Annotated in this window: 102 protein-coding genes and 1 pseudogene (1 of these 103 running past the window's edge); 55 read left to right on the top strand and 48 right to left on the bottom strand. The window is 42.2% G+C overall.

All coding sequences use genetic code 11. The features are described 5' to 3' along the window. The 7 genes from zapE to BET10_RS01180 form a co-directional block, all read right to left on the bottom strand. Window positions 1-142: the beginning of a cell division protein ZapE gene (gene zapE, locus BET10_RS01205; protein ID WP_070982999.1), read on the bottom strand. Its footprint begins 953 nt before the window's first position; 142 of the gene's 1,095 nt are visible here — the first part of the coding sequence; the start codon lies at window positions 140-142; its stop codon lies off the left edge, out of view. A 200-nt stretch (window positions 143-342) separates the two neighbouring features. Continuing rightward, a complete protein-coding gene (locus BET10_RS01200; RefSeq protein WP_070982998.1) occupies window positions 343-978 on the bottom strand; it encodes a glutathione S-transferase family protein in 636 nt (211 codons plus the stop codon). A gap of 196 nt (window positions 979-1,174) precedes the next feature. After that, entirely contained in the window at window positions 1,175-2,779 is a 1,605-nt protein-coding gene (locus BET10_RS01195; RefSeq protein ID WP_070982997.1) for an AbgT family transporter, read from the bottom strand. Between the two features lie 211 nt (window positions 2,780-2,990). Continuing rightward, the gene (locus tag BET10_RS21710; RefSeq protein WP_276204873.1) at window positions 2,991-3,647 is read right to left on the bottom strand and encodes an FAD-binding domain-containing protein; all 657 of its coding nucleotides are present in this window, start codon (window positions 3,645-3,647) and stop codon (window positions 2,991-2,993) included. A 3-nt stretch (window positions 3,648-3,650) separates the two neighbouring features. Continuing rightward, window positions 3,651-4,463 carry a deoxyribodipyrimidine photo-lyase gene (locus BET10_RS21705; RefSeq protein ID WP_240503612.1) on the bottom strand — a complete coding sequence of 271 codons (813 nt, stop codon included), beginning with the start codon at window positions 4,461-4,463 and terminating at the stop codon, window positions 3,651-3,653. Next, on the bottom strand, window positions 4,453-4,761 hold the full coding sequence (locus BET10_RS01185; protein ID WP_070982996.1) for a hypothetical protein: 309 nt from the start codon (window positions 4,759-4,761) through the stop codon (window positions 4,453-4,455). Before BET10_RS01185 ends, BET10_RS21705 begins: the two co-directional genes overlap by 11 nt. A 15-nt stretch (window positions 4,762-4,776) precedes the next feature. After that, the gene (locus tag BET10_RS01180; RefSeq protein WP_070982995.1) at window positions 4,777-5,043 is read right to left on the bottom strand and encodes a DUF3081 family protein; all 267 of its coding nucleotides are present in this window, start codon (window positions 5,041-5,043) and stop codon (window positions 4,777-4,779) included. Between the two features lie 81 nt (window positions 5,044-5,124). Here BET10_RS01180 and BET10_RS01175 point away from each other — a divergent pair, with 81 nt between their 5' ends. Next, window positions 5,125-6,060 carry a ribonuclease Z gene (locus BET10_RS01175; RefSeq protein ID WP_170829086.1) on the top strand — a complete coding sequence of 312 codons (936 nt, stop codon included), beginning with the start codon at window positions 5,125-5,127 and terminating at the stop codon, window positions 6,058-6,060. On the opposite strand, the gene BET10_RS01170 is transcribed toward BET10_RS01175, so the two are convergent. The 4 genes from BET10_RS01170 to BET10_RS01155 all read right to left on the bottom strand — a co-directional run bounded on the left by BET10_RS01170 (window position 6,025) and on the right by BET10_RS01155 (window position 10,867). Next, window positions 6,025-7,350: a DUF2252 family protein gene (locus BET10_RS01170; RefSeq protein WP_070982994.1), complete on the bottom strand. Its 1,326-nt coding sequence runs from the start codon at window positions 7,348-7,350 to the stop codon at window positions 6,025-6,027. The two genes, BET10_RS01175 and BET10_RS01170, sit on opposite strands and share 36 nt — an antisense overlap. 380 nt (window positions 7,351-7,730) lie before the next feature. After that, window positions 7,731-8,534: a DUF1338 domain-containing protein gene (locus tag BET10_RS01165; protein WP_070982993.1), complete on the bottom strand. Its 804-nt coding sequence runs from the start codon at window positions 8,532-8,534 to the stop codon at window positions 7,731-7,733. Between the two features lie 66 nt (window positions 8,535-8,600). Beyond that, window positions 8,601-9,620 (bottom strand): arginine N-succinyltransferase, encoded by a 1,020-nt coding sequence (gene astA / locus BET10_RS01160; RefSeq protein ID WP_070982992.1) that lies wholly within the window; start codon window positions 9,618-9,620, stop codon window positions 8,601-8,603. A gap of 41 nt (window positions 9,621-9,661) precedes the next feature. Next, complete coding sequence (locus BET10_RS01155; RefSeq protein ID WP_070982991.1) at window positions 9,662-10,867, bottom strand: aspartate aminotransferase family protein; 1,206 nt, start codon at window positions 10,865-10,867, stop codon at window positions 9,662-9,664. A 165-nt stretch (window positions 10,868-11,032) separates the two neighbouring features. Here BET10_RS01155 and BET10_RS01150 point away from each other — a divergent pair, with 165 nt between their 5' ends. Next, window positions 11,033-11,461, top strand: a complete 429-nt coding sequence (locus BET10_RS01150; RefSeq protein ID WP_070982990.1) for an Lrp/AsnC family transcriptional regulator — start codon at window positions 11,033-11,035, stop codon at window positions 11,459-11,461. Between the two features lie 108 nt (window positions 11,462-11,569). On the opposite strand, the gene BET10_RS01145 is transcribed toward BET10_RS01150, so the two are convergent. Both BET10_RS01145 and BET10_RS01140 read right to left on the bottom strand, forming a co-directional pair. After that, complete coding sequence (locus BET10_RS01145) at window positions 11,570-12,142, bottom strand: hypothetical protein (protein ID WP_070982989.1); 573 nt, start codon at window positions 12,140-12,142, stop codon at window positions 11,570-11,572. A gap of 385 nt (window positions 12,143-12,527) precedes the next feature. Further along, a complete protein-coding gene (locus BET10_RS01140) occupies window positions 12,528-14,465 on the bottom strand; it encodes a putative bifunctional diguanylate cyclase/phosphodiesterase (protein WP_070982988.1) in 1,938 nt (645 codons plus the stop codon). Window positions 14,466-14,912: 447 nt separating this feature from the next. On the opposite strand from BET10_RS01140, the gene BET10_RS01135 reads away from it, so the two are divergent. The 13 genes and pseudogenes from BET10_RS01135 to BET10_RS01075 all read left to right on the top strand — a co-directional run bounded on the left by BET10_RS01135 (window position 14,913) and on the right by BET10_RS01075 (window position 32,400). Continuing rightward, the gene (locus BET10_RS01135; RefSeq protein WP_070983095.1) at window positions 14,913-15,215 is read left to right on the top strand and encodes an isoamylase early set domain-containing protein; all 303 of its coding nucleotides are present in this window, start codon (window positions 14,913-14,915) and stop codon (window positions 15,213-15,215) included. Window positions 15,216-15,223: 8 nt separating this feature from the next. Further along, the gene (malQ, locus tag BET10_RS01130; RefSeq protein WP_070982987.1) at window positions 15,224-17,209 is read left to right on the top strand and encodes a 4-alpha-glucanotransferase; all 1,986 of its coding nucleotides are present in this window, start codon (window positions 15,224-15,226) and stop codon (window positions 17,207-17,209) included. Then, the gene (gene glgB, locus BET10_RS01125; protein ID WP_070982986.1) at window positions 17,206-19,434 is read left to right on the top strand and encodes a 1,4-alpha-glucan branching protein GlgB; all 2,229 of its coding nucleotides are present in this window, start codon (window positions 17,206-17,208) and stop codon (window positions 19,432-19,434) included. Before malQ ends, glgB begins: the two co-directional genes overlap by 4 nt. Before the next feature lie 3 nt (window positions 19,435-19,437). Continuing rightward, complete coding sequence (glgX, locus tag BET10_RS01120; protein WP_070982985.1) at window positions 19,438-21,483, top strand: glycogen debranching protein GlgX; 2,046 nt, start codon at window positions 19,438-19,440, stop codon at window positions 21,481-21,483. Continuing rightward, on the top strand, window positions 21,476-23,959 hold the full coding sequence (locus BET10_RS01115) for a glycogen/starch/alpha-glucan phosphorylase (RefSeq protein WP_070982984.1): 2,484 nt from the start codon (window positions 21,476-21,478) through the stop codon (window positions 23,957-23,959). Before glgX ends, BET10_RS01115 begins: the two co-directional genes overlap by 8 nt. A 30-nt stretch (window positions 23,960-23,989) precedes the next feature. Next, a complete protein-coding gene (gene glgC, locus BET10_RS01110) occupies window positions 23,990-25,288 on the top strand; it encodes a glucose-1-phosphate adenylyltransferase (protein WP_070982983.1) in 1,299 nt (432 codons plus the stop codon). Between the two features lie 11 nt (window positions 25,289-25,299). Further along, window positions 25,300-26,835 (top strand): glycogen synthase, encoded by a 1,536-nt coding sequence (locus tag BET10_RS01105; RefSeq protein ID WP_070982982.1) that lies wholly within the window; start codon window positions 25,300-25,302, stop codon window positions 26,833-26,835. A gap of 207 nt (window positions 26,836-27,042) precedes the next feature. Then, on the top strand, window positions 27,043-28,260 hold the full coding sequence (locus BET10_RS01100) for an EAL and HDOD domain-containing protein (RefSeq protein ID WP_070982981.1): 1,218 nt from the start codon (window positions 27,043-27,045) through the stop codon (window positions 28,258-28,260). Between the two features lie 3 nt (window positions 28,261-28,263). Next, entirely contained in the window at window positions 28,264-29,340 is a 1,077-nt protein-coding gene (locus BET10_RS01095; protein ID WP_083330383.1) for a DUF418 domain-containing protein, read from the top strand. Between the two features lie 106 nt (window positions 29,341-29,446). Then, window positions 29,447-30,340, top strand: a complete 894-nt coding sequence (rluF, locus tag BET10_RS01090) for a 23S rRNA pseudouridine(2604) synthase RluF (RefSeq protein WP_070982979.1) — start codon at window positions 29,447-29,449, stop codon at window positions 30,338-30,340. Between the two features lie 14 nt (window positions 30,341-30,354). Then, a complete protein-coding gene (locus tag BET10_RS01085; protein WP_070982978.1) occupies window positions 30,355-30,795 on the top strand; it encodes a VOC family protein in 441 nt (146 codons plus the stop codon). 71 nt (window positions 30,796-30,866) lie between these two features. Continuing rightward, on the top strand, window positions 30,867-31,340 hold the full coding sequence (locus BET10_RS01080; protein ID WP_070982977.1) for a peroxiredoxin: 474 nt from the start codon (window positions 30,867-30,869) through the stop codon (window positions 31,338-31,340). A gap of 70 nt (window positions 31,341-31,410) precedes the next feature. Continuing rightward, window positions 31,411-32,400: pseudogene (locus BET10_RS01075) on the top strand (fatty acid desaturase). Between the two features lie 80 nt (window positions 32,401-32,480). Here the strand turns inward: BET10_RS01075 and BET10_RS01070 are convergent. Further along, window positions 32,481-35,543, bottom strand: a complete 3,063-nt coding sequence (locus BET10_RS01070) for an efflux RND transporter permease subunit (protein ID WP_070982976.1) — start codon at window positions 35,541-35,543, stop codon at window positions 32,481-32,483. A gap of 2 nt (window positions 35,544-35,545) precedes the next feature. Next, window positions 35,546-36,625 carry an efflux RND transporter periplasmic adaptor subunit gene (locus BET10_RS01065; RefSeq protein WP_070982975.1) on the bottom strand — a complete coding sequence of 360 codons (1,080 nt, stop codon included), beginning with the start codon at window positions 36,623-36,625 and terminating at the stop codon, window positions 35,546-35,548. A gap of 107 nt (window positions 36,626-36,732) precedes the next feature. On the opposite strand from BET10_RS01065, the gene BET10_RS01060 reads away from it, so the two are divergent. The 14 genes from BET10_RS01060 (at window position 36,733) to BET10_RS00995 (ending at window position 47,594) form a co-directional block, all read left to right on the top strand. Beyond that, a complete protein-coding gene (locus tag BET10_RS01060) occupies window positions 36,733-37,626 on the top strand; it encodes a LysR family transcriptional regulator (RefSeq protein WP_070982974.1) in 894 nt (297 codons plus the stop codon). Beyond that, complete coding sequence (locus BET10_RS01055; RefSeq protein ID WP_070982973.1) at window positions 37,613-37,942, top strand: MGMT family protein; 330 nt, start codon at window positions 37,613-37,615, stop codon at window positions 37,940-37,942. The genes BET10_RS01060 and BET10_RS01055 overlap by 14 nt, the downstream gene beginning before the upstream one ends. 58 nt (window positions 37,943-38,000) lie before the next feature. Next, entirely contained in the window at window positions 38,001-38,576 is a 576-nt protein-coding gene (locus BET10_RS01050; RefSeq protein ID WP_070982972.1) for an LON peptidase substrate-binding domain-containing protein, read from the top strand. Window positions 38,577-38,692: 116 nt separating this feature from the next. Continuing rightward, window positions 38,693-39,259, top strand: a complete 567-nt coding sequence (locus tag BET10_RS01045; protein ID WP_420820117.1) for a sigma-70 family RNA polymerase sigma factor — start codon at window positions 38,693-38,695, stop codon at window positions 39,257-39,259. Then, on the top strand, window positions 39,252-39,902 hold the full coding sequence (locus BET10_RS01040) for a ChrR family anti-sigma-E factor (protein WP_070982970.1): 651 nt from the start codon (window positions 39,252-39,254) through the stop codon (window positions 39,900-39,902). The genes BET10_RS01045 and BET10_RS01040 overlap by 8 nt, the downstream gene beginning before the upstream one ends. Window positions 39,903-39,913: 11 nt before the next feature. Further along, window positions 39,914-40,870: a YbgA family protein gene (locus tag BET10_RS01035; protein WP_070982969.1), complete on the top strand. Its 957-nt coding sequence runs from the start codon at window positions 39,914-39,916 to the stop codon at window positions 40,868-40,870. Further along, window positions 40,870-42,252 carry a deoxyribodipyrimidine photo-lyase gene (gene phrB, locus BET10_RS01030; protein WP_070982968.1) on the top strand — a complete coding sequence of 461 codons (1,383 nt, stop codon included), beginning with the start codon at window positions 40,870-40,872 and terminating at the stop codon, window positions 42,250-42,252. Before BET10_RS01035 ends, phrB begins: the two co-directional genes overlap by 1 nt. Window positions 42,253-42,254: 2 nt before the next feature. Beyond that, entirely contained in the window at window positions 42,255-42,683 is a 429-nt protein-coding gene (locus BET10_RS01025) for a nuclear transport factor 2 family protein (RefSeq protein ID WP_070982967.1), read from the top strand. Continuing rightward, window positions 42,680-43,390, top strand: coding sequence for an SDR family NAD(P)-dependent oxidoreductase (locus tag BET10_RS01020; RefSeq protein WP_070982966.1), 711 nt, complete (start codon window positions 42,680-42,682; stop codon window positions 43,388-43,390). Before BET10_RS01025 ends, BET10_RS01020 begins: the two co-directional genes overlap by 4 nt. Continuing rightward, window positions 43,387-44,640, top strand: coding sequence for an NAD(P)/FAD-dependent oxidoreductase (locus BET10_RS01015; RefSeq protein WP_070982965.1), 1,254 nt, complete (start codon window positions 43,387-43,389; stop codon window positions 44,638-44,640). Before BET10_RS01020 ends, BET10_RS01015 begins: the two co-directional genes overlap by 4 nt. Then, window positions 44,637-45,371 (top strand): DUF1365 domain-containing protein, encoded by a 735-nt coding sequence (locus BET10_RS01010; RefSeq protein ID WP_070982964.1) that lies wholly within the window; start codon window positions 44,637-44,639, stop codon window positions 45,369-45,371. Before BET10_RS01015 ends, BET10_RS01010 begins: the two co-directional genes overlap by 4 nt. Window position 45,372: 1 nt before the next feature. Further along, entirely contained in the window at window positions 45,373-46,635 is a 1,263-nt protein-coding gene (locus BET10_RS01005) for an SAM-dependent methyltransferase (protein ID WP_070982963.1), read from the top strand. Further along, window positions 46,598-47,107 (top strand): DUF2878 family protein, encoded by a 510-nt coding sequence (locus BET10_RS01000; protein WP_070982962.1) that lies wholly within the window; start codon window positions 46,598-46,600, stop codon window positions 47,105-47,107. Before BET10_RS01005 ends, BET10_RS01000 begins: the two co-directional genes overlap by 38 nt. A gap of 211 nt (window positions 47,108-47,318) precedes the next feature. Then, window positions 47,319-47,594, top strand: coding sequence for an HU family DNA-binding protein (locus BET10_RS00995; RefSeq protein ID WP_070982961.1), 276 nt, complete (start codon window positions 47,319-47,321; stop codon window positions 47,592-47,594). Between the two features lie 59 nt (window positions 47,595-47,653). Here the strand turns inward: BET10_RS00995 and ilvN are convergent, their stop codons facing one another. The 8 genes from ilvN to BET10_RS00955 all read right to left on the bottom strand — a co-directional run bounded on the left by ilvN (window position 47,654) and on the right by BET10_RS00955 (window position 57,391). Beyond that, on the bottom strand, window positions 47,654-48,151 hold the full coding sequence (ilvN, locus tag BET10_RS00990) for an acetolactate synthase small subunit (RefSeq protein ID WP_070982960.1): 498 nt from the start codon (window positions 48,149-48,151) through the stop codon (window positions 47,654-47,656). Then, complete coding sequence (locus BET10_RS00985) at window positions 48,151-49,875, bottom strand: acetolactate synthase 3 large subunit (protein WP_070982959.1); 1,725 nt, start codon at window positions 49,873-49,875, stop codon at window positions 48,151-48,153. Before BET10_RS00985 ends, ilvN begins: the two co-directional genes overlap by 1 nt. Window positions 49,876-50,318: 443 nt before the next feature. Continuing rightward, a complete protein-coding gene (locus tag BET10_RS00980) occupies window positions 50,319-51,326 on the bottom strand; it encodes an isocitrate dehydrogenase (protein ID WP_070982958.1) in 1,008 nt (335 codons plus the stop codon). A 232-nt stretch (window positions 51,327-51,558) separates the two neighbouring features. Continuing rightward, the gene (locus BET10_RS00975; protein ID WP_070982957.1) at window positions 51,559-53,250 is read right to left on the bottom strand and encodes a hypothetical protein; all 1,692 of its coding nucleotides are present in this window, start codon (window positions 53,248-53,250) and stop codon (window positions 51,559-51,561) included. Window position 53,251: 1 nt separating this feature from the next. Beyond that, window positions 53,252-53,635: a DUF3192 domain-containing protein gene (locus BET10_RS00970; protein WP_070982956.1), complete on the bottom strand. Its 384-nt coding sequence runs from the start codon at window positions 53,633-53,635 to the stop codon at window positions 53,252-53,254. Between the two features lie 66 nt (window positions 53,636-53,701). Next, window positions 53,702-54,490, bottom strand: coding sequence for a flap endonuclease Xni (gene xni, locus BET10_RS00965; protein WP_070982955.1), 789 nt, complete (start codon window positions 54,488-54,490; stop codon window positions 53,702-53,704). Further along, complete coding sequence (ppnN, locus tag BET10_RS00960) at window positions 54,487-55,830, bottom strand: nucleotide 5'-monophosphate nucleosidase PpnN (RefSeq protein ID WP_070982954.1); 1,344 nt, start codon at window positions 55,828-55,830, stop codon at window positions 54,487-54,489. Before ppnN ends, xni begins: the two co-directional genes overlap by 4 nt. Before the next feature lie 13 nt (window positions 55,831-55,843). Continuing rightward, entirely contained in the window at window positions 55,844-57,391 is a 1,548-nt protein-coding gene (locus tag BET10_RS00955; protein WP_070982953.1) for a GGDEF domain-containing protein, read from the bottom strand. Window positions 57,392-57,576: 185 nt separating this feature from the next. On the opposite strand from BET10_RS00955, the gene BET10_RS00950 reads away from it, so the two are divergent. Next, on the top strand, window positions 57,577-59,355 hold the full coding sequence (locus BET10_RS00950) for a M61 family metallopeptidase (protein ID WP_070983094.1): 1,779 nt from the start codon (window positions 57,577-57,579) through the stop codon (window positions 59,353-59,355). Between the two features lie 110 nt (window positions 59,356-59,465). Here the strand turns inward: BET10_RS00950 and BET10_RS00945 are convergent, their stop codons facing one another. The 13 genes from BET10_RS00945 to hisG form a co-directional block, all read right to left on the bottom strand. After that, on the bottom strand, window positions 59,466-60,077 hold the full coding sequence (locus BET10_RS00945) for a M23 family metallopeptidase (protein ID WP_070982952.1): 612 nt from the start codon (window positions 60,075-60,077) through the stop codon (window positions 59,466-59,468). 83 nt (window positions 60,078-60,160) lie between these two features. After that, the gene (locus BET10_RS00940; RefSeq protein ID WP_070982951.1) at window positions 60,161-60,379 is read right to left on the bottom strand and encodes a helix-turn-helix transcriptional regulator; all 219 of its coding nucleotides are present in this window, start codon (window positions 60,377-60,379) and stop codon (window positions 60,161-60,163) included. Further along, complete coding sequence (locus BET10_RS00935; RefSeq protein ID WP_070982950.1) at window positions 60,372-60,872, bottom strand: hypothetical protein; 501 nt, start codon at window positions 60,870-60,872, stop codon at window positions 60,372-60,374. The genes BET10_RS00940 and BET10_RS00935 overlap by 8 nt, the downstream gene beginning before the upstream one ends. A 273-nt stretch (window positions 60,873-61,145) precedes the next feature. After that, window positions 61,146-61,802 (bottom strand): DM9 repeat-containing protein, encoded by a 657-nt coding sequence (locus BET10_RS00930; protein ID WP_070982949.1) that lies wholly within the window; start codon window positions 61,800-61,802, stop codon window positions 61,146-61,148. A 166-nt stretch (window positions 61,803-61,968) separates the two neighbouring features. Continuing rightward, window positions 61,969-62,739, bottom strand: coding sequence for a glycosyltransferase family 25 protein (locus BET10_RS00925; protein ID WP_070982948.1), 771 nt, complete (start codon window positions 62,737-62,739; stop codon window positions 61,969-61,971). Window positions 62,740-62,908: 169 nt separating this feature from the next. Then, window positions 62,909-63,526: a bifunctional phosphoribosyl-AMP cyclohydrolase/phosphoribosyl-ATP diphosphatase HisIE gene (gene hisIE / locus BET10_RS00920; RefSeq protein WP_070982947.1), complete on the bottom strand. Its 618-nt coding sequence runs from the start codon at window positions 63,524-63,526 to the stop codon at window positions 62,909-62,911. Continuing rightward, on the bottom strand, window positions 63,517-64,296 hold the full coding sequence (gene hisF, locus BET10_RS00915) for an imidazole glycerol phosphate synthase subunit HisF (RefSeq protein WP_070982946.1): 780 nt from the start codon (window positions 64,294-64,296) through the stop codon (window positions 63,517-63,519). Before hisF ends, hisIE begins: the two co-directional genes overlap by 10 nt. Then, the gene (locus tag BET10_RS00910; protein WP_070982945.1) at window positions 64,278-65,012 is read right to left on the bottom strand and encodes a 1-(5-phosphoribosyl)-5-[(5-phosphoribosylamino)methylideneamino] imidazole-4-carboxamide isomerase; all 735 of its coding nucleotides are present in this window, start codon (window positions 65,010-65,012) and stop codon (window positions 64,278-64,280) included. The genes hisF and BET10_RS00910 overlap by 19 nt, the downstream gene beginning before the upstream one ends. Before the next feature lie 9 nt (window positions 65,013-65,021). Beyond that, window positions 65,022-65,615: an imidazole glycerol phosphate synthase subunit HisH gene (gene hisH / locus BET10_RS00905; protein ID WP_070982944.1), complete on the bottom strand. Its 594-nt coding sequence runs from the start codon at window positions 65,613-65,615 to the stop codon at window positions 65,022-65,024. After that, window positions 65,612-66,673, bottom strand: a complete 1,062-nt coding sequence (gene hisB / locus BET10_RS00900) for a bifunctional histidinol-phosphatase/imidazoleglycerol-phosphate dehydratase HisB (protein ID WP_070982943.1) — start codon at window positions 66,671-66,673, stop codon at window positions 65,612-65,614. Before hisB ends, hisH begins: the two co-directional genes overlap by 4 nt. A gap of 10 nt (window positions 66,674-66,683) precedes the next feature. After that, entirely contained in the window at window positions 66,684-67,757 is a 1,074-nt protein-coding gene (gene hisC, locus BET10_RS00895) for a histidinol-phosphate transaminase (RefSeq protein ID WP_070982942.1), read from the bottom strand. Beyond that, entirely contained in the window at window positions 67,750-69,048 is a 1,299-nt protein-coding gene (gene hisD, locus BET10_RS00890; protein ID WP_070982941.1) for a histidinol dehydrogenase, read from the bottom strand. The genes hisC and hisD overlap by 8 nt, the downstream gene beginning before the upstream one ends. A gap of 4 nt (window positions 69,049-69,052) precedes the next feature. After that, window positions 69,053-69,952: an ATP phosphoribosyltransferase gene (gene hisG, locus BET10_RS00885; protein ID WP_083330381.1), complete on the bottom strand. Its 900-nt coding sequence runs from the start codon at window positions 69,950-69,952 to the stop codon at window positions 69,053-69,055. 327 nt (window positions 69,953-70,279) lie between these two features. Between hisG and BET10_RS00880 the strand changes: the two genes are divergently transcribed. The 5 genes from BET10_RS00880 (at window position 70,280) to BET10_RS00860 (ending at window position 75,651) form a co-directional block, all read left to right on the top strand. Continuing rightward, window positions 70,280-70,516 (top strand): hypothetical protein, encoded by a 237-nt coding sequence (locus BET10_RS00880; protein ID WP_070982939.1) that lies wholly within the window; start codon window positions 70,280-70,282, stop codon window positions 70,514-70,516. An 86-nt stretch (window positions 70,517-70,602) separates the two neighbouring features. Then, the gene (locus BET10_RS00875) at window positions 70,603-72,513 is read left to right on the top strand and encodes a DNA repair helicase YoaA (RefSeq protein WP_070982938.1); all 1,911 of its coding nucleotides are present in this window, start codon (window positions 70,603-70,605) and stop codon (window positions 72,511-72,513) included. A 1-nt stretch (window position 72,514) separates the two neighbouring features. Further along, window positions 72,515-73,201, top strand: a complete 687-nt coding sequence (tsaB, locus tag BET10_RS00870; RefSeq protein ID WP_070982937.1) for a tRNA (adenosine(37)-N6)-threonylcarbamoyltransferase complex dimerization subunit type 1 TsaB — start codon at window positions 72,515-72,517, stop codon at window positions 73,199-73,201. Window positions 73,202-73,240: 39 nt separating this feature from the next. Then, on the top strand, window positions 73,241-73,534 hold the full coding sequence (locus tag BET10_RS00865) for a hypothetical protein (protein ID WP_070982936.1): 294 nt from the start codon (window positions 73,241-73,243) through the stop codon (window positions 73,532-73,534). A 92-nt stretch (window positions 73,535-73,626) separates the two neighbouring features. Further along, the gene (locus BET10_RS00860; RefSeq protein ID WP_070983093.1) at window positions 73,627-75,651 is read left to right on the top strand and encodes an EAL domain-containing protein; all 2,025 of its coding nucleotides are present in this window, start codon (window positions 73,627-73,629) and stop codon (window positions 75,649-75,651) included. Window positions 75,652-75,672: 21 nt separating this feature from the next. On the opposite strand, the gene BET10_RS00855 is transcribed toward BET10_RS00860, so the two are convergent. After that, complete coding sequence (locus BET10_RS00855) at window positions 75,673-76,965, bottom strand: alkaline phosphatase (RefSeq protein ID WP_070982935.1); 1,293 nt, start codon at window positions 76,963-76,965, stop codon at window positions 75,673-75,675. A gap of 212 nt (window positions 76,966-77,177) precedes the next feature. Here BET10_RS00855 and BET10_RS00850 point away from each other — a divergent pair, with 212 nt between their 5' ends. From BET10_RS00850 to rnd, 3 genes are all read left to right on the top strand, one after another. Beyond that, window positions 77,178-78,029, top strand: a complete 852-nt coding sequence (locus BET10_RS00850) for an alpha/beta fold hydrolase (RefSeq protein ID WP_070982934.1) — start codon at window positions 77,178-77,180, stop codon at window positions 78,027-78,029. A gap of 120 nt (window positions 78,030-78,149) precedes the next feature. Further along, complete coding sequence (gene fadD / locus BET10_RS00845; RefSeq protein ID WP_070982933.1) at window positions 78,150-79,802, top strand: long-chain-fatty-acid--CoA ligase FadD; 1,653 nt, start codon at window positions 78,150-78,152, stop codon at window positions 79,800-79,802. 56 nt (window positions 79,803-79,858) lie between these two features. Further along, entirely contained in the window at window positions 79,859-80,989 is a 1,131-nt protein-coding gene (gene rnd, locus BET10_RS00840) for a ribonuclease D (RefSeq protein ID WP_070982932.1), read from the top strand. A gap of 81 nt (window positions 80,990-81,070) precedes the next feature. On the opposite strand, the gene minE is transcribed toward rnd, so the two are convergent. The 3 genes from minE to minC are packed head-to-tail and all read right to left on the bottom strand — an operon-like array spanning window position 81,071 to window position 82,867. Beyond that, window positions 81,071-81,340 (bottom strand): cell division topological specificity factor MinE, encoded by a 270-nt coding sequence (minE, locus tag BET10_RS00835; RefSeq protein ID WP_070982931.1) that lies wholly within the window; start codon window positions 81,338-81,340, stop codon window positions 81,071-81,073. A 1-nt stretch (window position 81,341) separates the two neighbouring features. After that, a complete protein-coding gene (gene minD, locus BET10_RS00830; RefSeq protein ID WP_070982930.1) occupies window positions 81,342-82,151 on the bottom strand; it encodes a septum site-determining protein MinD in 810 nt (269 codons plus the stop codon). A gap of 5 nt (window positions 82,152-82,156) precedes the next feature. Continuing rightward, window positions 82,157-82,867: a septum site-determining protein MinC gene (gene minC, locus BET10_RS00825; RefSeq protein WP_070982929.1), complete on the bottom strand. Its 711-nt coding sequence runs from the start codon at window positions 82,865-82,867 to the stop codon at window positions 82,157-82,159. 203 nt (window positions 82,868-83,070) lie between these two features. Between minC and BET10_RS00820 the strand changes: the two genes are divergently transcribed. Then, on the top strand, window positions 83,071-83,352 hold the full coding sequence (locus BET10_RS00820; RefSeq protein WP_070982928.1) for a YcgL domain-containing protein: 282 nt from the start codon (window positions 83,071-83,073) through the stop codon (window positions 83,350-83,352). Then, on the top strand, window positions 83,345-84,361 hold the full coding sequence (locus tag BET10_RS00815) for a lytic murein transglycosylase (protein WP_070982927.1): 1,017 nt from the start codon (window positions 83,345-83,347) through the stop codon (window positions 84,359-84,361). The genes BET10_RS00820 and BET10_RS00815 overlap by 8 nt, the downstream gene beginning before the upstream one ends. A 142-nt stretch (window positions 84,362-84,503) precedes the next feature. Here BET10_RS00815 and BET10_RS00810 read toward each other — a convergent pair whose 3' ends face one another. The 5 genes from BET10_RS00810 to BET10_RS00790 form a co-directional block, all read right to left on the bottom strand. Continuing rightward, window positions 84,504-85,502, bottom strand: coding sequence for a cytochrome d ubiquinol oxidase subunit II (locus BET10_RS00810; RefSeq protein WP_070982926.1), 999 nt, complete (start codon window positions 85,500-85,502; stop codon window positions 84,504-84,506). Beyond that, window positions 85,495-86,838, bottom strand: a complete 1,344-nt coding sequence (locus BET10_RS00805) for a cytochrome ubiquinol oxidase subunit I (protein ID WP_070982925.1) — start codon at window positions 86,836-86,838, stop codon at window positions 85,495-85,497. Before BET10_RS00805 ends, BET10_RS00810 begins: the two co-directional genes overlap by 8 nt. A 15-nt stretch (window positions 86,839-86,853) precedes the next feature. Beyond that, window positions 86,854-87,399 carry a GbsR/MarR family transcriptional regulator gene (locus BET10_RS00800; RefSeq protein WP_070982924.1) on the bottom strand — a complete coding sequence of 182 codons (546 nt, stop codon included), beginning with the start codon at window positions 87,397-87,399 and terminating at the stop codon, window positions 86,854-86,856. Window positions 87,400-87,571: 172 nt separating this feature from the next. Continuing rightward, on the bottom strand, window positions 87,572-88,516 hold the full coding sequence (locus BET10_RS00795; protein ID WP_070982923.1) for a hypothetical protein: 945 nt from the start codon (window positions 88,514-88,516) through the stop codon (window positions 87,572-87,574). Between the two features lie 154 nt (window positions 88,517-88,670). Further along, window positions 88,671-89,819, bottom strand: coding sequence for a Na/Pi symporter (locus BET10_RS00790; protein WP_070982922.1), 1,149 nt, complete (start codon window positions 89,817-89,819; stop codon window positions 88,671-88,673). A gap of 791 nt (window positions 89,820-90,610) precedes the next feature. Between BET10_RS00790 and BET10_RS00785 the strand changes: the two genes are divergently transcribed. The 3 genes from BET10_RS00785 (at window position 90,611) to BET10_RS00775 (ending at window position 95,464) form a co-directional block, all read left to right on the top strand. Further along, a complete protein-coding gene (locus BET10_RS00785) occupies window positions 90,611-92,749 on the top strand; it encodes a DUF7507 domain-containing protein (RefSeq protein WP_070982921.1) in 2,139 nt (712 codons plus the stop codon). Between the two features lie 196 nt (window positions 92,750-92,945). Further along, the gene (locus BET10_RS00780) at window positions 92,946-94,892 is read left to right on the top strand and encodes a sensor histidine kinase (RefSeq protein WP_070982920.1); all 1,947 of its coding nucleotides are present in this window, start codon (window positions 92,946-92,948) and stop codon (window positions 94,890-94,892) included. Window positions 94,893-94,957: 65 nt separating this feature from the next. Further along, entirely contained in the window at window positions 94,958-95,464 is a 507-nt protein-coding gene (locus BET10_RS00775; RefSeq protein WP_070982919.1) for a YcgN family cysteine cluster protein, read from the top strand. A gap of 46 nt (window positions 95,465-95,510) precedes the next feature. Here the strand turns inward: BET10_RS00775 and BET10_RS00770 are convergent, their stop codons facing one another. Continuing rightward, window positions 95,511-96,467: a carbohydrate kinase family protein gene (locus tag BET10_RS00770; protein ID WP_070982918.1), complete on the bottom strand. Its 957-nt coding sequence runs from the start codon at window positions 96,465-96,467 to the stop codon at window positions 95,511-95,513. Window positions 96,468-96,825: 358 nt separating this feature from the next. Between BET10_RS00770 and BET10_RS00765 the strand changes: the two genes are divergently transcribed. The 11 genes from BET10_RS00765 to asd all read left to right on the top strand — a co-directional run bounded on the left by BET10_RS00765 (window position 96,826) and on the right by asd (window position 112,221). Beyond that, window positions 96,826-98,094, top strand: a complete 1,269-nt coding sequence (locus BET10_RS00765) for a sugar MFS transporter (protein ID WP_070982917.1) — start codon at window positions 96,826-96,828, stop codon at window positions 98,092-98,094. 590 nt (window positions 98,095-98,684) lie between these two features. Continuing rightward, the gene (locus BET10_RS00760; protein ID WP_070982916.1) at window positions 98,685-100,574 is read left to right on the top strand and encodes a methyl-accepting chemotaxis protein; all 1,890 of its coding nucleotides are present in this window, start codon (window positions 98,685-98,687) and stop codon (window positions 100,572-100,574) included. 235 nt (window positions 100,575-100,809) lie between these two features. Next, the gene (locus BET10_RS00755; RefSeq protein ID WP_070982915.1) at window positions 100,810-101,562 is read left to right on the top strand and encodes a DUF3450 domain-containing protein; all 753 of its coding nucleotides are present in this window, start codon (window positions 100,810-100,812) and stop codon (window positions 101,560-101,562) included. A 10-nt stretch (window positions 101,563-101,572) separates the two neighbouring features. After that, on the top strand, window positions 101,573-102,940 hold the full coding sequence (locus tag BET10_RS00750; protein ID WP_070982914.1) for a MotA/TolQ/ExbB proton channel family protein: 1,368 nt from the start codon (window positions 101,573-101,575) through the stop codon (window positions 102,938-102,940). A 2-nt stretch (window positions 102,941-102,942) separates the two neighbouring features. Further along, complete coding sequence (locus BET10_RS00745) at window positions 102,943-103,470, top strand: MotA/TolQ/ExbB proton channel family protein (protein WP_070982913.1); 528 nt, start codon at window positions 102,943-102,945, stop codon at window positions 103,468-103,470. 24 nt (window positions 103,471-103,494) lie between these two features. After that, on the top strand, window positions 103,495-103,905 hold the full coding sequence (locus tag BET10_RS00740; protein WP_070982912.1) for an ExbD/TolR family protein: 411 nt from the start codon (window positions 103,495-103,497) through the stop codon (window positions 103,903-103,905). An 8-nt stretch (window positions 103,906-103,913) separates the two neighbouring features. Then, window positions 103,914-104,519 carry an energy transducer TonB gene (locus tag BET10_RS00735; RefSeq protein ID WP_070982911.1) on the top strand — a complete coding sequence of 202 codons (606 nt, stop codon included), beginning with the start codon at window positions 103,914-103,916 and terminating at the stop codon, window positions 104,517-104,519. A 21-nt stretch (window positions 104,520-104,540) separates the two neighbouring features. Continuing rightward, window positions 104,541-105,845: a tetratricopeptide repeat protein gene (locus BET10_RS00730; RefSeq protein WP_070982910.1), complete on the top strand. Its 1,305-nt coding sequence runs from the start codon at window positions 104,541-104,543 to the stop codon at window positions 105,843-105,845. A 167-nt stretch (window positions 105,846-106,012) separates the two neighbouring features. Further along, complete coding sequence (locus tag BET10_RS00725; RefSeq protein WP_070982909.1) at window positions 106,013-107,689, top strand: hypothetical protein; 1,677 nt, start codon at window positions 106,013-106,015, stop codon at window positions 107,687-107,689. A gap of 78 nt (window positions 107,690-107,767) precedes the next feature. After that, window positions 107,768-110,452, top strand: a complete 2,685-nt coding sequence (locus tag BET10_RS00720) for a TonB-dependent receptor domain-containing protein (RefSeq protein ID WP_070982908.1) — start codon at window positions 107,768-107,770, stop codon at window positions 110,450-110,452. A gap of 656 nt (window positions 110,453-111,108) precedes the next feature. Further along, window positions 111,109-112,221, top strand: coding sequence for an aspartate-semialdehyde dehydrogenase (gene asd, locus BET10_RS00715; RefSeq protein ID WP_070982907.1), 1,113 nt, complete (start codon window positions 111,109-111,111; stop codon window positions 112,219-112,221). Window positions 112,222-112,579: 358 nt separating this feature from the next. Here asd and BET10_RS00710 read toward each other — a convergent pair whose 3' ends face one another. Then, a complete protein-coding gene (locus tag BET10_RS00710) occupies window positions 112,580-113,086 on the bottom strand; it encodes a DUF4240 domain-containing protein (RefSeq protein ID WP_070982906.1) in 507 nt (168 codons plus the stop codon). 138 nt (window positions 113,087-113,224) lie between these two features. On the opposite strand from BET10_RS00710, the gene BET10_RS00705 reads away from it, so the two are divergent. Further along, window positions 113,225-113,749 (top strand): RNA methyltransferase, encoded by a 525-nt coding sequence (locus BET10_RS00705; RefSeq protein ID WP_070982905.1) that lies wholly within the window; start codon window positions 113,225-113,227, stop codon window positions 113,747-113,749. An 11-nt stretch (window positions 113,750-113,760) separates the two neighbouring features. Here BET10_RS00705 and BET10_RS00700 read toward each other — a convergent pair whose 3' ends face one another. Next, window positions 113,761-114,780: a tetratricopeptide repeat protein gene (locus BET10_RS00700; protein ID WP_070982904.1), complete on the bottom strand. Its 1,020-nt coding sequence runs from the start codon at window positions 114,778-114,780 to the stop codon at window positions 113,761-113,763. Between the last annotated feature and the right edge of the window lie 563 nt (window positions 114,781-115,343).

Here is a 115,343-nt window from a genome sequence, read left to right as displayed (position 1 = left end):
GTCCATGTAAATAAATACCCTTACAAGCGTGGCCGTTTGCTAAGCCTACTTGTAGTTGCGCGAGAGCATGCAATGCGCGTTGCTGCGCAATATCATGGCTTAGAGTATTGTTCTCTAGTAACTGTTGAAATTGAGAAAGCATAAATGAAATGAATGATTTTTGCGGTATTAGAGCATATTCAATTTTAACAAGCTAACCGCAAACGCTCAAATGGAGGATTATTAAACAGGGTTTCGTTAGCAACTTTATTGCTTAGTATTTAGGTTGTAATGACAAAGTATTTGGAGGTTGTTTCAGACCATGGGGTACAAGTGTTCATCCCCATGGTAATCGGCTAGAGGCTATTTATATGCGCTTAAGTCGGTATCTTCTTCTTCACACACTGCTTTGATGGCTGAGTGTTTGGCTAAGGTTTTTAGGTAGCGGTTTAAGTTTGGGAAACTTAAGGGCGGCTTTTTAAGCTCATCGGCCCAGATACAAAGCATAAACATATAGCAATCACAGACAGTAAACTGATCGTTGACCATATAAGTTTTGTCACCAATATGTTTGTTTAACAGCTCTAAGCATTCAGTGATCCTAGATTGCTGAGTATTAACAATGTCATCGTACATAATCGCACTTTGCGTGTGGCGCTCAGGGTAGTAGTACACCATAAGTTCATTTTGCAAGGTAGTGGTTAAATACATCAGCCATTGGTAAAATTCGGCTCTGGCTTTAGGCGCTTCAGGAATTAAATGACCTTCGGGGTGCTTTTCACATAGATATAAGCAGATAGCAGCACTTTCAAACAGAACAAAGTCATCGTCAACCAAAGTGGGAATGCGGCCAGTGGGGTTTAATTTTAAATATTGAGCAGATTTTTGTACGACTTTCTTGCGATCAACAAGCTCTAGCTGATACGGCACCTTGAGTGCCTTCAACACGAAGTGCGGTGCAAGGCTCGCATTACGTGGGTAATAAAAGAGTGTATACATAAACTACCTTTTGAATAATGAATGTTTCGTCAGAAACCTAAGCTCCTTTTTTGGCAAGTTCTACTGAACTGTAGGTGAGCGATTGCCTTTTAACAACTCTAATTTTGTCATTATGTCAGTATTTTATAGTTTCTTGTACCGAATTTATTTGACCTGAAACTAAAAACGCCAGCGGGTGCTGGCGTTTTTGAACTAATTAGGGCGTGTAATAGATGGGGGAGTTGGGCCCGACTGGTAACCCAAAACCAAATACCCAAATGTAAAACAGCGCAACCCAACCAATGAAGAAGAACATACTGTATGGCAGCATAGTTGCTACGAGTGTACCTATCCCCATGTCTTTTTTATACTTAGTTGCGACGGCAAGAATTAAACCAAAATAACTCATCATGGGGGTGATCAAGTTGGTGACTGAGTCCCCGATACGATAAGCGGCTTGAATGGTCTCTGGCGCATAACCTACCAACATCAGCATAGGAACGAAGATGGGGGCTGTTACAGCCCATTGTGCTGATGAAGAGCCAAGGCTTAGGTTTACCAAAGCACACATAAAAATAAACAGTACAAATACTTCAGGGCCCGTTAGGTTTAACGCTTGTAACAAAGCCGCACCATTGATAGCCAAGATGGTTCCTAGGTTTGTCCACTTAAAGAACGCCACAAACTGCGCAGCAAAAAATACCAGAACGATGTACATACCCATTGAGCTCATTGATTTGCTCATCGCATCAATGACGTCTCTGTCATTTTTCATGGTGCCTACAACGCGACCATAAACAAAGCCTGGGATAGCAAAGGTGACAAAAATAAATACTACAATGCCTTTAAGGAATGGTGAACCTGCCACTTCGCCAGTCTCTGGGTGACGTAAAATGCCGTTCTCTGGCACAATAGTGAGTGCTAGGAGTGCAGATACAATCAGTAATGTAACACCTGCCCATTTCAGGCCTGACTTCTCTGTGGCACTTAAGTGTTCGATGTTGTTTTGGCCTAAATCGATATTGGCTTCATCTGGGTTATATTTACCTAAGCGAGGCTCTACGATCTTTTCAGTGACTAAAGTACCGACGATGGCTATTAAAAACACCGAAATCATCATGAAATACCAGTTTGCTTCTGGGCCTACCTGATAACTTGGGTCTATCATCTGCGCTGCAGGCGTGGTAATACCGGCAAGTAGTGGGTCAATTGTACCTAACAATAAGTTGGCACTATACCCGCCAGATACACCGGCGAAAGCCGCTGCTAGACCCGCTAGAGGATGGCGTCCTAAACTGTGGAAAATCATAGCCGCTAATGGGATAAGTACCACATAGCCAAGTTCTGAAGCAGTATTCGATAAGATTGCAGCAAAGACCACCATAAAGGTTACCAAGCGCTTTGATGCGCCCATTACCATGCCGCGCATTGCCGCTGAGAGTAAGCCAGAATGTTCGGCAACACTGACACCAAGTAGGGCAACGAGCACGGTGCCAAGTGGCGCAAAGCCAGTAAAGTTTGTTACCAGTCCAGTTACGATTTTTTGTAGACCTTCGGCACTGAGCAGGCTCACGACCTCTATAACACCATCTGGATCACGTCCTTTAGCACCTTCGGGGCGAGGGTCAATAGCACTCAATCCCATCCAGTCAGCGATACCACTGAACAACACGATGGCAATACAAAACATAGCGAACAATGTAATCGGGTGGGGAAGCATGTTGCCTAAAAACTCAACAGTGGCTAAAAATCGATTAAACCAACCTTTGCTCTGTTGATTATCAGGTTGCTCCTGCGCTTGTGTCTCTACAGCATTTGACATAGCAAACAATCTCTAATATTCAAAAAATTGCCGTAATTTAACATTTTTTATCTTTTTGGTCACAGAGATTCGTTAATTAACCTTAATCTTGGGATGAAGTAACCGTGTTTATTGTGCTTTGAGCGTTTATTATTCGAAGGGTTTAACTTTTACGCAAACTATACTCAGCGGACTTATTGGAAGGTTTGCACTATACCCTTTTTCGGCGAAATCAAAGTAAGCGCAGTTGCACCGACGAAGAGGTAGTGGGCTTGCGATGCTTGCGGTTTTGCCTAGAAGCATGCGTTCTGATAACTCTTTGTGTTTCACTGCTGTCGATATGGTTTTTATAGTACTGTGAAATTTTTTCCTTGGCGCGCCTAGCTCCGTCATCTGGGGTTCTATTTGGCTTTTCATATCGGTCTGTTTTTAAGCCGCTATATAACCATGGCGTGTGGATGTAGCTGTTTGGTACATGGTCAAGCTCTGGTACGTATTTTCGAATAAATGTGCCGTCGGCATCATACTTTTGTCCTTGGGTGACGGGGTTATAAATACGAAAGGGATTGATACCCGTAGTGCCTGATTGCATTTGTATCTGCGGGTAGTGAATACCAGGCTCATAGTCGATAAAAGTGCTGGCCAAGTAAGCGGCAGTTTGTGGCCAGTCAAGCCACAAATGATAGCTTGCATAGGAGACTAACATGGCGCGCATTCTAAAGTTCAACCAACCTGTTTGGTTAAGCATACGCATACAAGCATCAACAAAAGGCACGCCCGTACAGCCCGCTTTCCAACGCTCAAATAAGTGTGTATCAAACTCATTGGTACGCATATTAATTAGCGACTTGTGTATAGCCTGTCGAGCATAGCGCGGTTCAGACTCCAGCTTTTACACAAAATGACTATGCCAATGCAAGCGAGCAATGAATCCCGCCTTTTGACGCTTATTTACTTGTAATGAAATGGCTTGTTTAAGTACTTGTTTTAGGCTCAATACGCCATAACATATGTAAGGACTGAGTCTTGAGCTGCTGGTTACGGATGTCAAAGGGCTAGAAATCCCAAAGAGATATTGATTAATACGGTGATTAAAAAAACTCTCCAGTGTGTTGTTTGCTGCAAGTAACCCACCCAGTTGCATTGCTTTGGCCGTGAATTTGTCGTTACCCAGATAGTCATCAAGTAGTGCTAAGCCGCTGTGATGATTGAGCAAGGAATTAATCTTTGAAGGTGCGCTCAGGGCTGGGCTATTGAGCCAGTCAGCGGCTTTGTGTTGCCAATGGTCGCGATTGAGTTTTCCCCGAAAAACGGCTTGCTGAGGGTATTGGTTAATTGAGATTTGTTGGCTTCGACACCAGTTAAATACCCGAGTATCACGGGAAAACGTCCAATCATTGCCGGTTTCTTGGTGGCAGTAGAGCGTATTTATTGGGTATTTTTGATGTATTTTGCTGAACAGCTCCACCACATCGCCCGTTCTTACGCACAAATAGCCACCGCGTTTTTCAAGTGTCTTTGTGTAAGAATGTAAGCTTTGAGCTATAAACTCAAACTGTCGTGCGCTTGTATCTGGAAGTTGCCAGTAATCGGGTTCAATCACATAAACAAACAATGTTGGACGATTGTTTTGTTGGCTGTAATAAAGTGGAGCATGATCATCAACGCGAAAATCTCGTTTTAGCCAAACTAGATTAATCGTCAACAACCCCTTTAAACAATAAAGGATAGCGACGAAGTCGGTTGCCAATATAATCTTCAGCGAGGATTTGAGCGATTATTCTGTCGATGTCATCGTCAACTTCCAGCACCCATTCACATCTTTCTATGGCTGTTAAGAAGCCTCTTTTAAGGTGGGGCTGTTGTTTATAAAGTTGGCAATTTTGCTTAATGATGGTGAGCTTATTCGGGTGGGTTTTAAGCTCATTAAGGGCCGCGATGATAAACGCTTTATGTCTGCTATCATCGCGTTTTGTTGGTCGTCTTGCTCTGCTTCGTCTCATAAAAACATAGTGTTGTTAGTCGTCATTTAATTGCTTTTTGATTTGCTCAATTTTGCGAATAAAGTCGTCTTTGTGTTTGTCGTGCTCGTAATCGAGATGATAAGTGTTGTGAAAGCCAAAGCGCATTAGCACACCACTGCCTTTTAAATACACTGTGTAACCATCAATATCTGAAAACGCGGTGATGCCCCCATACAACTTACCTTCTTCGGCCACTTCGCCGTGCTTTTGAATATATTCGTACACGCTGAGTATTGTTTTGCTATCGAGTTCGTTTTTCATTGCACTTTCACCTTTGTTATTCCGTTACGTATTAGAATTAGGGTAGGATCATCAGAACACAAGTTTTATCGATGTAAAATTATGGATGTACAATTTTTAGGCACGTCATCGGGCAGCCCCAGCCGATTTAGAAATATGTCCGCTACCGCGGTGAGTTTTGAAACGAGCAAACAGTGGCTATTAGTTGACTGTGCAGAAGGGACGCAACATCAACTGCTATCGACATCTTTGTCACCAGCGAAAGTGGCTGTGATCTGTATTACCCATATTCACGGTGATCATTGCTATGGTTTGCCAGGTATGCTGTCGAGTATGTCTTTACATGGGCGCACGCAGCCTGTCACCTTAATCGCGCCTCAAAAGCTTATTCAATTTATTCACTTAAGCCTTGGCCTGACCGATGTTAAGCTAGGTTTTGACTTACAGTGCCATGCAGTTGAATCATTGGCGGGGGAGTTAGAGCTATCATTTTGTCGAGTAAAAGCGATAGAGCTTAAGCATAGAGTGCCAAGTTTTGGCTATCAAATTACCGAATGCGGGGTGCCTAAAAAGCTAGAAATTGCCAAACTCGAAGCAGATGGTATTGCCAGCGGACCACACTATAACGCACTGCAAAAAGGGCAGGATGTAACCTATGAGGGTAAAAAGCTACGCTCAACAGAGTATACTTTTGATAGCTGGCGTCCTCGGAAAATCATAATTTGTGGTGATAACGAAAAGCCAGCAAAACTGCAAAATGACGTGGATGACATAGACTTGTTAGTACATGAGGCAACTTTTACACATGCAGATTTGCTCCGTGTTGGTACGCACACTGGGCACTCCGATGCAAAACGCATCGCAGAGTTTGCCCAAAAGCATCATATTCCTATGCTCGCACTCACGCATTTTAGCGTGCGCTACCATGGGCCCAGCATGCTTGAGGCGCTAAAAAGTGAAGCCAACGAGCACTACCAAGGGCTGCTTTATTTTGCAGAAGACTTACTCAGTTTGAGCATTCCTAAGCAGCGAAACTAGTAACTCTTGGTCTTCTTGAACTTGCTGTGCATACGCTTGAGCTGCATTAACGAGCGCTTCAGTATGTACACTTATGGTGTCTAAACAAGCTTGCTGAAACAATATAGAGCGCCTGTCTCCGCGCATATGTGCCAGCGCCAAACTATGACCGCAGCTAGCAGCATACTGACTCAAACCACCTTTGAGGGCAGCACGTTTACCAAGCATAAAATCTTCGGGATCGCATCCCACTCTGGCGTGATGACGAGAGCGTACGAGCCAGTGCTTGTCTTGCCAGATAACATCATCGAGCACCAAGTCTGGGCGACGTTGCATTTTACGCTGGCAGTTCACCGTCAGGTGGGCTGGGTTCAGTTGATTTATAGGGCTTAGGTTTGCAAAATAGTGGAGGGGGGCCGCAAGACGTTGCTGCTTGATTTCAACGATGTGACACAAATGGAAATCTCGTCCCTGTGTTTTTGCAGACTCTGGGCCTACAAGTAAGTAGTAACGAGTGAGGTTATGAGAGCCAGTCCCAGCACTCAAACGCTCCACGATATCTAAAATCTTATCATCCACATACGGTGCAAACCGAGTTTGTATTTCATCATAAAGCCCTTGAGGAAGACGTTTGAAACGTTCTTGATCATTTTTAAATGCCAGCGTAGATTGCGAAAAATCGAGTTCTTTTGCCAGTGTGCTATTGGTTGTGAATGCCGCTCCCCCAGCCTTTCTTTGTATCGCTTTTTGCCAGCGTTTATACAAAATGTGCTCTTTATCAAAGGTTGTTAACGCTGAGCGTGTGGTCAGTGTATCTTGAACAGAGCCATGACATGCGTCTAAGTATGCGCGAACAAACTCTTTACTCCCTTCAAGCAATTGTTCACTCGAAACTAAAGGTTTTTGCCGAATATTGAGATCATCGGTACTCATTTGTAATTCGCTGGCGTGGAGACGTGCTAAAAATAGACTGGTTATAAATCGAAACAGGTCCCAGGTTGCATGTCCAACGCAGGCATCATCAAAGTCATTGGGGGTAAATATAATGGTATCGCCATGAGAGCCTTCTTCGCTGATAAAGCCAAAGTTGCCGGTATGACAATCGCCAATAATATGCGTTAGAGGAATATTAAATAGCGCATCGGGTAAGTTGATACGGTTGGTGGCAAAGTCATGGTACATCAATGCTGCACTACCACGCAGAAATAGAAAGGGGCTGCTTGCCATTTTCTGGTGCTTTGGCAAAGTGCCAATAGGCAAATCTCCATCAATGTGAATTAATATACTTTCTACCTGTTCTATTCTATTCATATTTTTCCCTTGCATTGGCTGCACTCACAGATAAATGTATCTCCTAAAGCCTAAACACACTCACTATGAGTTACCAAATAAGATGACGATTAACTAACGCTAACGAAACTAAATGACAAATGTGTTACATAGGTGTGTAGAGGAAAGTCATTTAAAGCTTTTGAGAGAAATGGGTGTTGATCGAGACGGTCAATCAGCGAGTAGTATTTGCTGGAAATTAAATGAGGACAGCTGCCATTTTCAGCTCGCTGGAACCTCAAGGGTCATGTGTATCTCTGGGGCGGTTGCGGCGTGAGGTACGGTACGTGCCCATTAAAAAGGCCCGACTTAAGTAATAAGTCAGGCCTTTTATCTTTGGGATTAATTAACTTTTTCGCAGCTTAACGCGCGTTAGTGCTTTCAAAGATTTTGTCAGCGGATGCTGCAACAAATCCAGTATAAATTTCACCGTCTGGTTTGTTATAGCGAAGCGCAAACTCGTAGAAACAGCTAGGGATATTAAATTCACCATCACTGAATACCACAGGTTGGTGATCCGCAAGCGTGGAAGATTGCTCTAACAACACTTCAGGAGAGCCTTTAATTTCACCACCTGATGTATTTAGTTCAAAGCCTGCATCTTTAAGCGCTTGGTTAACTGCTTCAATCGTTGTGAAGTTAGCCAAGTAATTGATGCTTACTGTGAAGTGGTTTGCTCTGTAGCCCCAAGCAGACATCCAGGCAGCGTATTCGCTTTCTTTTAATAGTTGCTGGTAAGTCTCGTGGCTTACCTGCCAGTGTGTGCCTGAATATAGGAAGTTATCGGCTGTCACAGCATTCTCATCAATTTGAGAAACCATGTCATTGACGATAGCTTGTAGCTCTTCTGAACATTTCTCTACCAACAACTCAGAGATAAATACTTTAGGTTTAGTTGGGTCTGAGTGCTCATAGTGTTTTGCATATAGCTTTTTAGCTTCAAAGTGGTATTCACCACACTCTTTGTAACCAACCGCTTTAAAGTGTGCAGCGAGCTTTTCAAGGCCTACTTTTTCGTGGTTAAAAGTACGAAGCGCAATATGGTCATTGATCACATCGTCCTGCTGAGTAGAGCCTAGCAGCTCATGAACTTTTACCGCTGAAGGAGTAACAGATAGGTAGTTATTCCAAAGTTCGTCAAATAATTGATCAACATTGTTGTGCATAATGGATTCCTTAATTTTGCGGATTATCCGCGTTAACTTGGTGCGATTAAGCTCGACGCAGCAAGTTTATAACGTAAATGTTCTGACTAAGTCACCATTACTCAGCTCAAGTGCCTGCGCGACGCATGGCTCTACGTTGAGCGTATTCGTGGTACTGTCGTACGAACATTTATCTGTAAATGTAGCTCTAAAGTTGGCTAACCCTTGGTTGGAGATAGCACGCGCTTTACCAGAAACATCACTGGTGATATTCACCGCTGCGACAACTGAGCGCTGTACAGTGCGTATATTCTTCAGTTTGGCTTCAACCGTAGGGCCTGCATCAAATAAGTCGATATAACCGCGATGCTCAAAACCTTCTTTTTCAAGTAGCTTTAGTGCTGGTTTGGTTTTTTCGTGTACTTTACCTATTACCGCTTGAGCGTCTTGACTGAGCAAGTTGGCATAAATCGGGTACTTTGGCATCAGCTCGCTGATAAAGACTTTATCCCCCAAACCGACTAAGTGATCAGCCTGGGGAAACTCGATACTGAAAAAGTGCTCTTGTAGCCACTTCCAAAAGGGAGAGTTACCCTGACTGTCACTCACACCACGCATTTCGGCAATGACTGTATCGCTGAAACGCGCTTCGTGGTCTGCCATAAAGACAAAGCGTGAACGACTTAAGAATCTACCCGCAAGGCCCTTTCTGAATGGTTCACGTAGGAACAAAGTACAGATCTCACTGCACCCCGTATAGTCATTGCACATGCTGAGAATTTCAACTGTGTTATAAACATCCAAAGTACGTGAATGATGTACGGTTTTGCCCATATGATAGTGATACAATGGCACTTGCATACCTACGGCGGCTTCTATTGCCGTGGTTCCCATGATTTCGCCGGTTTCACTGTCTTCAAGTACAAATACATAACCTTCATCAAAAGGCTTATCTAGCTGTTTGCTGAAGCTACGCTCGGAGCGAGAAATCTTATCTTGCAGCAATTGGTCATCGACAGGTAATGAGGTAAAACCGTGACCTGATTCGATGGCGATTTGCTTAAATGCAGCAAAATCATTACTGGTTATTGGTCTTAGTATCTGCATAATTGCAACCTACGGGAGGCACAAAGGCCTCCCTAGCTCGATTAACCGTTAACCACGTCAGCAACAGCTAGCTCAAACCTTGCCATACCTGCTGCAATATCTTCATCAGGAATAACTAATGAAGGAGTAAAACGAATCACATTAGTACCCGCTACGAGTGTCATTAACCCGTGTTTAGTGCTAGCGACTAAGAAGTCACGTGCACGGTCTTTGTAGTCATCATTTAATACCGCACCGATTAACAGGCCTTTACCACGCACTTGTGCGAAAACTTTGTATTTTTCGTTGATAGCATTTAGTGCATCGCGAAATAATTGTTCTTTGTGCTTTACTTGAGCCAGCACTTCAGGGGTATTTACCGTGTCAAATGCCGCTTCTGCAACCGCACACGCTAACGGGTTACCGCCGTACGTAGAGCCGTGAGTACCGACTTTTAAATGCTTAGCAATATTATCTGTCGTGATCATAGCACCGATAGGGAAACCGCCACCTAGCGCTTTTGCTGTGCTTAGAATATCAGGCGTTACACCTAGACCTTGGTACGCATATAGTTCACCAGTGCGACCAACACCTGATTGCACTTCATCAAAAATTAGCAGCGCGTTGTGTTTGTCACACAGTGCGCGAACGCCTTTTACGAACTCTTGCGTTGGAGAGATGATCCCGCCTTCACCTTGTAGTGGTTCCATCATCACTGCACAAGTTTTATCGCTGATCAACGCTTCGAATGCCGCAAGGTTGTTGTAGTCACAATGTACGATATCGGCAGGTTTTGGACCAAAGCCATCTGAATATGCAGCTTGACCACCTACCGTCACTGTAAAGAATGTACGGCCATGGAAGCCTTTATTGAATGCGATAATTTGTGTTTTATCTTCGCCGTAGTTATCTAGAGCAAAACGACGCGCTAATTTTAGCGCCGCTTCGTTCGCTTCTGCGCCAGAGTTGGCAAAATAAACTTTGTCTGCAAATGTTGCATCGGTAATTTTCTTAGCTAGACGAAGTGCAGGCTCGTTGGTCATCACATTTGATAGGTGCCACAACTTTTGACCTTGCTCAGTTAACGCGTTTACTAACGCAGGGTGACAGTGGCCAAGGCAGTTAACGGCAATACCACCTGCAAAATCAATATACTCGTCGCCTTTTTGATCCCATACACGTGAACCCTTACCCTTTACTGGGATCACTTCAGATGGATTGTAGTTTGGTACCATAACCTGATCGAATAATTCGCGGTTAGTTTGCATGACGACTTCCTCTTAATATTTTACTTCAACTTGTTTGCACCTTTTCTAAACGATTGCAAAGGTGCTTGATGTTTCTCATTATCACGGTGATCAAAGTAAATTTGCAGTGCAAAAATGTACAAAATGATTAAAATAAAAGTCAAATTAATGAAGTGATTTACCAAAATGATAACTTTACAAGATGAAAAGCTCATTGCGTTACTGAGAAGTAACGCCCGTGCAAGTATTTCCGATCTCGCTAGAAGTTTAGATTTGTCGCGCTCTACCGTACAAAGTAGGCTGCAAAAACTTGAGCAATCAGGAGTCATCCAAGGGTACAGTGTTGAATTTGGCGAAGCCTATTTGTCGGAGCTGGTAGAAGCTCATGTATCCATTAAGGTCAAACAAAAGTTGACGACCAAAACCAATATTGCTTTAAAACATATCACCCACATCAGTGCGCTTTATGCCATCAGTGGAGAGTACGATATGATAGCGGTCGTTGAAGCACAAAGTCTGCAACAGCTAAGTACAATTTTGGATGATATTGGTAATTTAGAAGGGGTAGAGCGCACAAATTCATCGGTGATCTTAGAGACCAAGTTCAAGCGTTAAAAGCATGCAATAAGTACTGTCTAATTGATTGAATTTATACGGACTGGTGTGAAAAGGCGGGTGCAGTGCGTGCTGAGCACGCACTGTGAACTTGATGAGTGCTCGATGTTATTGTATCGCTTTTACTGTCCTTAGGCGTGTTGATAATTTAACAATTACAGGTTTTATGACTAAGTTAGACACCGCTGAAATAGACGCCATTATTAGCATGCCAAGCAGGGGGATCACCGCGCCAAATATAACTGAGGAGGCTAAAACATGTGCCAGAATGCATTCGGAACGATAAATTGGTACAAACAGTCCTGCGACCAGCATACCCAGCGCGAGATACATGGTGATGTCTTGGTGCCCTAAAACCCATGCTATGGACTGCAGAGCAGTCACACAAAACATAATAGCGAAGCCCATTTTAACGTGCTTGGGTATTGCTACTGCCACGTTTTTATTTTCTTCGTCTTCAAGCTTCATTCTTTTTATCACTCTGTGTGCGGCGACCCAAGCAAGAGTAGGGAGCACTAACATGCCCCAGTAATTAGAAATACTTGGATAGTTAGGATTATGAAGTAAGTAATGGCTTATAACCCCGCCATTTAAATGCTCCCAAGTAAGTGTAGCCCCGACAAAAGCCGCGACGATTGCAACTAACCAGTACTGTTGTTTGTGAACGGTTTGAATACCCATGTTATTTCCTTAATCTTATTGTTATGGTCACTATCAGTTTGCTGATATAGGCATAACTTGAGCCAACTATATAAAGCTATATAAATCAGTTTGTTATATTCTTATGGCTATAAAAGCAATCGAAGTGCTATACGATAAGGCGAATAAATTGGTCAAATAGGCTAAATAGTTGTCAATGTGAGCATATGTGCTGGCTGTGGTTTCTATGCCTATGTAAACACTCAGCGCAGGCTTTAGTCAGCTCTGATCTGAATAACAAAGCAAGAAGGTATCATTATGCGCACTTGCAGATAACGAATATTGTTAGAAAACTCATAGTCTGAGCCAGTTATTTGAGCTGCTTTTTAATGGTAAAAACTGAGGAAGCTGAGCAAGTCGTTAAGGCCTAATGCTTAGATTGATTCTGCTCAGTATCATCAGGTAGCCACACGCCGGTGCCAGTGGCGGCCATTTGATTCATGCCCGATCTAAGTACCTTGTTGCACACGCTTTGTGAGCTTTGGGGTTTGCTGACCAAGTAGCCTTGGACGCATCGGATCCCCATGCTTTTGACCAGTTCAAATTGCTCTAGATCTTCTACGCCTTCTGCGATAACGCGTAATGAAAGTTGATTTCCCAACTCACTGATAGAAAGAAGTATTTGCTGATACTTTTCGTTGCTTTTGGCTTGGTTTATAAAGTGCTTATCAACTTTTAACACGTCAATCGGTAGGTCGGCCAGTGTACTTAAAGAGCTAAACCCCGTTCCAAAGTCATCAATAGCGATGGTTACGCCCATTTCTCTGCACGCTTCAAGCTGGTTGATGATTTTTTGACTGGCTGTAATAAGTGTTGATTCAGTGATTTCTAGCATTAAGGCGTGGGCGGGTAAGTGTGTTGTGTGTAATGTTGTTTTAACCCATTCATACACATCTCGATGTTTGAGTTGTACACCTGAAACATTCACAGAAATTCTCACTTGTTTCATACCCGCTTTGTGCCAAGAGTACATTTGGTTGCAGGCGGTGGTTAAAATCCAGTCGCCCAGCTCAAGAATTAGGTTGGTTTCCTCTGCAATAGGAATAAACTCATCGGGGGCTATCATTCCCTCAACAGGGTGATGCCACCTTACCAATGCTTCAAAGTAATCAATGGCGCAGTCTTCCACATGAACAATAGGTTGAAACGACAAATGAAAATTATTTTCACAGATTGCGGTTCTGAGCTCTTCCAGTAAATAATGGTAACGACGCATTTTGTTACCCATTTCTGGTGAATATACTCGAAATATCCCTCGACCATCTGATTTGGCTCGATACATGGCGACATCTGCCATTTGTAAAAGCGCATGTGGTCTGGCTGCACTTTCTGGGTAGATAGCAATACCTATGCTTGCACCGATTTTTATTAGCTTATTACCAAGATGAAAGTCTCGCTCAATTTCATTGAGTACCGCTTGAGCGATATCATTACAGACACTGGGATGCTTTAAGTGAGGAATAAACATAGAAAACTCATCGCCACCCAACCGTGAAAGGTTACGCTCAAGTGCCAGAGTTGGTTCGATGTCTTCGAGCTGATATTGCTTTACGATACCTTTTAAACGATGCGCCACCTGAATGAGAATATCATCGCCAAAACTGTGGCCAAATGCGTCATTGACTTGTTTGAAACCATCTAAATCAATAAACAGAAGCCCACATCGCTCATTGTTTTCTGCCGCGGCTTTTAGTCTCTTTTCGATATGTTGTAAGTAAGCGTGTCGATCTATTAATAGCGTGAGCTTATCCTGAAATGCCAAGCTGGCATGTTTTTGTTGTGAATCGGCGAGTAATTCTTTTGCGTGCTCAAGCAATGTAGCGATTCGGTTTTGCGTGTCGCCAGCTGAAGTATTGCCTTTTGATGAGGATGAAATGTTATTGATGAGATTGATGACCTGCTGTTCAATTACACCCAAATCTTTATCGTGCTGAGAAGACTTACGGCGGCGGTGAAAATATAGCGCGATTGCTAAAATAAGTATGGCAAAAGCGCCAACCGCTTCTGTACTAGTGAGTGCATGGAACATTACAGAACGGGTTTCGACTAATGAAGTGAGACCTTCTGATCTGGAAATTTCTACATAATCTTTATCATTTGCGCTAACAATGGGCAAATTAAACAAAAATACACGTAACCCCCAGTTTTCGCTTGGATGAATAAACTTGGATTCGATTGTCTCAAGTTTTACATCAGTTTGATGATGTAAGTTGTGCAGTACCTTGATACACAGCAGATTGGTGACGTAACCAAGTACGAGCAAACTAAGAATGCAAAGGCATAGTTTTTTCAGGGTATTATTCATTACTAAAATACGTCCATATAGCTGCTTTTTTAGCAAGGTAATATGTAAGTATTGTGCATAGAAAAGAAATGAACAACTTGGGGCTTAATGCTTTTTTGTTCAATACAGTGCGAAAATGTAAATTATATGTATCTAATTTTTGTAAGCCATTGACACAAGTATTAATTTTATTCACTTTACAGAAATAACTGTACATCTTACTTTAATCTTCAAAATATTGGTGTGTGTTTTGCTCTATCTACACTGGACCCTAAACACAGGCCAATAAGAGATGTTTTGCACAAAAAAAGTGCAATGACATGTTAAAAATGCACTGTCATAAAGCGTAAATACTTATTTGGTTTACTCTTATTATGACGACCACTGTTTCCGATTGTTAAGCAGTTGAAGGCACGGCACTGTGGCAAGGATTAAATTACCATCAGAATGGTTTATTTGGAGCCTGCTATGTTAACCAAACGCTTTTTTAAAACGAAAGATGAAGCCGAAGTCACATTTGAATTTTCACACCCTCAAGCCAAGAAAGTTGAACTCGTAGCTGAGTTTACTGACTGGCAGCCTTTAGCAATGAGATTTGTTAAAAAAGATGGTGCATTCAAATTGAAGCAGAGGCTACCCGTCGATAAGCAATACCATTTCAAATATCTCATAGATGGAACCAAGTGGGACAATGATCATAATGCGGATGCTTATGTACCAAATGGTTTTGGTACAGAAAACAGCGTAGTTAACACTCAGCGTATTGTGTAACTGAATCTATGAAGGGATTGTCTCAGCTTTATTATTTGCATGGCATTGGCTATGACTACACGAAGTATACCGGTGAGCATGTGGTATTCGAAGAAAAAGTCAGAACCGAGGCGTTACGTTGTTGTGGTATTGAAACGGCTGATTCCGCTTTGATAGAGCAGCTGAACTTTGAGCTGGATATTGCCCCATGGCAGCGTGTCGTAGACGATGTGTGCTTAATTGAACAGCATGACTCGCTGCTAAAGTTTAAGTTACCCGATCATCAATTAGATGGTCTAGCGAGTTTGAAAATACAAAAGCTAGATTATGCCCATGAATTCGAGCTAACAAGTGGTGTGGTAGTTGGTGAATATCAGCACTTGGGAGTGCGTTACGTCGAAGTTGCTTTTCAGGTGGCACCAATTTCAACGGGCTACTATTCAGCGATATTATCTTTACCTTGTGGTCAGTATGAGACACAAGTTTGGTCGGTGCCAACGCAGTGCTATAACCCTTTGCAGTCCAAAGTCGTGGGTCTGTCGATACAATTATATACTTTGCGTAGCGATAGGAACTTGGGAATAGGGGATTTTGGTGACCTACAAGATCTAATATCGCACAGCGCGCAATCTCAGTGTGATTATATCTTGCTCAACCCTCTACATCTTTTGTTTTTTGATCAGCAACATAGAGTCAGCCCGTATAGTCCAAATCACCGCAGCTTACTTAACCCGCTATACATTGCTGTTGAGTTATGTGATGGCTTTGCAGATAGCCAAGCGCTAACTGAGCTGTACCAACAGACGTTATCGCAATTACAAGACCAAAAATCGCAAACCTATATCGATTACGCTCAAGTGAGTGAGCATAAATATGGTTTGCTCAGCGCACTTTATGTCCACTTTAAAACGCATCGGTCTACGCAAGAAGTTTCGCAATTTATTGCTTTTCAAGAGGACTTCTCAACGGCCCTGGAAGCCCTCGACGGGGATGAACAGGCAATTTATTGGCAGTGGCTGGCATGGCAGCAATTAGAAAGCTGCCAACAGTTAGCGCTCAAGATGGGCATGTGTATCGGCCTTATTAATGACTTGGCTGTGGGTTGCGCAGATGACAGTTTAGAGTATCAGGCCAACCGTACCTTATATGCGCAAAATGCCCATGTTGGTGCACCACCCGATCCTTGGGCTGAAAGTGGTCAAAACTGGGGGTTGCCCGCGCTAAATCCACTAAAAATAAAACGCCGTAGATATGAGTTTTTTAAGCAGTTGCTGCGTAACAATATGCGTGCTGTTGGGGGGCTTCGAATCGATCATGTAATGGCAATACGTCGCTTGTGGTGGTGCTTTGAAGTTGAGGAAAAACGGCAAGGTTGTTATGTGTATTACCCGTTTGAACACTTGATGGCATTGATAAAAATTGAATCACAGTTACAGCAAACGCTCGTTATCGGTGAAGACTTAGGCGTGGTGCCACCCGAAATTAAAGCCGTGATGCAAGAAGCGAATATGCTTGGCAATGTGCTGTTTTATTTTGAGAAGAACTATAACGGCGAGTTTGTTCCACAAACAGAGTTAAGACACCAAGCGCTGCTCATGGTTGCTAACCATGATGTACCGCCGTTTGTTGCGTGGTGGCAAGGGGACGATTTGTTATTACGCGTCGAGTATCAATTACTTGAAGAAAATGAACTTGAAAGTGAACGACTCAAGCGTGAAAACGAAAAGCATAAATTGCTGAGTTGGTTAGCCGATGCTGGTGTTTCTCATTTAGACATAAACAGTCGTGCGTTCGATGTGTACGAGCGTCTGATGTTGGCGTTGTCGCACTGCCCAACACAAATGTTGTGCATGCAGCTGGATGATCTTGATGAGCAAACTTTGCCAGTAAATATTCCCGGAACTTACTTGGAATACCCTAATTGGCGACGCAGGTTATCTCGTAGTACAGGTGAAATATTCGAACATAAAGGCGATTTTATCGCCACTTTAACACAAAGCAGGAAAGGAATATGAATAGTGTAGTATCAGCAAGTAAGCCCATTAGAGATTATTCAATACAGCTTCATGCATTACAAAATGGTTGCTTTTCAGATCCCTTTTCGTTTTTAGGCCTACACTTGGTGTCAGACCAAGAGTATGAGTTAAGAGTGTATTTACCGGGGGCTACATCCGTAAGTATTCTCATTGAAGGTCAGGAGCATGTGCTTAAACGTTATTTAAACAGTGATTTGTATCTGCTGGCGACCACTAGGGCGATTCTCTCTCATCAAGATAAATTGTGTATTTCCTATGGAAAGTCAAAACAGGTCAAACATGATGTTTATCGTTTTGGTTGCCAGTTGGATGAACAAATACTCTACCTATTCAATGAAGGGACGCTTGAGCATGCTTATCAACACTTAGGTGCACATTTTGTAACGCATGAAGGTATAAAAGGTGTGCGTTTTGCTGTTTGGGCGCCAAATGCTCAGAGTGTTTCTGTGATTGGAGACTTCAATTGCTGGCAGCGTTGTGAACATTTTATGCGGCTTCATCCTGCAAGTGGCGTTTGGGAAATTTTTATTCCTGAGCTAAAGGCTGATCAATGTTACAAGTACAGCATTGTTGATAATTACGGTAACGTTCAAGATAAAGCCGATCCTTTTGCATTTAAAATGCAACAGGCACCCGGTACGGCGTCAATATTACAACCTCTTGTTAAGCGCAAGACTATTACTCAAAAACAGCAAGCTGCACGCGCCAAGCGCAACCACATTAGTGCACCTGTGAGCATTTATGAAGTGCATTTGGGGTCGTGGAAACGCCGCTCTCATGAGCATAATCGCTATCTTACCTATCGAGAGCTTGCGGACGATCTTGTTCCCTATGTCTGTGATATGGGCTTTACACATTTGCAGCTTATGCCAATTAGTGAATATCCATTTGATGGCTCATGGGGATATCAGCCTGTGGGGTTATTTGCACCCACTAGCCGTTTTGGCAGCTTTGAAGATTTTGTTTATTTTGTGGAACGTTGTCATGATTTAAACCTTGGCTTGTTGATAGATTGGGTGCCAGGACACTTCCCGTCGGACCCTCATGGTTTGCACAAATTTGATGGTACACATTTATTTGAACACGCGGATGCAAGGCAAGGGTTTCATCCAGATTGGAATACTTATATCTATAATTATGATCGCCCAGAAGTAAAAAGCTTCTTGCTGGCTAATGCGATGTATTGGCTTGATGAATTCAAATTAGATGGGTTACGGGTTGATGCCGTCGCTTCGATGCTTTATTTGGATTACAGTCGCAAAGACGGTGAATGGGTTGCGAATAAGTATGGCGGCCGAGAGAACTTAGGGGCTATCGACTGTTTGCAACAAGTAAACAAGCGGTGTTACGGCAATGATCCAAGTATCATGATGGTGGCGGAAGAGTCTACCGCGTGGCCGGGGGTGACCAATAGCGTTGATAATAATGGTCTAGGTTTTGGTTTCAAATGGAATATGGGGTGGATGAATGACAGCCTCGGCTACATGAGCCGAGACCCAATTTATCGCCAACATCATCACCATGAAATGACATTTTCTATGGCCTACGCCTATTCAGAGAATTACATTTTACCATTGAGTCATGACGAAGTTGTGCATGGCAAAGGTTCATTGCTTAGCAAAATGCCTGGGGACGATTGGCAACAGTTTGCTAATTTGCGCGCCTATTTTGCATTTATGTATGCGCACCCAGGTAAAAAATTATTATTTATGGGCAGCGAATTAGCCCCTAGAAGCGAGTGGGACCATAACCAGAGTTTGGATTGGGGTTTATTGGCCCATGAATCGCATGCTGGCATTCAGAAAACCGTTAAAAAGCTTAACGAAATCTATACTACTACGCCTGCTTTATATGAATGTGATAACACCCCCGCTGGGTTTCAATGGATTGATTGCAATAACGCCGAACAAAGTTTATTCAGTTTTGCGCGCTTTGGTAAAAAGAGTTCAGAGTTATTGGTGGTCATTTGCCACCTTACTCCACAAGTCTTTCACCAATATCGTATTGGTGTGCCCAGAGCTGGTGTGTATGAGGTCGTTCTCAATACAGATGATAAAGCATTGTTTGGTTCCGGCGTTGAGGTAGTTGGTGGTAAACAAAAGCTTGTGCAAACAGTAAATAAGCCAGCACATGGTTTTACACAAAGCATTGAAATAAGTATTCCGGCTTTAGCTACTGTGTATTTACGTTGGATAACTGGGTAAGCCATGTTGCATTCGAGACGGGGTAGCTGTCGCCCGCTTGGCAGTACATTGGTTGATGAGGGTGTGAATTTTGCGGTCTATGCGCCACAAGCCAAGACGCTTAGTTTGTGCTTATTCGATAACAGCGGCCATTCGGAGGTGGCGCGTATCGAAATGTTCTTCCATGAAGGGGGGATATGGAGCGTCTTCGTATCTCCGCTAACCGTGGGATGTTTGTATGGATACCGAGCTGATGGCGATTATAATCCACAAAAGGGCAAGCTATTTAATGTCAACAAGTTACTGTTAGACCCTTATGCGAAGGATTTACACGGAGAGTTTACTTGGAGCGAACGACATTTTTGTCATATGCCGGTTGGAACACTAAGCCACTTAGATAATGCGATAGATATGCCTAAATCTAAAGTGGTTGATGTTCCAAAGTATGAAGGTACGAAGCCCAACGTTCCATGGTCGAGAACGGTTATTTACGAATGCCATGTAAAAGGGGCCACATTCAGGCACCCTGAAATATCAGAATCGAAAAGAGGGACGTTTTTGGCGCTAGCGGAGCCCGCCTTTATTAGTCACCTACAATTTCTAGGCGTGACAACCTTGGAGTTATTGCCTGTACATGCCTTTGTGAGCGAACAGTTTCTTACCACCAAAGGACTCACCAACTATTGGGGTTACAACACGCTAAATTATTTTACGCCTCACAAGGCCTACTTAAGAAGTGGTGATGTGAGCGAGTTTCAAGAAACGGTAAAGCGTCTGCACGAAGCGGGCATAGAAGTTATTCTAGATGTGGTTTATAACCATACGGCGGAGGCTGGTGTAGATGGGCCCGTGCTGTCTTTTAAGGGGTTAAACAACAAGGGATATTATCGCAGTGTTGCGCAACACCCAGATGTGTACATTAATGACACAGGGTGTGGAAATACTTTAAATATCGACGACCCTTATACGCTGCTACTGGTACTAGACAGTTTGCGTTACTGGGTCGAAGTGATGGGAGTAGACGGCTTTCGATTTGACTTGGCTTCTATTTTGGCAAGGAATGCAGATGGTTTTAATCGTTGTCATACGTTCTTACAAGCGGTGCTTCAAGACCCCATACTACAAGGTGCAAAGCTGATTGCTGAACCTTGGGATATCGGCCCCGGGGGATATCAACTGGGTGCTTTTCCCGTTCCATGGCGCGAGTGGAATGATAAATATAGAGATACGTTAAGGCGCTTTTGGCTCGGAGAACAAGGCGTCTTACCAGAACTTGCGAAACGCGTACATGGTTCTCATGATTTATTTGAACATAATCTGCGAGGACCACTTAGTTCAATTAACTTTATTACCAGTCATGATGGCTTTACCTTAGCTGATTGGGTCAGCTATGAATACAAGCATAATGAAGCCAATGGTGAGCAAAACCGTGATGGCCATAGCGCTAATCATTCTATGAATTGTGGGCAGGAGGGGTTTTCGACTGATCCCGAAATAACTTCGCTGCGCTTGCAAATGCAGAAAAATGCGTTGTTGACGCTCTTTTTATCCAAAGGAGTGCCTATGATAGCGGCTGGTAGTGAGTTTGGGCACTCTCAAGGCGGTAACAATAATGCCTACTGCCAAGATAATCGCAGCAATTGGTTAGCTTGGAAGTCCTCCCAGTTCAATCACAGCTTAACTTTCTTTATCAAAGAGTTAGTGGCATTACGCAGACAGTTCAGCGCGTTCTCTCATCCGTTTTATATACATGCAAACGACAGTCGCTTTTCTGTGCGTTGGTTAAATGAATCAGGCGAGGCCATGAGTCCGCAGCAATGGCATGAGGAGCCAAGGCGTTGGCTAATTTATACCTTGCTCGACAAGCAACAACAACAAGCGCTGTTAATTATTCTGAATGCCAGCACTGAGTTGTTACATTTAACTCTACCAGAGCCACCGTTTACCCAACATTGGCAATTGGCCATTTCTAGTTGTAAAGCCGATAAAACCTTTACAAATTCAGTTGCAATTTCCCCCCAATCCAGTTGGGTTTTTACATCAGTAAAAGAAGGAATCACACATGGCTAAAAAGAGCGCTAACGTGTGCGTAGTGAAACATTGGCAAGATGCACCAAAACTTGACGAAAGCACCTTAAACGACGACTTGATGCGTCATTTCTATTACACCTTGGGTCGGGATAAAGTGGGTGAATCTCAACTTTATTTATATCACGCTTTGGCGCTGACTATTCGAGATCGTCTGGTGGCAAGGTGTCGAGCTACAAATCAGTATTTAAAAGAAAAGAAAACCCGTAAAGCTGCATATCTTTCGTTGGAGTTTTTGATGGGGCGAGCCTTAGGTAATGCGGTGTTAAATTTGGATCTACAGCAGGGCACACAGCAAGCGCTTGAACAGTACTGTACGGAGCTGGAGCGAGTTGGTGAGGCGGAACATGATGCAGGCCTTGGGAATGGCGGTTTAGGTCGATTAGCCGCATGCTTTTTGGATAGCTGTGCCAGTTTAGCTCTGCCTGTGGTGGGCTATGGCATTCGCTACGAATACGGCATGTTTAATCAAATGATTGAACATGGTCATCAGGTGGAACAACCAGATAACTGGTTGCGCGAAGGTCATCCGTGGGAGCTAAGTGCGCCGGAGCAAGCGCAAAGAGTGAAGTTTTTTGGTCATGTTGAGACATTTCGTGACAGAAACGGCCGTGAGCACAGGCAGTGGATTGACACACAAGATGTGCTCGCTGTGCCTTATGATGTACCAATACCTGGGTATCAAAATGGTGTGGTTAACACGCTACGTTTGTGGAAATCAGAAGCAACCGATGAATTCGACTTATCAGAATTTAATGCGGGTAGTTACTCGGAGGCGGTTGCCAGAAAAAACCTAGCCGAACAAATCACTATGGTGCTTTATCCAAATGACACCAGTGAAAATGGTAAAGAGCTACGCTTACGCCAACAATACTTTCTTTCCAGTGCCAGCTTACAAGATGTGTTAATTCAATGGGTCGAGCAATACGGGGCTAACTTTAGTGACTTTGCGCAATATCACGTGTTTCAGCTTAATGATACTCACCCGAGTATTGCAGTGGCGGAACTCATGCGTTTGTTTGTCGATGTTTATGAAATGGATTGGGGTGACGCTTGGCAGATCACTACAAAAACAATGGCATACACTAATCATACTTTGTTGCCTGAAGCACTGGAGAAGTGGTCAGTGCCTTTATTTCAAAAACTGTTACCAAGGTTGCTAGAAATAATTTACGAGATTAATGCGCGCTTTCTAGCGCAAGTTGCACTTCATTGGCCTGGAGATGTAAATAAACAGCGAGAACTCTCTTTGATAGAAGAAGGTGCAGTTCCGCAGATCCGCATGGCATATTTAGCCATTGTTGGCAGCTATTCCATTAACGGTGTTGCGGCTTTACATACTGAGTTACTTAAATCAGGGCTGTTTAAAACCTTCTATGAATTGTGGCCTGAAAAATTTAACAACAAAACCAATGGCGTTACTCCAAGGCGTTGGTTGGCACATTGTAATCCTAAATTGAGCGCGTTGATCAGCACTAAGATTGGCACTCAGTGGGTGGCTGATTTTAGTCAAATAGAAAAGCTGCGCCGTTATTACGACGACCCTGAATTTCACAAACAATGGCAAGAAGTTAAACGAGCGAACAAACAACATCTGTGTGCAATGGTCAAACAGCGTTGTGGCGTAGATTTTGACGAGAACATGATGTTTGACGTACAGGTAAAGCGAATTCATGAGTATAAACGCCAGTTATTAAATGTACTGCATGTTATTCATCTTTATGACCGTATTCTTAAAGGCGATGTCGAGGGCATGGCTCCGCGCTGTGTACTGATAGGTGGTAAAGCTGCGCCGGGCTATTACATGGCGAAGAAGATCATCAAGCTCATCAATAACGTTGCCGATGTGATCAACAGTGATGAAAAAGCCAAGCCATATCTTAGAGTCGCGTTTTTCCCAAATTACAACGTGACAGCAATGGAGGCGATTTGCCCCGCCACAGATTTGTCGGAGCAGATCTCAACGGCGGGTAAAGAAGCCTCAGGCACAGGTAACATGAAGTTTATGATGAATGGTGCGATCACAATCGGCACATTGGATGGTGCCAATATTGAAATAAGAGACAATGTTGGTGCCGATAACTTCTTCTTATTTGGTGCGCATGCTGAGCAAACGGAAGCTATTCGCAGTCATTACAATCCAGAGCATTTGATTACGCAAGACCCGAATTTAAAAGCGGTGATGAACTTATTACAAAGCGGTCATTTCAATTTACTTGAGCCGAATATTTTCGACGACATCATTAGCGCAATTAAAAGTCCTAGCGATCAATGGTTAGTCGCGCACGACTTTGCAAGTTATGTCGAAGCACAGCAAAAGGCCTCGGACACGTATTTAGACTCATCAACATGGACCAGAATCAGCATCTTAAATACTGCGGCCAGTGGAAGTTTTTCCAGTGACCGAACCATTCAACAATATTGCGATGAGATTTGGCGTTTAGCGCCAATGCAATAGAGCACCTCACAAGGATATTTGGAGAAAGTTATGCCCAGTTACGCAAATCGCTACATAAGTAGCTTAACCAGAGAAACTTATGCTTTAATTTTGGCCGGTGGTCGAGGGTCTCGTTTACATGAATTAACCAATTGGCGAGCAAAGCCGGCAGTATATTTTGGTGGTAAACACAGGATCATCGATTTTCCTTTATCAAATTGTATCAACTCAGGAATAAGAAGAGTGGGTATAGCCACTCAATACAAGTCTCACTCATTGATCCGCCATGTAAATCGTGCGTGGGGCCACTTTAAAAAGGAACTGGGTGAATCGGTAGAGATATTACCAGCGTCACAGCGTTACGGTGATGAATGGTATTGTGGAACGGCTGATGCGGTATTTCAAAATATGGATATTATCCGTCATGAACTACCTAAATATGTGATGATTCTATCTGGCGATCACGTCTACCGTATGGACTACGGTGCGTTGCTAGCGAAGCACGTTGAAACGGGTGCGGATATGACAGTGTGTTGTATTGAAGTGCCGTGTGAGGAGGCTGCAAATACATTTGGAGTTATGACGGTTGATGGAGACAAACGAGTACGTCGTTTTGACGAAAAGCCAGCACAGCCCACTTCAATTCCAGGCAAAGATGGTATTTGTTTAGCGTCGATGGGTAATTATGTGTTCAATACAGAGTTTTTGTTTGAACAATTAAAGCAAGATGCAGAACGAGAGGGGTCGGGTCGAGACTTTGGTCACGATATTATTCCAGCGATTATTGAAGAGCACAACGTGTTTGCGTTTCCATTTCGTGATCCCAGCCATGAAGGGCAACCATACTGGCGTGATGTAGGAACATTGGATTCATTTTGGGAGGCCAATATGGAGCTAGTATCACCAGAACCACAACTTGACTTGTACGACCCAAGCTGGCCAATTTGGACCTACCAAGAGCAACTACCACCTGCCAAGTTTATCTTTGATGATGATGACCGCCGTGGTATGGCGGTAGACTCAACAGTTTCAGGTGGGTGTATTATATCCGGCTCGGCGGTGAAAAAGTCTCTGCTATTCTCAAATGTACATTTGCACTCTTATTGTAAAATAGAAAGTTCGGTTGTATTACCCGGTGTGGTCATTGAGCGCAACTGCAACATCAGAAATGCCATTATAGACAGGGGTTGTCATCTTCCAGAAGGCCTAGAAATCGGCTTTAACCCTGATTTAGATAGAGAAAATGGCTTTAGGGTAACGAATAAGGGTATAGTGTTGGTCACAAGAGAAATGTTGCTTGCGTATAATCAAAATCAACAAAGAACCAAACAAAAACTCCAAACTGCATAATAAGGCGTAACATGCGGGTATTAATGGTTGCGGCCGAAAACGATCGGCTGCCAAATTGTAAAGTTGGGGGCGTAGCGGATGTGATCCGAGACATCCCATATGCTTTGAGTAGTCAAGGTGTTGAAGTCAGTGTGGTGGTACCTGATTATGGTCAGAGCCACCTAAATAGAACCTTTGTCTCAGATATTGCTGTGCCATTTCGCCAGCACTTGGAAACAGCAACCTTGTGGCAGGTTGAGCAGCAAGATGGCGTGACCCAGTATGTGATCTCTCATTCATTGTTCAGCCAGCACCATGGAGAGATCTACTGCAACGATGAAGGCCATCGTCCATTTGCTACGGATGCAACCAAATTTGCGTTCTTTAGCGCAGCGGTGAGTGAAGCGATTGAGCATAAGATGTTTGCACAGTTAGATGTGCTTCACCTTCATGACTGGCATGCGGCCTGTGTTGCGGTATTAAAAAAATTCAGCCCAAGGTTTGTTTACTTAAAGCAACTGAAAACTATCTACACAGTTCATAACTTAGCGCTACAAGGTATACGGCCGTTTAATCATGATGAATCGAGTTTAGAAGCTTGGTTTCCAACTTTAAGCTATGACGGTCAAATATTATGTGATCATCAACATCCACATTGCTTTAACCCGATGAGAAGTGCGATTGCACTCGCTGATAAAGTTCATGTAGTATCGCCAACTTACGGTGAAGAAGTACTGCATACCAGTGAACCGGATAGAGGCTTCTTTGGTGGCGAAGGACTTGAGCATGATATGCAAATAGCTAAGCGTCATGGCAAGTTAGTTGGCATTCTTAATGGTTGTGAATACCCCAATGTAGAAACCAATAAAATGCCTTTACCAGATTATCTGCATCAGGTTGAGTCTGAACTGTTGATCTGGATGAGTAAACAAGCACTTGTTCGGTCAAGTCATTATATTGCGCATCAGCGATTACGTGCATGGTTAGACTCTTCATGGCAAGGACCCCTTATCACAAGCGTGGGGCGCTTGACCGATCAGAAAGCACTGTTGTTACGCCAGCCAATTGGTAGTACATTGCTACTGGATGAGTTGGCTAAAATGGCCGCAGCAAAAGGGGCTCGAATCGTCATCTTAGGCTCAGGTGATAAGTATCTTGAAAGCTTGTTTACACAGGTGATGGCAAGAAATGACAACCTGCTTTATCTATGCGGTTATGGACAGAGTATTGGTGACATGCTTTATCAATTAGGTGATTTGTTTTTGATGCCAAGCTCTTTTGAACCTTGTGGGATTAGTCAAATGTTGGCAATGAGGGCGGGGCAGCCTTGCCTTGTTCATCAGGTAGGTGGCCTAGCCGATACGGTTAAAGACCTTGAAAATGGATTTTCATTTTCTGGAGAAGACTTACCAGAGCAAGTGTCTCAACTACTTGAAAAATTTGACTTTGCCACTAGTATGTATGTTGATAATCAAGAACAATATCAGCAACTTGCTAGTAACGCGGCGACGGCTCGTTTTACATGGTTACACAGTGCGAGTTTGTATATTGAACAACTTTATCAATAGCTGCCCAGATATGAGTCGGATAATTTCATTGCCATAAGCAGGCCCCTGGTCTGCTTTTTCATATACAGGTGCTATAGTTATCAAGCTAAATTTCTCATGTATTAATAGCTTAGTTCTATATTAATTATAACTATTTAGGGTTAGAATCACGTTTTTGGTAGATAATAAAGTGCTACATTGGAAGTGGCTACACTGAGGAGTCAACATTTGAAGGTTTTTGTTGCTCGACAAGCTATTTTCAACCGCCGTAAGCAGGTGGTGGCTTACGAGTTGTTATTTCGTGACGGAACAAGCAATAGTTTTCCTAACATTGCTGACGATGCAGCGACTGCAAAGCTTATCATGGACAACCAACTAAACTTGGGTACTCGCTATTTAACTTCCGGCAAGAAGGCACTCATCAATATTGGTCCTGATTCCCTTAATCAGGAGCTGGCGCATTTTCTACCCTGTCAGGATGTGATTCTTGAATTACTTGAAACAGTATCTCCCACTACGCAGAACTATGAAAAGGTAAAATCACTATTTCATCAAAATTATCGTCTGGCGCTGGATGATTTTGAATACACTAAGCAGTGGGAGCCATTTTTAAAACTGATCCGTTTGGTTAAATTCGATATACAACAAAACTCGTTAGATCAAATTGAAGAGCTTGTTGAAGAGTTTAGACAAAGAAAAAACATGAAATTGCTGGCGGAAAAGGTTGAAACAGAAGCTGAATTTGAACAAGCCAAAGAAATGGGGTTTCACTTTTTCCAAGGATACTTCTTCGCTAAGCCCCGAGTTATTCAGCAAAATGATATTGAAATCAACCATGCTATTGTACTGCTTATTTATGCTGAGGTATTAAAGCCACATCTGAGTATAGATAGAATAGCGCGGTTATTTGCCCAAGATACGGCGCTTGCATACAAGCTGCTGCGCTTAATCAACTCAGGCGTATTCCCGCTGAAAAAACGTATAGAATCTTTAAAACAAGCACTGGTGTACTTGGGTGATGAACGGGTGAAAAAGTTTGTGGGTCTGATAATGACTGCACATATTGCCGAAGGTAAACCAACAGAACTGACCCGATTAAGTATTGTTCGCTCGCGCTTTTGTGAACTGATAGCGAAGAGCCTAAACCCAAATATTAAGGGAATGAGTTTTTTAACCGGACTATTTTCGCTGCTAGATGCAATTTTAGATCGCCCCATGGATCAAGTGGTTTCTCGATTACCATTTCCTGAAGAACTCCAAGATGCCCTAATGGGAAAGCATAACCTATTGTATTACATATTAAATGTTGTTAAAGCATATGAAAGCGGAAGTTGGTGGCAATTGCAGGAAGCTTGTAGTTTACTCAATATCAATGATCAACGCCTGCCGGAGTTTCACGCCGATGCTATCCGTTGGGCTGATATGTACAACGAAACCCTTTTCTAAGATATGAGAATAAAGCAATTAGATAGCCTAAGAGGAATAGCCGTCTTAGGGCTGCTGCTACTCAACGTGTATTACTTTGGGTTGTTTGAAACAGGATATGTAGGTTTATCACAGGCACATGTTGGCGATGAGATAACTGAATATATTAACGTATTGCTATTGGATGGCAGGTTTCGCTCGTTATTTTGTATGCTATTTGGCGCGGCATTGGTTATACAACATGAAAAAAGCAACGATGTAAGCGCCCTTAAGCCAAGGCTTAAGTGTTTGATTATATTTGGTATACTACATGGCTTTTTAGTTTGGCCCGGCGATATATTGCTCAGTTATGGTTTAGCTGGGTTATTGGCATTGGGATATTTACATAGAAACCAAGCAACTGTACTGTTTCACGGTTTTGCAATGGTGCTAGTAAGCAGCGCATTGTTGGCAGCATTTATGCTGTTTGGTGATGGTGAAACAATTTATCGCGACAGCAGCGCTTTTGATGACATATTACTACGTGCGCCTACCGATTTAATCAGCCTTTTAATTCACAACGCATCAATGTTTGCCATTATGATCTTGATGCTACCTATTCTAACCATTTGGAACTCTCTAGGAGTGATGTTGATAGGTGTATATTGTTATCGAGCAGGCGTTTTCAGCGGCGGTTTAGCAAAGCCAGACTTGCTTCGGGTGATTGTTATAGTGGGCATGATGTCCTTGGCAAGCACCTTACTGCTATACTTTGAGCCCAAACAATTGTCAGCGCTAAATGATGGTATTGTTTGGGTAAATGCTGTGTTCGGGGCTTTACTTATCACTCACCTTAATACTTGGCTTTCGCCTATGTCCTGGTTAAGCAACTGGTTAAGTGCAATTGGAAAGCTAGCGCTTACCTGTTACTTATTACAATCATTGGTACTCGTTACATTTTTTGTATGGATAGCACCAGAGGCTCGCGCTAAATTTAACCGTGTAGATTATTTACAAGTGGCCTTGGTTGGAGTTGGCTTACAACTGCTTTTTGCGCCCATATATTTAAAATGTTTTCAGCAAGGGCCGTTTGAATGGCTGTTAAGAAAGTATGGTCATTAAAAATCAAATACGCTTCAAATACACGAATTGTGCGACAGAAAATTAAGCATTTTGTGCGTCAATCGTTTAAAATGCGCTTTTTTACTATGTCAAAAAAGGGTTATCAGTGACGCAATTAACACGGCTAAATAAATATATCAGCGAAACAGGGTTTTGTTCGCGTCGTGAGGCTGACAAACTCATAGAAGCAGGCCGAGTTAAGGTAAATGATAATTTGCCTGAAATGGGGTTAAAGGTCAGTGATAACGATGTTATTTTAATAGACAATAAACCACTAAAAGCTAAACCTAAAAGAGTTTATATCGCTTATAACAAGCCGGTCGGTGTTACCTGTACAACTGAGCGTAAGATCAGGAGCAATATCGTCAGCGCTATAAATTATCCTGAACGTATTTTCCCAATCGGCCGTTTAGATAGACCCTCAGAAGGGTTAATCTTTTTGACTAACGAAGGCGATATCGTCAATAAGATCCTGCGGGCAGGCAATAACCATGAAAAAGAATATGTGGTTGGGGTCGACAGGCCAATTAATAAGCGCTTTATAGAGCGTATGGCTGGTGGCTTACCAATTTTGGACACGGTAACAAAAAAATGCTTTGTTGAACAAACCGGTGAGCGGACTTTCACCATAGTGTTAACTCAAGGGTTGAACAGGCAGATACGCCGAATGTGTGAATACTTGGGCTATGAAGTGACGACGCTTAAACGTGTTCGCATTATGAATGTGAATTTGAACGGCTTAAGACCGGGACAATGGCGTCATTTAACTGAAGCTGAAATGCGTGAAATCAATGATTCAATTTCGGATTCGGCAAAAACTGAAGAAGGTTCCATTGACCCAAATAAGCGCTTAGACAGCAATTCACAGCCACGAAAAGCAGCTAATTCGAACAAACCACCGAGGGAGAAGGGACGTATACAACGGACTGAAAACAAGCCTGTTCGTAAGCCGTCGGCAAGGCCCAAGAGAAAACCAGGAACCCTCTCTCTTAAAAAGTGATAGAAGGAATTGCTATGAGACAAGAACTTGCTCATGTGGCCATCGTCGTTCGTGACTACGATGAAGCGATAGACTTTTATGTTAACAAGCTTAATTTTGAGCTACTCGAAGACTGTTATCAAAGTGAACAAAACAAACGCTGGGTTGTGATCGCGCCGCCCGGCTCAAAAGGAGCCAGTATTTTGCTGGCGAAAGCCTCAAATGAAGCGCAGGCACAGTACATTGGTAAACAAACTGGCGGTCGAGTATTTTTGTTTTTATGTACCGATGACTTTTGGCGTGATTACGACAACATGTGTAATCAAGGGGTTGAGTTTGTAAGGCCCCCAAGTGAGCAGGACTATGGCACAGTTGCGGTGTTCCAAGACCTGTATGGAAATTTATGGGATTTACTGCAACTTAAGCCAGATCACAGTGTTGCCTCACGTTTTCTAGACCAAGACAGTAACTCTTAGATTTGTCAGTGTTTAATAGTCAAATTTAAGGCTACACTGAGTTTTTAACTCCGCATAGAGGAATGAAAAAGATGATAGAACAAGGACAAACTTTACCAGCGGCAACACTGAGCGAACTTGGCGCAGATGGTATGATGAACCACGATACTAAAGAGCTTTTCGCGAACAAAAAGGTGGTATTATTTGCAGTGCCAGGCGCATTTACTCCCACCTGCTCAGCGTCTCACCTACCAGGATTTGTTGCGTTAGCTGACAAGATCAAAGCTAAAGGGGTAGATATGATTGCTTGTGTATCTGTTAACGATGCATTTGTAATGAAAGCATGGGGAGAGGCCCAAAATGCCGAAGAAATCCGTATGTTGGCTGATGGTGACGCCAGCTTTACCAAGGCTTTAGGACTTGAAATGGATACCCAGAGCTTTGGTGGTGTTCGCTCAACTCGTTATGCGATGATAGTAGACAACGGTGTTGTGACACTACTCAATGTCGAAGCACCGAAGCAATTTGAAGTCAGCAAAGCAGAAGCTATCTTAGAAAGCTTATAAGCTAGCTGTGCTATTCACAGAGCTACCGTGGTAGCTCTGTATTCAATTAGATACTATCACCGATATGACTATGTCTCACCACCAAGTCAAAAATGCCATTCAAACCATCGTTTCTGAAATAAGAAACGAAGAAACTAAGTTACGTGAGTGATACCACTTTTTACATTATCAAGATTTGATAGGGCTAGTTATTTTAGTATTTGCTCTGTTTGGTATGGCTGGCGTGGGCTGGTTGTATTGTATAGGGAAAATCAATGCGCTTATTTGTGTGATTGCTGCAGCTTTTTTTGCTTCTTTGTCACATGAATTAGAGCATGACCTTATTCATAAGCAATATTTTCGCTCAAATGCTCTGCTTCACAACCTGATGATGCTGACGGTGTGGCTAATGCGGCCTAATACTGTCAACCCGTGGTATCGACGCCAAATTCATCTACATCATCACAAAACCTCTGGCACAAAAAAGGACTTGGAAGAGCGGTTAGTGGGCAATGGCATTCGTAACCCACTTTTGAGGCTAATTGTGATAGCTGATGGGTTGTTGGGGCTTATCATTTTTCGTAAAGCACTGGCTCGAGATATTAGCGACTTTCGCTTTTTCACCGTATTTAATGCAGGTTTTCCCCTAACCACGGGCTACTTTATCGTATTGTATAGTGCGCTCCTTTACCATGGATTTAATTTGCTAAGCGGTGGCGGGTATAGTTATCCATTGTGGCTGCTTGAGTATATGAGCTGGGTAAACTTGCTCATGGTGATATTGATATTACCGAATGTTGTCAGGTCTATTAGCTTAAACCTGATAACGTCGTCCATGCACTATTATGGCGGTGTTAATAACTTACTTGAGCAAACACATGTGATTAATCACAAGCTTGCCTTGCCGTTACAGCTATTTTGTTTCAACTTTGGTGCAACACACACTATCCATCATTTTGTGCCAAATCAGCCGTTTTATGTTCGTCAGTGGTTGAGTCCGAAAATTTTGCCAATCTTAAAGCAACACGGCGTAAGGTTTAATGACTTTGAAAGTGTAAAAAATGCTAATCACTATGCTTGAACGTTATTTTACTTGGATGTAAAGGGGGATTACATTGAGTGAAACCATGAGTTTAAAAGGCCCTTGCGGGCCTCTATAAGTTAGTTCTTAGGCTGTTTAATACCAAATACCAGACAATACATAACGGGTAGAACAATAAGCGTTAGAATTGTCGCAAAGCCCAATCCAAACATAATGGTTACCGCCATCGACTGAAAAAACACATCAAATAGTAGAGGGATCATACCTAAAATAGTGGTGATAGCTGCCATTGAAACGGGCCTGACGCGGCTAACACCGGAATCAAATACCGCTTGGTAAGGGGCTTTGCCTTGTTCTAGCTCTAAATTGATCTGATCCATCAGCACAATACCATTTTTGATAAGCATACCCGATAAACTTAATAGTCCAAGCAGTGCCATAAAGCTAAACGGCGCATTTAATAATACCAAGCCAGCCGTAACACCAATTACAGCCAACGGTACAGTAGACCAAATAACCAAAGGTTTTTTCACAGAGTTAAACAGCAAAACGGTGATCATAAACATAGCAAGGTAGCCGACGGGGAGTGAACCAAAGATGGCTTTTTGAGCCTTTGAAGATGACTCAAACTCACCGCCCCATTGCATTTCATAGCCATGGGGTAATGCAATGGCTTCAATGTCACTGCGTATGCGCGCAAAAAGCTTCGCAGGTGTTTCATCGCCAATCACATTATGATCCGCCATTACAGTGATAGTACGTTTACGGTCACGGCGCATGATTAGAGGATCTTCCCACATCACATTGAACTCGTCGACCACTTGCGTTATTGGCACATAAAGGCCAAGTACAGGGCTGAATATTTGCAGATCGCTGAGGTTCTCGACATTCTTACGCTCTTCTTCAGTGGAACGCGCGATAATAGGCAGTAGCTGTGTTCCATCTCGATAAAGGCCAACCTTACTGCCACTGATACTGGTTAGCAGCAATTGGTCCAAATCTGTTTTACTGATCCCCAAACGACGTGCTTTTTGCTCGTTAAATTCAGGTCTCAATACTTTGGTGCGTTGTCGCCAATTATCCTTGATGTTAAATGCGCCTTCATCCTTCGCGAGCACGGCTTTAGCCTGCGCAGCGAGCTGCCTGAGTACGACCGGATCGGGGCCTGAAAAACGCGCTTCAATTTTGGCATCGGTTGATGGGCCTATTTCCATGCGTTTTATTTTTAGCTCCCCCGAGATAGCGCTATTGGCCTCGTACTCTCTAAGTTTGGCTATCATGGTTGTTACCGCTTCTCTATCTTGCACCCTGACGATAAGTTGCCCGTATGCCGCATATTGCTTTTCAGGCGCATAGGTGAGCATAAACCTCGGCGCACCTTGACCTATCGTGGCAGTGACCTCTGTAACAAGTGGGTCTTGTTTTAAAAAGGTTTCTATTGCAGCGAGATTATCAGCGGTGCTTCTAATATCTGCACCTTGATAATGCCAGTAATCTACATAAAACATGGGCGTGTTTGATGCGGGGAAGAACGATTGTTTAACTTGTTTAAAGCCAACTAACGCAACACCAAGCAGCAGTACCATAAACCCGATCGTTATGGCTCTGTGTCTGAGTGAATACGATAGTAAGGCTTTATACACGGTAAAAATAACGCCTTTATAAGGGTCGTCATCAGAGCCATCAGAACCGTTTTGCTGAGATGTTTTGAACAGCAAATCAGCAAAAAATGGTGTGAGTGTAATTGCGGTGATCCAGCTTAGTAAGAGTGAGATCAGTAATACCCAAAAGAGTGAACCTGCAAACTCACCACTGGCATCACTACTTAAACCAATCGGAGCAAACGCAGTGATACCGATAACGGTTGCACCTAACAGTGGCCATTTAGTCTGCTCAACAATATTCACAGCGGCTTGTAGTTTGCTTTGACCACGCTTTAAATTGATGAGTATGCCTTCGGTTACAACGATGGCGTTATCGACCAACATACCTAGCGCTATAATTAACGCGCCAAGCGAGATCCTTTGCAAATCAATTGCAAATATCTTCATAAATATGAACGTACCCAGCACGGTCAGTAATAGCACCGCACCTATCAGTATACCGCTTTTAACACCCATGAAAATCAGCAAAACCACGATAACAATAGCGACCGCCTCAAGCAGACTCACGATAAAGCCATCTACCGATTTTTCAACTTCATTCGGCTGATGATAAACCGTGTTTATTTCAATGCCATGTGGACGCTGATACTCAAGTGACGCCAAATGTTTGTTGATAGCTTTACCGACATCAACCACGTTCACGCCAGAGCTGAATGAAACGCCCACTAACAAAGCTCTTTGTTCGTTGAAGCGAGTGATATGCGAGGGGATCTCGGCATATTCTCTGCTGACGCGAGCCACATCACCTAAATAAATAAGCTCTTTTGCACCGGGTTTAGAGATCAGTAAATGTTCAAGCTCTGTGACATCTTGAAACTCACCAGTAGGGTGCAAACGGATAGACTCATCACCAACGCGTATTTTCCCCGCGTTTGAAACGCTATTTTGTGACTGTAATAGGTTAAAAATGTATGAGGGGGCAATGCCAAGCTGTGATAGTTTTTGCGTAGAGATCTCCACAATAACTTGTGCTTGCTGTTCACCTGCAACAGTTACTTTACTCACACCATCGACTAGTACTAGTTCGCGTTTAAGGTAATCTACATAATCTTTTAGTTCGTCGTAAGAGTATCCTTGACCCGTAACCGCATACATCACCCCATAAACATCTGCGAAGTCGTCTATCACTTTGGGTGAATAAACACCAGGCGGTAGGTTTGGTTTAAGATCGGTTATTTTTCGTCTAAGTTCATCCCAGATCTGTCTGAGGTCCTCTTTACGATAAGAGCTCTTCATTTCAACGGTGATTTGTGACTTCCCAGCTGATGAAATCGAAGTTACATAGTCCACATAAGGGAGTTGTTGTATTGCATTTTCAATAACAAAAGTTACTTCCTCTTCAACCTGCTGCGGGGAGGCGCCAGGGTAGAGGGTGACGACCATCGCTTTTTTTAAGGTAAACTCAGGATCTTCAAGCTGTCCTAAGCCAAAATATGAAACAGTTCCAGCAAGAAGTAGCAGCAGAGCAAACATCCAGCTGATCACTTTATTTTCAATAGACCATTTTGCCAGACTCATAGTTACAGCCCTCGCTCCTTAGTCCATGGACGCACTTTTAGTGCTTCATGAAGGTGATGAACACCTGCTGCAACAATAATTTCACCACCAGAAAGGCCTTCGGTAATTTCAATGCTTTGCTCACGCATTTTACCGACTTTCACAGCTTGTTTACTGACGGTTTGGGTTGCCTCATCGTAAAGCCATACATATGAATCGTTGTTAAGTGGTTTTGTTTGATCAGAGAAGACCGCAGATACGGGGACAGTGATTTGATGAGAAGTCATTTGCGTAATTTTACTGCGGTCGATGTACACGTGACCGGTCATACCTGCTAGCAGGTTGAAGTCGTCAGGGATAGGTAACGTGAACACCACTTTGTAGCTCAATGTGGCCGGGTCGGCCTGAGTATCCCATTCTTTAATGGTTAGCTTATATGACTTATCAGGATAGCCATCAAATACAACACTTGGATGGTAATCTAGGTCTTTATCAACGCGGGCAACGAGCTTTTCCGGTACTTGGATCACCACATCCATCATATCGCGGGTTTCCAATCTTAATATATTCTGCTTGGCTACGACGTTCTCATAGTTTTTGACGAAGACTTTCGCTATGGTGCCGCTAAATGGTGCGCGTAATTCACTGTTTTGCAAATTCGTTTGCGCAATTTTAAGTGCAGACTCTGCCACTTGCTTATTGGCAAGCGCTTGATCATATTCAGATTTGCTAGCTATGGACTTTTTATAAAGCGATTCAATTCGAGACAACTGTGATGAAGCAAGTTCGTACTGTGCCTTGCGTTGTTCTAGTTGCAGTAAAAAATCCTCGGGGTCAAGCTTGGCAAGCAACTGACCTTTTACGACTTGCTGACCCGCCAGTACAGGAAATTCCATCAATTCACCGTTGACTCGAAATGCCAAATAAGAACCTTGATTAGCGACAACCTCAGCGGGAAAACTTCTTACATCTCCTTGGGTGTTATTGGTCACGGTAATTAATTTTACCGGACGAATAGGCGCATCTTTATCAGTTGCCACGTCATGGTCTTGGCAGCCGAAGAGCAAAAGCAGTGCTGTTGCAAAGGCGGTGATTCTGTACATGTAATAACTCCATCTAACCGATTTATAAGCAAACTTGGGGTGCAGAGTATATAAAATCCATATAAAATAAAAATTATATAAAATTAGAATCTATATAAAATTTGTTTATGAAGATTTCAGACCTAGAAATATTGCATGTGGTCGGTAAAACGGCCAGCCTAAGTGAAGCTGCTCAACAGTTGTTTAAAACGCAGCCAGCCGTGACACAAGCATTAAAAAGACTAGAAGAACAACTCGGTTTTACACTCATTAATAGAAGTAGCTATCGCGTGACTTTAACTGAAAAAGGTAAAAGGTTCTGTGAAGAATCATCAAAGCTGTTAGTTTTGAGAGATGATTTACAAACGTTAGCGAACGAGTTTTCAGCCGGAAATGAAGCCAAGTTTAATATTTGTTATGAGCCACTGTGTTATCAGAATCAATACAACACGGCTATCGGAGATACATTTAAACAATTCCCGCATACCGAAATGGCGATTACAAGTGGTAAGCGATTTGTCGCGCTTGAACAGGTAAATAGTGGTGTTGCTGACATCGGTATTGGACCATGGTTTGATTTGTTTCATGCTACGGGTGACTTGGAGTCGATTGAAATAGGTGAAATTCGCCTAGGATTGGTTGCTAAAACAGGTTTGATACCGCCGAGTGTAAGTTACGAAGAATTGGCGCAGTACCCTTGTCTGGCAATGTTTGAAAGCGGCTTTAACTTTGATAGCGATAGGCTCTCATATGCCAAAGGTGCGGGCATGATGAAGCTGGATGATATTGCATCAATCAAGTCATTTTTGCTAACTGGTACAGGGTTTGCGATGATAAGTCTAAGCCACTGTCGGTCAGAGCTGGACAGTGGCCTGTTACAACAGATAGCGGTGAGTGATAGACAAAGTACCTTTACCGCAAAGATTCATGCTTTTAGAAAGTTAGCGAGACACCACGGACCTGTGGCCAGAGCAATTTGGCAAAGATTTAAAGCGATAGGAAAACAATATGTCAAGCAGTAATATTGATGATGCATTTAAAGAGCGCGTGTACACCTTAATTGGTTCGATACCAGCAGGTCAGGTTGCCGCCTATGGACAATTGGCAAAGTTGGCTGGCTTTGCCAATCAATCAAGGGCTGTGGGCCGTTTGCTAAAAAACTTACCCGAGCAAAGTTCACTACCTTGGCATCGAGTTATCAATAGCCAAGGAAAGATTTCGTTTCCCGAGGAATCTGAAAAGCATTTTCAACAGCGTCGGTTACTTGAATCAGAAGGTGTATTCTTTAAGAACAATAAAGTCAGCATGAAAAAATACCAATGGTTAGAAAACAGCTGATCGTAATTTCAAAGCGCTGCGTACCCTAATACATGTTTTAACGCATAACTGGGTAATTATGAAACGAGCCATTTTCCCTTTGCCAATATTTTTACTACCGGGCGGGTATACCCGGCTCAGGATTTTTGAACCAAGATATCTTAGCATGGTAGGTGAAGCGCTAAAAAACACACAAGGCTTTGTTTTGTGTGAGTATGTTGAGCAGGCTGTGCTTAACGTACCAAACGAAGGTGTGCTTGTTGATATTATTGATTTCTCTCAGGATCAGGATGGTCAGCTTTTAATTGACGTTTATGCTAAACATCGTGTGCGCCTGTCAGCGCCCTTTCAAGACGAACAAAAATTAAGTCATGCGGATGTTACTGTGCTTGACGAGTATGTTTGGGATCGTAATGAGATAAAAGCAACTCACTTCATCAGTGATATGAGTGAGATGCTTGCTGAGCTGTTTACCCAGCACCCCCATTTAGACCAATTATATAGAGAGAAACATTTTCATGATCCGCTTTGGGTCGCCAGTCGCTGGTTGGAGCTACTGCCCATAAATATTGCTGAAAAACATAAGCTTCGTGCGAATGGAAACTTTGAACAAGTGGTTGATTTCCTCCATACTGTTTTATATCAATCAGAGTGATCCATCACGTGCACACCTTCGTAGAATTCATCTATAGATAGTATGAAGAGAACCTAGCTATGGTCGACCATGCACTTCGATGCGATTCACGCGCAGTTGCGGGAAACAAAACCAACATGGAACAAGCACCAACACAAGCGTTAACGGACGCATTGTGTAAAGTCGCACAGCACAGAGACAAGCGCGCATTTGCCCAGTTGTTTGAGTATTTTGCGCCAAAAATAAAGCGCTTTGGAGTTAAACAATTTGGCAACGAGGCGTTGGCAATGGAACTTGTTCAAGAAACTTTGACTTCAGTGTGGCGAAAAGCGCATTTATATCACCCAGATCGGGGAGCAGCCACAACTTGGGTTTACACTGTTATGCGTAACGCCTCTTTTGATGCGCTTAGAAAAATGAAAAGTAATAAAGAAGAACATATAAGCGAAGATATTTGGCCGTTGCTTCAAGAAGAGCAGATGGCAGACCCTGACTTTCAAGATCACCTGCAGAGCAAACAAATCCAAGACTACATTAGTAAATTGCCACTTGCTCAACAAGAGGTGGTAAAAGGAGTGTACTTTCAAGAAATGTCCCAAGAGCAGTTAGCAGAGCATTTGAGTATTCCAGTTGGAACGGTCAAGTCTAGATTAAGACTCGCATTACAAAAGCTCCGAGCAGAAATAGGAGATAGCAATGATTAAACATCATCCAACTGAGCAGTTATTAATTCAATTCAGTCAAGGCGCGCTTCCAGCGACACTGAGCATTGCTGTTGCTGCACATTTAGAGTTGTGTGAGTGTTGTCGCATCAAGGTGCAAAACCTTGAACAATCGAACGCCGAAGCGCTATTTACAGACTTTGAGGATGATATGGCACAAGACGAGTTTGCCAATCTTTTTGAGCAGATCACCGCCAATGATGACATAGACATGCCCAAAGGCAACGCACCACAAACACTCAATTATCAAAATAAGACAATTGAGTTGCCGCGCGCTATTGCTAACTCACAACTTAGCAGCTTTGTGCAGCTGGGCAAACTTGCTCGCGCTCGCTTACAAGTGGATGATGGGGAATTACGTGCAAGCTTGCTACAAATCGCTGCTGGTGGCGAGATCCCTCACCATACCCATACTGGTTTTGAACTTACGCTATTGTTAGATGGCGAATTTTCAGATGAAAGTGGCGCTTATGTACCAGGGGATTTTATTTGGCTCGATGGCCGTCATCATCACTCTCCTGCAACAGAATCGGGTTGCTTGTGCTTTACTGTGGTAAATAGTGCTCTGCATTTCAATAAAGGGCTAAGCAAACTTCTGAATCCAATTGGTAATCTAATTTACTAGGCAAGGTAGCAATGCAAATAACATCATCAATAAAGATAGGTATTAGTGCCTGCTTAGCAGGTGAAAAGGTTAGGTTTGATACGGGCCATAAACGCTCAAATTTCTGTATGGATGAATTGGTTCATCACGTTGAGTACGTAAAGTTTTGCCCAGAGGTAGCTGTTGGCTTGCCTATTCCAAGACCAACGATTAGGCAGGTGAAAGTTGGAGATACGATTAAAGTCTGTGGACCTGATGGCAGTGGTGACGTAGGGGAGCAACTGACGGAATATGGTAAGCGAGTCGCCACTGAGCAGGCAAAAAGTTTATCAGGGTTTGTGTTTTGCGCCAAAAGCCCAAGTTGTGGCATGGAGCGGGTGAAAATATACAACGAAGCAGGCACTGGTAACACCTCGGAAGGCATAGGCTTTTTTGCAAAACAGATTATGACCCACAACCCTTTGTTGCCATGTGAGGAAAATGGCCGTTTGAACGATCCACATTTGCGTGAAAACTTTGTGATGCGTGTCTATGTGTTCAAAAGCTGGCAAGAGCTGGTTGCTTCTCCTGTAGGTCTACATGAGCTGACACAATTTCATGCTAAGCACAAATATTTGGTGATGAGTCACAACTATGAGTCATACAGAGCACTTGGTAGATATTTGGCACACGCTGCGGCTGAGCCAATCGAACAGGTAAAAGACAATTATATTTCGGGTTTAATGAATGCGCTGTCTAGTCCTGCATCTAGGAAGAATCAAACAAATACGCTGACTCATTTGCAGGGATACTTTAAAAACGACCTTTCGAAGATTGAAAAGCAGGAGTTATGTAGCGCAATCGATGAATACCGTAAGGGACTGGTGCCTTTGTATGTACCACTTACATTACTAAAGCATCACCTTAAAGTACATCCAAATGAATACCTAGCACAGCAAGTGTATTTTGACCCTTACCCAAATGAACTTAAGTTGAGGTTTGGAATTTAATGACTCCGATATTTTGGTTTCGACGAGACCTTCGCTATTTTGCCAATGAAGCACTGATAGCTGCGGTTGAAAATGGTGCCAGCGAGGCACTTTTTTTTGTCTGCGAAAAGCAATGGCGCGAGCACGATGTAGCACCCATTCAAATTGATTTGCTCAAGCGTAGAGTAGCATGGTTGGGAGAAGCGTTGGCGCAGCATGCTATTACGTTACACATTGTAGAAGTTGATACTTTTGCTGAGATACCAAAAGCACTAAAAGATTTTTGTGATGAGCGAAGCACAAATTTAGTCTACGCCAACACGGAATACGAAGTGAATGAACGTGAGCGAGATAGACTATGCCAAACTCAAGGACTTGAATTAAAGCTCTATGATGGTGACTTAGTTGCACCGCCACATAGTGTTAAAACCAAAAGTGGCGAAATGTTCAAGGTTTTTACGCCATTCAAAAAAGCGTGGTTAAAGCAATATGAACAAACGCACTTTTATATACCCAGCTGGCCGAAAGAGAAAAGTGCCAATTACACCACCTGGCAAGTAGCTAAGTGCCTAACAAGCTATGGTAGTTCGAGTAAGTGGCCAGTAGATGATGAGAATATTGCGCAAATAGCTAATCATTTCATCGAGTATAAATGTGGCAAGTATCAAGCACAAAGGGATATTCCCAGTGTAAAAGGTACGTCTGGGTTGAGTCCTTATCTGGCGCTTGGCATTATCAGCGTGAAACAACTGTTAGCACAGTTACAGCTTTACTACCCAGACATTTTACATACCACCAGTAGTTCAGAGTTTTGCTGGGTGAATGAGTTGATTTGGAGAGAGTTTTATCGGCATCTTATCATTAGTTTTGAGCAGCTGTGTCGCCACAGAAACTTTAATGAAAAGTATGATGCGGTTGTTTGGCGTCAGGATGAACAGCAGTTTTCGGCCTGGTGCGAGGGAAGGACGGGCTATCCGATAGTGGATGCGGCCATGCGCCAGCTAAACCAAACAGGATGGATGCACAATCGATTACGTATGATAGTGGCGAGCTTTCTTACCAAACACCTGTTAATTGATTGGCGTCGTGGTGAAAAGTACTTTATGCAAAACTTAATTGATGGGGACTTGGCCAGTAACAATGGAGGGTGGCAATGGGCAGCAAGCACAGGATGTGATGCGCAGCCATATTTTAGAATATTTAACCCAATAGCTCAGAGCGAAAAGTTTGATCCCCAAGGGGACTTCATCCGTAAATATGTGCCAGAGCTTAATGAAGTACCAGATAAACATATTCATTTTCCACACGATTACTTGGCACTCAAGCAAAGCTCTGATTATGTGGCCCCCATTGTTGATCATAAGGAAGCCAGAGCGAGGGCTTTGGCAGCATTTAAGGTTTAAACATGCACACTTTAACTGAGCGTTTTATTGATATGTACCAGCAACTTGGTAAAGATAATTTGTCAGTGTTGAAGCAGGTATATCACCCACAAGTTCATTTTACAGACCCTCTACATGCGCTACAGGGCTTGGATAAACTTGAAGATTATTTTGCGGCTATGTACGCCAATGTAAGTTCTATCGAATTTCAAATATTGGATACCTTTGATGTAAACGATAACGCATTTGTGTATTGGGATATGCGCTTTACACATAAGCATTTGAACCAAGGGAAAGACGTTTGGGTTAAGGGTCATAGTCATTTGCGCTTTAGTGATAATAAAGTGATTTATCATCACGATTATTTCGATGCAGCAGCGATGCTATATCGGCACATTCCTGTTTTGAAACACATGATTAAACTCATAGACAAACGGGTTGCAAACTCATGAAAAGGGTACTTATTACCGGTGCGACATCAGGTATAGGCCGAGGTCTAGCCGAGCATTATGCCCAACAGTGCTTTGTATACGCATGTGGTCGCAATGACAAGGCACTAGAGGATTTGGCGCGAAAAGATAATACGATAGCGCTCAAACTAGATGTCACAGAACCTGCATCTATCGCATCCGCGTGCCAACATATTGAAACCTTAGACATATTAATTCTCAATGCGGGTAATTGTGAATATATAGATGATGCTAAACATTTTGATGGGGCATTATTCAAACGGGTGATTGAGGCGAACCTATTGTCACTTGGCTACTGCTTAGAAACGCTGCTCCCTAAAGTTAAAGCGAGTGGGCAGCTAGTGATTGTTAGTTCTAGCGCGGCGTTTTTACCGCTTCCACGAGCACAGGCTTACGGCGCTTCTAAGGCGGGGGCAAGTTACTTAGCACAGTCGCTGGCAGTTGATTTGCAAGATATAGACGTCAGTGTGGTGCATCCTGGTTTTGTTAAAACTCCACTGACCGCAAAAAACGATTTCCCTATGCCCATGGCTGTGTCTGTTGAGCAGGCAACTAAAGCGATAACAAAGGGCATTGCTAAAAGGCGTAAAGACATTCATTTCCCGAAAAGGTTTACCTTGATACTCAAATTGTTACAGCTGTTACCTGTAAACGTATGGCTGTTTTTATCAAAAGGAATAAAACGTTGAAAAAAATTGCTGTGATTGGCTCTGGTATTTCAGGTATGACAACAGCCTATTTGCTTAATAAGCAATACGATGTAACCGTATTTGAAAAAAATGACTACATTGGAGGGCATACAGCCACTGTCGATGTAGAGCTTGACGGTAAAAGTTACGCTGTTGATACGGGGTTTATCGTTTTTAATGACAGAACTTATCCAAACTTTGAAAAGCTACTTGCGCAATTGAATGTTGAGCGTCAAGCAACGCAAATGAGTTTTAGCGTACGTAACACGCAAACAGGCTTTGAATACAATGGTCATACGTTTTCTACTTTGTTTGCGCAAAAACGCAACGTGCTTCGGCCTAAATTCTGGCGCTTGCTTTATGACATCGTCAGATTCAACAAACTTTGCAAGCGCATTCACCAAAACGAAGACTACAGTCGTTACACTACCTTGGGTGAGTTGTTGCAACTTTATGGCTTTAACGAATTCTTTCAACTTCATTATATCTTGCCAATGGGCGCAGCTATTTGGTCAACCAGCATCAAAGAAATGGCTCAGTTTGAAGTGGAATTCTTCGTTAAGTTTTTCTATAACCACGGTTTATTGGACATTACCAATCGTCCGCAATGGTACGTTATTCCGGGCGGCTCTCGGGAATATATCGCACCGTTGGTGGCTGCGTTTAGAGACAAAATTCACCTTCAAGCCAATATCAGCGCTGTAACACGAGATGAAACAGGCGTCGAAATACAAATGCACAGCGGAGAGACTCAGCGGTTCGATAAAGTGGTTTTTGCATGTCACTCTGATCAGGCCTTAGCTTTATTGGCAGATGCCAGTGAAGATGAGTTATCAGTATTAGGTGCGATCCCCTACACTGAAAACTCGGTAGTGCTGCATACAGATGACAGTTTGCTCCCAGAGAGAAAAGCCGCATGGGCCAGCTGGAATTACTTGTTGGATAAGCAAACAGATAAAGCTGCAGTGGTCACCTATCAAATGAATATTTTGCAAGGAATAAGTAGTCCTAAACCGTTTTGTGTCACCCTAAATTATGACCAAGGGATTGACGAGATGAAGATACTGAGGCGTTTTACCTATCATCATCCCGTGTTTAACCGAAAAAGTATTGCAGCTCAAAAACGTAAGCCACAGATTGACGGCAAACGCCACAGCTATTTTTGTGGTGCTTATTGGTTTAATGGTTTTCATGAAGACGGTGTACGCAGCGCCGTTGATGTTGCTAGGCAACTGGGTGTTGAGTTTTGAAGCAAAGTTTAAATAGTGGCCTGTTTGTAGGTGACATCAGGCACAAAAGGCATACACCGATAGAACATCAATTTATTTATCCACTCTATATGGCATGGATAGACTTAGATGAAATTGAACAATTAAACGATATCCACCCATTGTTAGGCACTTCGGGTGTGAAGCTATTAAAGTTCAATCAAGATGACTATTTGACCCACTACACGGGGCCGCTAAAGGAGCGAGCCTTACAAGCCAGTAAAATGCTTGGAGAAGGTGGCTGTAGCGACAAAGTAATGCTGCTTTGTCAGTTACGTTGTTTTGGTGTGTATTTTAGCCCAGTGAATTTTTTCTTCTTCTTAGACAGCCAAGGCGAGTTTACCCACATGTTGGCCGAGGTAAGCAACACGCCGTGGAATGAACGGCATTGTTATGTGGTGAAATTAAACCAAAAAGTGAACTTTAAAAAAGCTTTTCACGTATCACCATTTATGGATTTAAACATGAACTATCATTGGAATGTAAAAATCCAAAATGATAAGGCCTTGATCCATATCGAAAACAAACATGAGCAACAGTTACTTTTTGAGGCGACCTTGCGACTTAAAAAGCAGGCATTGGTTCAAAAAAATATAACTGCCTTGTTAAAGCGTTTTCCTGTGATGACTTTGTCAATTTTCAAAAGTATTTATTGGCAAGCTTTAAAGTTGTTTCTAAAAAAAGTGCCCTTTGTGGGGCACCCGGGACGTTAAAATGGAAAATACCACAGTAATTCAAAGACACATTTCCCTTTCCTGGATAGAGAAACTCTATCGTAGACTGGTTTTTTCTGCATTTGAAAGCATTCAAACAGGTCATTTAAAAGTGATAATGGGGGAGCAGGTTTATGAGTTTGGAGAAACAGGTAGCGAATACCAATGCACTGTCACCATTGTTGACCCAGCTATGTTCAAACTGTTTGCTTTGGGAGGCAGTGTTGGTGCTGCAGAGGCTTACATTGAAGGCTACTGGCGCTGTTCTAATTTGACCACTCTCATAGAAATATTTGCTCTGAATCAGTCTCAGCTTGATGCCTTTGAGAAAAAATTTGCATTTATCACTGGCTTTGCAAACAACTTGCGCCATCTGCGTAACAAAAACTCAAAGCAAGGTTCGAAAAAGAACATCGCTGCACATTACGACTTAGGTAATGAGTTGTACAGTTCATTTTTAAGTGAAGAAATGCTTTATTCAAGCGCTATCTATCCAAATAAAACAAGCACCTTAGAGCAGGCACAACAGCACAAATTAGAAACCATATGTACGCAGCTCGACCTAAAACCGGGTGAACAAGTAATTGAGATAGGCACTGGGTGGGGCGCTTTTGCAATCTTCGCAGCACAAAAATATGGCTGTCATGTTACGACTACCACTATTTCTGAAGAACAATTTACTTACGTAAGTGAGAAAATCAAAGAGTTAGGGTTAGAAAGTAGAATTACATTGCTCAAGCAGGACTATCGAGAGTTACAGGGGCGTTTTGATAAATTAGTCTCTATCGAAATGATTGAAGCGGTAGGGCATGAGTATCTGGCTGGTTTTTTTGCAAAGTGTGACGCCCTACTTAAAGACAACGGCGCGATGCTTATCCAAGCTATCACAATAGCCTGTCAGAGGTACCCACATTACTTGAAAAAGTCCGACTTTATTCAGCAATATATTTTTCCCGGTGGTTGTTTACCCTCTATAACCGAATTGAATAAACAATTGTGTAACAATACCAATATGGTAGTGCATAGCATCAGCGACATTGGCTTACACTATGCGAGAACTTTGCATGATTGGTATCGCCGCTTTAAACAGTCATGGCCAACACTAGATCACAGTAAATTTGACCAGCGTTTTTATCGCCTCTGGGAGTTCTACCTTTGCTATTGTGAAGGTGCATTCAAACAACGTGCAACGAGTACGGTGCATCTTGTTGCGAGGAAGCCAAATTATGTATCGTCACAGTGCTGTACCACGCTTAATTACTAACTTTGCGCTTTTTCAGGCGTGTTGGTTCTGTGCCTTGTTCTATCAAGGGCAAGCGCTATGGCTTATGTTGTTTCTATGCTTATTGCTGCTGTTGACGCTCTCAAACAAGGTTAAGCAGCTTTATCTGTTGCTGAGCTGTTTGCCTTTGGCAATCATTTTGGAAACATCAGCAATTGGTATGGGATTAATTGTTCATCCCCAACAAACGTTACCGTTATGGCTCGTGGTTCTTTGGGGTGGTTTGATTTTAACATTTGACAGCTCACTAAGGGCTATTTTAACCCTGCCCAGAAGGCTTGGTGCGGTGGTGTTAGGTGTATTTGCGCCTTTAAGTTATATTTTCGCGGGTAATTTTGGCGTGTTTAAGATAGGTGTTCCAGTCGAGCAATTTTACCCGACATTTGGTGTACTTTGGCTCGTTTGTACCTTAATTATGATCATCATTTATGATTGGTTATTTGCGAAAAGTTAATTTATCACTCATAAGGTATTGCGTATTTTGATTGCGCTTGCTAGTTTGTAAAAGTTTAGTAAGATTAGTGCGGAATGCGCTATGAAAGCGCGCCATTACTGGCTTTTAACAAATTTTAGTTAAATTTTTCAGGAAATGGTTGCACATCTGGCTAAAATGCATAAACATAGGTTTTGCTTAGGCAAAATGTTCAATGAATAGGAATCTAATAATGAATAAAGCTCAACTAGTTGAAAAGATGGCAGCAGACGCTGAAATTTCTAAAGCAGCAGCGGCGCGTGCGCTGGAAGCATTTACTGGTGCCGTTACCAATTCTTTAAAAGAAGGTGATTCAGTTGCACTGGTTGGTTTTGGTACATTCTCAGTGAAAGAGCGTGCGGCACGTACTGGCCGTAACCCACAAACAGGTGCTGAAATCCAAATCGCAGCGGCAAATATTCCAAGCTTCAAAGCGGGTAAAGGACTGAAAGACCAAGTTAACCCTTAATAAGGTTACAAGTTGATATGACAAAGGGACCGATTGGTCCCTTTGTTTTTGCTAAACTATCAGCCTTTTAGCGCTTTATCACCACGTCCTATGCCAACAGCTCCTGAACGAACCAATTCGATGATGTCGCTTTCGTGACGCAGCATGTCTAAAAACGACTCTAATCGCTCTGCATTGCTCAATAACTGTAACGTATAGCTTTGCTTACCCATATCTATGATTGAGCCTTGATAGACATCAGCGATGCGTGTAACCGCAGCTCTTGTGGCTTCATCTTTGGCAAATACTTTCACGAGCAAGAGTTCGCGCTCAATATGCGGCACTTCGGTTAAGTCAATAATCTTAAGCACATCCACGAGCTTGTTAACTTGTTTGGTAATTTGTTCCACAACTCTGTCGTCACCATGCGTGGTGATGGTGATCCGCGACAGTGTATGATCTGCCGTGGTGCCAACTGTTAAGCTGTCGATGTTATAGGCCCGCTGGGAAAAGAGGCCCACGATGCGTGACAAAGAACCAGGTTCGTTTTCCAATAAGATACTCAGTATTCTACGCATTATGCTTTTACTCCTTTTTTAAGCCACATATCATCAACGGCACCTAGTTTGATTTGCATCGGATATACGTGTTCCTTTTCGTCAACACGAATATCTAAAAACACCAGTCTATCTGTGATAGCAAACGCTTTTTCTAACGCGTCATCTAGTTCACTTGGATGATCAACGCGGATCCCAATGTGGCCATAACTTTGCGCCAGAGCAACAAAGTCAGGTAATGATTCCATGTATGAACTAGAGTGCCTGCCGCCATACATCATATCTTGCCATTGTCTTACCATGCCCAAAGAGCGGTTATTCAAAGAGACAATTTTTACCGCCAACCCATATTGCAAGCAGGTAGAGAGCTCTTGGATATTCATCTGAATAGAACCGTCGCCTGTAACACAGACTACATGTTGTTCAGGAAAAGCGAGTTTAACTCCCATAGCCGCAGGCAGGCCAAACCCCATAGTGCCAAGGCCACCAGAATTGATCCATTGTCGAGGGTTTTTGAACGGATAATACTGAGCGGCAAACATTTGATGTTGACCTACGTCTGAGCTGATATATGCATCACCTTGAGTGATCTGATAAACCTTCTCAATAACGGTTTGCGGTTTGATAACATCTACGCCCAAGTCGTACGACAAACATTTTTGTTCTCGCCACTGTGTAATTTGCTGCCACCATTCTTCCTGAGCACTGCGATCGATACGACTAGGGCTTTTGTCGATGGCCGCTTGCAATTGCTCTAATACTGATGCAAGACAGCCAACCACTGGGATATGAGCCTTGATAGTTTTAGATATAGACGTAGGGTCAACGTCTACATGGACTATCGTTGCTTCTGGACAGAACTTCTTAACATTATTTGTAACTCGGTCATCAAAGCGTGCACCAAGCGCCAGAATCACATCAGCATTGGCCATAGCTTTGTTTGCCTCTAGGCTACCGTGCATACCAAGCATACCAATGAAGTTTGGATGGGTACCGCTAATTCCCCCTAATCCCATTAAGGTGTTGGTAATAGGTGCGTTAAGTGTTTCTACAAGTTCTGTCAGCTGCGCAGAGGTATTAGATAATACGATACCACCACCTGAGTAGATTACTAACCGCTTAGCGCCTAAAATCGCCTCAACGGCCTTTTTGATTTGTTTGGAATGACCTTTAACGCTTGGGTTATAGGTACGCATTTCGATGCTTTGTGGCATCAAATAGTTAAACTTCTGTAATGGATTTAGAATGTCTTTAGGGAGTTCTACAACAACGGGGCCTGGACGACCAGTACTGGCCAGATAAAATGCCTTTGCTAACACGTTCGGGATCTGCTCGGCGTCACGACAATTGAAACTGTGCTTAACGATAGGCCTTGAACACCCAACAATATCTGTTTCTTGGAACGCATCGTCACCGATCAGGTTCGAGGGAACTTGACCTGATAACACTACCATAGGGATTGAATCCATGTAGGCAGTAGCAATACCTGTTACGCAGTTTGTGGCACCGGGCCCCGAAGTTGCTAATACTACACCCACTTTGCCTGTTGCTCTGGCATAGCCATCTGCCATATGAGTAGCGGCTTGTTCGTGGCGTACTAAAATATGCTCAATGTCGCTTTGCTGAAATAGTGCGTCATACAAATCCAAAACTGAGCCACCAGGGTACCCAAATATATATTCAACCTTAAGTGCTGCGAGTGCTTTTACAACGAGCTCGGAGCCATTGTATTGCTCTGTTTTCATCCTCATTCCTCAGTTTTTAGCTGTCACTGTTGATAATTTTCCAAAAAAAAACCCCGCAATTGCGGGGTTAAAGCGTAAATTTGCTCAACACGGCCCCGCTGGACTTAAGATAAAGACCAGGACTAGGACATGTAGGTTAGATAAAATACGTTTCATTTTGGTGTTAATTTTATTTGTTAATTTACGCAAGTTATTAAATGTTGTTTTACAACCCATGTCAAGGGGAGTTCTTTAAATGTGCATAAAAAACGCATTTTTTGGTGTTATGTGAATTATTTTGCGTATTTATTGTGGTTTTTAAACTTTGTGCGGAATGTATTATGCTGTATTTTGGGTGGTGGGATTTATTTATTCAAGAAGGAGTCAATTGATTTAGACAAAAGTCTGTCTCATTAACAGGTGCAAATACAGGGGACCAAAGAAGTCAGCCCCCCGACTGGATATTATAGTCTTTCGATCACAGCTTGTGTGAAGTCAGTTGTGCCGTGGTTGCCACCTAAATCGCGTGTCGTACGGTCACCAGACTTAATCACGTCTGCTACAGCACTTCTGATGCGGTTAGCTGTTTCACCCATTTCTAAGTACTCAAGCATTTGAATTGAAGCAAGAATAACAGACGTTGGGTTAGCTAGGTTTTTACCTGCGATATCAGGAGCACTACCGTGTACAGCTTCAAAGATTGCTGCGTTTTCACCGATGTTCGCGCCTGGCGCCATGCCAAGGCCACCAACAAGGCCTGCACAAAGGTCAGATAAGATGTCACCGAATAAGTTTGTAGTAACAATTACGTCAAACTCTTCAGGCGTCATAACCAACTTCATACATGTTGCATCAACAATCATCTCTGCTGACTCAATGTCAGGGTAACGCTCACCTACTTCACGAGCCACTTTCAAGAATAGGCCAGAAGTTGATTTTAGAATGTTTGCTTTGTGAACCGCTGTTACTTTCTTACGGCCTTCACGACGCGCAAGTTCATAGGCGAATGTTACTATCTTCTGTGCACCTTCGCGGGTGATTTTTGACATTGCCTCTGCTTCATTGCCATCATCAGATACAACCTGACCAAGACCAGAATACATACCTTGTGTGTTTTCACGTACCGTGATGATATCAATGTCGTCATAACGCGCTTTAGTACCAGCAAAAGATTTAACTGGGCGTACGTTTGCGTATAAACCAAAGTGTTTACGCAGCGTTACATTGATAGAGGTAAAACCTTCACCAACAGGAGTCGTTAGAGGACCTTTAAGTGTGATCTTGTTTTTTTCGATCACATCTAGAGTTTCTTTTGGCAGAAGCTCGCCAGTTTTTTCTAACGCAGCTAGACCTGCATCTACGAATTCATAGTCGAAGTCACAGCCCGCTGCATTTAGGATCTCAATTGCTGAGTCAATGATGCTTGGACCGATGCCGTCACCTTTAATCACGGTAATGGTTTGCTTAGCCATTCTGGTTTTTCCTTTATCAAAAATAAATAATACACCACACCCATTGGGCACTACTGAGAAGTTTAGTAAACAAAGAGGGAGGGCGTGTGTTCGCTTGAAAATTTAAGCGCGTTTTATAACAATTTATGCCTATATATTCCAGTACGGAATGACAAATAGGGTATACATAGCATTTATGCTTGTTATATGTTTTATTTATTGCATAAATAATAGGCGAGGTTGTAGAGCAAGTTTAGTCGATACTGCAGCTGGGGCCGTGAGCAATGAAAGCATCACAAAATTGTTCTAAGGAGAGCCACTGAAACTCTTTGAGCACGTCATTAAGCAGTTGCGTTTGCCATGCACTGAGAGCCTGAGTTTCACCCAGTGTATAGGTTGCCAATAGTTTTATTACAACCAGAGTGCGAGCTGTATTGCTAAGAGTGCTTTTTTCTGCTTTTTCTGTTTCCAAAAATGCCTGATGGGACGGTGAGTTAGCAAAGTATCTGTTGGTAAACTCACTGAAATGTATCTCGTCTAATCGGTCAAAGCCGAATAGATGGGCGATTGATATACTCTTGTCATTCAGCTCCTCAGTGCTACCTTTGACGAGCCTGCGGATGGCACAGCTATGTTTGGCGAGGATAAAGTATATAGCAGCGGTAAACGGACTCAAAAAATGCTCGAATTGTTCCGAATGCTCGTTGCTTAACAACGTCATGATAAGTTTGTTGAGATAATTGTATTTATGCCATATGTCTCCAGCAAAAGGGTGGCGAAGTTGGGAAATAAGCGTTTCCAATAGCACTCGCTGACAAAGCAAACCGGCTGTATCAAGTCCTACCATGGTTAGACAATGACGTACGGTGCTGGCTTTTTGTCCCTGCCGATTATACTGCCTAGCTGCCTGTTGCAGTGCATAGGTGATCTGCGAAAATGGCTTGATAGTCTTTTCTATCGCTTTAAATTCCAAAAATTGTTGCTGACCTAAGTTGCTTATCGCTTGCCAAATTGCATCATGGTTTTGATGCGTTCGAATCGGCTTTGGTATTTGCTCATTAAACCAAATGGAAAAAAGTAACTTTCGGTCAGATGTTGATATAGGGCGGTAGTGTGGGATGAAGCGTTTGCTGGTTTTTATCATCCCTACAGCATTGTTGTTATCTAACAGTACTAACAAGAAACCATCATGAGTAGCGCATAGCACTAATGCCTGTTGACCCTTGTAGTTCACCAAAGACCCCCCAGGATAGATGGTGATTTGCCTTGCAAGTGCCGATAAAGAAAGTTGCGCGAATTCATTATATGTTCCTAGGTATAATGATTTAAGCGCTTGCACTATAGTAAAGGTTTTTATTTTTGGTCTGGGCGTTATGGCCTTAGCAATACGTTTTGCCAGCGTGACTAAAATGCTGGTGTTGTCATACAAGGGGATAGACTTGTTTCCAGTAATAGCGGAGGTGTATTTGTCTAGCCGAGACAGAATACGCTGTAATTGCCCTTGTGGCACGTTCGCGGTGTCTAACATGGTAATTGCAAACTGATGCCTGAGCTTAACCAGCTTGGTTTCCTGTGCGCTAAGTGCTTCACCTCTGGCTGCTTTATTGGTCTCATTAGAGCAGCATAAATGATCGCTTAACGCTGCTATAACTAACTCTTCAGTGAAATCTTCGTCGTAGCCATTAGCGCTACAAAAAGCACACACTAAAATGCATTGGTTAACGGTCAGGTTAGTGGCATAGCCATGATCAGAGGCATAAAACTGTAAATGAGCATGTAAAGCGTTCGGCAGATGGTGATAGCTTTGTACAAAGCGTTCTGCAAGTTGGCTTAATGTTGGGTAAATTGCAGGCCATTTTTGCTTGTTGTAATAGAGTCTAAGCGCCTGATGGGTGTGCTCAAAAAGGCGTTTTAGATGTGCTGGGCTGGGCTTAAACTCAGACATCTCACAAAGCCTTCTCGTAGGCGACACTCGCAGCAGGTCCCCAGAGGATTAATTTGCCATCTTCAAATAGTAGACCCGTACATTCATCTTGTGTGGTAATACCATCAGGTTTTACGAGCTGCGTTCTGTAATAAACGATTTGCAGCATTTTCTCAGGTTGTTTTTTAACGTATGTCAGATCGGGGCTGCCCAAGGTTTCAAGCACATCATTTATACTGATGTCTTGGTCAGGTTTCAGTTTATTGATATAGCGATTGTTAAATGCCTCCCTGTCTTGCCATATCATGGCCTGAGGGTCATCTTTATAAAAATTAATAACCAACATCACAATTGCTGCATAAACCGCAAGGCCCAATACGATGTACTGCAATACTTTTTTGATCATAAACAACTCACTGAATAACGGGCAGAGAGTATAGCAAAGCTTAACAGACGACAACCCAAGTTGCGACTAATCAACATGATGGCGTGTGAGTCTGAGCTGTTTCATGTTAAAACCCAAATATATATCGGTCCTAAGCGTAACCAAATGCTTGCTGGTAACATAGTCTTCCATACCGTTAGTGAGTTTGTTCTTAATTGCTGTTTTACAATCAGGATCCTTAAGAGCAGTTGCAATGTCGGGGTATTGTTTGACCAATTGAGCCGCCGATTTTTGACCAATACCAACAATACCTGGAATATCGTTAGTCTTGTCTCCACTCAGTGCCCAAAAGTCTACAAGCTGATGTTTGCTCACACCAAAGCGATCTATAATGTCTTGGTCACAAAGCGATTGGCGCTTAAAGTAGTCATAAATTTCAATTTTCCCGTCGAGCAGCGGCATAAACCCCTTATCAGTAGACACAATAACGGATTGAACTCCTGCCGCTTTGGCCTTGCACGCAAGGGTTGCGATGACATCATCTGCTTCATCCTGCTGTGGTTTATAAACAGTGACGCCAAGGTCGCAAAATGCTTCGCTAATTGTGTCTAGATTATCAAAGAGCAGTCTTGGCATGGGCTTACGGCTGTATTTGTAATTGGGATAGTAGTGATACCTCCAGCTTTTTTGCCCGTCAAATACTGCAATGGCATGTGTTGCTTGTGTCAAACTGAGCAATTTACGGGTTGCATGACTGACACGGCTCTTACATGACAGTATGGTTTGCTTTTCGCTGCGGTGGCTTTGTTGTTCATCAACGGCATAGATGCGCCGAATTAAATTCAGCGCATCTATAAGTACTAATTTTTGATTCATGCTTTTATTTGATAACAGGGAATATATTTGCTGCCTGGTAGTTTCATTCTTCCTTGTTCAACAAATGCGCGCAATAATTTATCCATGTCTTTCATCAGAGATGTATCGCCAGAAAGAGTATATGGTCCATGTTGTTTGATGGCTTGGATCCCTTCGTCTTTGACGTTTCCAGCTACAATTCCTGAGAAAGCGCGACGTAAGTTGGCCGCAAGTTGCTGTGTCGGTTGATCCAAATGTAAATCTAATGCTGACATATTTTGGTGTGTTGGCGCAAAAGGCATTTGAAACTCATTGTCTATTTTTAATGTCCAATTGAAGTAATATGCATCACCACGCTCTTTGCGGTACTCCCTAACCTCTTTGACACCAGCTTTGAGCTTTTGCGCAACAAGTTCAGGATTATCAACGATTACTTCGAACTTCTCTAATGCGGCTTCTCCCAATGTACTTTTTATGAAGGCACAGATTTCCTCAAAATATCCCGCGGATTCTTTTGGACCCGTGAGTATTACAGGCAAGCACTGCTTCGCATTTTCGGGGTGTAGCAGAATGCCTAATAAATAAAGTAATTCTTCGGCGGTGCCAGCGCCTCCGGGGAAAATAATGATACCGTGCGCTGTACGCACAAATGCTTCTAACCGTTTTTCGATATCAGGTAAAATGACTAATTCATTAACAATTGGGTTGGGTGGCTCTGCGGCGATAATACTTGGCTCTGTTAGCCCAAGGTAGCGATTGCTGCTGATCCGCTGCTTGGCATGACCAATGGTTGCGCCTTTCATTGGGCCTTTCATAGCACCGGGTCCGCAACCTGTGCAAATGTTTAGTCCTCTTAGTCCTAACTGATAGCCCACTTCTTTGGTGTATTGATACTCGGTTTCATTAATTGAGTGACCACCCCAACAGGTAATGATATTAGGATCACTGTTGACTTCAAGCGCATCCGCGTTGCGTAACATATCAAACACCATATGGGTGATCTCACGGGGTGTATTAATTTGTTCCTGATGGCGTTGGCAGATAAACAGAATGTCTCGAATGACCGAAAATATATGTTCATGAATACCAGAAATAATCTCACCATCAACAAACGCTGTTTCTGGCGGGTTATCCAACGCTATCTTAATACCACGTTCCCTGGCGATTAGCTTGATATCAAAATCTTGATACTTATTATAAATTTCTGAACTTGAGTCAGTGTGACTTCCCACGTTTAGTACTGCTAACGCGCAGTTGCGAAATAACCTATACCGTTCGCTATTTGAAGATTGCTGTAGTAAGTCTACCTCTAATTGAGATAGTAAATTTAGTACGCCAGTTGGGTTTAACTGTACTTGCATAGGCTTCTCCTTATTATTCACGAAGGCATAACCGGTCTCGGCCGCTATTTTTAGCCTCGTAAAGTGCGCTATCTGCTCTGTCAAAAGCGGAGAGCGGGGTATCACCCTCTTTAAATTGTGTTGCGCCTAAAGATATGGTGATTTGTACTTGCGTCTCTTTAAATTTAAAAGGGATCGATTTAATAGTGTTACGCACTTTCTCAAGCGGTTGCTTGGCATGTTCCAAATGCAATCCTGGCATCAGTAGAACAAACTCCTCACCGCCGTAACGCGCAATGAAATCGGTTTTGCGTATTGCTTTTTTGAGTGCTCTGGCAATAACCTGTAAGGTCTTATCACCCGCACTATGGCCATATTTATCGTTGATTGATTTAAAGTGGTCAACGTCAATGACGACTAAGGTTATATCGCTTTTATTTATTCCAAATAAATGAAACTCTTGATGAAACCTATCATCAAATGCGGTGCGATTGGGTAACTTGGTTAATCCATCCAGCAAACTTTTATAGCGTTGCTCAGATAACCGCTTTTTATAGGTATTAACTTTGCTCTCAAGTACATTGATACGGTCATTGATTTTTTCAAAGCTCTCGTAGAGTGCTTTTTTATCCTCACTTTCAATGCGCTCACGCTCAATTAGGTCTTGACTGAGGAGCTTTAGTTCACCATCTACTAAACTCTTTAACTCACTTATGGAAGTGGCTTTTTGAGTCTGCGAGTTTAGGCTATTGATCTTAGCTTCAATTCGTTTGTTTAGATTGGTGATCTGCTTATTGACGTTTTGAGAATGTTTAGTCGTCTCAACGATTGACGTATTAAGCTCTTCTAATGTTTGATTGAGAGAGACTAAGAACCCTTGCGCCGATTGCCTTTCACGGGCAATGCTTTTCACAATAACCCGAATAATACTAAGCGCTGCGTTCAGCAAGGAATCGATATCGTCAGTTAAAGTAATATTACCCTTGATCGCGGTGACTTCTTGAGAAACATCTTCATCAAAGGTGAGCTCATTGGCTAAATTAAGCAGCTCGGTAGCGAACTCAGGGTTCTTTTGTGATTGCCTAGTATCGTCAGTAACACTTGCCTGTGACAACTTTAACTGTAGCGCCTGTTGATATAGCTCAGAAAGTTTCTCTAGTATCGGGATATAGTCATTGGTTGTATTAATATTGGTAAGTTCATGGTCGAGTAAGTGACGTAACTTTCTACGGCCATCATCAGGTAGTCCTTTGACTTTTTGTAATTGTTTACCAGCTGTCATTATACTCAATTCAAGTGCGCGTCTATTCGCTGAATTTACGGCTTCTTGATTCTTGAGCGTTTCATTCATGTTCTCAATTAAAGGCTCAACTTCTATAAAGTCCATACCTTTTTGTAGTGCACTACGAAACTTAGCCAACTGGTTGTCTAAAGCTACATCTTGCCCTTTACAGCTAAGCGACAGCTTGGCTGCAAATTGTGTCAGTACGTCTACCTGATGCTTGCGCGCGGTTTCAAGCGCTTTGCGGGCTTTGATAGTTTGTTCTAATTTTTTTTCTAATAGTGCAGAGTTTTTAGTCACCAATCTTAACCACTTCCATCTTCACAGGGTTTTAACCTAAGTTTACATCAATTCTTTATTTCATGTTCATGAATTTTGAGCTAGGGCCATGTTACCGAAGCAAATTGTGTATTCACCGAGTTTTTAATATGTTGCGTCATAGTTTTGTTATGCTGGCCATAACTTTGTTACAGCGTGATTATAAGATGCATTTAAAAAACCTATTATTGCCAGTTAGTCTAGTTTCTCTTAGTGTTTTAGCTGATGTTGAGTACACACTCACCATAGACCAGCCCGACCATCATTTGGGTAACGTTTCAGTATTATTTCCAAAATCTGCTCAAGCCCACTTGGATGTTAAACTACCAGATTGGCGAACTGGACGCTACGAAGTATTGGACTTAGCCAACGGTATTCGCTATTTCAATGCGACAGATCATGAAGGCAAAGCGTTAAAGTGGCACAAAATTGATAAAAGCACTTGGCGCGTTCATCTCGATGATCCTTCTCAAGTACAAGTAACTTATCAGGTTTATGCAAATCAACTGGCCAAACGTGTTCGTCACATTGATGATAGTCATGCGTTTATTGATGCATCAGGCTTTTTTATGTTTTCAGACTCGTTTCGTCAAGAGCCTGTTAAAGTAGCATTGGACGTACCAAAGCAATGGCGCTCAATTTCTGGGATGGAATTTGCGGGTAACAAACACACGTTTAGCGCAGCAAACTATGACGTACTTGTTGATTCACCAATAGAAACCGGAGTTAATGAGCATCATAAGTTTTCTGTCGATGGTCGAGAGTATGAGTTGGTGATCTGGGGCGAAGGTAACTATGATGTTCAACAGATGCTCGACGATCTTAAAAAGTTGGTAAAAACTGGCTCACTTATTTGGGACGAATACCCTTATCGGCGTTTTGTATTTATGGTACACGCAACGAGCGGCGCAAGAGGGGCCACAGAGCATTTAAACTCAACCATTATTCAGCGCCACAGAGACACATTTGCCAAGCGTGAAGATTATCTAAGTTTTATTGCCACGGCGGCGCATGAGTTTATTCATACTTGGAATGTAAAAAACTATCGTCCAGCGGGCTTGGTTCCTTACGATTACTTAAATCCAAATTACAGTGATTTACTGTGGCTCTCTGAAGGGTCTACCAGTTATTTGGAAGACTATCTGTTACTGAGCGCTGACATCATGAGTCACGATGAGTTCTTCAAAAACCTTTCGAACACCATTAATCGACATCTAGATAAGCCGGGCCGAGAGGTGCAATCGGCAGCACATACCAGTTTTGATAAATGGATTAATCAAGGAGGTGATCATGGTCTCAATTACAGCACTAACATTTATCTAGAAGGTTCGCTTATCTCAATGGCATTGGATATAGACTTGCTTGCGAACTCAGATGGCAAGGTCAGCTATCGTGATGTCCATAAGCAGTTGTACAATCAGTATAAACTGCCTAAATCATTTACATCTAAGGACGTAAAAGACATCCTTAAACAAGTTTCAGGCAAAGACTACAGTCAGTGGTGGCAGCAACATGTTGATTCACCAGTTGAATTAGACTTTGATACCTTGCTTGATAAAGTTGGACTTGAATTTACATACCCTGAAGGTGCTAAGACTATTGCTAGTCTAGCAGTCATCGCCAAGTCAGAAGGGCAACTTCTCACATTACAACACGTTGCGCGAGATAGCTCAGCATGGCAAGCAGGTTTAACCGCGGGTGATAAAGTTGTGGCGTTTGGCGGTCATCATGTTAGAGATAGCTTAGTTGACTCTTTGGCGTATTTTAAAGGGGGAGATACGGTTAAGGTTGACTTTATTCGCCGTGACAAGTTGATGAGCACCAAGGTAAAGCTTGAGCAAGACTTCGATAAGCAAAAACGTATTCAAGCGTTAGCCTCACCGAGTGAATCGCAACAGCGTCTGTTTAAAGCATGGACAGGCATTACTCACCCCAAGGCGCAATAACTTTTAAGCTTGGTGAGCATATTGTATGAAACTACATAGACAATTATCACCAAGCTAACCCTTTGCAAAGCGTTCCATCACATTTGCGACGAGTTTTAATGTCAGCAACGTTAGTCTTTTAGCGCAAGGTAGTGTTCACCTATGGTCAGGCCACACTCATGAGGCCGAGTGTTTCTGAAAGTAACCGGTAGCGTTTGCCCACAGGGTAATTTGTTGTATTCAGGGGGAAGGTTAGGACCGCATTTTTGTACATCAAAATGTAGGTGGGGACCGCCGCTTTGCCCCGTGTTTCCGCTTCGGCCAATTACATCTCCTGCTTTTACTTCATCGCCTTCATTGACCAACACGCCTTTGTGAGTCAAATGGAAGTAGCGCGCAATGGTGCCATCATTGTGACGAATGAAAATATAATTCTCTTTTAGATCTTCACCGTTATAGTCTTCGTATAACTCGCGTATAGAGACTACTTCACCATCTCTTGCTGCCACAACTTTTGTGCCGATGGGCATGACAAAATCAACAGCGTATAGGCCGACGCCCTGGTTGGCTTTTGTATAATGGCCTGTTGAGACTAAGACTTCATATGATTCGCCAGTTTGATAGGGCAAAACGTAGTCTGAATTTTCTTGTAAGGCGAACGCATCACAATCAACGGGAGGCTTTGAGCAGGCGGTTAAAGTTGTTGAGAGTATAATTCCAAGTGATAAAAGTTGTGTTTTCATAAAGTTACAATCCTGTGTTTTAACAACTTAGTCGCAGCAAATTCGTATTTAGTTTAAACACAGTAAAGGATTAATAATAAAGCTCACTCAGTTTTATGATATTGAAATACATCTTCAAGGGGCAAGTTAAACACCGCTGCAATTTTGAAGGCGACTTCTAACGTTGGTGAATACTTGTTAGCTTCAATAGCCATAACGGTTTGTCTGGTTACGCCAATCGCTTCTGCCAATTGTTTTTGGGTCATCTCATTATTCAAAAAGCGCAGTGTGCGAATAGAATTTGTAATTGCACATTTACTCATAGATGTCTCCGGTGCGTCCTTTGAATAGTTGCATTACATAACTGCAGATTTCGGCAAGTAAAAACGCTGCGACCATGACATGTAAGGGTAAATATGGGACGCTATATTCAATGGCTGGCCCCCAATCATTGACCTGCGCTTGATATTGAAAAATAGCGATACAAATACCTGCTTGTAGAATATGAGCTTTATATTTATAACCCACTAAATCTATTTGTTTTTCTCTCACATCAAGTGGTTGGTTTAGTTCATTATCGCTGATAAATGTCAGCAATAAATAACTCAACACCATAAGTACGACACTGTAGGTCACAACCTGTAGTAAGAGTGAAGATAGCCAAGAAGCTGAAGCCAGTTGTTCCTGCGTTGCATTATACAGGCTTGATAAATAGAAATAGCCGATATAAGTGCTAACCAGCAAATCGATAGTTAAAGTGAGCTCTCTAAAGCTGATACTTTGCAGAAAGTCTTTTATCTGTGTTTGTCGTGTCATAAAAACCTAACCTAATGTAAAAAATATTTGACCTTGTTAAGCATATTGCTGTTTTCAATCTATGTCAAAAATTTTTTACCTCAAGTCAGTGATTCTTGACCTGTAAATGGATTTTTAATAGTTACTTTAAATGGTGACCTACTTTTCGTTGTTTTCATTGATGGTATAGAGAAGTGAGTGCGAGTAGATAATGTAGGAGACGGTAATAACCGCTGAAGATTTACCCCAATTTAGCTCTACCAAGTATTACAAGTAGAGCTAAACAGTACTTATTTATCTAGCAACTAAAATCCACGCATGAGTATACTTAGCTGCCCAAGGGTAATAAGATGGAACACCTGTCGAATGGCCGATATGTACGGCTCTTGTATGCCCTTTGTTTGTTCCTAGCCCAACATAGCAAGTATCATGATTTGGAATATATTTACCAACGACTCTGAATCGCTTATAGCTGTCACCGTCAACACCTTCAGCGATACAGTGGTACGAATATTCTCCAGAGTCAGTACCGCCTGCTGTTACTTCATCGCCTCGTAGAGTATAGCCATTTCCTATCTTACGCCATTCATAATTACCAGAAGCTAAGTAGTAATAGTCGCCATTTTTCCAGTTTTTACCATTGTGCTCTACATAGCAGTAGCCGCCTTTAATCACACCGGGCACTTTCCTTGATGTCGCATCTACACACAGCCCATCAGCCATCGCACTATAATTGCTATTTAAGTTACCATACTCGCTATCTTGGAAATGCGAGTATTGTAATCTTGATGAATCAAAATCTTTAATGGCTTTTGGCGTTGTTTCAACGCGAAAAACATGGTTACGATATTCAGATTGGTTGATCTTGACATAACTACCAAATACAGCGGCATTTGCTTGAATAGATAAGAAGCTTGCGGTTAGAGCCGCAACGGTTAGTACTCTTTTCATAATAATCCTTATTATGTTTGTTCAAAAGTCAGGTACATTCTGTTGATTGAGCTGATCTAAGTCAATAGGGCCAACAGGAATATAAATACTTGACTTTTAACTTTGCTTACTTATCCAGAAGGCGCTATTAGGCACATGTTGGCAGTGGTAACACGAGTACGGCTATTTATCTATTAAGAAGCTTTTTATATTTACTAACAAGTGCGTTAGTTTTAGAACGATTGCAAAGTTTGCCCATCAGCTGTTGATATTTCCTTCTCCAAAACATGCTCTTCAATGAGATGCCTTTTGACATTGCGGCAATGGTACTTTTAAATTCTAAGTCCTGCCTAATAGGGCAAGGACTAAGTGTAAATACTTCGATGCTCTTTTCCCACCAATGCTGGTAATCAGTATCCACTGGACGGCCAAAGGGGATGGATGATTGTAGGATTTTTTTTGCGCCACTGAGACTGACCGCCTGAGCGCAAGTACCTGCTGAAACCTTTTTTTGGATCCTTAAACTATACACATCATTAATTGCAAACTCGTAAGCCGTTGGTCTTTCACGGTTACCGTATTCTGCCAGTTTGATCATATCCCATTCGAAATCTATATCCTTTAGAGAGTCAATTGCCGCGTTTAAATCACCAACTATTTTAAAGTCATCTTCAAGTATGACGGCGTATGCTATGTTGTTATCAACTATATGCTGCAATACTTTTAGATGGCTCATATAGCAGCCAATTTCTCCAGGGCCTAGAGGTCTATGATATTGTTTTACATTCAATGTTGGAGAGTAAAATTTAGCTAGTGTTTGTTCATCAACATCAGTCCCCATTACTGCACTGATCCTCTCAAAGTTAATAGCAAAAGGCGCTAATCTGAGATTACATTTCTCAAGCCTATCAGGGCTTTGGTCCAAATTAATCAGGAAAATTGGGGGCTGATCTGTCATTTCATTCCTCTCCAAGATTGTGCTATTGTTTGCACAAACCATGTATAAGCGAATGAATTTGCCTAAAAACCGATATGCAAATGGCAAGAAACGAAACGCTTTATCACGGTATGATTATTGTTATTATTAGGCCAACAATCATACCATGATAAAATATTATAACCAGAGGTTAACAAGATTTGTGTCTTGTTTCTAAACAGTCAACAACTTCTTGTAAGCTGGTATCACTGCGTTGTAGCAGTACGAGCAGGTGATAAAGTAAGTCCGCTGATTCGTTTATAAGTTCGAGCTTGTCTTGTTTCATGGCGGCGAGTGCCACCTCAACACCTTCTTCTCCAACCTTTTGGCAACTTCGACTAATATCTTTTGCGAATAGTGAGGCTGTGTAGCTGGTATTTGGGTCATCAGTTTTACGTGACACAATTACTTGTTCTAGCTGCGCTAGAAAGCTCGTCACAGGTTTTGCGTCACCAAAGCAGCTTTGTGTGCCTAAATGACATGTCGGTCCCGCAGGTGTAGCTAATAGCAAAATAGCATCATAATCACAGTCAGTATGCGCACTGACTAATCGTAAAACATTGTGAGATTCTTCACCCTTGGTCCATAACCGCTGTTTGGATCTTGAGTAAAAAGTGACAAGTTGCTTTTCAAACGTTGCGGCGATAGCGGCTTCGTTCATAAAGCCTTGCATGAGGATTTGTCCGGTCGCTGCATCTTGTACAATGGCTGGCATTAACGGACATTTTTCAAAGTCTAGTTTACTTAAGTTATCTGGAGTTAATTGCATTGTCTTACCGCCACCTGTTGCTGTGCTAAAAATGTTTTTAGTTGCCCAATATCAATCATGTTTTTATGAAATACGCTGGCAGCGAGTGCACCATCAACTTTACTTTGCTTAAATACGTCCGCAAAGTCTTGCATAGTTCCCGCACCGCCAGAGGCAATTAACGGAATGTCACAGATACGACGAATTAAGCTCAGCTGTGCATTGTCATAGCCATTGCGTACGCCATCTTGGTTCATACAGTTCAATACAATTTCTCCCGCGCCCAAGTCTTGTACCATTTGAACCCATTGCTGTGTTTTGTAACGCGTTCTGCTAGATGCGTTTGGGTCGCCGGTTAATTGATAAACCAAATAATCTCCTGTGGCTTCATCATAGAAGCTGTCAATGCCTACTACCACGCATTGCTTGCCAAACTCATCGTGTAACTCTTTGATCAGTTGCGGTCGTGCAATTGCTGGGCTATTAATACTGATTTTGTCAGCGCCTTGTTCTAGTACCTTAGCAGCATCTGCCACAGATTTTATGCCGCCGGCAACACAAAATGGAATGTCGATGTGCTTGGCGATATTGCTTACCCAGTTAACGTCCAATAGACGTTTTTCTACGCTAGCGCTGATTTCATAGAATACGAGTTCGTCAGCTCCCGCTTCACTATATAGTTGGGCGAGCTCTAGTATGTCTCCAACTACTTCATGGCCTTTGAACTTTACGCCTTTTACGACTTGACCATTTTTAACATCCAAGCATGGAATTATGCGCTTTGACAACATGCTAATGCCTCCTCAACGCTGAAGACTCCATCGAGCAAGGATTTACCAAGAATAACTCCACCCACGCCTATCTCTACGAGCGTTTTTATATCTGATAATGAACTCACGCCGCCTGAAGCTTGCACCTTAATATCGCTGTTGTGCGCTATAAGTTGTTTGTACAACTCAAAAGACGGGCCTGTCATGGTGCCATCTTTACTAATGTCCGTACATAAAAAATCTATCACGCCAAGGTCCGCATAAAAGTCTACCAGTTCAAATAAGTTGTCTTCACCGTCAGCAAGCCAACCATGTGTTGCAGGTGCCCATCCAGTTTCTGTTTTGTTGACATCTAGGGCAATAACAAAACGCTTTGCACCGAATTCTTTGAGCCACTGTGCGACTTCTTGGCGTTTGTCTACCGCCATGGATCCGATAACAACTTGAGCAGCTCCGGCATCTAGCCATTGTTTGACGTCTTCATATCGACGTACACCGCCACCAACTTGATAGGGTACATTCAATGCTTTAGTTGCGGCTTGGATTTGTTCCCACTGCTTTTTGTTTGGATCTCTTGCACCTTCCAAATCAACGAGGTGAAGCTTTTGCGCGCCACTGTTTTGGTATTCTTGTAATCGACAGGCCAGCTCAAACGGATAAAATTGGGCAGTATCGTATTTGCCTTGATACAATCGAACGACTTGGTTTTGCAGTACATCTAATGCTGGAATTATCATCAACAATCCTTAGGCCAGTTGCCAATCTATAAAATTCTGTAAAAGTTTTGCGCCAACTTTAGCGCTGCGCTCAGGGTGAAACTGCATACCCGCATAATTATCTTTCGCGACAATGGCAGAGAATTTATTACCATATTCTCCTTCAACTAAGGTGGCGTTGTTGATTGTGTGAGCGTAACTATGGACGAAATATACTTGTTGAGTCTCGTCGAGTCCTTGAGTTAAAGGATGTGGTTTTATCTTTGCTAGGTTGTTCCACCCCATATGTGGTGAAGTCAAATCACCAACTTCTAATAGCTCAACATTGCCGGGGATCATACCTAGGCACGGAACATCTCCTTCATTGGTATGCTCGCATAGCAACTGCATGCCTAAACAAATTCCCATCAAAGGGCGTTGATATTCTGCGATTGCTTGTTGCCAGCCGCCTTGTTTGAGTCGCTCCATCGCGACTTTTGCATGGCCAACCCCTGGCAAAATGGCGCGTTCAAAGTGGCGCAATTGAGCAGGCTCGGTGATCACCTCAGGTGTCACTCCCAAGCGTTCGAAGGCGAATCGAACGGAGTTGATATTGGCACACCCAGTATTGATAATGGCAATCATAAACACCCCTTAGAGCTTGCGGTTTGCTGTTGTAAATCTTTTGCGATTGCCATTCTAAGTGCCCTTGAGAAGGCTTTGAACAGACCTTCAACTTGGTGATGACAATTGCCGTCCGATACTGACAGAATTAAACTGACTTGAGCGTTATCTGCTAACGACTTAAAAAAGTGCTCAACCATTTGCACATCTAAATCGCCTACCTTGTCACGACTGAAGTTTGCGTTGAGCACGAACGAAGCGCGACCCGACAAATCCAATTGACACTCCGCCTTACATTCGTCCATTGGCAGTGAAAAACCATATCGAGCGATTTGCGATTTTGTCCCTAATGCGCTCTTTAATACTTGACCTAATGCGATGCCCACATCTTCCACAAGGTGATGCTCATCAATGTGTAAGTCGCCACTGGCTGTTATATTCAAACCAATATTGGCGTGTGTACGGATTTGGTCCAACATGTGATCAAAAAAGCCAAGGCCGGTGTTTATCTGCCCGTTGGCGCTTTGATCTAAGTTTGCAGCGACAGATATTTGCGTCTCTTTGGTATCACGAGTGACACTGGCACGGCGGTCTTGGGTGGTCAATTTAGTGACAATTGCAGGCCAGTTATTCTCATACAAGATACCTTCAATACATAGATTTTGTGCAAGGCCTATGTCTGTTTGGCGATCGCCGATGACATAAGAACGAGCCAAGTCGACTTTACCAGAGCGCATCAGCTCTGTAAGCAGCCCCGTTTTGGGCTTTCTGCACTGGCAGTTGTCTTCGTCAAAGTGAGGGCAGATCAACACGTCGTCGAATGAAATCCCCTGACTGGTAAAAATCTCCATCATCTTATCTTGTGCGATATCAAAATCCGCAGTCGGAAAACTATCGGTGCCAAGTCCATCCTGATTCGATACCATCACCAGTCGATAGCCCGCAGCCTGTAGTTGCAACAATGCGGGAATAACGTTGGGGAGTAAGCTGAGTTTTTCTAAGCTATCAACTTGTTTATCAATAATCGGCTCTTCAATCAAAGTGCCATCTCGGTCAATAAATAGGTAAGGTGTGCTCATATCTGATCCTCTACTGCTGTGCGTTTAACGCATCAAGCCAATTCTTTACTTGTTCTAGTTCTTGCTCATTGCCGATGGAGATTCGTAACCAGTTATCTTGCTCGTACAGGGTAAATGGTCGCATGATCAGCCCACTTTGCATTGCTTTGTCTATATCTGCTTTGTTGGAAAGCTGTACGGTGACAAAGTTACCTTGTCCATCAAGTACTTTATCCACTGCCGAGCATTCTTTGAGCCATTGCACCAAAGTGGTTTTAGCGCGGTTTAAAATGGTCACTTGGCGGCGCATTTGTGTGATTGCATCCGCTTGAAGCGCCTGTTCAGCAATTTTGGCAACCACACGAGATACAGGATAGGGCGCAATCACTTTACGAATAGGGGCGAGCAGCTTGGTATTGGCAAGCATGAAACCTGTTCTGAGGCCTGCCAGTGCAAACGCCTTGGATAAGGTACGCAGCACTACGATATTGTCGAAGTCTTGGAGTAAAGAGGATGCTGTTTGTTCAGGGCAGAACTCTATGTAGGCTTCATCTACTACGACGATTGCTTTGTTTTCTAGCGCCTTGGCAATAGCTGATATTTTACTAAGTTCAGTAGTACTGCCTGTCGGGTTGTTTGGGTTACAAATAAACACCAGTTTACTGTTACCCACAGCGGTAACGATTTGTTCGCTGCTGCCTTGTAGTAGCAGGTCTTGGGTTAACGCATTGATTGTCACATTGTGACTATCTGCGGTTACTTTATACATGCCATAAGTGGGCAAGAATAACGCGATACTGTCTTCACCACTTTTACAATAGGTTCTCACCAGCAACTCGATGCCTTCGTCAGCGCCTCTGGTCATAACGACTTGATCTTTGTCTAGTTGAGCATATTGTGCATAGGCTTGGATCACAGATTCAGGCTGTGGGTCTGGATAGCGATTAAGATCAGACAAGCTCAGCTCGATGGTTTTTGAATACGGACTTTCATTGGCATTAAGCCAAGTTGAGCCTGTAAGCTTTTGGCTTTTCGCTGAACTGTATGCAGCTAAGGCATTTATGTTCTTTGGTAGCAGGCTATTAGGAAATGTTTGCTTAGTCATTTTGTATTGTCTCCAAACGAACCTTCACGGCGTTTGCGTGTGCATCCAGCCCTTCAGCGTTGGCTAAAGGTAAGATTGCGCTACTGAGGTTTCTAAGCCCTTGTGGGGTAATACTTTGTACGGTATAGGTTCTATAAAAATCTAATAGATTAAGACTTGAATACACCTTTGAGTAACCGTAAGTTGGCAACACGTGATTGGTACCTGAGGCATAGTCTCCTGCTGATTCAGGTGTGTAATCACCAACAAAAACAGACCCTGCATTTTTTACTAAAGACATGAATGGCGCTGCATCTGCCAGTTGTAAAATTAGGTGCTCTGGTCCGTATTGGGCCGAGACTTCAAAAGCCTGCTCAACTGACTCAACTAAAATGAGTGCGCTATTTTGTAGTGCCGCCGCTGCAATACTTCGGCGACTTAAATTTTGTAACTGTTTATCAATGGCAGCTTTTGTTTGTTCAATTATTTGCGCACTGTTGGTCAGTAAGATGACTTGCGAGTCAGCGCCATGCTCAGCTTGAGAGAGCAAATCAGCGGCAATAAAATTTGGGTTCGCACGCTCATCGGCAATGACTAATACCTCAGATGGACCTGCTGGCATATCAATAGCAAAACCTGTTTGTGTTTGGCTGAGAATTTGTTTCGCCATAGTTACATAGCTATTGCCAGGACCAAATACTTTGTTTACTTTTGGTACGCTTTCGGTGCCCAACGCCATTGCGGCGATAGCGCCTGCACCACCACTTTCAACGATGATGGAAATACCACACAGTTTGGCGGCATACAAAATAGCTGGGTTAATGGCGTTATCACCATTAACAGGGGTTGCTAAAACGATGGTTTTCGCACCACACAATTGTGCACATACACCTTGCATTAGCACCGAAGAAGGCAGCGGGGCGCTACCGCCTGGTACATATAACCCAACTGCGTCGATTGCTTGGTATTTTAGTTCGCACTCAACGCCTGTTGTTGTCTGTAGTTTAATGTCTTGCGGTAATTGAGCATGGTGAAACGCTTTAATGTTGCTGTATGCTTGATCGATGGCCGCTTTCAGTTTGCTCGTTAGTTGCTTCTCGCTATCTGCTATTTCCTGCATCGGTGTGCGAAGACGCGCGTTAGTGCGTTTATCGAATAGCTGAGCATATTTAAGCAATGCCTGATCACCACATGTTTTCACTTCGTCAATTATTTCCAGCACGCTTGTTTCAACTGCTTCACTCGCATTCACAGCAGGGCGTGTAAGTAGCGCTTGTTGCGTTTGTTGACTGACCTCATTCCAACGGATCACGATATTACTCCATCATTTTTTCAATTGGCATAACTAGGATAGAGTTTGCGCCTAGCGCTTTGAGCTCTTCCATCGTTTCCCAGAACAAGGTTTCGGTGCTAACCATGTGTAAGGCAACATATTCGTCGCTACCAGCTAGCGCGAGTAATGTGGGTTGTCCTGTGCCTGGTAGTAATTCACAAATTTCATCGAGCTTGTTTTTTGGCGCGTGTAGCATGATGTATTTGCTTTCTTTAGCTTGTTTAACACCTTTTAAGCGCGGCATAAGTTTTTCAATCAGGGCTAACTTATTGTTGTCGCTTAGGTTAGGGTTTTGAATTAAACACGCATTTGATTCTAAGATTGTGTCACCTTGCATTAAGCCGTTGGCTTCTAAAGTGGCACCTGTTGAGACTAAATCACAAATGGCGTCGGCTAAACCAGCACGAGGAGCAACTTCGACAGAGCCAGTTAGCATGACCACGCTGGCATTAATGTTCTCGCGTTGTAAATATTGCTTTAAAATTTCAGGGTAGGTGGTGGCAATGCGTTTACCTTCGAACCATGACTTGTCTTGAGGACCCAACTCTTGAGGCCACGCAAGCGCTAAGCGGCAATAGCCAAAATCTAATTTTGATAGTTTAATAACTTCGGCGTTTTGAGTGCCACCAGAACGTTCAGCCTGTGCTTCTACCAACACGTTTTCACCCACGATACCTAAATCACATACGCCATCCATGACCAAGCCGGGGATGTCGTCATCACGTACACGAAGTATGTCGATAGGCATGTTAGTGGAGTGCGCAATAAGGCGTTGTTCACGAAGGTTGAGTTTAACACCTAGCTGCTTAAGTAAATCTTGGCAGTCTTTAGAAAGGCGTCCAGACTTTTGAATTGCGATACGTAATCTGTTGTTATTCATAATTTATTTTCCTAATATTTAAAACTAAAAACCCCGAGGCGGAACCTCGGGGCGAAAATAAATTACTTTGTGTGTGACTCGCCGGAGGTTCCTTTTGGGAATAACCCACCAGCGAAATACCTGACAGGTTATCCCGTTGAATGATGGTGATGATGTACGGCTGTCAGTGTATTGAACATGGTTAACTCTTAAAAAATTAGTTATGCTTAAATTGTGCTATTAGCAAACCACAAAAATAGAACACAGTGCAAGCACTTTTTACACGTTGCTAAAGCATATCTTATAACTGCCGATAATATAGGTAGATTTTAGATGGCGAGGTAACTTGTTATGGATGTATTTACACCGTTTCTAAGGAACATCGTTCGCTTAGAAGTAGATCATAAGCCAATGTTTTATATAGCGGGCGTGAAAGATGGCGCGATTGAAAAAGTGAAGCTGCGCAAAGCTGCTCTACAAGAGCAACGCAAAAAGCAAAAAGAGCAAGAGTTGACAGAGCAAGGTAAAAGCGCCAAAAAGAATGAGCAAGAAGACGATGACGAGAAGCATTTAGACACTTGGGCATGAGTTACAAACATTGAAAAAGTTTGGCAGCTTGCCCTTAGTGTGTTTACTCTTTACAATCGTGGCAAATTCAATAATTAATCTTTATCTTGTCTATTCAACACGTTTTTTCTGAACAAGGTCCACTTGCTCAGCAGTTCAGTGGCTACACGCCAAGGCAACCGCAAATTGAAATGGCTCAGGCAATAGAAAAAACCATTGCGAACAATGGTCAATGTGTTGTTGAAGCTGGAACAGGTACGGGCAAAACGTTTGCTTATTTAGCGCCTTTACTGTTAAGTAAACAAAAGTCAATCATTTCGACAGGGTCAAAAGCGTTGCAAGAGCAACTTTATCACCGTGACCTGCCTACCTTACAAAAAGCGTTGAAAGCTGCAAAGACAACGGCTTTGCTCAAAGGGCGAGCGAATTATCTGTGTACCTACCGATTATCTCAGCATGTGGCACATGTACCAAGTGACGACCCAGATATCATGCATCAGCTAGCAATGGTCGCTAAGTTTGCTACTGAAACTGACAGTGGGGATTTAGCCGATTGTGTTGGCATCGAGGAAGATGCGAAAGTTCTGCCGTATGTCAATTCTACAGCGGATAACTGTTTGGGCAAAGAATGCCCAGATTTTGACAGTTGTTATATTCGAAAAGCGCGAATAAAAGCGATGGAAGCCGATTTAGTGGTGATAAATCACCATCTTTTTTTTGCTGACATGGCGGTCAAGGACTCGGGTTTTGCTGAGCTGATGCCAACGGCGGATAACTATGTGTTTGATGAAGCGCATCAGTTGCCACAGATAGCCAGCGATTACTTCGGAGAGTCATTTAGTACAAAACAACTTGGTGACCTTATCAATGACATTCGTCTCATTTACAGATCAGATATACCTGATATGCTGCAACTTGGTAAAACACTAAACAAGTTAGAAACCAGTGTTGCAGACCTGCGGATATCGTTTGGAGCTGATGGTGGTCGAGGCGATTGGCGAGCGGCTTTAGCAAATAAGCCGGTATGCGATGCGTTGCATCGAGTGATAAGTGATCTCGATTTTTTATATCAGGTCTTGAAAACTTGCTTAGATCGCAGTGATAAAATAGAACACCCTTTTGAGCGTGTATTGAAGTTTAAAGGACAGATGGAGCGCGCTTTTGATGTGTCGCAAACAGGCTATAGCTATTGGTACGAAACGTCTCGCAGGTACATTGCGATTCACATAACGCCCCTTGATGTTTCGGCTAAGTTTAAAGAAATTGTTGCAAAAACCAAAGCAAGCTTTGTGTTTACCTCAGCGACTCTATCAGTAGATGATTCACTTGCGCATTTCAACGCGAGTTTGGGTTTAAAGCCTCAACATCAAAGTATTGTCGCAAGCCCGTTTGATTATCAAAATCAAGCCATATTGTGTTTGCCCCGTTATCTGCCCGAAAGTGGTGATGATTTGATGCCCCACACTCTGGTGAAAATAGCTAAGCAAGTTATTGATGCCGCAAAAGGCAGGACTTTTTTGCTTTTTACCAGTTATCGCGTGATGCATCTGGTTTACGAAGGGCTCAGTACCGCACTTGAGTATCCTATCTTTATGCAAGGACAGTCGTCAAAGCGCATTATCTTAGAGCAATTTGTTAGACATGGTAACGCGGTGTTGCTTGGCACTGCGTCATTTTGGGAGGGTGTTGATGTACGAGGCGATGCGCTCAGTTGCGTGATGATCGATAAGTTGCCTTTTACGTCACCAGATGATCCGTTATTGCAAGCTCGTATGGCTGATGCAGAAATGCAGGGCAAAGAGCCCTTTACAACCATCCAACTGCCGCAAGCGGTGATAAGTTTAAAGCAAGGTGTTGGTCGCCTGATCCGTGATAAATCTGACAAAGGTGTGCTGATCATTTGCGATAATAGGCTAGTTACGCGAAAATACGGGCAGACATTTTTAAAGAGTTTACCAGCGATGAAACGTACACGCAGTCTGGAAACCGCAACGACATTTCTTGAGAATATAAAATAATATGAAACATAATTTGTTAGCAATTGATGCATCAACCGAAGCTTTGAGCTTGGCTCTGTACTTTAATGGACAGACCTATCGCTATTTTGAGGAATGTCCGCAGCAGCATAGCCAAAAAATTCTCCCACAGATTGAACAGATGCTAGATAAAGCAAACTGCCAATTAAAAGACCTAGATGGCATTGTATTCGGCCGCGGCCCAGGCAGTTTTACTGGCGTTCGCATAAGCGTAGCGATAGCGCAGGGATTGGCCTATTCGTGTGATTTACCGCTAGTGGGTGTGTCAACACTAGAAGCAATGGCGCTACAGGCTGTGCGTGAGCTGAAAGTCGAACAGGTTATAAGTGGTATTGATGCTCGGATGGGGGAGATATATCTTGCTCAGTACGAACTCGCAAGCGATGGTTGTATCAATTTACTTGGGGACGAAGTTGTATGCTCCCCAGAGGATGTGAAACATTACGACACCGCTATCAATGCCGTGGGTACCGCTTGGCAGGCGTATCCTGAAATTGCAGGGCCTTGCAACCTTGTAGTTAGCAATGACATTAGGTTACCAGATGCCTTTTATATGCTTGAACTTGGTGATATTGCGTTTAGTCATGGCTTGACCGTAAAGGCTGCCGATGCACAACCGCACTATGTAAGAGATACTGTAACTTGGAAAAAGTTGCCAGGTCGCGAATAATCTTATATTTTTAAAGTAGTCGTTAATTCGGTGCAGACAATGAAGACGCAACTAATTTTACAAAATCAGCACACGTATCAGCTTAAGCCGGCAATAAAAAAAGCCCGTGAGCAGGCTGAGTCTGTACCGAACCCAGTCGAAAATGTAAGCTTTGTCAAAACATCTGAGAAAGGTATTGAGCTTGCAAAGAAACTGCAAAATGAATTTACCTCAACGATATATGACCAACCAAATTTTAAGACCAGTAAGGCAATAGGCACATATATGGCAATCAATAATCAGCAGCGTCGCAGCGATATTGAAAGCTTAATAGGCGTAAATGTATACGCCTGAACGAATGAAAATTATTCAAGGCTTATTGAAATCTTCTATTTGTATTCTTTAAAAAACTAGGTATTGTTTAAAGAAAAAAACGAGTCTTGTATTTGTCTACTTCAATACTAAACAAGTTTAACCGCCTAGCAGTAAAGATATCTGCTAACACCATGATATTGTCGTTACGAGAGGGGTATATTGCACTCATCCCTTTCTTTATTGTTGCCTCTTTAATCACACTTTTAAATCAATGGCTTGATATAGCGGCAAAAGGTTTTGAACACCAATACTTGAACCAGTTTAATCAACTTGTGTGGGGGCTGTTTCCTTTACTTAGTTTGATCTCATTCTCTTACCATTTAGCTAAAAACTTGAAAGTTCATACTATTGCAGCGCCTATTTTGGTAATAACTTGTTTTACCGCCACAACGGGTTACATGTATATTGAGAATAACAGTATTCATATTGACCATACACAAGGTGTATTATATTCCTTGTTTATGCCAATATTTTGCAATTATTTATTGTCTTATTTAATGCAAATAAAATTATTTAGAATCGTTAATGTCAGTTCTATTAGTTTATTCCTAAGAAAACATATTAATTTAATCTTTCCCTATATGGCAGTCACCACTATCACGCTGATGTTATATCCATATATTGACAATACTGCCACGTGGTTTGCGCAAACCCTATCAAATGCGCAAGTAGAGTTGAGCGCTCTGGGTAAGCTGTTTATGCAGCTGCTAAGCTCACATATGTTATGGTTTTTAGGCGTACATGGAGATAATACCTATCAAATTTTAGCTCCTACTCATTTTACGCATTACCTTTTGGGGTCATCGGTCGAAAACTATCACTTTTTCTCTGTTTTTGTTCTACTTGGCGGCACTGGCTGCGTGTGGGGGATTATCATTGCGAGTTTTTTATTAAAAGAAGCTCGACATGAGCAGCATATTGCAAAAATATCTTTGCCACTGGCGGTATTCAATATCAGTGAGGTTATGATCTACGCGCTGCCTATTGTATTTAACCCATATATACTATTGCCATTTTTATTGGCACCTATGTTGAACGCTATTGTTGCTTACTACTGTTTGTCATTGGGAGTGATTACAGTAATACCAGACCAATCAGTTCCTTGGTTTACGCCCATTTTTATCAACGCGTGGTTATTAACGCAAAGCTATAGCGCATTGTTATTACAGTTGGTGTTAGTGCTTGCGAATGCCACTATATATTATCCTTTTCTTAAAATCTATCAACGTCAAAGCATGTCAGGGAAGGCATTGGATATGCTAGTAAAACGCTATTCGGCTGGACGCCAAATCGAAGACAAAGCAGAAAGTATGTTTGCCATTCACCATAGTGAAAGGCAGCTAGAACATCACAGCTTAAAACAGGTGACGGATGCGTTGAATAAAGGTGCGTTAACACTTTACTATCAGCCAAAAATAGCACTAAAAACGAATAAAATCATAGGGTTTGAAGCACTGTTAAGACTAACCTATAGCGATGGCTCAGTGCAAGGCCCGTGGTTTTTAGACACGTTAGCAAAGCATAATTTACTAGATGTCATCGATAATTATGTGATAGATCAGCTTGAAGTTGACCTTGAACGGTTTGCAAGTGCCGGGTATGCGCCAAAGGTTAGTTTTAACATATCCCCCAACAACCTACTAAACGGCGGATATAAACGGATTGTGAAAGCATTTTCTCGTTTTGAAGAACAAGTTGAAGTTGAACTCTTGGAGTCTAGCTATATTGAGGATTTCGCTACAACTATAGAGGTAGTTAATCACTTAAAGCGGCATCATATTCGCTGTGCAATGGATGACTTTGGCACAGGCTATTCTTGTTTGTCAGTACTGTCAAAGCTCAATATTGACACTATCAAACTAGATAGAAGTTTATTACCTGAGTCTAATAACCTTAAATCAGAAACCTTGTATAAACATTTAGCTCAGCTATGTACTCAGCTAGGTTTTAAAACTGTTGCAGAAGGCGTTGAAACAAGGGAAGAAGAACGAGTAGTAAAAGCTGCCAATATCGATTGTGTTCAGGGGTTCTTATACCACCAAGCAATGCCAATCGATGAGGCAATTGAGCTGTTAGCAAAATCAGAGACGATTTGAGTAACCGCCTCTAATCATTGGTTACTTTTCAATAAATGAAATTAATTTGTCCGCAATATGGGTGTTATTTTGAGAGCCATTGAACTGGCTTGCACCTTTACCATAAGCAAATACTTGCACGTCGATTGCCGTGTGCCCACTGGTTGTCCAACCTGTGAAACTCGCTTTGCTAATAATAGACTTTATGGCTTGCGCGAGTTCTTTTTCCCCTTGAGATTTAGCTTGTTCAAGCAATAGTTTGTTTTGATTATCAAAAGGTAACTTTGTTGACGTATTCCAAATTGGCGCAATATCATCACTGGCTAACATTTGCTTCGCAATGGTTTCTGCGGAAGCACTTACACCTTTAATTACATCACTTTCCCAGCGATATTGACCGTTAGCACCCAGCGTCAAACCACCTGTTGAATGGTCGGCGGTAACGACAAGTAATGTATCTGGGTTCTCGTCAATGTAGCGCTTTGCGACTTTTATAGCATTGGCAAAATCGTGCATTTCGTGCATAGCACAGGCTATATCGTTAGCGTGGCCACACCAATCGATTTGACTGCCTTCTACCATGACAAAAAAGCCTTGCTTGTTTTTATTGTTTAGTAAAGACAGAGCTTTACTAGTCATTTTTTCTAAGCGGTCAGGGTGCTGGTCAATCGCAAATGGCATACCCACAGGCGCGAAAAGCCCAAGAGCTGGAATGGACTGTATATTGGCAAGCTCATCAATATTGTCGCTATAGGCGTAACCTGCGGCTTTAAATTCCTCAACTAAGTTTCTATCTTCACGAATAAAATACTTAGTTCCGCCACCTAGCATCAAGTCGACGGGTAGCTTACCGGAGATTTTGTTATCAATATAATCATTAGCGATGTCATCATAGTTGCGACGAGATTCGTTATGTGCAGCAAAACTCGCTGGGGTTGCGTGATTAATTTGCGAAGTTGCTACAAGCGCCGTTGTCATACCTTGACTTTTTGCTAGTTCTAGCATGGTTTTTAAAGGTTTTTTTTCAGTATTTACCGCTATAGCACCGTTGTAACTTTTTGTACCAGTACTTAGCGCTGTTGCGCCGGCTGCGCTGTCTGTCACAATCGTATCATCATCTGGATATGTGTGAGCCATGCCTACTAATATCGAATCAAATACGGTTGGCTCAACCTCTTTGGTTTTCTTATCATCCATATAATAGCGATATGCCGTAGTGTAGGTTGGGCCCATACCATCACCGATCATGTAAATGATATTCTTTGGCGCTGATGCAGCAAACGCATTGGTACTCAAAACAATACTTGTGGCAAGCACACTGAGTGATCTTTTCATTTAAATATCCTTTGTATTCCCGTGTTTATCTTGAATATCATACAACGATCTAATTCAAAAATTTACAAATGAGATAAAATGACAGCTACATCAGAGCATGGCTGACTAATCGATACATGGAAGCAGATATCTTTATCTCAATGTTGTACGTATTATAAGTTGTAATGATAAAGTATTTGTATGCAATACAATATTAGATTTATGTGACTCGGATGAAAAATGCGATAGATGCCTTACACAGAATAGGGATGGCGGCTCAAACCACAAACAACAAAGGTGAAGTTGTCCTTTGTATTCATGGGTGGCTTGATAACAGCAACAGTTTTACACCCATGCTTGATAAAGCGAGTGATTCATATCAATGGGTTTCAATTGATCTAAAAGGGCATGGGAAATCGCAATGGCGCTCTGCTGATGCACATTATTATTTCGTAGACTATGTTTATGACTTATTGAATATACTTGATGTTTTAGAGTTAGAGCGTTGCCACTTGGTTGGGCATTCTATGGGAGCAATGATCTGTGGATTGTTTTCATCTTTGTATCCACAACGGGTTAAAAGTTTAACTATGATAGAAGGCTTTGGGCTGGTGTGTACACCAGAACAAGAAGTCAAACAGCAAATTTTGCAGGCCTTTGAGCAGCGCCAAGCAAGTGATAAATTTAAAAAACGGCTTTATGCAAACTTTGCAACACTGGTCAATGCCAGAAGTAAAGCAGGGAGCCTTAATCAAAAAGATGCTGCGCTTCTCATGCAAAGAAACTCACAACAAGTGGAAGGTGGGTTTTACTTAACGATTGATCCTAGACTTAAGACTGCTTCGGCAATGCGATTTTCTTTGGCGCATGCCAAAGCGGTGCTAGAAGAAGTGGTTACCCCTAGCCTATTGATTGTCAGTGAGAAGGGCTATGATTTTGTTAAAGATAATTGTGGGCAATTCATGGATGGGTTCAAACAGATAAGGGTTGAAGAAGTTTCAGGGGGACATCATTGCCATATGGACAATCCTCAAGAATGTATTAGTTTGATTGAACAGCATCTGAATAGAAATACATTAACATAATTGTATATTTCGACTAAATGTGGGAATATCACCGGATTAGAGTATTTGCTCAATTGTTAAAGCGCCTTATATAGATTAAGGTAACGTATCAAAAAAATAACTAAAACACAGGAGCTAAGAGTGGAGAAAATCTGGCTAAAGCGCTACCCAGAGGGTATGCCTGAAACTATTGACCCAGAGCATTACAACTCATTGCTTGAATTGTTTGACAAAAGTTTTACCGAGTTCGCATCTTTACCCGCATACAGCAACATGGGAAAGACACTCACATATAAACAAGTTGACGAAAAAACTAAAGCTGTAGCAAGCTATCTTCAGAACACACTGAAACTAGGTAAAGGTGATAAAGTCGCAGTAATGATGCCAAACTTACTGCAAACACCACTAGCAATTTTAGGCATTTTACGTGCTGGATGTACGGTTGTTAATGTTAACCCGCTATACACGGTACGCGAGCTAGAACATCAACTTAACGACTCAGAAACCAAAGCTATTTTCATCCTTGCTAATTTTGCACAAACGCTGGAAAAAGCATTGCCCAAAACTCAAGTTAAGCACATTGTGTTAACTGAGATAGGCGATATGATGGGGGGAGTTAAAAAGCACCTTGTTAATTTCGTTGTTAAACACATTAAGAAGATGGTGCCAGAGTTTTCTTTACCGCAGGTGATTCCATTTAATGATGTTGTTAATGCAGATCCTAACGCATATCAAGTACCAGATGTGAATTTAAATGATCTGGCTTTTTTGCAATATACTGGTGGTACAACCGGTGTATCAAAAGGCGCAATGCTTACTCATGGCAATATGGTCGGCAATCTTGAGCAAGTATCAGGCTGCCTAGACAAAGTGTTGGATAACGGCAAAGAAATCGTCATCACGGCGCTTCCGCTGTATCATATTTTTGCACTGACCGCGAACTGCCTAACCTTTATGAAGTACGGTGGACACAATATCCTGATCACTAACCCACGTGACATGCCTGCATTTGTTAAGGAGCTAGCTAAATACCCGTTTACCGCTATCACTGGGGTAAATACATTGTTTAATGGACTGCTAAACACACCAGGGTTTGATCAATTAGACTTTTCACACCTTAAAATGTCACTAGGTGGTGGCATGGCTGTTCAACGCCCAGTTGCGGAGCGTTGGCAAAAAGTTACACGCAGCAAACTAATGGAAGGCTATGGACTAACTGAGTGCGCGCCATTGGTTACGATTTGCCCTTATGATTTAGATGGTTACAATGGCTCGATTGGATTGCCAGCACCAAGCACGGAACTAAAAATCGTGTTGGAAAATGGCGAGGAAGCTGCGTTAGGTGAAGCGGGCGAGCTGTGCGTAAAGGGTCCACAAGTTATGGCTGGCTATTATAATCGCCCAGATGCGACTGCCGAATGTTTGAAAGACGGCTGGTTCGCAACGGGTGATATTGCGACCTATGACGAAGAAGGGTTCTTCTATATCGTTGATCGTAAAAAGGATATGATCATCGTTTCAGGCTTTAACGTCTTCCCAAATGAGGTGGAAGAAGTTGTTGCTATGCATGATGGCGTGTTAGAAGTGGCTGCGGTTGGCGTTCCTCACGATGTCAGTGGTGAGCAAGTTAAAGTATTTGTCGTGAAAAAAGACCCTTCTTTGACGGAAAAGGATATAATTAAACATTGTCGTGATAATCTGACTAATTATAAGGTACCCAAGTTGGTGGAGTTCAAAGATGAGCTGCCAAAAACTAACGTTGGTAAAATCCTACGCAGGGCCTTAAAAGAATAAAGAATAGCCGGCATTAGCCGGCTTTTTTTATAACAAAAATATGTCTAGGAGACGCAGTGCAGTACCAAGTTATTCAATCCCAAAATGAGCTAAACAAGTTTGTCGATAGTATCTCCAATGCCCAGGTTGTCGCTTTAGATACGGAGTTTATGCGTCGTCGAACTTTGTACCCTGAAGTTGCATTGATCCAGGTATTTTCCCAAAACCACTTGGCTTTGATTGACCCTCTTTTGGAGTTGGACTTAGGGGCGTTGTGGGAGGTGTTCAAAAACCCAAATATACTAAAAGTATTGCATTCACCTTCCGAAGATATTGAAGTATTTCAAAAGTTTGCCGGATTTGTGCCATCCCCAATTTTTGATACTCAGTTTGCGCTTCAAGTGTTAGGGAAGGGCAATTGTGTTGGGTTTGCCAATATGGTTAACACTATTTTGGAAGTTGAAATAGACAAAAGTGAGTCTCGCACCAATTGGTTGCAAAGGCCTTTGACTCAAAAGCAATTGGACTATGCTGCATCAGATGTATTTTATTTGATGCCATGTTTTGAATTCATCTACAAGCAAGTGAGTGAAAGCGGCTTGATTGACGTTGTGATAGCTGAAAGTGAATTGGTCGCCAAGAAACGTGCTTTTATGGTACCTGATGATCAAGTCTACCTAGATGTAAAAAATGCTTGGCAGTTGAAGCCGCGAGATTTAGCGGTACTAAAAGAGTTAGCAGCTTGGAGACGTAACAAGGCAGAGAGGAAAAACTTAGCACTGAGTTTTGTGCTTAAAGAACATAATATGGTGGAGGTTGCAAAACGTCGCCCAACTTCGCTTAATGGTTTGCGCAATGTTCCAGGTATCGAAGCGATGGAAGTAAACCGCTCAGGAAAAGAAATCTTAGCGTGTATAGAAAGAGGAAAATCGATATCAGAGCCACAGTGTCCGCAAAAATTATTACGTTTAATCGATTATCCAAACTATAAAAAAGCGGCAAAAGAGCTAAGTACGAAGATTAAACACATTGCTCAGAATAATGCTATACCAGCCGATGTATTAGCTTCCAAAAAGCAAATCAATCAATTGATCAGCTGGAACTGGAAAAAAACAGCAGAAGAGCGAGCTTGCTTGCTAAAACCTGATTTGTTGCAGCCTTGGCGCTATGAATTAGTTAAGGAAGAACTCAAAGATTGGAATGTTTAATTGAACAATCCGTCAGACCTAATATCTACCTGCTGATAGCGACGAAGCATCGGCAGGTAGATTTTGTAAATGACCATCTGGTTATTTCGATTCTTTATCGTCATCAGGTAATGTGACGTTAAGCTCCAAAACAGCTAAATCATCTTCATTTTGCTCAAACTGTACGTTTACCGCATCAGAGTCAACTTTTACATATTTACGGATCACATCAAGAATGTCTTGCTTGAGTTGTGGCAAGTAATCTGGTGTGCCTCTTTTTGAACGCTCATGGGCAACGATGATCTGCAAACGCTCCTTGGCAAGCGATGCGCTACTTTTCTTCTCCGAACGAAAATAGTCAAGTAAAGACACGTTAACCTCCAAAAATCCGTTTTAGTAAACCTTTTTTCTCGACATCAAGAAAACGAAAATCGATAATTTCACCCAATAAACGATTAATGGCATCGCTATAAGCTTGCCCTGCATCCGACTCACTATCGAGGACAACTGGTTGGCCTGAGTTAGAGGCATTTAAAACCGCTTTCGACTCTGGAATAACACCGAGTAAGTCGATTGCTAGGATCTCTTGTACGTCTTCTACTGATAGCATTTCACCATTTAAAACGCGCTCGGGGTTGTAACGGGTAAGCAATAAATGCTCTTTAACCGGATCTAACCCCATCTCAGCGCGTTTTGACTTACTTTGCAAAATACCTAAAATTCGGTCTGAATCTCGAACAGATGACACCTCAGGGTTGGTGGTTACAATCGCTTCATCCGCGAAGTAAAGCGCCATCATTGCACCGGCTTCGATACCTGCTGGTGAGTCACAGATGATGAAGTCAAAGTTGTCTTTCATTTCGCCTAGAACACGTTCAACACCTTCTTTGGTCAGTGCGTCTTTATCTCGCGTTTGCGATGCGGGAAGTATGTATAGTTTCTCAACGCGCTTATCTTTGATCAGCGCCTGATTTAAATTTGCTTCACCATTGATAACGTTTACAAAATCATAAACGACTCGGCGTTCACACCCCATTATCAGGTCAAGATTACGAAGGCCAATATCAAAATCGATGATGGCTGTTTTGTAGCCTTTAAGTGCAAGGCCAGTACCAATAGCTGCGCTAGACGTAGTTTTGCCTACACCGCCTTTACCTGAAGTTACGACAATAATTTTTGCCATGTGATTTATCCTTTGACCAAAGCTGTTATTTCTAATGAATCATTTTTTTGTTTTACTTGTGCTGCCTGTCCCCAATGTTCTCCTTGCAAAGAATCACTGATCCAGTAGCTACCATTTACAGAAACCAATTCTGCTTCAAGACGCTGACAATAAATTGTTGCGTCATCGTATCCTTGAGCTCCAGCAATTGCTCGGCCTCTCAAAGTACCATAAATATGAATATTGCCATCCGCTATTACTTCTGCACCGTGACTTACTGCACCCATAACTATCAAGTCTCTATTTTTAGCATATATTTGTTGACCTGAACGGACGGTGGCGTGAACGATTTGCGGCGGTAAATAAACTTCTTTTTCAACTTTTACCACTTCAGCGTTGTTAGTCTTGTCAGCGATAGGCTTAGCATTATCTTTACTGTAGTTTAAAACAGATAATGTGGCGGCTTTGGCTGCTTCATTTTGCTGTTCGGTTCCGTTGCAGACACCCACGGGATTGAGCTGTAAGTCAATCAGTGTTTGTTTCAACGTTACAAAGTCAACGTCGGCATCCTGTAATTTTGCGAGGTTAATGACTATCGGTGCACCGATAAAAAAATTGGGTGCCTGAGATATTTTTTCGTCTAGTGCCTTGCTAAGTTGTTGGATGTCAACCGAGAACAAGTGCAACACAGACAGGGTAAAAAGGTTCCCTTTTAACTCAAATGTTTGTTCTGACATAAGCGCTCTATAAAATGCATACTTAATACTTTAAACAGTCTCTGATCAATTCTTTTTATGTGGAATAAAAAATGAGTCTGTTAGGGCGTAATTGTTATTTTGGCCCCGTATTATAAACGTTTGTAAGTCGCAAAACTTTCCAAATACAATGAGTGTCATGGTATAGTGCCGTTTAGACATAAGCAAGAATTTATAGGGTTATAATGCTCACTGCTGTATATAAAAGCTCAAAAAAAGCTGATACCTACCTTTATGTAGAAAAGCGCGATGATTTTACTAAAGTGCCAGAACCATTAATGGACATGTTTGGCCGTCCACAGTTTGTTATGATGTTTGATTTATCAAAAAGAGATAAGCTAGGCATCGCAGATATTGCCTTGGTTAAGGACAAGTTAAGCAGTGAAGGATTTTACTTACAACTTCCTCCACCAGAAGACAATCTTCTAGATCAATTTAAAAAACAAAATGGAGTGTCCAGTGATTAAAAAGTTAACTGTGCTAGTGAGTGCATTGTGCTTATCTAGCTCTGTTTGGGCGAATACACAAGAGAAGTTCGATAAATACGTCGCTGAGTTAAAAGTAGAAGCGCAAGCCAAAGGGTATGATCAAGCTTTGATAGACGAAGCATTTTCGACAGCAAAGTTTAAGAAGAAGGTCATTACCAATGATAAAAACCAGCCTGAAGTTGTTGAAACATTAGAAACCTATCTACCTAAACGCGTTCCAAAATGGAAAATAAATCAAGCGCGTAAGCTATATAAAGAACATAAAGAAATTCTAGAAAAAATTGCCAACGAATATGGAGTACAAGCTCGTTTTATTGTTGCTCTATGGGGACTGGAAAGTAATTTCGGCCGTATCCAAGGTGGATACCCTGTTATCAGCGCGCTGGTGACGTTGGCGTTTGATGGCCGTCGTGAAGCTATGTACAAGCGCCAATTATGGGCTGCGCTAGACATTTTAAAAGCCGGTCATATTACTCTTGAAGATTTTAAAGGCTCTTGGGCCGGGGCAATGGGGCAAACTCAATTTATGCCAACCTCTTTCAATTCATATGCGGTTGATTACGATAAAGATGGTAGAAAGGATATTTGGACAACTGAGGTTGACGCGTTTGCTTCAATCGCAAACTACCTAAAACAGGCTGGTTGGGACGACAATCTGACTTGGGGTAGACAGGTTAAGCTCCCAGATGATTTTGATAATAAATATATTCTTAAGCGTGGTACAAAAACCCGCAAAGAGTGGCTTGGTTACTGGAAAAAGTCAGAGCGTAACTTGGCTGATTGGCAAGCATTGGGTTTACGTCGCGCTGATGGCACGGATTTACCGAAAGTCGACGTGACAGCCGCACTTGTAATGCCTGATGATATCAATGGTCGAATGTACCTAGCGTATGATAATTACAAGGCATTGATGCACTGGAACCGTTCATACTACTTCGCCACAAGCGTTGGATACTTATCAGACAGAATAGCGTATCCGAAGTTATAAAACTCACAGGCGTGGTATGGCCTGTTCGTACGCTCACTTGGCATAAAAAAGGCAGCATTCCAACATGCTGCCTTTTTGTTACGGCTTAAATGCCTACAAGTGTGTAATGAATTCCTATATGTTCTTTTACTAAGCTTCGATGTCAGTAATATGAAAGTGGTTGAACTTTTCCCCAAAAAACTCGGTACGAAAACGCTGTATAAGCCAAAATGGTCGGAACGACTACTACAACTCCATAGAATAAGAATCGTAGAGATTCAGGTGCCGCAAGGGCTTCAAAAATAGTGAGCTTTCCCGGCACAACATAAGGGTAGAAGCTGTAAAGTAAGCCAAAGAAACATAAAATAAAGATCACGCAAGAGATCAGAAACGGCAGCCAACTACCAACGCTAGGCTGGTGCTTTAATTTCCATAATACGCGGTCAAGCAATACAAACATAACAAGGCAGACTATGGGCATAGGAAGTAATAGCAGTAGGATCTCTGACTCAAACCAACGTACGTAAACACTGTGGTTGATAATGGGGTTGATTGCAGATACTGCCATGACACCAAAAAAGGCCATACGTGTCGCAAGCTGGCACCAAGCGATGGCTTTTAGTTGTAATTCGTCTTGTGTTTTTAAAACGAGCCACGCAGCGCCAATTAAAGCATAGGCAGCCACTACACCAATACCGCTGAGACATGCGAATATAAAGGCAAGCACGCTTTGTTCAAATGACATAACGTACAAACCTAGCATATAACCCTGTGTGAAAGCGCTGATGATAGAGCCGATTTTAAAAAGTTTATTCCACATAGACTTACGTTTAATTTTTGCTTTGGCTCTAAAGTCAAAGGCAACCCCACGAATAATAAGACCTATAAGCATAACCGTGATAGGCAGATAAAGCGCTTGCAGTATCATGCTATGGGCAGCTGGAAAGGCGATAAGTGCCAAGCCAACTGCCAACACTAACCAAGTCTCATTGGCATCCCAAAATGGACCAATAGACGCAATCATTGAGTCAGCATGGTGCTCATTATCCGTTGGCAGTAAGATCCCAACGCCTAAGTCGTAACCATCTAATACAGCGTAGAGTAAAATAGCCAGCGCCATCAGCGAGGCATAAACGAAAGACAGCATTTGCGCATCAAGCATAAACATTCTCCTCGATGGAGGGTTTTTGGTATTCTTCAACTTCAACAGATTTGTCAGCAGTATAGAAAAGCGTTCGAACATAGGCGATAAGTAGCAGCACATACACAGTTAAATAAGCTATGAGGGAGATAAGCACATTATCGCTGGCCACTTGAGTGACGGCCTCTTCAATGCGTAGCACACCAGATACGAGGTAGGGTTGGCGACCAATTTCTGTTACATACCACCCGGACAGTGTGGCTATCCATCCAGAAAAGGTCATGGCGATGAGTGTCTTAAGCTGCCAAGGCGCAAGCGTATTATTACGCCACAGCGTGAAGCGAAAATATAGTGCAACGACAATCATTAACATACCCATGCCCACCATAATTCTAAAACCAAAAAAGACAGGTTTTACAGGTGGAGTCGCATCGGGAAATTCATTTAGTCCTTTGATTTCACCATTTTTATCATGAGTTAAAATAATGCTCGCCATATTGGGAATAGCGATTTCAAAATCGTTAGATTTGGTTTGCTCGTTAGGAATAGCAAACAGGAGGAGGGGGGCGCCTTTTTCAGTTTCCCAAACGCCTTCCATTGCAGCTACTTTTTGTGGCTGATGCTCAAAGGTATTCAAACCATGTAAATCGCCGACAAACATTTGTAGCGGTGCAAGCAGTGCAGCAACAGTTAATGACACTTTTAGGGTCAGCTGAGGCGCTTTTTTATCATCACCTTTTAACAGTCTATAACTGCTAACACCTGCAATCAGAAATGCGGCGGTTAAGCCACTGGCTAGCAGCATATGTGAAAGCCTGTAGGGGAATGAAGGGTTAAATATGACCAAAAACCAGTCGGTTGGGAATACTACACCATCGCGTACCTCAAACCCAGATGGTGTTTGCATCCAAGAATTTAGAGATAGAATCCAAAATGCTGAGAGACTGGTGCCTATTGCAACGATTACCATTGATAGTGTATGAACTCTTGCAGAAACACGTTTCATTCCAAATAGCATGACGCCAAGAAATGTGGCTTCCATAAAAAACGCCGTTAACACCTCATAGCCAAGCAACGGGCCAGCAATATTACCCACCTTTTCCATGAAGCCTGGCCAGTTTGTGCCGAATTGAAATGACATGGTGATACCACTGACGACACCAAGGGCGAAGGTAAGGGCAAAAATTTTAACCCAAAAGCGATAAGCGCGGAGCCATACAGGGTGTTGGGTTTGGTCGTATCTAATTTTAAAATAAACTAAAAACCATGCTAACGCGATGGTAATGGTGGGAAATAAAATGTGAAAACTAATGTTTGCAGCAAACTGAATTCGCGACAACAGCAAGGTATCAAGCATGACGCACCTCGGCGATTAAGATTTCTTTAGTAACTTATCCTTTAAATCAATCACTTTTCCAACAGAAGAACCTAGCTTCATTAGTGTCTGTAATTGCTCTGGGGATAGACGTTGTAACTCTGCTGACCATTTTGTAACGGTCTCTAATAGGTCATGAATAGCTTGGATTTGGTTTTGTGCGTATTCCTCCTCCGCAGAGTTGGGGCCATCAAGGATCTGATCGCGTAAAAGTGAAAGTGTTGGGTCAATCTCGCGTTTCCTGCGTTCTTCAAAAACACGATTAGCAAGGTCCCAGATACTGCCACTGGGAGCATAGTACTCTTTCCTATCGCCGGGAATATGTGTCACTTTGACTAGCTGCCAAGACTGCAATTCTTTGATACCCATGCTGACATTGCCTCGACTGATTTTTAGTGACTCGGCTATCTCATTAGCGGTCAAAGGTTGTTCGTGAATGACCAGTAGGCCTACCATTTGTCCTATGGTGCGGTTAAAGCCCCAGCGACTTCCCATCTCGCCGCAATGAAGTACAAAGTTTTCAATTTTCGGAGATAAAATCATATTTCTAAAGTTTCAGTAATTATTGAAACTTTAATATATAGAGAGCGTTGATTGAGATCAAGCAGTTTTTTTGCGCTATGGAAAGTATTCAAGGCAAAAGAGGTAGAGTTGTAAGAATGGGCGAACGGGAGATTTAAAGAAGGGACTTAAAGTTTTAAGTCCCAATGCATCATTATTTTGCGTAAAGCGGCAAAGCTGTGCCTTTTACTTGGGTATATTCAACGACTGCGACAGGATAAAACTCAGTTTTTCTGAGTGCTTTGGCTGTTTTACTACTAGAGTGGCCTGCCCAGAAATAGCCAATGAAAGGTTGTACCCAACCAGATTCCGAACTCAAAATACCTGGCAATTGAGCATGTTTATCACTGCTTGGTTGAAAACGCTGTGGTAAAACGTTATCGCCAACACTATAAAGTGGGGTTTGCATGCCCACCTTTCTCAAGTAACTTAACTCGATGACAGGTGTGTAATCAGGAATATTGGTCACTTGTAGATCAACATAATGTTCGCTTATGCGATAATTAAAATCGGCTAGTGATTTGGGGTAGCCCCAAATTTCGATACCAGCACGAATAGCCGAAAGGTTATTGAGCTCTAGATCCTGATTATACATTGCATAGTCAGAGGGTAAATTCTGTTGCATATTGACCGAATTTGCCTGTGCCATGATCTGTTGTGCAGCCAATAAATACGACATCTTCTCTTGATTGCTGGCGTAAACAGGTAAACATGGTAGCTCAAGTTCAGGCGCTGATTTACGTCTTACGGCAATTGTATTGACGGTTTCAGCGTATGCACCAACAGGGCTGGATGTAATATCTTGGAAATATAGCACACCAATACTTTGATTAGTGCCCTTACCATCGCACTCTATCTCAATGGGTTCGAACGCTTTATTAGCTATAAATTTAGCTGATTGTTTGGTGTTGATAATTGATAAAAATGCAGTGGTTAGATTGCCAGACACATGGAAAGGCATTGACACAAGCGTACCGTCGCTTAGCTGGATGTGTTCACTTACAGGGTATTGCTCCGTCAAGCTTTGCGCAAAACTAGCACTACATACCGATGCACATACGGCTACTAGCCCAAATCCAAAGGCTTTGTGTTTGTTCATTCTTTTTTCCTTTTCGATGATTTTATTGTCCCATTATTCGGGCTGGCTAAAGTACCATGGTTTTGTTTTTGAACAAATAAAAACTGGATATAGATTAGGTAAGGAAAGATTAAAAAACGCCGCTAGAGCGCGGCGTTAGTTGGTTAAATTGGCGTTATCTTACGGCGATCATGATGATGCCAGGTAAGATAAAGAAAGACCCAAGTACATAACCCAGCGCTGCACTTTTGTTATTAGCGCCAATTTGGGCAAGTTTTTCTGCGCATGTTAGTGGCAGCTCTCTTAGCACTGGAATGCCATAAATAAGCGCAACAGCCAGCACATTAAACATCACGTGGACTAAAGCGATAGTTAATGCAACTTCAGCTGCAGGTCCTGTGATTGATGTAGCTGCAAGTAGAGCTGTGATAGTTGTACCAATATTTGCACCTAAAGTGAATGGGTAAATTTGACGCGTAGTGAATACACCACTGCCAGCAAGCGGGATCATTAAGCTGGTAGTTGTTGACGACGATTGCACCATTATTGTAACTGCTGCACCTGAACCAATACCAGCAAGAGGCCCACGTCCTAATGCGCTATGAAGTATGTCTTTTGCACGGCCTACTAACGCCTTTTTAAGCAGTTTACCAAGCGCAGTTACAGCGAATAAAATAAGGCCGATACCTGCAATTACCATCGCTACACCCAGTAATTTACCATCTAGAAAGCTCAGGGCATCTTTGATTACACCTACAGTCGGCTTAACTAGAGGCTTGATAAAGTTATAGCTTTTCAACGACAGGTCCGCGTCACCAACAAACATATGAGATAAGCTAGCGGCTAGTTTTTGTAGTATGCCGAACATGATTTCTAGCGGTAGGAAGATAGCGACAGCAATAAGGTTAAAAAAGTCGTGAACAGTCGATGCCGCAAAAGCACGTTGAAACTCATCTTTAGATCTGATGTGACCAATCGAAACCAACGTGTTTGTGATGGTTGTGCCTATGTTTGCACCCATGACCATAGGAATTGCGATAGCGATAGGTAGGCCGCCTGCGACTAAACCAACGATGACAGAGGTCACAGTCGATGAAGACTGTACTAAAGCTGTAGCAAGCGCTCCCAGCAGTAGTGCGACAAATGGGTTTGTTGCAAATGCAAAGATTTCTTTGGCGCCTTCGCTGCCACCAGAGGCAAGCTTAAAGCCACCGCTGACTGTACCAACGGCTACCAAAACGGCGTAAACCAATAAAACGATAGCTGCCCAGTTTAAGAACTTATATAAGCCAGAGTGTGCGGAGTTTCGCATAGATTTTCTCATTGTCCTGCATCAAATATGACAATTTGATGATGTTTTTATTTCAAGGACGCGGATTTAAACATGAGATTGTTACAGAAATATTTCACTTATGCGTTTTTTTCAATGAAGTAGGTACTCAAAGTACGGAAACGCCAAAGTCGTTTGACTTATTTTAATTTGATGAAAAGCGTTGGCTAAGGTTTGCGCTTGTACTTGGGTGTACCTTTTTAATAATCAATTCTAATCCTTTAGTGTTATTTTTGTTTTAAATCAAAAAAAACATAAATATTTTCATTGTCCCTAAATAGGGCGTTACCACATAGAGGCGTCTTCAAGCGTATCGTTTATCGAAATAAATTAATTGTAAATATTAAGTTGTTTGATGCGATAAAACAAAGTGTTGAGTTATGCATATTGAGTTGCAAAAAACACAACACCATTCAGTTTACAACATTTTAATCTCAAATTTCTGTTTGTTTATCAGCGGTTTTGTTCATTTTTGTATGTTAAGTGTAAAAAAAATGTATTTGGAATGTGTTGATCTATGCTTTATAAAGATGAACGCTAACTGAATGTTTTGTTTTTACCCAATGCGTTAGCAAAGCTATCTAATTCTTTATTCGCATATGAGGGTTAAAGCATAGAGAGTTATTAAGTTAGTTAAAAAGTATTATTTTCCGCGCTTGGTAGTCGAGTCTATGAGCGTGGGGAATATTTTGATGCTGTTGAGCTATCCCGCTTAATGGTCATTAAAGCTCCCTGCCAGAGGTAAAGGTCTGGTATACAAATGGTTTAGTGAAGGAGTATATGAAATGTTTAAAGGTATAAATTGTTTTGTGAGCAAGCCTAAGTGGACAATATCAGGGTCATGCCTGAAAAGTGTCGCATTAGGTACGTTTGCTTTGATAAGTGCTTTTTCGTTCAATAGCGCGCAAGCTCTAGGTACTGAGTATGCAGGTTGTATGGAAGAGACCGCAGGTTTTGCAGTGCAATGTACAGCAAATGACGTAAAAGTGGCTGGGGTGTCGAGTAATCCAGATGGTACTCCGATGTTGGAAATATTAGATGATGGCTGTGCGTATCAAGGAGATACAGTGCAATTCACAGCAACATTTGATATCGAAACTACTTCTAAAGAGCGTCATGACATAGGTATTTACTTTGTAACTGACGGCGATCCGAACAATGACGGCGCACAAAGTGGTCAATGTAGTATTTCAACTTTGCCATTTGCACCAACTCCACCTTGGCTTGATTTAGATGGTACGAATGATCCATTCCCGGGAACCACTGGTCCATCGGGTGTACAAGATGAGTGTGGTGATATCAGCAAGCCAGATTTCAACCCACTGTCACCGACATTTACGCTGACAGCTACCTGTGTCGACCCAGATAATGATGGCCAGTTAAATCTGCCTTATTGTACAAGTTGGCGTCAGTCTGGTGCAAACGAGCTGTGTGTTAATCCAAGCGACGCATATCCAGGTTCTCCATCAAAATGTAAGTGTGATAATACCTTTAATATTCCAATCGCAGTGCCACCGGCAGAGTTGTTAGTCAACAAATCAGTGACCCCTGAAATCTTGGTCGAGCCAGGTGGTAACGCTACATTCACTGTATCTGTAACCAATGTCGGTATTGACCCACAAAATAATGTAACATTAAACGTATTAACGGATAGCATTTATGGTGATATTACGACGGCAGGCCACGATGGCATTTTGAGTACCACATGTAGTGTGCCTCAAGTGATCCCATCGGATGACCGTAACCCTGGTGGTATTGATACGTATACTTGTCAATTCACAACCAGTATTGTGGGTAACGCGGGCGATGTGGAAATAGATGTTGTTACAGCAAGTGGTGTTGACGACAACGGTAATGCATTAAGTGGTGACGATACCGCGCAAGTCGCTATTATTGATTCTGCACCAAGTATTACATTAGTAAAAACTGCGTCACCTACTCAATTACCAGAACCAGGAGGATTGGTTAGCTTCACAACGGTGATTGATAATACCAGTGCAGCAAGTTCGGATCCAATCACTATCACATCTTTGGTAGATAACATTCATGGTGACTTAAATGGTCAAGGTGACTGTGCTGTACCACAAGTGATAAATGTGGGTGCTCAATACAGCTGTACATTCTCAGCTCAAGTAAGCGGTAATGCAGGTGACTCAGAAACCGATACGATCACAGCAATTGGCGCAGATGACGAAGGTAATGCGGTGAGTGCGAGTGATTCAGCAACCGTGATTATTCTCAATACGCCATCTAGCATTGAAGTGATTAAAACGGCTTCGCCATCGTCATTCGACGAACCTGGGGCGAATGTTACTTACACTTACACTATCAACAATACTTCATTAGTTGATTCAGTAACAATCGATGTAGCTGATGATGACAAGCTTGGCTCAATTGCAGGTCAAGGTACTTGTAGCTTACCGCAAGTTATTGCACCAAGCGGTTCATATTCGTGTAACTTGATCACTTACGTTGCTGGAAATGGCAACACATCTGTTACCAATGTAGTCTCTGTTTCCGGCCTAGATGACGATGGAGAAGTTGTATCTGCAGTTGATGATGCAACGGTAAATATCCTCAATACACCGCCAGCGGCTAGCCTTGTAAAAACAGCAACTCAAGCGGTTGTGACATATCAGGTGAGCGTATCGAATGATTCTGACTCAGAAGCACTGACGGTAACGCAACTAACAGATGATATGTTTGGTGATATTACCGTTGTCGCAGGTAGCATTCAGTCAACAACCTGTTCAGTGCCACAAGTTATGCAACCTGCTACACAAACCGGTGACACCTATAGCTGTGAATTCACTGCAGTTGTGACCAGCTCGCCTCACGTGAATAACGTGACTGCTACGGTTGTAGATGATGATGGCTCTCAAGCAATCATGCCAACAGACTCAGCAAGCGTAACATTGGAATAACTGTTATTATGAAGTTTGTCTCAAGGCGCGTGAAATACGCGCCTTTTTTGTATATAACAATAGCAAGATTTCGTTCGTGGATAGTCCTTTAGTATTACTTGTTTTGTAAAATATTAATCAGTAATACATATCTCTCCATATTTACTACATTTTCTTTCGTTAGGCTGTGCTTAATCAAGTTAATCTACTTTAGTGTATGAAACTACGTTATATTATTTTGCTTTTACTCAACTGCTTTACCAGTTTTTTGGTCATGGCTGATGCGTTAGAGCTGTCCCCAAGTCAAAGCGAGTATGAGCTGAAAAAGTATGGGTTGTTTTTTCATGACTATAACAAGCAAATTAGAAGTGTGGAGCAATTACAGACTCTATCTCATTTACTAAAGCCGTATGAGATACAAAAGCCGAACCCAAAAGGTTACTGGAAGTGGGCTAAGGTAGATATCACTAATCATACCCAGGAGCCAACTTGGTATGTGTCATTTGGCTTTGCCCGTTTACCGGTGCTGGAAATGTATTGGCAATCACAAAACGGTGAGATAATAAGTCTAAATGAATCAAGTAAATTTACTGACAGGCCATTTAAGCACCCACAACTGTATATTCCAATAGAAATTTCCCCTAAGCAGAGCAAAACGCTTTATATTAAGTACCAGACCTTTGCAAACGCACCCGCAAACATCCGCATTCATAGCCCCAAAAACTTTATCCAGACTATGCAAATGAGCGTGTTAAACAACGCCATAATCGTAGGAATAGTTTTAGCAATTCTATTGATCGTTATTGTAAACCTGTTCTTCAATCGTAATTTAACAAATGTATTTTATGCGATTTGGACCAGTATGTTTTTGTTTATTGTGATTGATATGGCTGGGTTTACATATCAGTACTTTTGGCCTGAAGTTGGGCAGTTCTCTAACATGTTTTCCATTGTTTTGATGGTGTTAGTACCAATACTCCATATTCTTTTTGTACGCAGCTTTTTGCAGCTTAAGTATCATCATCCCACATTGGATAAAATTTACATCGGATCATTGCTGATTTACTGCGCCCTAGTTCCTGTTGCGTTGTGGCTACAGTCCGTTTTCTACAATCTTCTTGCTAGTTCATTGATCATTCCGGTATTTTTATACACTTGTTACTGGTGTATGAAGCAACATGCGCCGGGCATCAAAATTTTTGCGGTGAGCTTGTTCAATCATGTACTGTTTGTGAATATTTTAGCTATCTTAGGTGCGAGCTTTGGTAATATTTTCGCCAACTTTGATATATCGACGTATATCAAAGTTGGCTATCTAATAGAGGTCTGTCTGTTTACGGTTGCCATGGCGGTGCAGCATAAGTCAGTACAATACCAACTTGTTTATCACCTGCAAAAGCAAGTTAGTTCACTTAATGAAACTGTATTGCAAGAACAACAGGTGTCATTACAAAATTCCGAGCAAAGTAAGAAAAATGAGCTGCGCCTGTTTACTGATTTATCCCATGAACTAAGAACACCGTTAACGGTAATGAAGATTCAAGTTGAGTCCTTACAACATAATATTGTGGATAATGTACATGAGTCATATAAAAAGCTACACGATAAAATCGATGAGTTGAATGAGTTTATTAATACTTTGATGCTGGTCAGTGACTCAAAAGATTTGCACTATGGATTGAACATTGAGCCTATTCAGTTGGAGCCTTTTATTCAACAAGTTACGGACAGTTGTAGCAGAACGATAGACAGCCATCATCACTGTTTTAGCGTACACAGTGAACTCAATGGCCTCAGCACTATAAGTATGGATACAAAAGCAATTAAGCAAGTGATCGATGAAGCCATTGCTAACGCACTAAAGTTTGGTGGTAGCTCAGTACAAATACAATTGAGCTTTATAGAGACTGAGAAAAACCTAATTGTACGTATTGAAAATTCAGGCGAGCCGCTCACTTTTGATGCACATCAGTTATTGTTTGAGCCTTTGTTCCGTCAAGAACCATCCCGTAACAGTACGCTAGGTGGTAAGGGAATGGGTCTGGCTATATGTAAAAAGTTGATAGACGCGCATCATGGCGAAATCACATCTTACAACAGCGCACTTGGAGGCGTGACGATAGAGTTCAAATTGCCTAAATCATTTGCCTATGAATTTGCGTGATCTTTGCTAATTAGCGACGATTTAAGTAAACTTTGCATTGATCTTGTAATGATGAAGTATTTAGTATGAACAACCAACCATTTTGGCAGGCCAAACCGTTAGCGCAAATGAACCAGCAGGAGTGGGAAGCCATTTGTGATGGGTGCGGAAAATGTTGTCTAAATACCTTCATTGATAGCGATCACGAAGATGATGAAGCGTTTGCGAGCACCGACTTTTTACGTGAAGGTGAGAGCCTGATTTATACCAGCCTCGTTTGCCAATACATTGATGAAAACACGTGTGGTTGTACACGCTATAGTGAGCGCCAACAGCTTGTTCCCTCATGCGTAAAACTTACCAAAGAAAATTTAAAAGATATATTTTTTATGCCACAAAGTTGCAGTTACCGACGCTTGCATGAGGGCAGGGGCCTTGCAAGCTGGCATCCACTGCTCAACAATGGCAGTAAAGATAAAATGCACGAACAGGGTATTAGCGTAAGAGGCCGCGTTACTAAAGACAACACGGTTGATATGGAACATGAGTTTGAGGATTATGTGGCCGATTGGCCCACATTCGACTGCGATTGAACTTAACAAGCTGCTCTTAAAGTAATTACGTCTGCGAGAGCAAGTATTACGGTGTTCTCTCATCGAGTATTTGTTCACCACTTGGTATTGAACTAAACGCGCCCTTTATAGTTGCGGCGTATGCGCCACATCGACTTGCATAGTTAATCGCACTGGTTAAGAAGGATTCGCAAGTCAGTGCCATTGAGGGGCTTTCGTGTTTGCTAAGTTGACTTAGAAAACCACCAACAAAAGCGTCACCAGCTGCGGTTGTATCGATTGCTTCCACTTTGGGCGGTAAGACCTGAAATTGACATGAGTTGGTATAGCATTTGATTGGTTTGGCACCATCTGTAACGATGATACACTTGGTGTTGGTAGCGAGTATTGCGTCAATAGTCTTATTTTGCCCATGCTCTGTGTGGCTATGTTGGTGCAAAAAGTCCAACTCTTGTTGCGATAATTTCACAATGTCCGATAAAGCAATGACATGCCATAGGCGGTCAATGATATATCTTTGCGATGGCCATAAGTTAAGTCTTAGGTTTATATCAAAACTACACACCATACTGTGGCTTTTAGCTTGGCTAAGAGCATAGATGGTTGCCTTATAAATATTGGCTTCGCTCAAGCTATTACTACAAACATGTAAGATGCGATGGTTGATAAAAACCTCGGGCGTGAAGTCTTGTGCTCTAAAAAGCAAGTCAGCTGAAGGTGAGCGATAAAAGCTAAAGCTGCGTTCACCACTCTCATCTAAAGGCACAAATGCTAACGCTGTTTTTGCTTTATCTGTACGGCGGCTATATTGAGTCTCGACACCATAATTGCGAAGCTCAGAGAGTAAAAACTCTGCGAAGCTGTCGTTAGAGAACATTCCACAAAAACTGGCCTTAATTCCCTGTTTTGCCACTGCAACAGCGACATTTGCCGGAGCACCACCTGCGTATTTTGTGAATGATTCAGGGGCTTTGTCATCAGACAGTAAATCTATTAGGGCTTCACCAAAACAGATAACACTCATATTTATTGCTCTTATAAAAGGACGATGCACAGCGCTTGATAGCATACGCTATGGTAAAGCGCTGTATATGGACAATAACAAATACTTTTGTTCAGGAACACCGAGTCGATTCGAGGAAAAATGTCATAAAACCAACAGTATTTGGAGATTCTATCATACTGTATGTGACAAAAAAGCACTTTGCTTTATTCGCTAAAAGGGAATGCTGCATCAGATCACGGTTCAAAAATTTAAAGTGGTAAGGATAAAATTGGCGTGAATGTAGCTACTTTAAAATTGGAACGGTCCAGCAAAACATTTGTGATTTTGTTGTTACAGTGTGTAAAATCGATTTATCCCTTTTATTGGAGTTTTTCTTGTGAGTGACATAAACACAAATCAAAGCTTTGTTGCACAAGGTAATGACGAAAACAAAAACTATTTGTTACCGTTAAGTGCAATGACCACATTATTTTTTCTATGGGGTTTTATAACCGTACTCAATGATGTTTTGATCCCGAGATTAAAAAGTGTATTTGACCTAAACTACACCGAAGCTATGATGATCCAGTTTTGCTTTTTCAGTGCTTACTTCATCGTATCTTTACCAGCTGGCGCATTAGTCAAAAAGCTGGGCTATAAAAACGGCGTGTTAACGGGTTTAGTCGTTGCCTCAGTTGGGTGTATGTTGTTCTACCCCGCTGTAGCAGTTCATGAATATTGGCTATTCCTAGGTGCACTATTTGTACTGGCGTCAGGGATAACTGTGTTACAAGTGTCAGCAAACCCTTATGTGGCAGCACTTGGGCCAGCTAAAACCGCATCTAGCCGTTTAAACTTGGCACAAGCGCTTAACTCTTTGGGCACCACAGTCGGGCCTTATGTAGGTGGGTTATTGTTTTTTGGAGCCGCAGGTACTATGGCGGCAGAAGCAGGCGCTGAGTCTGTCAAAGTACCTTATTTGATGCTTGCTGGCGCTTTGTTAACTATCGCAATCGTATTTGCTTTTCTAAAATTACCGACCATTGAAGCCCATACTCAAGAGCAAAGCTGCAAGGCTAAAGATCATAGCCTATTTGATGCACCGCATTTAGTTATGGGTGTTGGTGCCATTTTTTGTTATGTAGGTGCAGAAGTTGCGATTGGTAGCTTTTTAGTAAACTATTTTGCACAGCCGCATATTGCAGGTCTTGAAGAGCATGCAGCTGCTAAGCTAATCAGCTATTACTGGGGTGGTGCAATGGTTGGTAGGTTTATCGGCTCAGCAGCATTACAAAAAGTAGCACCCTCTAAGGCACTGATGTTTAATGCGTTGTGTATTGTAGCGTTACTGACCACCACAATGTTAACTGAAGGGCACTTAGCAATGTGGGCAGTACTTGCTATTGGCTTGTTCAACTCTATTATGTTTCCAACGATTTTCTCCGTGGCGATTGAAGGGCTAGGTTCATTGACCAGTAAAGGCTCAGGTTGGCTATGTCTTGCTATCGTAGGCGGCGCAATTGTGCCACTACTTCAAGGAATGTTCGCAGATTCAATTAATATTCAAGTCAGCTTTATCGTTCCTCTAGTGTGTTATTTGTACATCGCTTGGTATGGTTTAAATGTTGTGAAGTGGGCGCAGCAGTGGAAGACTAAAGTTAATTAATTACAAAATACCTCCCTAACTAAGGCAAGCATTCGCTTGCCTTTTTTATTGTCAAAAAACATATCTTTGAAAGTTTGATGAATACGTATTCATATCAAGAGTGTCGTTTGATGTATTGGAACGTTCTAATTGTTGCAGCTATAAGTGCCTTAAATATAATCGAGTCACTACCCTGTGTTCACCAATCTCAGTGCCAAAAAAACACGCCTCAGTTGTAAAAACAGCTAGCTGCAAACATTAGGTATTCAGCATATGGGTCTGTTTGTAGTATTCAAAGTTGTTAAAGTAAAGCGCAGTAGGTCACGCTGAGGTTTTCTTTTACGTCTATACTCTTACGGTTCGATCCTAAAACACAGAACAAGTTGTTGGATTTTTCATCGGTTGTTTACTGTTTGGCTAAATTTGCTAAATAATCTCAGATACTGACCGATACGATAAGACAAACCAGTTTAATTTTGTTAAATATGAACACAAGCTGATTTGATCAGAAGTAATTCGGGCAAGCGAGACTAGGCTCGAGTGATTCTCAGACGTTGTACATAGATAATAGCAACGGGTTTAGGCGTACAATTTATAATAATAGGCTCAGAATGTTTAAATCGTTAAAGTTTACCACTAAAGTCACCATCGCGGCCTCGCTGATTTTGGTGTTGGTATTAGGGCTGTTTACCATCAACAATTTTATTGTGATGCGTAACCAAACTCAGCAACAACTCACGCTGGTATTACAAGAAATTTCTCAATCGGTCTCTCAGAACATTGCAAATTGGCTCAATGACAGATTGGATATTGTGGGGTCAGTTGCCAGTGGACATCGCTCATCAGACTCTCGCGACCAAATATTGAGGCGTTTGAGAACAGCAGATAACGCAGGGGATTTTAAGAACGTATACATCGGAATGCGAGATGGTGAGTTTATTTTAGATGATCCAAGTATCGTGCTACCACCTGACTACGACGCGACGACACGCCCTTGGTATCAGCTTGCAAAAGAAAAAAATGGCACTGCATTTACAAATCCTTATATTGACGTTACAACCAATGAATTGACTATTTCAGCGGTTGTGCCCATTAGTAGTGGCAGCCAACTTCTAGGTGTTGCTGGTGGTGACATTGATATGGCAACAATTACCGATATCATCAATGAGATTGACTTTTTGGGCTTCGGCTACGGGTTCTTATTGGACTCTCAAGGGCGTATTTTATCCCATCCCAATACCAAGCTAAATGACAAGCATATGTCAGATTTGTTTGGTAAATCATTGCCCTTACAAGAAACATTTATAGAAGAAGAAATTGACGGTACTGAGCGACTGATCTCCTTCGTAAAAATGAAAGGCATCAAAAACGTTGATTGGTATTTAGGTGTTGTGATCAACAAGGAGATAGCTTACTCATCTGTGTCGTCATTTAGAAATATGGCTGCGATATACATGCTGCTCGGTGTAGTGGTCATTATTGTTATGCTACAACTGCTGCTCAAGTATTTAATGAAACCAGTTGTGCACTTGAACGACGCAATTAAAGATATTGCTCAAGGTGAAGGCGATTTAACACGTAGGCTAGCTGTTGAAAACGATGATGAATTTGGTGAACTGTCAAATTATTTCAATCTTTTCATAGAAAAGATCCATGACTCCATATCACAGGTGAAAGACTCAACGATATCGCTTGAGCACTCTGTCGAGAGCTTGATTGCCCAAACCCAATCAACCTTAAGCATGTACAGCGACCAGACTAAGCGTACTGATAATGTTGCAACGGCCATTAACGAATTATCTTCCAGTGCGGTTGAGATCTCTAACAATGCTAGCCATGCTTCTGAGTTGGCAACAGAAGCAAATAGATTGAGCGTGGATAGTCAAACCGCGCTTAATGCCAACATATCAGAAATAGCATCATTGAGTGACAAAATGGCACAAGCGCAATCGACGGTTGATAGCCTTGATAAGCATTCGGCGAGTATCGGACAAGTGTTAGAAGTGATAAAAGGAGTGAGTGAACAAACTAACTTACTGGCCCTGAACGCTGCGATAGAAGCGGCTCGAGCTGGTGAAGCGGGTCGTGGGTTTGCGGTTGTTGCCGATGAAGTAAGACAATTGGCACAGCGTACACAAGAGTCTACACAAGAAATAGAAAACACCATAATCGAATTGCAGCAAGGTTCGGCTTCTGCTGTTGCGGTAATGAAATCATCGCTAGAAGACTCAGCTAAAAGCGCATCTCAGGCAACGCAAGCCGGTGAAAAGATGCATGAAGTGAGCCATGCTATTGATTCCATTGACGGCGTAAACCACGCAGTTGCAAGTGCTACACAGGAGCAAAATACGGTGATCCAATCATTAGACAGCGATATTCATCATATCAGCGATTTGTCGGTACAGGGGTCACAAAATCTTCAAGCAACACTAGGAGAGTGCAGACAGCTACAAACGCAATTTGATGAGCTGGAAAAGATGGTCATGAAGTTCAAAGTTTAAATTTCATGAACATTGTTGCTTAAAGTTCATATAAGCCGAAGTCAGCGAGACTTCGGCTTTTTTGTTTCATAACTTCATACATTATTGCGAGTGTGGTAATAAAACATTTTTACCTCTCAAGAAGTATCAATTATTACAGTTGTCATTTTTCTGTATTTTTTGCGCAACACGTTTGTAATTAAACCCCCTTAAACTGCACCCAATTTAATTACTAGCAAAACTTAAGGTGTATGCGATGAAGTGCGTTAACCCCCTGTTATTAGCAGGTTTACTTGCAACAGCGACCAGCGTTCAAGCCAATGACTTAAACCAGGTCATCGATAAAAGTAGTGCAATTAATGAATCTGCACAGAAAACTCAAACAAAGATCGATTCGATAGCTGACTCAATGCAGTCGCGTTTACAAAAGTTCAAAACTCTCAATAAAGAAATTGATGGTCTGGCGGTTTACAACGCGCAATTAGACAAGCAAATCAGTAATCAGCTTGATGAGATGAACGCAATTAATGCTTCTATGGATCAGGTTTCGGTTATTGAACGCCAAATCACACCTTTAATGCTAAGAATGATCACCGGCCTCGAGCAGTTTGTGGCGCTGGACATCCCATTTTTACCAAAAGAACGCCAAGCGCGTATCGCATCAATAAAGGAAATGATGGAACGTGCGGATGTTACATCAAGTGAAAAGTTTCGTCGTGTACTTGAAGCATATCAAGTTGAAGTTGACTATGGCCGTACTATTGAAGCTTATACCGCTTTACTCGACATAGATGGTAAAGAACGAGAGGTCGATTTTCTTCGCATCGGCCGTATGGAATTACTGTACGTAACAAGAGATGGCTCGCTAGCCGGTAGCTGGAACCAAGAAAGCAAGAAATTTGTTGCGCTTGATGACACCAGTATCAGCCAAATCAACAAAGGGCTTCGTATAGCGCGCAAGCAACTAGCCCCAGACATGTTAACGCTTCCAGTACACGCTTCAGAGTAAGAGGTTCAAGATGAAATTTATTAAGCAATTTAGTCAAAAGGCCATCTTGGCTGCAACATTCGCATTGTCTACTTCAGCAATGGCTGAACAAGCATTGGATTTAGATTCGCTGCTAAAAACTCTTGAACAAGGTCAAGTAGCTCAAACTCAACAAAACCAAGTACGAGAAGCTGAGTTTAAAGCCAAGCAGGATCAACAAATTGCCATGTTAAACGCACTTACACAAAAGCGTAATGGTGAGTTAGCCCGTTCTGAGCGTTTAGAAACACAATTTGAAGAAAATGAAATCAAATTACAAAACCTAACCGATACCCTGTCTAAGCGTATGGGCTCACTCAAAGAGCTTTTTGGTGTGCTACAACAGGTTGCAGGAGATTCAAGCACGAAGTTTCAAACGTCAGTAGTGTCGGCGCAAATCCCTGGCCGTAGCGACTTTATGGATGAAATGGCACAGAAAATGGGGTCAACTTCTCGTCTGGCGTCAATCGAAGACATCGAAAAAGTGTGGTATGAACTGCAACGTGAAATGACAGAGCAGGGTAAAGTTTCGCGATTCAACACAGAAGTTATCGTTGCTGGTGGCGAAAAGGTCAATAAAGAAGTGTTAAGAGTGGGCGCTTTTAACCTGATCTCAGATGGTAAATACTTATCATACAACCCAACGACCAACACATTGTCTGAACTAACTCGTCAGCCAGTGTCTCGTTTCACCGCCACGGCTACTGATCTACAAAATGCAAGCAATGGTGTTGTTGACTTTGCCCTTGACCCAACGGGCGGTTCAATTCTTGGCCTACTTGTTCAAGCACCAAATACAGAAGAGCAGGTTCATCAAGGTGGTGCGGTTGGTTACGTGATTCTAGGTGTCGGTGTGTTGGCGCTATTAATCGCCCTTGAACGCTTTATTTCCCTGATGCTCATGGGCGCGAAAATTAATCGCCAGCTTAAAGACACCACGGCACGTGATGACAATCCATTGGGCCGCGTTATGAAAGTAAAAGATCAGTATCCTGATGTGGCGTATGACACGTTGGAATTAAAACTAAGTGAAGCTATCTTACGTGAAATGCCAAAGATTACCCGCAACCTGACATTAATTAAGATAATTTCAGTGGTTGCCCCATTGCTAGGTCTACTTGGTACAGTAACGGGTATGATTAATACCTTCCAAGCAATCACCTTGTTTGGTACGGGTGACCCGAAACTAATGGCAGGTGGTATTTCTCAAGCACTGGTAACCACTGTGTTAGGTCTTGTGGTCGCTATCCCTACCGTATTTCTATACACAATCTTGAATACACGTTCGCGCAATTTACTGTTGATTTTACAAGAGCAAAGCGCGGGTATTATCGCAGAGCGCAGTGAAAAAGGAGCGTAATCGTGGTGCTATTGATTGAAGCAATCAATGCGCTACGAGAGTTTTTAGACACAGGTGGCCAGGTTCTGCTGGTCATCGGCCTAATCATCTTTGCGATGTGGTTGCTGATCCTCGAAAGGTTTATGTTCGTTTTCGGACGATATAAGACGTACAAAAATGAGTTGCTGACACTTTGGAAAGCAAGAGACGAAAGAAACAGTTGGAACGCTGAGCAAATTCGCCAAGCCCAGATCTCTCGCGCAGGTATTCGTCTCAACGCGAATCTACCATACATAAACGTAATGGTTGCATTGTGCCCTTTACTGGGCTTATTAGGAACGGTAACCGGCATGATTGAGGTATTTGATGTGATGGCGATTACTGGAACAGGAAGCGCGCGCTCTATGGCATCAGGGGTGTCAAAGGCCACAATCCCAACAATGGCTGGCATGGTTGGCGCTCTGTCTGGGGTGTTCGCATCGACCTATTTACAGCGTAAAACGAAGCGTGAAGTAGAACTGTTAGAAGACAAAATGTTACTTGACCACTAGGTCGAATGAGCAGAGGAAAGAATTATGAGAGCTCCATTAGCGAAAGTTTTTCAAGAAGAAGAAGCAGAAGAAATCAATATGACGCCTATGTTGGACGTGGTTTTTATCATGCTGATATTCTTTATCGTTACCGCATCTTTCGTCAAAGAAGCGGGAATAGATGTTAACCGACCAGAAGCAGCAACTGCTGTAAAGAAGCAGCGCGCAAATATCTTGGTTGCGATTTCTGATAAAGGTGAAATTTGGATCAACAAGCGTCAGGTAGATGTTCGAGCAGTGCAGGCAAATATTGAGCGTTTGAAGGCTGAAAACCCGCAAGGCAGTGTTGTTATCCAAGCAGACAAAAAGGCAACCACAGAAATGCTTATCAAGGTGATGGATGCGTCGAGGGCGGCAGGTGCATTTGATGTTTCAATTGCGGCACAGGAATCATAGGTAGCAATATGCGTTATTTGATAGCACTGATAATTGCTGGCGTTGTTACTTTCTTCTTGTTCTTGGGTATGCAGGCGCTAATTCAAGGTGGAGAAGGAGCTATGACAGAACCAGTAAAAGGTAACGTGCTGGATTTTGTCCGTTTGAAAAAAGAAGAAACGGTGCAAAAGAAAGAACGTAAGCCACAAAAACCACCCACACCTAAAGAGCCGCCACCACCGATGGACTCACCGCAAATGCAAAGCAATGACTTAGATGCTGCAGGTGGAGACTTTGACTTTAGTGCAAATGTTGAAGCCGAAGTCGACTTAGCAGGGGGGTTAGCGCTTGAATCTAGTGATGGTGAATATTTGCCAATCGTTAAAGTTGCACCTGTATATCCGCGTCGCGCTTTATCCCGAGGTATAGAAGGGTATGTCATCGTTGAATTTGTGGTAACCAAGCAAGGCACAGTGAGAGATCCAAAAGTAGTGACGGCCGAACCTGAAGCTATTTTTGATAGAGCTGCGCTTGATGCTGCACTTAAATTTAAATACAAGCCTCGAGTAGTTAACGGCGAAGCGGTTGAAGTCGCTGGTGTTCAGAACAAGATTTCCTTCCAGATAAACGGTTAATGGAAAGATATAGGTGCGATTATGATTAATATAAAACGAATTACGATAAATAGTGCGCTGTTCGTGGCGGTAGCTGTTGCGCCATCAATCGTCTCGCTTACGCCGTACGTCAGTGTAAGTACTGCATATGCAGAAACCAAAACAAAGCGTGTACCAGCGCTTAGAGAAAAGGTATACAGCCAGCTTGCTAGAGCTCAGAAGTTAGCTGATGACGGTGACGTCAAAGCAGGCTTAGAGGCGTTAGATAGCATTAAAGACCGATCATCTAGCATGAACTCTTATGAAATTGCGATGATGTATAACTTTTATGGTTTTATATATTACAACGAAAACCAGCTTGATAAAGCAATCGCTGCATTTGAGAGCGTGGTTGCTGAGGAAGAAATTCCTGAATCATTACGATTATCTACAACCTTTAGCTTAGCCCAGCTTGCGATGGCTAATTCTGAATATAACAAGGTTATAAAGTATTTAGAGCAGTGGGATTCTATAAATACTAAAACCATACCTGATAATTATTATGTGTTAAGATCTCAAGCTAATTATCAATTAAAGAATTACCAAGAAGCATTAAAATACATAAATACAGTGATTAATGTTACTGAAGCTGATAACGGTATCCCAAAAGAGAATTGGTTAGTATTGCAACGTGCATTATATTACTCTCTTAATCAACCAATCGAAGTGACAAAGACGCTTGAAAAAATGGTTAAGCTTTTTAATAAACCAGACTATTGGGTTCAGCTTGCAGGGATGTATGGCGAAATAGGTGAAGAGAAAAAGCAGCTGGCAATTTTTGAAGCTGCAAAACAGCAAGGTTTTGTTAAAACTCGTTCTCAAATTATGCAGCTAGCACAAGTTTACATGTATAACGGCTTGTCTTATAAAGCAGCCAAGCTTATGGAGCAGGGGTTGCTGTCAGGAGTTGTAGAAGATAACCCGAAAAATCAAGTTTTTATAGCTGAGTCTTTAGTCCAGGCCAAAGAAAATAACAAAGCAATCAGCTACTTTGAAAAAGCAAGCGAGCAAGTAGAGCACGGAAACTATGAGCAAAGGCTTGCGGAGGTCTACATCACGCTTGAAATGTATGATGAAGCCGCAGACGCTGCGCGTTTAGCATTAGATAAAGGAGGGTTAACCTTCGAATCAAATGCTTACGTAGCACTTGGTATGGCACAGTATAACTTGCAAAACTTTGATGCATCAATATTGGCATTTGAGCAGGCTGAAAAACATAAAAAGTCTGAAAATATCGCTAAGCAATGGATCAAATATGTGAAAAAAGAAAAGCTTCACAGTGAAACTTTAAAACAAGCCTTATTATGATTTTATAATCGCAACACCAAAGCCGCCTTCGGGCGGTTTTTTTATTTCAATTTATTAAATTGTCACTTTTGTTTCTATAAAGTGTAACCCATCTGTAATACAAACTAGTTACTTTATATCCAAGCTTTTTATGCGCTTATAATTATTATATTTTTTTGGAGATAAAGATGAAACTTTCTGGGTTATTCAAGGTAAGCCTTGTTGCTTCAGCATTAGTATTGGCTGGTTGTGGTGGTGATATTAAAGTGACGCCAACGGTTAATGATAACAGCGTAAATAATTCAAATAACACAACGAACAATTCAGGTAATCCTACTGACCCTACTGACCCTACACCAGATCCAGGCGGTAAAGACAATCCATGTACAAAACGTACTGTTGCAGGTAATGAAGTACAAGGCGAATTTGTAGCACCGCACTGTGTATACGGTACTGACTTTGCGGGTAAAACGTTAGAGATCGAAGACGATATTACTTTTGCTGCATTAGAAAATGGTGGCGCGCACGTATTTGATGGCGCAATCCAAATGGGTAAAGACTGTAACACCACCCAAAACTGTACCATCGATACTAATGGCCCAACGCTTAATGTTGAAGCTGGCGCTACGCTAGCTTTTAGATCTGGTGAAGCTATTATTCGTATCGGTCGTGGTGCCAAAATTAACGCCGTTGGTACAGCTGACGCGCCAATTACATTTACTTCAGCAAACGTTTTCTCAGAATTTGATATTGCCGAGACCGGCCCTCAATTTGCTGACTGGGGTGGTATCATCATCAACGGCTTTGGTTTAACTAACCAGTGTACAAACGCAGAACGTGCGGCAAATACTTGTAATGCAACATCAGAAGGTATCACTAGCCACTTTGGTGGTAAAAACAATGCAGACAGCAGTGGTACTATCAAATTTGCCAACATTTGGTATGCAGGTTCAGGCCCACGTGAAGGCGGTGATGGCGACGACTTAAACTCGCTGACTTTAAATGCTGTAGGTTCTGGCTCTACCTTTGACTACCTTCATATTCACCAAGGCTTTGATGATGGCATCGAGTTCTTTGGTGGTGCTGCAAACATCAAGCATATCGTTGTAACTGATACTCAGGATGACTCAATCGACATCGATGCAGGGTGGCAAGGCAACGCACAGTTTATTTATGTGCAACACGGTACTGTTAAAACTAAGAAAGATGTTACATATACCAACGATGATGATGAATTAGTAACCATTCCTGCAGGTTCAGAAGGTTTCATGGGTAACAACGGTTTTGAAACCGATGGTGAGAAAAATGGCGGAGAAGAGTACAGCGAAGCGCCAGCATCGAACCCAACAATTGCTAACGTAACGGTTGTTACCACTGATGGTAAGTCTATCCGTGACAACGGCGCATCTCAAGCTGTTAAATTTGATGATGCCATCCAAGGTCAGTACTACAATGCGCTATTAGTTAAAGCGGTTGCTGACAACAACACTGCATGTGTTGAGTTCAAAGATGACGCGGAAGAAGCTGCAAAGAACGACACGCTTAATTTCAACAACTCAGTACTTGCTTGTGTGAACCACTACAAAAATGGCGAGCAGTTCAAAAGTGGCGGCTCTAAGTCTGAGTGGTTTGTTAACAATGCGTCTAGCCAGATACTAAACAGTGCTGAAGGTGTATTGGCTGCTGACGGTTTCTCTACAAACACAGCGTCAACTGAAATCACGATTCAGGCAAACAACTTAAGCGGCTTAGATTTGAGCTTCTTTGACCAAGTAGACTATATCGGTGCTGTATCTGATAAAGATACAACTAGTGACTGGTATAAGTGGGTACAAAAAGCAATCGCTGCGACTAAAAACCAGTAATCTTTTGTGATTTAAATTGTTTATCACGAAGTAGGCGCAGCTATTGCGCCTTTTTTATGATTTTTGGCAGGATTGCAAATGAATACTCAAATGAAATTAAAAAGAATTGCTTTGGCAGTGAGCGCCGCAATCGTTGTAGGTGCATCAGTGCCAAGTTTAGCGGTTGAAGATCAAGCAATCGAAGAAGTCGTTGCGGTTGGCACACGTTTACAAGGCAGTGCAGCAGCGGTCATCGAAGAGCGCAAAAACCAAGCGTTTGTTGCCGACATTATGGGCGCGGAGCAGCTATCCCGCACAGGTGATAGTGATGCCGCTTCAGCGCTTCGACGTGTGACAGGTTTGACCTTGGTAGATGGTAAATTCGTATATGTACGTGGTTTGGGTGAGCGATACTCAAGTGCCAGACTCAACGGGGCGTCAGTACCCAGTCCCGATTTGACGCGTAACGTTGTGCCTTTGGATATTTTCCCGTCTAGTATCATTGAAAGTCTGGCGGTTCAAAAGGCGTATTCACCTTCAATGCCAGCAGCGTTTGGTGGCGGTAATATCGACATTCGGACCAAGTCGGTACCTACAGAGTTTGTCGCTAATATTGAAGTTGGTGTTGGCATGAATTCCAATGCGGATGAAGGGTATACATATTCACGACCAAGCAACGGACAACCCGATGCGCTTCACGCCGCGGTATTACGTTATAGAGGTGACTTTAGTCTAAGCTCTATCGTTGACAAAGATAACATTGTCGATACAGATACGATGAACCGAGCCGAACAAGCCGCAGCTATCAATAAATCTTTCACTTTGTCATTACCTCGTGATTTAGTCGTAACTAAAGAGTCGTTGGACCCTAATTACGACATCAAAGCGACGATTGGTAATAGCTTTGAAGAAGGTTACTTTGGCGGCGATATCGGAGTGATGCTAGCTGTATCATATGACAATGATTGGTCGTATTCTGAGCGTAAGACAGCTGTGGTTGATGATGAAATATCCGACGGTTGTAGCACAGAGTTGGTAACGGAAGATGACGTTAACAATAGTTGTTATATCACCGTAAAAGATTCTAAAGTCACGACTGAAAATGAGCGTATTAGCGGAATATTCAGCTTAGGCTATAAACTCGATCAGCACAGCGTAAATTACTCAAAAATATACCTTGAAGACAACGAAGATGAACTTAGCTTAGCAATTTTGCAAAGTCCAAACGGCAGTACTGTAAGAACGATAGTGGGTTCAGACCAAGCGCAGCGTTTCCATAGTTTTAATTATGAAGAGCGCGTACTTGATGTAGACCAATTTATTGGCCAGCATACCTTCTTGGATTGGATGGGGCTTGGTGCAGATTGGCAGTACACGGAATCAGAAGCAGAAACGCGTATACCAACCAATATTGATTATAAGTTTATTGATACTTTTGATAATGGTAATTACAAAAATTCTATCGTGACGGGTGATGATAACCGAGCGGTTTACTCATTCACGAACATGGTAGATAACGTTAAATCGGCAAGTGGCAACTTAACGCTACCTCTTACATTTGAAGGTATCGAGGTCACTTTAAAAGCGGGTTATGACTTTCTCGATCGAGCCCGTGTTTATAACACATCAAGCTTTGCAATAAACAATGAAACTGGCATTCCAATCCCTGTTAATGGTGACGAAAACAGTATATTGGGTTTATCTTCCTACCTAACCGACGAGTTTATCGGTAACAACGATTTCTTCTTGTCGTTTAACGAGCCAACAGCGCCAAGTGCAGATGATTATATCGCTGCACAGAAAATAGATGCTGGGTATTTTGAATTTGATATGTTCTTCGATAACACATGGCGTCTAAGCGGTGGTCTACGATACGAAGATTTCAAACAGGTTTCTATTGGTACCTCTAGTTTGATTTTCGACCGAGTAACACAAGGCATCTATTATTCAGAAGAAAAAATTCAGGAAGGAACTGTAAATCAGGACGATATATTTAGATCGCTTGCTCTGACTTATTTGGCTGAAAATAACTATCAAGTTCGATTTAGTTATGGTGAAACTGTGGTGCGCCCAGACTTACGAGAGTTGGTTGCTGTTGCTTACTTTGACCCGCTAACAGATATTAAAACGTTTGGTACACCTGGGCTTAAAAGTAGCGACTTAGAAAATTACGATGCACGCTTTGAATACTACATGGACAACGGCGATAACTTCTCGGTTGGTGCGTTCTATAAGGACATTACAAATCCGATTGAAACTGTACTTCGCGTAGGAGATGAAGATTACACCGCATCATTCGTTAACGGTATTGAAGGTGAAGTCTATGGTATAGAAACAGAGTGGCTATTTGACCTTTCGAGTGTTGTGAGCGGTATTTTTACGTCGGGTAACATTACCTTAAGTGACTCAGAAGTGTCTATTGATCCTGCCTTTGCGGGTAACTTAACGAACCCAACCAAACGCATGACTGGTCATTCTAAGTATGTAGTAAACTTACAGCTTGGTTATGATTCTGCGGATGGTCAACACAGTGGCTCATTAGTTTACAACGTATTTGGTGAGCGTATTCTCGCATCGGGTATTGGTGGCCGTGAAGATGCATTTGAACAGCCATTCCATTCACTGGATTTAGTGTATACGTGGTACCCCGATTTCAACTCAAAAGTTAAGTTTAAAATCAAAAACTTACTAGATGAAGAACAAGAGGTAACTCAGTCAGACATCATTGTTCGTCAAAAAGAAGTCGGTACGTCTGTGAGTATAAACTACAGCTACGAATTCTAATCAAACGAACTTGTTACTGTAAATTTGAAGCCAAGGTTCACACCTTGGCTTTTTTATCCCTCATAAAAAATAATTAGATTACATTGCCAAAATATGACATGTGACGTAGAATAATGTCATAACGTTAAGTGAACTAGCGCTTAACATAAAAATTTAAGTATAAATGTCAGTTGTTTAATAAATCTGTCATCTTTATGCTTTAAAGTGCACCGAATCTAAAAGGTTATAACAAATAATTATAAAACAACCTGGAACCGAGTTCTGAATTGATGTTGTGAACATCAGATTAGGACAACCTTTACATGTTGTATCCAAACCCCGCTTTGCGGGGTTTTTTATGTCAGACCATTCCATTTAAGAATATATTAATAGATATCAGCTTATTATGAATAATAAGATGAGAGTCAATTAGATTGTCCCTGCATTAGTCTTCCTAACAAGATAATTCCAATAGATAGCCGATTTTATGATTTGAATCCTGATGCTACTTTGCTCTGAGCGACCTAGTCGTTCATCTTAAGTACTCATCAATTCTGAAAGTTAAATAGTGGCAAAATATTCGCAAATTATGGCTAGTCGAAACTCAACTTATTTGTTATTTTGGACGTCTAGACTCACGCAATGTCTATTAATTTTTAAAGTAAGGTAAACAAAATATGAAGAAAGTGGGACTCGTTGGTTGGCGTGGTATGGTTGGCTCTGTGTTAATGCACAGAATGTTAGAAGAAAATGACTTTTCAAAAGTTGATTCATATTTCTTTACAACATCACAAACGGGGCAACTAGGCCCTGATTTTGCCGGCGATGCAAAACCTTTGCTAGATGCCAATGATGTAAACGCCTTATCTGAAATGGAGATTATAATTTCATGTCAGGGGGGCGATTACACTAAGTCTGTTTATCCAGCATTGCGTGAGTCAGGTTGGAACGGTTATTGGATAGACGCCGCATCAGCGCTACGCATGGCGCAAGAAAGTATCATTATTTTGGACCCGGTAAATAATGATGTAATCACACAAGGGTTAGAGCAGGGGGTTAAAACCTTTGTAGGTGGCAACTGTACAGTCTCTTTGATGTTACTGGCATTAGGTGGGTTGTTCGAAAAAGACTTGATTGAATGGGTAAGTCCCATGACTTACCAAGCGGCATCGGGTGCTGGTGCGCGCAATATGCGAGAATTGATCACGCAAATGGGGGAAATTCACGCATCTGTTGCACAGCAGCTAGCAGACCCAGGTTCTGCCATTCTTGAAATTGATAAAATCGTAGCGAACAAAATTAAGTCTGAGGACTTACCGACCGACCAATTTGGTGTACCACTGGCGGGCAGTTTGATCCCATGGATTGACGTGCCAATGGAGTCGGGTCAGTCAAAAGAAGAATGGAAGGCTCAAGTGGAAGCCAACAAAATTTTAGGTTCATTAAAGTCTCCTATTCCTATCGATGGCCTGTGTGTGAGAATTGGTGCGATGCGCTGTCACTCTCAGGCGATGACAATCAAACTTAAAGCTGACTTACCGGTTGATGAGATCGAACGTATTTTGGCGTCTCATAATGAGTGGGTTAAGGTCATTCCAAATGATAGAGAGCAAACAGCACAGGAGCTGACACCAGTGAATGTTACCGGCACCTTGTCAATTCCTGTTGGGCGTATTAGAAAACTAAGTATGGGCCCAGAATACATTAGCGCCTTTACGGTAGGCGATCAGCTATTATGGGGAGCAGCTGAACCGCTACGTCGTATGTTGCGTATTATCCTCGAACATTAATTACTCTGTAATATTACATGAAGGAATAGTTCATCTCTTTATCGCAGATTTGTCTGGCACTGAATTGGTGCCAGACTGTTAATAGTAGCGCTAAGGAAAAGAGATGAGAAACTATATCAAAATGGTTACAGCAGGCGTATTCATGTTTGCTGTATAAGCACAGGCAACTGCTGCATTTACTTGCTCAGGCTATGTAAAATATGTCTATTCGATCATGATGGTGGCTTTGAGCTTGAGCCTGTAATTATTTACCCAGAACAAACTTATTTGCTGGGCCAAGTATTTGAAGCCATCCGTCAATTTGATGAGAATAAAACAAAATACACCTTAGTTGTAGAAAATCGTGATGGCGCCGTTTTTACTTTTTTTGCCAGAATTTTTCAAACAGTTTTGGAAATTGGGCCTTTAATAATTTGGGCTTATTTTTAAATTTTTTCCCCTGTGGCTGAAAATTAACGACGTTATGATAGGGTAACTCCTCGCCAGTGAGATCTTCATAAAGCAAGCCCGCGACTAAATCTAGCTCGTCGCAGTAAGGAGCAGGGAGGTTGTCTTGGTATGGCATATGTGGGTATTCTGCCAGCGCTTCTGGGTCTTTAACAAACAATTCAATATTATTTTTACCTTGTAATATTAACCAGTTACAAAAATCTAAAAAGTCATATTCACTGTTACAGCCACAAATTACATAGGCAAATGCCCAGTTATCCCAGTGCCAAAGTTTTCTTAGATTTTGTGTGTATAACTCATCGAACTGAGCGATGTCTTTTGTTTGCAGAGGTGACAGGGCTGTTCTGAGTGCTTGGTTGACATCGTTTTCATGGTGTACCGATTCGATAATCTGCCAAAAAGTGTCATTATTCATAAATTTATTTAGCTGTACTTCGCATTTGGTATATTGCCGCTATTTTAGCATAGCTTTATAAGCAAGCGTATTCCCCTAGATCTTTTGGCTTTATTGCTGTAGATTCGCGTTGCAGTAATCGGTGTGGCGAGATAAAAAATGTTTGATAGTGGATTTGCGTGTATAGGGTTGACTAACCCGAAGAGCCCTAGCAATGTTGGTGCTGTTATGCGAGCAGCGGGGTGTTATGGTGTGAATTCTGTATTTTATACTGGGAAACGTTTTGAAAACGCGCGAAAATTTACGACTGACACAAAAAAGGTCTACCAAAACATTCCTTTGATTGGTACGGATTCCCTTAGTTCTGTTTTGCCATTGGGTGCAAAGCCTGTCGCTATTGAACTGATTGAAGGGGCCAAACCGCTCACAGAATATAAGCATCCTAAAAGCGCTTTTTATATGTTCGGACCAGAAGATGGCTCTTTAGACAAAGAAACGCTTAAGCTATGCCAAGATGTGATCTATGTTCCGACTCAAGGGTGTATGAACTTGGCAGCGACGGTTAATGTGATACTGTATGACCGACTTCTAAAATCTGGCTTGAAGTTTAATCATGATGAAATCATCAGAAGCAGTCGAGACAACAACAACAATATTGTGTTATCAGAATTATTAGCGCGGTGAGTGAGCCTATATTACCAATTACAACGTGCCACCTTATCAAACCAAGGCTTATTCGTTAGTGCTTTAGCCTCGGCTGGAGGAGCTAGCACCAATTCGATTCCCATTGGCCTAGCTAAGTGTTTGTCAATGAGTCGCTGTAATTGGACGCCAGCCAACTGCTCGAACGCTTCCATAAGCTTTTTCTTTGTCATTGGATCTGGGCTCACGCCTTGTCGATGGTAATAGGCTGAATTGACCCAAAGTAAATAAGCTTTCTTAGAATCATCTGGGTATTCATCAGAGAGTTGCGCTATACGCGAGTATAATCTTTGATAGTTAAGGTATTGCTCCTGAAGCACAAAGGTTAACAATAAGTTTATCCCTGAGTTTATGTGACCTGAGTGATTGTGTACCACTTGGAATCCAGCCAGCGCATTACGAAAATGTTCATTTGCCTTAGCAAAGTCTTTTTGATCTAGTGATATAGCGCCTAGGTTATTTTCGATGGTCGCTAAACCTCTTTGATCATCTCGGCGTTTGGCAATGTCTGCAGCTTCCTTATAAAGTGCTTTAGCCAATTCAAACTGGTGCTGGTATCGTGCAACGATAGCGCTGCTGATTAAAAGGGAAATCCGTTGAGAAGACTTACTGGCGTGTTTTAACGCACAAGAAAAAGTGTGCTGCGCCGCATCAAGATAATCAAGCTTCCTCAACCAAATTCCAGTACCACTTAAAATGCTCACGAGCCGATTTACAAACTCCGGCTGTCCATCATGAACAAAAAGCTGTTCGATATTTGGCTCAACGTCATCTAACTTGTTTAGAATAAGCGATAAACGCATTTTAAGTACGTAATAAGAAATCTGTTGTTCGTCTGTTAATTTTGTAACATCCTCAATACTACCCAAAATATTGAGTGCTTGCTTAGGGTCCGAACGCAAAAAATATTGAGCTCGAGTGAGTTGATATTCATAATCTTTATTCGTAGCTGAACTTGGGAAGCAATTAAAAGCAACAGCTAAGGCGATAAGACACAGAAATGATTTGAACAACTAGACAATCCGAACAAGGAACAACATTGAGTTAATTATAGAATACGCAATAATGCGGTCAAGCGATGATTGAAAACGGCTCTATACGATAGTCTAAAAATGATGCTATATATCCCATAATTGAATCACGGCATTATGTTGAGAAAGCGCCCCGCTAAAATATCAAACTAGCGGGGCGTTTGTGGTTTTGCAGTCTGCAAAATAGCGTAGCGCAGACTGCACCTGAGCAACGAACGTTGTGATAGGCCCGTAACATAAACCGAATTATGGGAAATGGAATTACGTAAAACTTTGGCTGGAACGTAATAATTGATTCAAATATTACGTACTGGCGGTTTGCCGTTCGTCGGAACTTAGCGCCAGATTAACGCGGAGCGTTGGAGACATTCCAGAGGATCTAAATATTGGATCAAAATTAACGAGTGGGTTTGATGGTTAGATATGGTCGGGTATCAAATCAACGCAGTTAATTAACGCACGTGATCATCTCATTTGTTCAGAAAAAATTTAAATGCCTCCTGATAAACCTATCAATTTCAATTACAACTGGGCAGATGAGGGGG

Source organism: Pseudoalteromonas amylolytica, from assembly GCF_001854605.1.
GTDB classification, from domain to species: Bacteria; Pseudomonadota; Gammaproteobacteria; order Enterobacterales; family Alteromonadaceae; genus Pseudoalteromonas; species Pseudoalteromonas amylolytica.
The sequence above is the reverse complement of the archived record's forward strand: the minus strand, read 5'-3'. Positions and strand labels throughout refer to the sequence as shown.

Excerpts from the sequence above, each read along its gene's own strand:
- BET10_RS01200 (WP_070982998.1), bottom strand. The coding sequence starts at position 978 with ATGTATACACTCTTTTATTACCCACGTAATGCGAGCCTTGCACCGCAC.
- BET10_RS01195 (WP_070982997.1), bottom strand. The coding sequence starts at position 2,779 with ATGTCAAATGCTGTAGAGACACAAGCGCAGGAGCAACCTGATAATCAA.
- BET10_RS01185 (WP_070982996.1), bottom strand. The coding sequence starts at position 4,761 with ATGAGACGAAGCAGAGCAAGACGACCAACAAAACGCGATGATAGCAGA.
- BET10_RS01180 (WP_070982995.1), bottom strand. The coding sequence starts at position 5,043 with ATGAAAAACGAACTCGATAGCAAAACAATACTCAGCGTGTACGAATAT.
- BET10_RS01175 (WP_170829086.1), top strand. The coding sequence starts at position 5,125 with ATGGATGTACAATTTTTAGGCACGTCATCGGGCAGCCCCAGCCGATTT.
- BET10_RS01170 (WP_070982994.1), bottom strand. The coding sequence starts at position 7,350 with ATGAATAGAATAGAACAGGTAGAAAGTATATTAATTCACATTGATGGA.
- BET10_RS01165 (WP_070982993.1), bottom strand. The coding sequence starts at position 8,534 with ATGCACAACAATGTTGATCAATTATTTGACGAACTTTGGAATAACTAC.
- astA (WP_070982992.1), bottom strand. The coding sequence starts at position 9,620 with ATGCAGATACTAAGACCAATAACCAGTAATGATTTTGCTGCATTTAAG.
- BET10_RS01155 (WP_070982991.1), bottom strand. The coding sequence starts at position 10,867 with ATGCAAACTAACCGCGAATTATTCGATCAGGTTATGGTACCAAACTAC.
- BET10_RS01150 (WP_070982990.1), top strand. The coding sequence starts at position 11,033 with ATGATAACTTTACAAGATGAAAAGCTCATTGCGTTACTGAGAAGTAAC.
- BET10_RS01145 (WP_070982989.1), bottom strand. The coding sequence starts at position 12,142 with ATGGGTATTCAAACCGTTCACAAACAACAGTACTGGTTAGTTGCAATC.
- BET10_RS01140 (WP_070982988.1), bottom strand. The coding sequence starts at position 14,465 with ATGAATAATACCCTGAAAAAACTATGCCTTTGCATTCTTAGTTTGCTC.
- BET10_RS01135 (WP_070983095.1), top strand. The coding sequence starts at position 14,913 with ATGTTAACCAAACGCTTTTTTAAAACGAAAGATGAAGCCGAAGTCACA.
- malQ (WP_070982987.1), top strand. The coding sequence starts at position 15,224 with ATGAAGGGATTGTCTCAGCTTTATTATTTGCATGGCATTGGCTATGAC.
- glgB (WP_070982986.1), top strand. The coding sequence starts at position 17,206 with ATGAATAGTGTAGTATCAGCAAGTAAGCCCATTAGAGATTATTCAATA.
- glgX (WP_070982985.1), top strand. The coding sequence starts at position 19,438 with ATGTTGCATTCGAGACGGGGTAGCTGTCGCCCGCTTGGCAGTACATTG.
- BET10_RS01115 (WP_070982984.1), top strand. The coding sequence starts at position 21,476 with ATGGCTAAAAAGAGCGCTAACGTGTGCGTAGTGAAACATTGGCAAGAT.
- glgC (WP_070982983.1), top strand. The coding sequence starts at position 23,990 with ATGCCCAGTTACGCAAATCGCTACATAAGTAGCTTAACCAGAGAAACT.
- BET10_RS01105 (WP_070982982.1), top strand. The coding sequence starts at position 25,300 with ATGCGGGTATTAATGGTTGCGGCCGAAAACGATCGGCTGCCAAATTGT.
- BET10_RS01095 (WP_083330383.1), top strand. The coding sequence starts at position 28,264 with ATGAGAATAAAGCAATTAGATAGCCTAAGAGGAATAGCCGTCTTAGGG.
- BET10_RS01085 (WP_070982978.1), top strand. The coding sequence starts at position 30,355 with ATGAGACAAGAACTTGCTCATGTGGCCATCGTCGTTCGTGACTACGAT.
- BET10_RS01080 (WP_070982977.1), top strand. The coding sequence starts at position 30,867 with ATGATAGAACAAGGACAAACTTTACCAGCGGCAACACTGAGCGAACTT.
- BET10_RS01070 (WP_070982976.1), bottom strand. The coding sequence starts at position 35,543 with ATGAGTCTGGCAAAATGGTCTATTGAAAATAAAGTGATCAGCTGGATG.
- BET10_RS01065 (WP_070982975.1), bottom strand. The coding sequence starts at position 36,625 with ATGTACAGAATCACCGCCTTTGCAACAGCACTGCTTTTGCTCTTCGGC.
- BET10_RS01060 (WP_070982974.1), top strand. The coding sequence starts at position 36,733 with ATGAAGATTTCAGACCTAGAAATATTGCATGTGGTCGGTAAAACGGCC.
- BET10_RS01055 (WP_070982973.1), top strand. The coding sequence starts at position 37,613 with ATGTCAAGCAGTAATATTGATGATGCATTTAAAGAGCGCGTGTACACC.
- BET10_RS01050 (WP_070982972.1), top strand. The coding sequence starts at position 38,001 with ATGAAACGAGCCATTTTCCCTTTGCCAATATTTTTACTACCGGGCGGG.
- BET10_RS01045 (WP_420820117.1), top strand. The coding sequence starts at position 38,693 with ATGGAACAAGCACCAACACAAGCGTTAACGGACGCATTGTGTAAAGTC.
- BET10_RS01040 (WP_070982970.1), top strand. The coding sequence starts at position 39,252 with ATGATTAAACATCATCCAACTGAGCAGTTATTAATTCAATTCAGTCAA.
- BET10_RS01035 (WP_070982969.1), top strand. The coding sequence starts at position 39,914 with ATGCAAATAACATCATCAATAAAGATAGGTATTAGTGCCTGCTTAGCA.
- phrB (WP_070982968.1), top strand. The coding sequence starts at position 40,870 with ATGACTCCGATATTTTGGTTTCGACGAGACCTTCGCTATTTTGCCAAT.
- BET10_RS01025 (WP_070982967.1), top strand. The coding sequence starts at position 42,255 with ATGCACACTTTAACTGAGCGTTTTATTGATATGTACCAGCAACTTGGT.
- BET10_RS01020 (WP_070982966.1), top strand. The coding sequence starts at position 42,680 with ATGAAAAGGGTACTTATTACCGGTGCGACATCAGGTATAGGCCGAGGT.
- BET10_RS01005 (WP_070982963.1), top strand. The coding sequence starts at position 45,373 with ATGGAAAATACCACAGTAATTCAAAGACACATTTCCCTTTCCTGGATA.
- BET10_RS01000 (WP_070982962.1), top strand. The coding sequence starts at position 46,598 with ATGTATCGTCACAGTGCTGTACCACGCTTAATTACTAACTTTGCGCTT.
- BET10_RS00995 (WP_070982961.1), top strand. The coding sequence starts at position 47,319 with ATGAATAAAGCTCAACTAGTTGAAAAGATGGCAGCAGACGCTGAAATT.
- ilvN (WP_070982960.1), bottom strand. The coding sequence starts at position 48,151 with ATGCGTAGAATACTGAGTATCTTATTGGAAAACGAACCTGGTTCTTTG.
- BET10_RS00985 (WP_070982959.1), bottom strand. The coding sequence starts at position 49,875 with ATGAAAACAGAGCAATACAATGGCTCCGAGCTCGTTGTAAAAGCACTC.
- BET10_RS00980 (WP_070982958.1), bottom strand. The coding sequence starts at position 51,326 with ATGGCTAAGCAAACCATTACCGTGATTAAAGGTGACGGCATCGGTCCA.
- BET10_RS00975 (WP_070982957.1), bottom strand. The coding sequence starts at position 53,250 with ATGTCTGAGTTTAAGCCCAGCCCAGCACATCTAAAACGCCTTTTTGAG.
- BET10_RS00970 (WP_070982956.1), bottom strand. The coding sequence starts at position 53,635 with ATGATCAAAAAAGTATTGCAGTACATCGTATTGGGCCTTGCGGTTTAT.
- xni (WP_070982955.1), bottom strand. The coding sequence starts at position 54,490 with ATGAATCAAAAATTAGTACTTATAGATGCGCTGAATTTAATTCGGCGC.
- ppnN (WP_070982954.1), bottom strand. The coding sequence starts at position 55,830 with ATGCAAGTACAGTTAAACCCAACTGGCGTACTAAATTTACTATCTCAA.
- BET10_RS00950 (WP_070983094.1), top strand. The coding sequence starts at position 57,577 with ATGCATTTAAAAAACCTATTATTGCCAGTTAGTCTAGTTTCTCTTAGT.
- BET10_RS00945 (WP_070982952.1), bottom strand. The coding sequence starts at position 60,077 with ATGAAAACACAACTTTTATCACTTGGAATTATACTCTCAACAACTTTA.
- BET10_RS00940 (WP_070982951.1), bottom strand. The coding sequence starts at position 60,379 with ATGAGTAAATGTGCAATTACAAATTCTATTCGCACACTGCGCTTTTTG.
- BET10_RS00935 (WP_070982950.1), bottom strand. The coding sequence starts at position 60,872 with ATGACACGACAAACACAGATAAAAGACTTTCTGCAAAGTATCAGCTTT.
- BET10_RS00930 (WP_070982949.1), bottom strand. The coding sequence starts at position 61,802 with ATGAAAAGAGTACTAACCGTTGCGGCTCTAACCGCAAGCTTCTTATCT.
- BET10_RS00925 (WP_070982948.1), bottom strand. The coding sequence starts at position 62,739 with ATGACAGATCAGCCCCCAATTTTCCTGATTAATTTGGACCAAAGCCCT.
- hisIE (WP_070982947.1), bottom strand. The coding sequence starts at position 63,526 with ATGCAATTAACTCCAGATAACTTAAGTAAACTAGACTTTGAAAAATGT.
- hisF (WP_070982946.1), bottom strand. The coding sequence starts at position 64,296 with ATGTTGTCAAAGCGCATAATTCCATGCTTGGATGTTAAAAATGGTCAA.
- BET10_RS00910 (WP_070982945.1), bottom strand. The coding sequence starts at position 65,012 with ATGATAATTCCAGCATTAGATGTACTGCAAAACCAAGTCGTTCGATTG.
- hisH (WP_070982944.1), bottom strand. The coding sequence starts at position 65,615 with ATGATTGCCATTATCAATACTGGGTGTGCCAATATCAACTCCGTTCGA.
- hisB (WP_070982943.1), bottom strand. The coding sequence starts at position 66,673 with ATGAGCACACCTTACCTATTTATTGACCGAGATGGCACTTTGATTGAA.
- hisC (WP_070982942.1), bottom strand. The coding sequence starts at position 67,757 with ATGACTAAGCAAACATTTCCTAATAGCCTGCTACCAAAGAACATAAAT.
- BET10_RS00880 (WP_070982939.1), top strand. The coding sequence starts at position 70,280 with ATGGATGTATTTACACCGTTTCTAAGGAACATCGTTCGCTTAGAAGTA.
- tsaB (WP_070982937.1), top strand. The coding sequence starts at position 72,515 with ATGAAACATAATTTGTTAGCAATTGATGCATCAACCGAAGCTTTGAGC.
- BET10_RS00865 (WP_070982936.1), top strand. The coding sequence starts at position 73,241 with ATGAAGACGCAACTAATTTTACAAAATCAGCACACGTATCAGCTTAAG.
- BET10_RS00855 (WP_070982935.1), bottom strand. The coding sequence starts at position 76,965 with ATGAAAAGATCACTCAGTGTGCTTGCCACAAGTATTGTTTTGAGTACC.
- BET10_RS00850 (WP_070982934.1), top strand. The coding sequence starts at position 77,178 with ATGAAAAATGCGATAGATGCCTTACACAGAATAGGGATGGCGGCTCAA.
- minD (WP_070982930.1), bottom strand. The coding sequence starts at position 82,151 with ATGGCAAAAATTATTGTCGTAACTTCAGGTAAAGGCGGTGTAGGCAAA.
- minC (WP_070982929.1), bottom strand. The coding sequence starts at position 82,867 with ATGTCAGAACAAACATTTGAGTTAAAAGGGAACCTTTTTACCCTGTCT.
- BET10_RS00820 (WP_070982928.1), top strand. The coding sequence starts at position 83,071 with ATGCTCACTGCTGTATATAAAAGCTCAAAAAAAGCTGATACCTACCTT.
- BET10_RS00810 (WP_070982926.1), bottom strand. The coding sequence starts at position 85,502 with ATGCTTGATGCGCAAATGCTGTCTTTCGTTTATGCCTCGCTGATGGCG.
- BET10_RS00805 (WP_070982925.1), bottom strand. The coding sequence starts at position 86,838 with ATGCTTGATACCTTGCTGTTGTCGCGAATTCAGTTTGCTGCAAACATT.
- BET10_RS00800 (WP_070982924.1), bottom strand. The coding sequence starts at position 87,399 with ATGATTTTATCTCCGAAAATTGAAAACTTTGTACTTCATTGCGGCGAG.
- BET10_RS00795 (WP_070982923.1), bottom strand. The coding sequence starts at position 88,516 with ATGAACAAACACAAAGCCTTTGGATTTGGGCTAGTAGCCGTATGTGCA.
- BET10_RS00790 (WP_070982922.1), bottom strand. The coding sequence starts at position 89,819 with ATGAGAAAATCTATGCGAAACTCCGCACACTCTGGCTTATATAAGTTC.
- BET10_RS00785 (WP_070982921.1), top strand. The coding sequence starts at position 90,611 with ATGTTTAAAGGTATAAATTGTTTTGTGAGCAAGCCTAAGTGGACAATA.
- BET10_RS00780 (WP_070982920.1), top strand. The coding sequence starts at position 92,946 with ATGAAACTACGTTATATTATTTTGCTTTTACTCAACTGCTTTACCAGT.
- BET10_RS00775 (WP_070982919.1), top strand. The coding sequence starts at position 94,958 with ATGAACAACCAACCATTTTGGCAGGCCAAACCGTTAGCGCAAATGAAC.
- BET10_RS00770 (WP_070982918.1), bottom strand. The coding sequence starts at position 96,467 with ATGAGTGTTATCTGTTTTGGTGAAGCCCTAATAGATTTACTGTCTGAT.
- BET10_RS00760 (WP_070982916.1), top strand. The coding sequence starts at position 98,685 with ATGTTTAAATCGTTAAAGTTTACCACTAAAGTCACCATCGCGGCCTCG.
- BET10_RS00755 (WP_070982915.1), top strand. The coding sequence starts at position 100,810 with ATGAAGTGCGTTAACCCCCTGTTATTAGCAGGTTTACTTGCAACAGCG.
- BET10_RS00750 (WP_070982914.1), top strand. The coding sequence starts at position 101,573 with ATGAAATTTATTAAGCAATTTAGTCAAAAGGCCATCTTGGCTGCAACA.
- BET10_RS00740 (WP_070982912.1), top strand. The coding sequence starts at position 103,495 with ATGAGAGCTCCATTAGCGAAAGTTTTTCAAGAAGAAGAAGCAGAAGAA.
- BET10_RS00735 (WP_070982911.1), top strand. The coding sequence starts at position 103,914 with ATGCGTTATTTGATAGCACTGATAATTGCTGGCGTTGTTACTTTCTTC.
- BET10_RS00730 (WP_070982910.1), top strand. The coding sequence starts at position 104,541 with ATGATTAATATAAAACGAATTACGATAAATAGTGCGCTGTTCGTGGCG.
- BET10_RS00725 (WP_070982909.1), top strand. The coding sequence starts at position 106,013 with ATGAAACTTTCTGGGTTATTCAAGGTAAGCCTTGTTGCTTCAGCATTA.
- BET10_RS00720 (WP_070982908.1), top strand. The coding sequence starts at position 107,768 with ATGAATACTCAAATGAAATTAAAAAGAATTGCTTTGGCAGTGAGCGCC.
- asd (WP_070982907.1), top strand. The coding sequence starts at position 111,109 with ATGAAGAAAGTGGGACTCGTTGGTTGGCGTGGTATGGTTGGCTCTGTG.
- BET10_RS00710 (WP_070982906.1), bottom strand. The coding sequence starts at position 113,086 with ATGAATAATGACACTTTTTGGCAGATTATCGAATCGGTACACCATGAA.
- BET10_RS00705 (WP_070982905.1), top strand. The coding sequence starts at position 113,225 with ATGTTTGATAGTGGATTTGCGTGTATAGGGTTGACTAACCCGAAGAGC.